This window comes from Amycolatopsis sp. NPDC004378 (genome assembly GCF_053602455.1).
Map to the genome: position 1 here is coordinate 347,289 of NZ_JBSGDR010000005.1, position 113,655 is coordinate 460,943.

The following is a 113,655-nucleotide window of genomic DNA, read 5'->3' on the forward strand; positions in this document are numbered from 1 at the left end:
GCCAGGCGCCGGGCCGACGCGAGGCCGATGCCGCTCGCGCCGCCGGTGATGACCGCGACGCGGCCTTCGAAACGCTGGACCATTACTCCTCCGTGCTGAGAAAGACGTTCTTGGTTTCGGTGAACGCCGCCGCGGCGTCGGGGCCCAGCTCGCGGCCGAGGCCGGACTGCTTGAACCCGCCGAACGGCGTCCAGTAGCGCACCGAAGAGTGCGAGTTCACCGACAGGTTGCCGGCTTCGACGCCGCGCGCCACGCGGAACGCGCGACCGGCGTCGCGGGTCCAGATCGACCCGGACAGGCCGTACTCGGTCGCGTTGGCCATCCGGATCGCGTCGGCTTCCCCGTCGAACGGGACGACCGCGACGACCGGGCCGAACACCTCCTCCGCCACGGCCGGGTGCCGCAGGTCGGGCGGGGTCAGGACGGTCGGCGGGAACCAGTAGCCGGGCCCGGCGGGCGCGCTGCCGCGGAACGCGACCGGCGCGTCGTCCGGCACGTAGGACGCCACCTTTTCCCGGTGCCCGGCCGAGATCAGCGGCCCCATCTCGGTCTTCTCGTCGCCGGGGTCGCCGACGACGACGCCGTGCACGGCGGGCTCCAGGAGCTCCATGAACCGGTCGTACGCGCTCGCCTGCACCAGGATCAGCGACCGCGCGCAGCAGTCCTGCCCCGCGTTGTCGAAGACGCCGTAGGGCGCGGTCGCCGCGGCCTTCTCCAGGTCGGAGTCGGCGAAGACGATGTTCGCGTTCTTGCCGCCCAGCTCCAGCGTCACGCGCTTCACCTGCGCCGCGCAGCCGGCCATGATCTGCTTGCCGACCTCGGTGGAACCGGTGAACACGACCTTGCGCACGCCCGGGTGGTCGACGAACCGTTGCCCGACCACGGATCCCTTGCCGGGCAGCACCTGGAAGACGTCCTCGGGAATGCCCGCTTCGCGTGCGAGTTCACCGAGCCGGACGGCGGTCAGCGGCGTCAGCTCGGCGGGCTTGAGGACGACGGTGTTGCCGGCGGCGAGCGCGGGCGCGAAGCCCCAGCCGGCGATCGGCATCGGGAAGTTCCACGGCACGATCACGCCGACCACGCCCAGCGGCTCATGGAACGTGACGTTGACCCCGCCCGGTACCGGGATCTGCTTGCCGATCAGGCGTTCCGGCGCGGCGGAGTAGTAGTTGAGGACGTCGCGGACGTTGCCCGCCTCCCAGCGCGCGTTGCCGATCGTGTGGCCGGAGTTCTCGACCTCCAGCCGCGCGAGGTGCTCGATGTCGGCCTCGACGGCGTCGGCGAAGCGCCGCAGCAGCCGCGCGCGGTCGCCGGGCGTGACGTCGCGCCAGGCCGGGAACGCCGCCTGCGCGCGGGCGATCGCCGCGTCGGTCTCCTCCGCGCTCGTCAGCGGGACGGTCCGCACCACCTCCTCGGTGGCGGGGTTCCGGACGTCGAACGTCGTCATCGCTTCTCCTTGCTCGCTTCGACCAGGGCCTGGAACAGCCGCACGTCGTCGCTGTCCTGCTCGGGGTGCCACTGCACGCCCAGGGTGAACTCGCCGGGCACTTCGGCGGCCTCGATCGTGCCGTCGGCCGCCCAGCCCACCGGGTCCAGGCCGGCGCCGAGCCGGTCGATCGCCTGGTGGTGGTAGCACAGGGTCTTGGTTTCCGGGCCGAGGATCGCCGCCGCCCGGCTGCCCTCGGCGAGCGTGACCGTGCCGCGGCCGAACGTCGCGGGCGCGGGCTGGTGCTCGGTGGCCCCCGTCGCCTCCGGCAGGTGCTGGACCAGCGAGCCGCCGAGGGCGACGCTCATCACCTGCAGGCCCCGGCACACGCCGAGCACCGGCTTTCCGGCGCGCCGGGCCGCTTCGAACAGGCCGAACTCGAAGGCGTCCCGGTCCGGCCGGGTGTAGGTCGCGGGGTGCGCCTCCCGGCCGTAGCGCTCGGGCTCGACGTCGGCGCCGCCGGTCAGCACCAGGCCGTCCACTGTGGACACGAGCCGGTCGTGCTCGGCCGACACCGGCGGCAGCAGCACCGGGATGCCGCCTGCCGCGACGACGCAGTCGACGTACACCCGGTGCAGCAGCACGGCTTCGGTCTCCCAGACCAGGAACTTCGCGGGTTCGAGGTAGCTGGTGAGGCCGATGACCGGTTTAGAGGCGCTCGAAGCCACGGACGAGCTCCCAATCGGTGACGGCGGCGTTGTAGGCGTCGATCTCGATCTTGGCCGCGTTCAGGTAGTGGTCGACGACGTCGTCGCCGAACGCCTCCCGCGCCAGCTCGCTGCCGGCCAGCGCCGCGGCCGCCTCGGGCAAAGTGGTCGGCACGGTGCCGCGGTCGGAGTTGTACGCGTTGCCGGCGAAGGGTTCTTCCAGCTCCAGCTCGTTCTCGATGCCGTGCAGCCCGGCGGCGATCAGCGCGGCGACGGCCAGGTACGGGTTGACGTCGCCACCGGGCACGCGGTTCTCCACGCGCAGCGACTCGCCGTGCCCGACCACGCGCAGCGCGCACGTCCGGTTGTCGGTGCCCCACGCGATCGCGGTCGGCGCGAAGCTGCCGGGCACGAACCGCTTGTAGGAGTTGACGTTCGGCGCGAAGAAGTAGGTCAGCTCGTGCAGCCCGGCGAGCTGGCCGGCGAGGAACTGCTCCATCAGCGTCGAGAAGCCGTGGTCGTGGTCGCCCGCGAGCACCGCGCGCCCCTCGGTGGAGCGCAGGCTGATGTGGATGTGGCAGGAGTTGCCCTCGCGCTCGTTGTACTTCGCCATGAAAGTGAGGCTCTTGCCTTCCTGCGAGGCGATCTCCTTGGCGCCGTTCTTGTAGACGCTGTGGTTGTCGCAGGTCGACAGCGCGTCGGTGTAGCGGAAGGCGATCTCCTGCTGGCCGGGGTTGCACTCGCCCTTGGCCGACTCGGGGTACAGGCCGGCGCCGGACATCTCGTTGCGGATGCGGCGCAGCAGCGGCTCGAGCCGCGCGGTGCCGAGCATCGAGTAGTCCACGTTGTACTGGTTGGCCGGCTTGAGGCCGTGGTAGCGCTTGTCCCAGGCGGCTTCGTAGGTGTCGTCGAACACGATGAACTCGAGTTCGGTCCCGACGTAGGCGGCGAGGCCGCGCTCGGCGAGCCGGTCGAGCTGACGGCGCAGGATCTGGCGCGGCGACACCGAGACCGGGCCGCCCTGCACGCGCTCGACGTCGGCCAGGACCAGCGCGGTGCCCTCGTGCCACGGGATCTCCCGCAGCGTGTCGAGGTCCGGGCGCAGCACGAAGTCGCCGTACCCGCTGTCCCACGAGGAGAGCGCGTAGCCGTCGACGGTGTTCATGTCGACGTCCACGGCCAGGAGGTAGTTGCACGCCTCGGTCGCGTGCCCGACCACTTCGTCCAGGAAGTACTCCGCCGAGCAGCGCTTGCCCTGCAGCCTGCCCTGCATGTCCGTGATCGCGACGAGCACCGTGTCGATCGTGCCCGCTTCCACGCGCGACCGGAGTTCGTCGAGCGTGAGCATGCCTCGTCTGCGTGCCATCAGCCGCCCCAAAGGTTTGATGCGAATCCTTTGCGGGTCCTTCCTACCCGGTGGCGCCCGCTCGGTCAACCGGAACAAAGGTATTTTGCTGAACCATTGGATGGACGGCCGGTATGCCCCGTTTGCCCGGCTGAGAAGAGTCTGTGAATTCCGCTCGACCGGGAGGAATCCGGGGTACTCCCACGTTGAACGGGGCAGGAGAGGTGAGATCGATGACCACAGCATTCACGCAGCAGAGCACGCTCGGACAGCAGCAGGCGCGGCCCCAGTTGCCCACCCTGCCCACCGGCTGGCCGATCGGTTCGTACGAGTCCTACGAGCAGGCGCAGCGCGCGGTCGACCACCTCGCGGGCGCGGACTTCCCGGTCACCGACGTCACGATCGTGGGCGTCGAGCCGATGCTCGTGGAGCGCATCGCGGGCAAGATGTCCTGGGGCCGCGTCCTCGGCAGCGCGGCGACGTCCGGTGCGATGTTCGGCCTGTTCCTCGGCCTGGTGCTGAGCTTGCTGAACCCGGGCGCCGGCCTCGTCCCGATCGTGATCGGCCTGGTCGCCGGGCTCGGGTTCAACCTGCTCTTCGGCGCACTGGGCTACGCGGCCAGCCGCAACAAGCGCGGGTTCGTCTCGCAGAGCCAGCTGGTCGCGCGCAGGTACGACGTCCTGTCCCAGCCCCGCAACGCCGAGAAGGGCCGCGCTCTCCTGGCGGACCTTGCGGCGCGCAGCGCGTTCGGCCACTGAGACCCGAAGGCCACCTCCCCCGGGAGGTGGCCTTCGTCGTGCCTGGGCACGCCTCAGCTCGCAGCCTCCCCCACCGGGCACCCCTCACCCGACCACAGCGCGAGCACGCCCCCAGGTCCCCGCGCACACCTCAGCCCCCACCCCACCGGGCACCCCTCAAGTCCCCGACGACACCGCCGGCACGTCCGGCAGTTCCGCCGGGTCCGGCAGCTGGGGCGCCCGGCCCGCGCGCAGCAGGTCGCCCCACCGGCCGCGGTCGTAGCGGGCCGGTGGTGTCTCGGCCAGGAACTCGCGCAGGATTTCCAGGAACCGCTCCGGGTCGGACCGGTGCGGGAAGTGGCCCGCTCCCTCGAAGAGCACCAGCCTGCTGCCCGGCATCGCCCGGTGGGCGCGCAGGGCGTGGCCGCTCGGCACCACCCGATCGTCGGTCCCCCACACGAGCAGGGTCGGGATCCCCTCGGTCAGGTAGCAGCGGTCCAGCATGTTGACCACCTGGCCACGCCAGTCGACGACCGACCGCAGGGTCCGCAGGAACGCCGAACGCGTGCTCGGCTCGACCAGCCGGGCGTAGCGGGTGAGCACGTACTCGAGGTCCGCGTCCAGTCCCGCGGAGATCCGCAGCAGTTCGGCGAACCCGCGCAGCACCGGCCGCGCGGGCGCCGCGCCCAGCAGGGGCAGCACGAGTCCCGCGCCCGGCGCGGCGGCCAGCCTCAGCAGCGGGTGCACGCTCGCCCCGACGCCACCCGAGCCGACCAGCACCAGCCGTTCACAGCGTTCCGGGAACTGGTAGGCGAACTGCATCGCGACGCCGCCGCCGAGCGAGTGCCCGATCACGGTCACCCGGTCGACGTCGAGCGTGGTCAGCAGGTCGCGCATGCCGCACGCGTAGGCCGCGACGGAGTAGTCCGCGCGCGGCTTGGCCGACGCGCCGTGGCCGAGCAGGTCGGGCGCAATCACGGTGTGGTCGGCCGCGAGCGACGCCAGCAGCTCCAGCCACGTCGCCGAGTCGTCGCCGATGCCGTGCAGGAACAGCAGGGCGGGCCCGCTCCCGGCCATCCGGTAGGCGCGCTCGTACCCGTGGACGACCCGTGTGCGCGGGGCGAGGGGGTCCGCCCCGGACTCCGTGAGTGGCACGGGCCCAGCTCAGCACGCCCGCGTTCGCGGGGCGTTTCGCGCACGTTGGGATCGGGTGAACACCACGCGCGAAGGAAGACCGAAGACCGCCCCCGGACGGTTTCCGGAGGCGGCCTTCGTCGCGTCAGGAGCGGCCCCGACCTCCGCTCCTGGTGGCTTTCACCTGGTCGGCGGCGCCGGGGTCGTCGAGAACGGCGGCGGCGTGGTGGTGCTGGTCGTCGGGGGCGCCGTCACCTTCGGGATCGCCGCGCTGAAGGGGACGCCCCCGTTCTCGCGGCACGCCGAGCGGTACCCGTTGTAGCCGTTGTAGTTGCCCTGGTCGTCGGTGACGCCCTGCTCGACCTGCGGCCGCGGGAACCGGTTGTCCGCGCCGATCTTCTCCTTGGTGCCGCTGGAGCGTTCGCAGCCGTAGCGGGTCAGCGTGAGCGGCCTGCCCGCCTCGTCGTAGAGGTAGACCTCGGTCAGCGGCTTGCCCTCGGCGTCGAAGGCGTAGACGTTCTCGACCTCGTGGCCGCCGTACGTCAGCTGGTCGTTGCCGTACCGGTCGGACGACGACGGGTAGTACGACGGCGAGCTCGAGTACGAGTTCCGGTGCGAGATCAGGTCGACCGCGGCGCCGAACCCGCCCAGGATGCCGCCGATGACGAACGCCGAGATCGGCACGGCCACCCACAGCAGCCGCCGGTCGCCGCGCAGCCGCGGGCCCGCCCACACCGCCGCGCCGCCCGCGACGAGCAGGAACGGCAGCAGCAGCACGGCGCCGCGCGAGCGCAGCATGAGCAGCAGCCCGAAGGCGATCAGCACGACGGCGCAGACGATCCACCACACCGGCTTCAGCGAAGCCAGGTAGCTCAGCGCCTTCCCGGAGTCCTCCTGCTCGCGCCCCTTGGCCAGCGTCCGCCGCAGCCACACCACCTCCGGCAGCGCCTGCACCGGCTCGACGCCGCCCCGCAGCAACAGGAACAGGCTGACGAGGAACACCGGCAGGAGGAGCACGGCACCCAGGAGCACCTCGGGTCGGAGGCTGACGGCCGAGCCGAACGCGAACAGCGCGAGCGCCACCGCGCAGAGCGCCAGGCCCCAGAACGCGACCCGCGGCTTCGCGAGGCTCGGCGTCTTCGTGGCGGTGGCGAGCACCTGCGTGGCCCCTTCGGCCGGCGCCGGGTACCCGCCGGACGCGCGCAGCTCGGCCGCGTAGCTCTCCGGGGTGCCGAGCCGTTCGATCAGGGCCTCGACGCGGGCGCCCTCCCCCAGTTCGGCCTCGAGCTCGGCCAGGTGCGGCCGGACGTCCTCGAGGATTTCTTCGATCTCGCTCGCGGGCAGGTCGGCGAGCGCGGTGCGGACCCGCGCCAGATACACCCGCACGGCGGTCGGCTTGTCGCTCATGCTGCCTCTCCCAAAAGCACGTTCATCGTCCGTGCGAAGCTCTGCCAGGTCTTCCCCGACTCCGCGAGGCGGAGCCTGCCCGGTTCGTTCAGGCTGTAGTACTTGCGGTGCGGCCCCTCTTCGCTGGGCACCACGTACGAGGTGAGCAGGCCGGCCTTGTACAGCCTGCGCAACGTCCCGTACACCGACGCGTCCCCCACCTCGTCCAGGCCGGCGCTCCTGAGTCTTCGCAGGACGTCGTACCCGTAGCCGTCTTCCTCGCGGAGCACCGCGAGCACGGCGAGATCGAGCACCCCTTTGAGCAGCTGACTGATCTCCACTGCACCCTCCAGTCTTACGCTTGGAAAGGTACCACGCATTGCACAGTAGTGCGCACGGCAGACCGCCGAACGGGCGTGTCGGGGGTTGTCCGGGCCCCGAGCACCGCGTCCTGCTGCTAGGGGTGAGTGATGGATCTGGTCAAGACGGACTTCCAGGTGATCGACGAGCGCTTCGAGCGCGTCAACGGCGACGAGTGGATGCAGCGCCTGCACACGGGCTGCCGCTGGACGGAAGGGCCGGCGTACTTCCCGGCGGGGCGTTACCTGGTGTTCAGCGACGTCCCGAACGACCGCACACTGCGCTGGGACGAGACGACCGGCCGGGTCGGGGTGTTCCGTCAGCCGTCCGAGTACGCGAACGGGCACACCGTCGACCGCCACGGACGGCTGATCAGCTGCGAGCAGGGCCGCCGCCGGGTGACGCGCACGGAGCACGACGGCTCGATCACCGTGCTGGCGTCGGAGTTCGAGGGAAAGCGGTTCAACAGCCCGAACGACGTCGTCGAGCACTCGGACGGGTCAATCTGGTTCACCGACCCGAGCTACGGCATCGACAGTGACTACGAGGGGTACAAAGCGGAGAGCGAGATCGGGGCGTGCCACGTGTACCGCGTCGCCCCGTCGGGCGAGGTGCGGATCGTCGCGGACGACTTCTCGCGGCCGAACGGCCTGGCGTTCTCGGCCGACGAGTCCCTGCTGTACATAGTGGACACCCGGCAGCAGCCGAGCCACATCCGGGTCTTCGAGGTGGGCGCGGAGGGCAAACTGACGGGCGGCGCGGTGTTCGCGACGTGCGACGCGGGCGTGTTCGACGGAGTCCGCGTGGACAGCGAAGGCCAGATCTGGGCAGCGGCCCACGACGGCCTGCACTGTTTCGCGCCGGACGGAACGGCGATCGGCAAACTCCGCATCCCGGAGATCTGCTCGAACTTCACCTTCGGCGGTGCCCGGGGGAACGAACTGTTCATCACGGCATCCAGCTCGGTGTACACGCTGCGGGTCACGGTGAACGGGGCTCGCTACCCGCGCTAGCCGGTGCGGATCAGCCGAGTGCGCCGGCCCGGACCCGCTCGACCACCACATCGCAACACGTCAGCCAAGTACGCCGGCCCGGACCCGCTCGACCACCACATCGCAACACGTCAACCGAGTACGCTTGCCCGGACCCGCTCGACCACCGCGTCGCGGCGCCAGGCTCGGCTCACCTGGATCAGCCATGCCGCCTCCGTGGTCACGTCCGCGTCCGGGAGCGGGTCCGTCATCTCGCCGCGCTCGAAGCGCCGGCCTGCGCGGCCCGCCTCGATCGCCGCTGCCAGGGTCACCGCCTCGACCGTGGCCGCCAGGTCGGCTTCGCGGACTCCCGCCCTGCGGGCCGCCGCCTCGGCTCGGGATGGGAGCTCCGGGTCGAAGTGGGCTCGGAGCGCCAGGTGACCGTCGCGGATCTCGATCACCCGGCGGTACAGCGCGAACTCGGCGCCGCCCGCGAGCTCGCGGCCCGGGTCGAGCGCGATGCCCGGGACCGCCGCGCGCAACGCCGTCCACAGTGGCTCGATGCGGCGGTACGCCCGGTACGCGCGCACCCGCCCGAGCACCGACGACACCGCCGGCGACCACGCGCTGAGCGTCGCGCCGGCCGTGACCAACCCGATCGTCGCCGCGGCCAGGACCGACGACGGGAGGTCCTCACGCGCGCCGATCCGCGCGGTCTCCGCCAGCCGGCGGACGTCGTCGATGTCCCAGAACGTCCACGCGACCGCCGCGCCGACGCCGACCACCAGCAGCCACAGCCCGGTGCGCAGCGGTCCCGGCTCGGCCTGCCACGCGCTGCGGGCGAAGATCGCGATCAGCAGGCTGAGGCTGACCAGGCTGTAGAGCAGGAACAACGCCTTGTCGGCCAGGGCGAAGGGCAGGCCGCTGCCCGAGAAGACCGTGTCGTCGCCGACGCGTTTCGGCGCGGAAAGCGTGAAGCACACCGCGAGCAGCACCATCGTCGCGACGGTGAACAACGCGTGCGGAGCGAGCCGGGCGCCTTCGCCGCGCCACACCGATTGCGTGAAGGCGACGGCGAAACCGATCGCGCCGAGCTTCAGCTCGTCACCGGCCAGGGTCAGGACCCACTCCGCGACCGGGCCCGGGCCGACGAGGGCGGTCATCGCCGGCGTCAGCACGAGGATGCCGGTGGCGATGCAGATCCCGAAGCCGGCGAGGTACCACATCGTGCGCACCGGCTGGCTGTGCCGCGCTTCGACGAGCTTGTACCCGAAGCCGGCGAAGCCCACGACGCAGAGGTAGTAGGCCAGCGTCTCGATCACGGCGTGCGACGGCGGGAACGTCCGCCGAAGAGGGAGTCGAAGCGCCGGACGCCGTCCGGGACGTCGGGTGCGGGTTCGCGCGGCTCTTCGGGCCGCACGACGCGTTGCGCGAGCAGCGAAGCGACGAGCTCGGCTTCGCGCTCTTCGACCTCGGTGTAGGTGGTGCGGCCGAGCACGCGCCGGACCAGCTCGGGCGAGAGGTTGGGCATGAGCTGACGCCCGGCGGCGGCGTCGATCGCGACGCCGTCCGCGCTGCCGTCGGGGCCGGTGTGGCCGCAGAGGAGGTGACCGACCTCGTGGAGCAGGATGTGGCGCCGGTGCAGGGCGGTGGTGTCGGTCGGGTAGAGGATGTAGTCCGCGCGTTCGGTGCTCATGAGCAGGCCGCAGGGCGCGCCTTCGGGGGCGCTGACGGGCATGAGCTCGATCGGCCGGCCGCGATCGGCGGCCAGGCTCGCGACGAAGGCGCGGGCATCGAAGGGCTCGGGCAGGCTGACGGCATCGGCGACTTCACGCGCCCGCTTCCACAGCGCGCGGCTCGGCCGCCGCCGCCACGATGGTCGCGCCACCTCAGGCCTCCTTCACCACGCCACGGCCGAACGGCTCCAGCCGGATCAACGCGGTGCCGCCCGCATGGTTGCGCGGCCGGGGCATTTTCCGGCGCCCAGCCGCGAAAGCCGGTTCCCGTCCGGCGAGCCGAACCCCCGAGCGGCACATCCCGGCTGCGCGGGACGGCCGCCGAGAGCACTGCGCCGCGCCGCGCACTCCCGGCGATTCGCGGCACCGCTCGACAGTCGCTTCGCCGCGGCGCACCCTTGACTGCTCACGACCGCACCCCGCGGACAATCCGGCGCCCCTCACACCCGGCAGCAGCTCCGCCGCAACGCGACCCGCGGCAGGATCCACTCACCCCGCTGCCCAGCAGACTATCCAGGCCGGAAGGCGTCGCGCGCGTGAGGGACCGCCGTGCGGCCCGCACCTCAGGATTCCCTCTTCGGTCCGCCGCGGCCGGCCTCCCTCCTGGCGATTGCGTCGATCATGTCGCTGATCGTGTCCAGCCCGTCCGCCGAGAGGGTCACCGCTCGCAGGGCCAGGTCCCGGACGCCGGCGTCGCGCAGGGCGCCCAGCAGGGCCAACTCTTCCGCGATCTTCCTGCTCTGCTCGTCGTCGAAGAAGTAGGCCGGGGGCACGCCGAAGAACTGGGCCAAGGCCTCCAGGTGGCGCTTGGTCGGGTTGTCGCGGCGGCCTGTGCGCAGCTGCCACAGGTAGGTCGTCGAGAAGCTCTCGCCCGTCGCCTCGCGGCAGGCCTTCGCGACCTCTTCGTTGCTGTACGGCTCCCGGTCGGGCCTGCGGACCACGTGGAACAGCCGGTCGATCTTGTCGGCCAGCGTCGACTTTCCGGGCTCCTTGACCACGATGCACTCCCTCAGCTGCCAGGCACATTCATCCTAGCTGAAAGCTGAACACCATTTATCAACGCAAGTTGGCCCGAGGCCGCGGTTGGCACCGTGGACACGAGAACGACGACCGGTTCATGAACGGCTCCCGCCGGATCGCCGTGCCGCACCGGTGGCACGGCAGGCCCTCCTGGCCGTACGCGTCCAGGGACCGGTCGAAGTACCCCGACTGCCCGTTGACGTTCACGTACAACGCGTCGAACGACGTCCCGCCCGCGCCCAGCGCCGCGGTCATGACGTCCGAGGCCGCGGACAGCAGCTCGCGTCCCTTCGCGAGCGTCAGCTTCTCCGTCGGACGCGCCCAGTGCAGCTTCGCGCGCCACAGCGCTTCGTCCGCGTAGATGTTGCCGATGCCCGACACGAGCGTCTGGTCCAGCAACGCCCGCTTGATCTCGGTGCGCCGGGACCGCAGCGCCCGGACCGCCGCGTCGAGGTCGAACGCCGGGTCCATCGGGTCACGCCCGATGTGCGCGATCGTGTCGGGCAGCAGGACGTCACCGCCCGTGTCGTGCAGGTCGTCCAGCGCCAGGCCGCCGAACGTCCGCTGGTCGACGAACCGCAACTCGGGACCGTCGTCGGCGAAGCGGAGCCGCACCCGGAGGTGCTTCTCGTCCGGCGCGCCCTCGGGCTGGACGAGCATCTGCCCGCTCATCCCCAGGTGCGCGAGCAGCGCCTCCTTGTCGGACAGCTCCAGCCACAGGTACTTGCCGCGGCGCCGCGCCGCCTCGACGCGCGTGCCGGCCAGCCGCTGCGTGAAGTCCTCCGCGCCCAGCGCGTGCCGGCGGATGGCGCGCGGGTGCAGGACCTCCGCCTCGCGGATCGTCCGGCCGGCGACGTGCGCCTGGAGGCCCAGGCGGACGACTTCGACCTCGGGGAGTTCGGGCATGCGGTCATTGTGCCCGGCGGGTACGACAGTTTCCGGAACCCCTACGGAGCGGCCGGTCCGACGTCGGCCTTCGTCAGCGGAACCCGGGTCGCGCCCGACGCGTGGTACTCGTCGGCGCCGACGTCGAACGGGCCCGTGCGGGCCTGCAGGTCGAAGTCCTTCACCGCGTACGGGTACGAACCCACGCCGGCGTCGATCGCCGGGCTTCCGGCGGCCAGCCGGTAGAGCCCGGCCGCGTCCTTCACCAGCTTCGGTCCACCGAGCGGGACGGGATGCCCGCCACGGCGCCGAACGTGATGTTGCCTTCGTACTCGACCGTCGCCCCGCTCGGCAGCGTCACCAGCGGCCCCGATCCGCAGAGCAGGTTGCCCTCGACGGTGCTGCGGTTGCCGTGGCGCAGCACGATGTCCGGGCACGACGACCAGCGCCGCGACGATCAGGGGAACGAAGAAAAGACGCATCCGCCAACCTCTCGGTGAGCACGAACGCGGCGGATGGCCACACGCTACTGAGCGGTCCGGGAAACCGTCGACGACGGTCCCGGTGATCAGGACTCCGGGTCGTCCTTCTTCTCGGCTTCGAGCTCGGCGGACAGCGAGCGCCACGCCGTCTCGGCGGCCTTCTGCTCGGCTTCCTTCTTCGTCGAGCCGGTGCCGTGCCCGAGGGGACGGCCGGCGACGAGCACCGTGGCCGTGAACTCCTTGCGGTGGTCCGGACCGGTGTCTTCGACCTTGTACTCGGGCACGCCGAGACCGGCCGACGCCGTCAGCTCCTGCAGGCTCGTCTTCCAGTCGAGGCCCGCGCCGCGCAACGGCGCTTCGGCGAGCAACCCGTCGAAGAGGTGGTGCACGAGCTTGCGGGCGATCTCGATGCCGTGCGCGAGGTAGACGGCACCGATGACGGCCTCGAGGCCGTCGGCGAGGATGCTCGCCTTGTCCCGGCCGCCGGTGAGCTCTTCGCCCTTGCCCAGCAGCAGGTGCGCCCCGAGCCCGCCCTCGCCGAGCCCGCGGGCGACCCGCGCCAGTGCGTGCATGTTGACCACGCTGGCGCGGAGCTTCGCGAGCTGACCTTCGGGCAGGTCGGGGTGGGTGGTGTAGAGGTGGTCGGTGACGACCAGGCCGAGCACGGCGTCACCGAGGAACTCGAGCCGCTCGTTCGGCGGCAGACCCCCGTTCTCGTACGCGTACGAGCGGTGGGTCAGCGAAAGCCGGAGCAGCTCGGGGTCCAAGGTGACCCCGAGCGCTTCGAGCAACGGTGCCGGATCGGCTGCTGGTCCCCCGGGCGTCTTGCCCCCCATGTCGGCTACCCGATCAGGCGGGCTCGACGACCTGGCGGCCGTTGTGCTGGCCGCACGACGGGCACGCGACGTGCTGGAGCTTCGGCTGCTTGCAGGCGCGGTTGGAGCAGGGCACCAGCTGCACCGGAGCCGCCTTCCACTGGCTGCGGCGGGAGCGCGTGTTGGATCGCGACATCTTCCGCTTCGGGACGGCCACGAGTAGATCTCCTTATGACGGTCTGCTCGCGGTGGCGAGCGAACTTTCCTCCGGAACGAGCTGGGCGCTCGTCAGGCTTGCTCAGCTGGGCCCTGCGCAGGCTTCTCGCCCGCATTCTCGTCGAATCGCTCCACGAGTGCGGCCCACCGAGGGTCTATCTTCTCATGCCCGTGTCCGGGCTCGAGATCGGCCCACTTGACGCCGCACTCGACGCACAGCCCGGCGCAGTCCTCGGTGCACAGCGGCGCCAGCGGCAGGGCGAGCACGACGGCGTCGCGGACGATCGGCTCGAGGTCGATCTTGTCGTCCACCAGCCGGGGGATCTCGTCCTCTTCGGTGGTCTCCTCGGTGGCCGACCCCGGGTAGGCGAACAGCTCCTGGACCTCGACCTCGACCTCTTCGGTCAGCGGGTCGAGGCAACGGGCGCAGGCGCCCTTCGCCACGGCCGTCGCGGTGCCGCTGACGAGCACGCCTTCGACGACGGACTCGAGCAGCAGGTCGAGTTCCAGCTCCGAGCCGGCCTCGATCGTGATGACGTCGGGGACGCCGAGCGGCGTCTCCACCGGCACGCTGCGCCGGACGGCGCGGCTGAGGCCGGCGTGACGGCCGAGCTCACGGGTGTCGAACACCCAGAGGCTGCGGTCGTCGAGCTGGGGGGTCTTGTTCTCGGACATCCACTCCAGGGTACGCACTGGTCGCCACCCCTTTTGAGCTGGTCCCTCCCGGGTCCGGGCGTGACGTGCGCGAGCGCGGGCCCGAGAGACTCGTCACACCTGATAGTCGTACAGCGTCGGCCGGCCGCCCGAGTTCGGGAGGTTCGCCGGCGACCGCAGGTGGTTGCGGCCCGAGTCCACCGTGCGCAGCGTCGTGGCCAGCAGCTCCGAGAACTCCGCCAGCTTGCCGTCCACGTACGCGTCGCAGTCCTGGCGCTGGCGGTCCGCCTCGGCGTGGGCCTCGTCGACGATGCGGGCCGACTCGGCGTGGGCCGCCTGGACGACCTCCGTCTGGGCCACCAGCCTCGCCTGCTCGGCGCGGCCGTCCTCGATGGCGCGGTCGTAGGCGTCGCGGCCGGCCTGGATCATGCGCTCGGACTCGGCGCGGGAGCGGTCCGTGAGGTTCTGGTACTCGGCCTGGCCCGCCGCGACCGTGCGGTCCGCCTGGTCGTGGGCGTCGGCGAGCATCTGCTCGGCGCGGGCGCGGGCGTCGGCCAGGATGCGCTCCGCCTCGTCCGTCGCGTCGGCGATCGCGCGCTCGGCTTCGGCGTTCGCGCCGGCGACCGTCTCCCCCGCCTCCTTGCGGGCGGCGTGGATCAGGTCGTCGCGCTTGTCGAGCACGTCCTGGGCGTCGTCGACCTCCGCCGGCAGCGCGTCGCGCACGTCGTCGAGGAGCTCCAGCACGTCGCCGCGCGGCACGACGCAGCTGGACGTCATCGGGACGCCGCGCGCCTCCTCGACGATGGTGACGAGCTCGTCGAGCGCCTCGAAAACCCGGTACACGGCAACTCCAATCCCCTGTCGCTGAGATCAGTCTGCCCGCATCCGGCGCCGAACCGGTGCACGCGACCGGCGCCGGGCGTGTCCCCGTGGTCCACGCCCGGCGCGGGGCTCAGGAGTTCAGGTCGACGCGCTTGAACGTGGCGTAGTGGTCGGGCGTGTAGGCCACCTCGCCCGCCTTGCCGGTGATCACCCGGTCGTTCGTGCCCACCGGGAACAGCTTGTAGTAGCCGGACGCGCAAGCCGGGAGGACGCCTTCGCGGTTCTCGTACGCCGTGCCGGCCGAGGTGCCGTTGCGGGCGTTGTCCACGACCGTGCGGGCCGCCGACGAGAGCTGCGAGTAGCCGATGCCGGTCAGCTTCGACAGATCGCCGCACTTCGCGGGCGTGCTGCCACCGCCGACGTCGATGACCTGGAAGGTGGCGTAGTGGTCGCCGGTGTAGAAGTACTCGCCACCCGATCCGGTCACGATGCGCCGCGTGCCGCGGTTGCTCGAGCCGGGCGTCGGCACCGTGTACTCGTGGTAGTAGCCCGACGCGCAGGACGGGAGGACGCCCTCGCGGTTGTCGAAGACGACGCCGTCGTTCTGCGGGTACGGGAAGGGACCACCCTTCTGGATGAGGTTGTACGTCGTCGTCGCTTCGGCCGGCAGCGCCGAGAGCGTCGTGTGCGTGTACCCGGAGAGGTTCCCGCAGGAGTTCTGGGCCGCGACGGCCGGTGAATCCGTCACCGCTTCGGCGGCGGTGACCCCCATGGACAACGTGGCCAGGAGCGCGAAGAGGACCGCGACCAGGCGAGATCGGTAGTTGGTCATTTTCGGACCGTAACCCGATCGAATGATCGTCAGAAGGCGAGAACGTGAACTCCGGCACGCCCGGCCGGAAGTCCCGACGAACGTAGGGGGCCGAACGAAGGGAACCGGGCGCCCCGGGTTGCGGAAGTCCGATCAGGACCGTTCAGCGGCCGAGCTTCGGGAACTTCTCGGTGAGCCGCTCGTAGACGACCGGCGGCACCAGGTGCTCGATGTCGCCGCCGAGGGCCGCGACCTCCTTCACCAGGGAGCTCGACACGAACCCGTACGCCGGGTTGTTCGCCATCAGCAGCGTCTCGACGCCGGTCAGCTCGCGGTTCATCTGCGCCATCTGCAGCTCGTAGTCGAAGTCGCTGACCGAGCGCAGGCCCTTGGCGACCGCCGCGATGTCGTTGTCGCGGCAGTAGTCGACCAGCAGGCCCTCCCACGAGTCGACGCGCACGTTCGGCAGCTTCGCCGTGATCTCGCGCAGCATCTCCAGGCGCTCTTCGATCTCGAAGAGGCCCTTCTTGCTCTTGTTCACCCCCACCGCGACGACGACCTCGTCGAACAGCACGCTGGCCCGTTCGACGATGTCGAGGTGGCCGTTGGTGGCCGGATCGTAGGAACCGGGACAGACCGCACGCCGCATGGCGCGGACGCTACCGTGCCGGACCCGGTTTCCGCCGCGTGGCTCACGCCACAGGCGTGAATTCGGCCCAAAGGACCGCCGTGTCCCCGTACTTCTTCGCGCGCGAGGGCTCGAAGCCGGCCGGCCAGTCCGGCTCGCCGTCGCGGGCCGCGCGCTCGACGACGACCAGCGCCGACGAACCCAGCCAGCCACCCGACGCCAGGGAAGCGAGCACCTTGCCGAGCGCCGCCGCGTCCACGGCGTACGGCGGGTCGGCCAGGACCAGGTCGAACGACGAGGGCGCGGGCGCCGCGACGACCGTCTCGACCTGCCCCGCGCGGACCGTGCCGCCCAGGCCGAGCGCCGCGACGTTGCCGCGCAGGACGTCCACCGCCCGCCGGTCGGCCTCGACGAACAGGGCGTCCGCCGCGCCGCGCGAGAGGGCTTCGAGGCCGAGGGCGCCGGAGCCGGCGTAGAGGTCCAGGACGTGGGCGCCGTCCAGCTCACCCGCCGTTTCGAGGGCGTTGAACAGCGCTTCGCGGACGCGTTCCGACGTCGGCCGGGTGCCCTTCGGCGGCACCTTCAGCCGCCGCCCGCCCGCCGTCCCGGCCACGATCCTGGTCACCCCCTGATTGTGAGCCGATGACACGTGGCACTCAGAACCGGGACATCGGTGTGCCCGCCGGAGCCAACGCGTAGAGTCGTTCTTCGCCCTCGGAGGCGATCCAGAGCTGTCAAGGAGCCATGCGTGTCGGAACCTCGGGTCAGACGGGCCGAGATCGCCATCGAGCAAGCCCACGTCGATCGCGTGTACACCCGTCTGGACGAACTGCGCGCCCAAGCCGAGGCGATGCGCACGAAGGGCTACGAGATCGGCCAGGGCGCGCAGCGCGAGGCGATCTTCGAGCAGGCGTCGATGCTCTTCGAGCGCGACATGATGGTCTACCACGCCAACCAGACGCTCCAGACGCTCGACGCCGAGTACGAGGGCCTGGTCTTCGGCCGGCTCGACGACCGCGAGGGCGAACGCACCTACGTCGGCCGCCTCGGCATCCGCGACGCCGAGTTCGACAACCTCGTCACGGACTGGCGCGCGCCCGCCGCGGCCGCGTTCTACCAGGCCACGGCCGAGGAGCCGATGGACGTCGTGCGGCGGCGGGTGATCCGCTGCTCCGGCCAGAACGTGCTGGACGTCGACGACGACGTGCTGATCGCCGACGCCGTCCCCGAGGACATGCAGATCGTCGGCGAAGGCGCGCTGATGGCCGCGCTGGGGCGCTCGCGCGGCGAGAAGATGCGCGACATCGTCGCGACCATCCAGAAGGAGCAGGACGAGGTCATCCGGGCGCCGTGGCGCGGTGTCACCGAGATCACCGGCGGGCCGGGCACCGGCAAGACGGCCGTCGCGCTGCACCGCGCGGCCTACCTGCTCTACCGCTACCGCCGCCAGCTCGGCGGGGCCGGCGTGCTCGTGATCGGGCCCTCGGGGGTGTTCACCAGCTACATCTCGCGGGTCCTCCCCTCGATGGGGGAGACGAACGTCGAACTGCGCGCGCTCGGCGAGGTCCTCGACGGCCTGGAGGCGACGCGGCAGGACGCGGCGCCGCTGGCCGCGATCAAGGGGTCGCTGCGGATGCGGAAGATCCTGCTGCGGGCGCTGCGCGACACCCCGCCGGAGGCGCCCGAGGAGATGCGGATCGTCTACCGCGGCGAGGTCCTCAAGCTGACCGCGCGCGAGCTGGAGAAGGTCCGCCGCAAGGCCCACACGCAGGGCGCGCCGCCGAACCGGTCGCGGATCCGGGCGGCCGAGCTGCTGCTCGACGCGCTGGCGTCGAAGGCGGAGGAGTACGCGAAGGCCGACGGCAAGCAGATCGACCGCGCCGAGCTGGTCACCGACCTCGGCGAGCGGATCGACTTCCACCGGTTCCTGGTCGTCTGGTGGCCGGTCCTGTACCCGGCGCAGGTCCTGAAGTGGCTGGGCGAGGAGAAGCGGCTGGCCTCGGTCGCGAAGGGCGTGCTGAACCGGCAGGAGATCTCGATGCTGGCCGCGGACTTCGCGGACCGCTCGCGGGGCTGGTCGATCGCGGACGTCGCGCTGCTGGACGAGCTGCGCGTGCTGATCGGGCCGCCGCCGAAGCGCAAGCGCCGCCAGGTGATCGAGGTCGAGCCGGACCGCTCCGGCGGCGCCCCGACGCGGCCCGAGCACTACGACGAGTACTCGCACGTGGTCGTCGACGAGTCGCAGGACCTCTCGCCGATGCAGTGGCGGATGGTCGGCCGGCGCGGCAAGTACGCGAGCTGGACGGTGGTCGGCGACCCCGTGCAGAGCTCGTGGCCGGACCCGGCCGAGGCGGCGCAGGCGCGCGACCAGGCGTTCGGCCTCAAGACCGCGCGGCGCCGGTTCACGCTGCGCACGAACTACCGGAACTCGGCCGAGATCTTCGACCTGGCGGCGAAGGTCGTGACCGGGCACGCGGAGGCCGGCGAGCTGCCGGTGGCCGTGCGCAAGACCGGGATCGTGCCGGAGGTCCGCCCGGTGGAGGCGGCCGGCCTGGCGTCGGCGACGCAGGCGGCGGTCAAGGAGCTGCTGGGCGCGGTCGAGGGCACGGTCGGCGTGATCACGGCGATGGACCGGGTGCCGGAGGTCGCCGGCTGGCTGGCGGACCACGAGGACGAGCGGCTGAAGGTCGTCGGCAGCCTGGACTCGAAGGGCCTGGAGTACGACGCCGTGGTGCTCGTCGAGCCGAACGACCTGATCGTCGAGTCGACGACCGGGCGGCGGGTGCTGTACGTCGCGCTGACCCGGGCGACGCAGCAGCTGACCGTGCTGGCCTCGAACCCCGACTGGCTCCCCGCGCGCTGAACACGCCCGGGCGGCGGCGCGGGAAGCTTTGGCGGCACCGGGGCGTTGACCCCGGTTGTGAGCTCACTGCCTGACGTGCCGCTGTCCGTGCTCGACCTGTCCCCCGTTTCGGAGGGGAACAGCATCGGCGAGACGCTGCGCAACACCCTGGACCTCGCCCGCGCCGCGGAACGGCTGGGCTTCAACCGCTACTGGCTGGCCGAGCACCACAACATGCCCGGCATCGCCAGCTCGGCGACGGCCGTGCTGATCGGCCACGTCGCCGACGCGACCGAGCGCATCCGCGTCGGCTCGGGCGGGATCATGCTGCCCAACCACGCGCCGCTGGTCGTCGCCGAGCAGTTCGGCACGCTGGAGGCGTTCCACCCCGGCCGCATCGACCTCGGCATCGGCCGCGCGCCGGGCACCGACCAGCGGACGGCGCTCGCGCTGCGCGGGCCGGGCGGGCTGTCGGCGGAGAACTTCCCGGAGCACCTGCAGGAGCTGATCGGCTACTTCACCCACTCCGAGGCGCGGGGCGTCAACGCGGTGGTGGCCGAGGGCAACCAGCCGCCGGTGTGGCTGCTGGGCTCGAGCGGCTTCAGCGCCCAGCTCGCCGGCCGGCTCGGCCTGCCGTTCTCCTTCGCGCACCACTTCGCGGCCGAGAACACGATCCCGGCCGTGCAGCTGTACCGGGAGAACTTCCGGCCCGGCGTGCTCGACGAGCCGTACGTGATGCTCGGCGTTTCGGTCGTCGCGGCCGAGACGGACGACCGCGCGCGGTTCCTGGCCGGGCCGTCCGGGCTGACGTTCCTCAGCCTCCGCCGCGGCCGCCCGATCGCGATGCCGACCCCCGAAGAGGCGGCGGAGTACCCGTACACGGAGATCGACCGCGCGTTCCTCGCCGACCGCTTCGGCTCGAGCATCATCGGCTCGCCCGAGACCGTCCACAAGGGACTCGAGCAGCTGCTGGCCGACACGGACGCGGACGAGCTGATGATCACCACGATGGTCCACGGCCACGCGGACCGCGTCCGCTCGTACGAGCTGGTCGCCGGCCTCAAGTCCTGACGAGCACCCCGGAGGGCACCTTCGCCGTGGAGGTGCCCTCCGGCGCGTCCGGTGCTACAAAGGTGCCCATCCGTCACTTCCGGCAGCCGGGTCGGTATTTTCTTTTCCTTCTTTGACAACAAGATCCGGTCCGTTTGTCAGCGCTCGACAAGAAATGCGCGGTTACCAGCCCGTGACCGCGTGATCATGCTGAAGTTCTTGTCTCCCAGCAGGCCCGTCGTTAGCGTACCGACCAGTAGGAACCGGCACGGTGTCCCCCGAGACCGTGAATGGCCGACAATTTTTACGCCGTTCGGACCATTTCCCCTTGCTCATCTCGGGTGTATTCGGCGTGCCGCCGGAACCACTGGGGAGGCACACGCATGGCCGAACGGACGACGACGGCGTCGTTCCCCGGGGCCGCCGCGCTGCGGCAGACCGGGCGGCTCTACGGGCTCGGCTTCGACGTCGTCCGGCTGACCTTCCGGCGCCCGTTCCAGCTGCGTGAGCTGATCCAGCAGTTCTGGTTCATCGCGAGCGTCTCGATCCTGCCGACGGCGCTGGTCTCCATCCCGTTCGGCGCGGTCATCGCGCTGCACATCGGGTCGCTGACCACGCAGATCGGCGCGCAGTCCTTCACCGGCGCGGCCAGCGTGCTCGCCATCATCCAGCAGGCCAGCCCGATCGTCACGGCGCTGCTCATCGCCGGCGCGGGCGGCAGCGCGATGTGCGCCGACCTCGGGTCCCGCACCATCCGCGAAGAGATCGACGCGATGGAGGTCCTCGGCGTCTCGCCCGTGCAGCGGCTGATCGTGCCGCGGGTGCTCGCCGCGATGGGTGTCGCGGTCTTCCTCAACGGCATGGTCAGCGTCGTCGGCGTGCTCGGCGGCTACTTCTTCAACGTGATCATGCAGCACGGCACGCCCGGCGCGTACCTGGCGAGCTTCTCGGCGCTGGCGCAGCTGCCCGACCTGTGGATCAGCGAGATCAAGGCCGTCATCTTCGGCTTCGTCGCCGGCGTGGTCGCCGCCTACCGCGGGCTGAACCCCAAGGGCGGGCCGAAGGGCGTCGGCGACGCCGTCAACCAGTCGGTGGTCATCACGTTCCTGCTGCTGTTCGTGCTGAACCTGGTGCTCACCACCGTGTACCTGCAGCTCGTGCCGCCGAAGGGGAGCTGAGCCATGGTGACCACCGACGTCCCGAGATCCGCGCGGGTCCGCGAAACCGTCGACCGGAGCTTCGGCTTCCTCGACACCCTCGGCGACCAGATCCTCTTCTTCCTCCGCGCGATCGCCTGGGTGCCCCGCGCGCTCCGCCGCTACCTGCGCGAGATCGTCCGCCTGCTGGCCGAAGTCAGCTTCGGCAGCGGCGCGCTCGCCGTCATCGGCGGCACGATCGGCGTGATGATCGGGATGACCGTCGCCACCGGCACGGTCGTCGGCCTGCAGGGCTACTCCGCGCTCAACCAGGTCGGGACGTCGGCGTTCGCCGGGTTCGTCTCCGCCTACTTCAACACCCGCGAGATCGCGCCGCTGGTGAGCGGGCTCGCGTTGAGCGCGACCGTCGGCTGCGGCTTCACCGCGCAGCTCGGCGCGATGCGGATCTCCGAGGAGATCGACGCGCTCGAGGTCATGGGCATCCCGAGCGTCCCGTACCTGGTGACGACGCGGGTGATCGCCGGCTTCGTCGCGGTCATCCCGCTCTACGCGATCGGGCTGCTGTCGAGCTACCTCGCCTCCCGGCAGATCACCGTGTGGTTCTTCGGCCAGTCCGCGGGCACCTACGACCACTACTTCCTGCTGTTCCTGCCGCCCGGCGACGTGCTGTGGTCGTTCGGGAAGGTCCTGGTGTTCAGCGTGGTCGTGGTGCTGGCCCACTGCTACTACGGCTTCCGCGCGAGCGGCGGCCCGGCGGGCGTCGGCGTGGCGGTCGGCCGTGCGGTGCGCACCGCGATCGTCGCGATCAGCGTGCTCGACTTCTTCCTGTCCCTGGCCATCTGGGGCGCGACGACCACCGTGCAGGTGGCCGGATGAGACGGGAGACCCGCCGCAAGGCCGGGATCCGCACCGCGGGCGTGCTGTTCCTGGTGGTGATGGGCGTGCTCGTGACGCTCTCGATCAAGGTGTACGACAAGGACTTCGTCACCGTCGTCCCGGTGACGCTCAAGGCGGACCGCATCGGCAACCAGCTCTCCCCGGGCGGCCAGGTCAAGGCCCGCGGCGTCCTCGTCGGCGAGATCCGCGAGGTCCGGGCGACGCCGCAGGGCGCCGAGATAGCGCTTGCGCTGGAGCCGGGCAAGGTGGACATGCTGCCGCGCAACGTCTCCGCGTTGCTCGTGCCGAAGACGCTGTTCGGCGAGCGGTACGTCCAGCTGTCCATTCCGGACACCGCCCGGGCTCCGCACCTGAAACCGGGTGACGTCATCGAGCAGGACCGCTCGGCCAACGCGATCGAGCTGGAACGCGTCTTCGACAACCTGCTGCCGCTGCTCAAGGCCGTCCAGCCGCAGAAGCTCGCGACCACGCTGACCGCGGTCTCGACGGCGTTGCAAGGGCGCGGCGAGCAGCTCGGCCGGACCCTCGACACGGCCGCGGGTTACCTGAAGGACTTCACCCCGGACCTGCCGACGCTCACCCGGGACATCCACGACCTGGCCACGGTTTCGAACCTCTACGGCGACATCGCCCCCGACCTGCTCGACGCGCTCAGCTCGTCGGCCGTCACGCTCAACACGGTCAAGGAGAAGCAGGCCGACCTCGCCGGGGTCTACCAGCAGGTGACGTCGTCGTCCCAGGAGGTCACGACGTTCCTGCAGAACAACCGCGACAACCTGATCTCGCTGGCCGCCGACAGCCGCGCGCCGCTGGAGATCGCCGCGAAGTACTCCCCCAGCTTCGCCTGCACCATCGGCTCGCTGAGCGCCTTGAAGGACTCGATGGACAAGGTCCTCGGCACCACCCGGAACGAGCCGGGCCTGCACGCCGAAGTCACGGTGACCGCCGACAGCGGCAAGTACCTGCCCGGCAGGGACGACCCGCGCTACACCGGCGGCGGCGAGCCGCGCTGCTACCCCTCGGGCGTCGCCCCGACCGTCGGCACCGCCGCGGCGGGCCCCGGCACCGCCGGGCACCCGCTGCTGCCCGGCGGCGAGGGCGACCTCGGCGTCGCGAACTCGCCGCAGGAGCAGCAGCTGCTGTCCACGTTGGTCGCGCCGTCGATCGGCGTGCCGGCCGCGCGGGTCCCGGCGTGGAGCAGCGTGCTCGTCGGCCCGCTCTACCGCGGCACGGAGGTGAAGCTCAAGTGAGGAACGTCGCTTCGCCGCTCATCAAGAGCTTGGTCTTCATCGCCGTGACGGCCGTCGCCACGGCTCTGCTGGCCGTCTCCATCACGAACTCCGGCGTCGGCGCGGGCATGACCTACTCGGCCAAGTTCCTCGACGCCACCTCGCTCAACGTCGGCGACGACGTGCGCATCTCCGGCGTGCGCGTCGGCCAGGTCTCCTCGCTCGAGATCAGCGACCACAACCGGGCGCTCGTCGGGTTCTCCCTCGACCGGGGCCGCCGGCTGCCCGCCGACGTCAAGGCGGTCATCAAGTACCGCAACATGGTCGGGCAGCGCTACGTCGCCCTCGAGCGCGGCACGACCGGCACCCGGGACCTGCTGCCCGAGGGCGGCGAGATCCCGCTCGACCGCACGACGCCGGCCCTGGACCTCACCGACCTGTTCAACGGCTTCAAGCCGCTGTTCCAGGCGCTCTCGCCGACCGACGTCAACGAGCTGTCCGGCGAGATCGTCCAGGTGCTGCAGGGCGAAGGCGGCACCGTCGAGAGCCTGCTGGCCCACACCGGTTCCCTGACCACCACGCTCGCCTCGCGCGACAAGGTGATCGGCGAGGTGATCGGGAACCTCAACTCGGTCCTCAAGACCGTCAACGGCAAGGGCGACGCGCTGGCGAACCTGGTGTCCACGCTGCGGCAGCTGGTGTCCGGACTGGCCGGCGACCGCGCCGCGATCGGCGACGCCATCAGCGGGATCGGCGACCTGACGCAGTCCACGGCCGGCCTGTTCGAGCAGGCGCGCCCGCCGCTCAAGGAGAGCATCGCCGGGCTGCAGGAGGTGGCGAGCACGCTGGGCCAGAACCAGTCCGATGTGGACAGCTTCCTGACCGACCTGCCGGTGAAGTTCACCGAGATCGGCCGGGTCTCCTCCTACGGGACGTGGATGAACTTCTTCCTCTGCCGCGCCACGCTCGAAACCACGCCCCAGCGCGGGGTGTACGTCCCGGCGGCGAGGTGCGGCTCGTGAAGTCCTTCAAGGAACGCAACCCGATCACCCTCGGCGTGGTCGGCAGCGTCGCGCTCGCCGCGCTGCTCACCGTCACGTTCAACTACGACAACCTGCCGGTCGTCGGCGGCGGCACCACCTACCGGGCGGAGTTCTCCGAAGCCGCGGGCCTGCAGCCGGACGACGAGGTGCGGATCGCCGGCATCAAGGTCGGCGAGGTCCGCGACGTCACGCTCGACGACGACCACGTCCTGGTGGCCTTCCGGGTCAAGAACGCCTGGATCGGCGACCGCACGACGGCCGACATCAAGATCAAGACGTTGCTGGGCCGCAAGTTCCTCGCGCTGAACCCCACCGGCGACGGCGTGCAGGACCCGAACCGGCCGATCCCCCGCACCCGGACCGTCACGCCCTACGACGTCACCGACGCCTTCAACGGCCTCGCGGACACGGTCGGCGCGATCGACACGAAACAGCTCGCGGACAGCTTCACCACGCTGTCGGACACCTTCCGCAACTCCCCCGAACACGTCCGCAGCGCGCTCGACGGCCTGTCCCAGCTGTCCAAGACCGTCTCCAGCCGCGACGGCGAGATCGCCGAACTCCTGGCCAACGCGCGGAAGCTGACCACGACCCTGGCGAACTCGAACGACGACTTCGAGAAGCTCATCGACGACGGCAACCTGCTGCTCACCGAGCTGAACAACCGCCGCGACGCGATCCACGACCTGCTGACCGGCTCGGCGCGGCTGGCCGACCAGCTGCGCGGGCTCGTCGCCGACAACAACGACCAGCTCAAGAAGGCGCTGACCGCGCTCGACCAGGTCACCGACCTGCTGAGGCGGCAGAACGACAACCTCACCAAGGGCCTGCAGCTGGCCGGGCCGTACTTCCGCGTCATCACCAACACCACCGGAAACGGCCGCTGGATCGACGCCTACCTCTGCGGGCTGCTGCCCGAGAACCACAGCCCGTGCACCGCGCCGGGAGGTACGAAGTGAGCGCGCTGACCACCACCCGCGCCGGGGTCCTGACCAGCCGGTTCATCGCCGCCGCGCTCCTGCTCGCGCTCGCCGTCACGGCCGCGCTGTGGTGGGTGTTCTCCGGCACCGGGCAGCACCACGTCACGGCGTTCTTCACGCGCGCGGTCGGCGTCTACGCCGGCTCCGACGTCCGCGTGCTCGGCGTCCGGATCGGCCAGGTCGACGCCGTCACCCCGCGCGGCGACCAGGTGCAGGTCGACATGACGGTCGACGGCTCGGTCGGGATCGCCGAGGACACCACGGTGCTGGTGATCGCGCCGAGCGTCGTCGCCGACCGCTACGTCCAGTTCGCCAAGCCGGCCCGCGGCGGGCCCCGGCTGCCCGACGGCGCGTCGATCCCGGTGGCCCGCACCGCGACCCCGGTCGAGCTCGACCAGCTCTACGCCAGCCTCGACACGCTGTCGAAGGCCCTCGGCCCGAACGGCGCGAACTCCCAGGGCGCCCTGTCGGACCTGCTCAAGACCGGCGCGCGGAACCTGCGGGGCAACGGGCAGGCGTTCAACGACAGCGTCCGCAACTTCGCGCAGCTCGCCCGGACGCTGGCGGGCAACTCGTCCGACCTGTTCGGCACCGTCGACGAGCTGCAGCGGTTCACGACCATGCTCGCCACCAACGACCAGCAGGTCAGCGGCGTCAACCAGCAGCTGTCGCAGATCTCGGGGACCCTGGCGGCCAACAGCGGCGAGCTGAGCCACGCGCTGAACAGCCTCGGCCAGGCGCTCGGCGACGTCCAGGCGTTCATCCGGGACAACCGCACCGCCCTGAAGTCCAATGTGGACAACCTGGTCGTGACGACGCGGACGCTCGTCGAGCAGCGCCAGTCGCTGGCCGAGACCCTGGACGGGGCGCCGCTGGCGGTGACGAACGTGCTCAACGCGATCGACCCGGACACCGGCGCGCTGCGCGGCCGCGGCAACGTCCTCGAGTACTACCCGCCGACGCCCCTGCCGCTCAGCGGCGACGTCTACACCAACGGGGGTGGGCGGTGAAGCGGATCCTCGCGGCCGTGGGCGTCGGCTGCCTCCTGCTCGCGGGCTGCTCTTCGGGCGAGTTCAAGGGCGTCTACGACCTGCCGCTGCCCGGCGGCGCCGACCTCGGCGACCACCCGTACGCGGTGACCGCGCAGTTCGCCGACGTCCTCGACCTGGTGCCGCAGGCCGCGGTGAAGGTCGGCGACGTCCCGGTCGGGCGGGTGCGGGAGATCCGGCTCGGCGCCGACGGCTGGACCGCCGAAGCCGTGCTGGACGTCAACGGCGACGTCCGGCTGCCCGCCGACGCCGTCGCGCGGCTGCGCCAGTCGAGCCTGCTCGGCGAGAAGTTCGTCGAGCTGGCCGCCCCGGACGGCGAAGCCGCGAACGCCGGCCCGCGGCTCGCGAACGACGCGACGATCCCGGTGTCGCGCACCAACCGCAACCCCGAGTTCGAGGAGATCTTCGGCGCCCTTTCCCTGCTGCTCAACGGCGGCGGGATCGGGCAGCTGCAGACGATCAACCGCGAGTTGTCCAAGGTGATGGACGGCAACGAAGAGCAGATCCGCTCGTTCCTCTCCGGTGTCACCACGCTGATGACGGACCTGGACAGCCACCGCTCGGACATCACCGAGGCGCTCGACGGGCTCAACCGGCTGTCCGCGACGCTCGCGGACCGGCACGAGCAGGTGTCGGGCGCGCTGACCGACCTCACGCCGGGGTTGCAGAGCCTGAGCGAGCAGCGCACCCAGCTCGTCTCGATGCTGCAGTCGCTCGACCGGCTTTCGTCGGTGGCCACGGACGTCGTGAACCGCAGCCGCGACGACATGGTGGCGGACCTGCGCGCGCTCGCGCCCATCCTCGGCCGGCTGGCCGACGCGGAGGACAAGCTGCCGAAGTCGCTGCAGATGCTGCCGACGTTCCCCTTCCCCGACTCGGTGCTGCCGGCGATCAAGGGCGACTACGTCAACGTGTACACGTCGATGATCCCGGCGGCCGGCGTGCCGCTGCCGCCGCCCGGCGAAGGCGTCCCGCCCGGCCTGCCGACGCTCCCGCTCGGTTCGGGAGGCCAGTGATGCTGACGCGCAGGGTGCGGGTCCAGGTGGTCGCGTTCGTCGTGATCGCCCTGGCCACGACGGCGTTCGTCGGAGCCAACTACGCCGGGCTCGGCCGGCTGTTCGGCTCGGGCAGCTACACGGTGAAGCTCGAGCTCGCCGAAGGCGGCGGGCTGTTCACCAACGGCGAGGTGACCTACCGCGGCGTCGCGGTCGGGCGCGTCGGCGAGCTGCGGCTGACCACCACGGGCACCGAGGCCGACCTGCTGATCGACGACGGCGCCCCGCCCATCCCGGCGAACTCCGCGGCGGTGGTGGCGAACCGGTCGGCGGTCGGCGAGCAGTACGTCGACCTGCAGCCGCGCACGGCCGACGCGCCCTACCTCGAGGCGGGCTCGGTCATCCAGCGCGAGTCGACGACGTTGCCGCTGCCGGTGAACAGCCTGCTGACCGACCTGGACTCGTTCACCGCGTCGGTGCCGACGCAGGACCTGCGGACGGTGGTGGACGAACTCGACGACGCCCTGCGCGGCGCCGGCCCCGACCTGCAGACGCTGATGGACTCGGCGACCGCGTTCACCCAGCAGGCGAGCGCGCACCTGCCCCAGACGTCGAAGCTCATCGGTGACGGCGCGACGGTGCTGCGGACCCAGGTCGGCTCGTCGTCGGAGTGGCGTTCGTTCAGCGGCAACGCCCGCGTCTTCGCCCAGCAGCTCGCGCGTTCGGACGGCGACCTGCGGCGGCTGATCGCGACCGCCCCGCCGGCGGCGACCGAGCTTTCGACGCTGCTGAAGGAGAACGACCCGGGCCTGCCGATCCTGCTGGCCAACCTGCTGACGACGGCGCGGGTGTTCGGCACCCGCACGGCGGCGGAGGAGACGCTGCTGGCGAACGTGCCGCGTGCGGTCGCGGGCGTCGGCTCGGCGCTGAACCCCCAGGGCGACGCCCTGCGGATGGAACTGGTGCTCAACTTCGACAACCCCCAGCCGTGCGTGCGGGGCTACGAAAGCACGCCGCACCGGTCGAGCGACGACCTTTCGCCGTTGCCGTTCAACACGGACGCGGCCTGCACCCTGCCGTACGGCAACCCGAGTTCGGTGCGCGGCGCGCAGAACGCACCGCACCCGCCGGTCCCGGCACCGGCGCTGCCGGGCGGCCTGACCGGACTCGACGGGCTGACGACGTCGACGAGCCTCGAGGAGATGCTGTGGCTGCGGTGAAGTACGGCGCTGTAGCGGTCTTCGCGGCCGCCACGGTCTTCGCGGGCTGGTCGGGCTACGCGTGGTACGCGGCTTCACACGACTCGGCGCTGACGTACGGCGTCGCGCGCGACGAGGCGTTGACGAGCGGCCGGACGCTGGTGGCGGAGCTGAACACGCTGGACTACCACGACGTGAACGGCGGGCTGGGGCGCTGGCTGGCGGCCTCGACGGGCCCGTTGCACGACCAGCTGGCCCGCACGGACGACACGACGAAGAAGACGCTGACGGCGAACGCGACGGTGGCGACGGGCCGGGTCCTGGACGCGGCGTTGAGCGAGCTGGACGAGCACGCGGGGACGGCGAAGATGCTGGCGTCGGTGGAGATCACGATGGCCCGCCAAGGGGCAGCACCGGCGGTTAAGCGCAACCGTTTCGCGGCGGCGTTGTCGCGAACGGCCGAGGGGTGGAAGTTGAGTGCGCTCGACCAGCTGCCGGTGGGTGCCCGATGAGCCGCACCCGGGCGATCTCGGAAGAGTCGGTGGCCGAGGTCGCAGCTGCGGCCAGCCCAGCCACGAGTGCTCGCGGCGGCTCAGGACAGGCCGAGTCCGCCGACGGCGAGACCGACCGGGTCACCGCCGCAAGCTCGAGCAGCCCCGCCGAGGCCGACCCGGCCGGCGCCGGGCGGCTCGAGATCGCCGAGACCGAAGTCGGCGAGTCCGGCACTGAGCCCGGGCCAGCCGAGGCAGAAGCCTCTGCCGAGCCAGCCGGGCAAGCTCCCGCCAAAACCCGCCCCGGCTGGCTGCGCCTTCCCGCCCTCCTGCTCGCCGCCGCACTCCTGCTCACCGGCGCCGGCGTCTGGTTCACCCTCGAAGCGCGCTCCGCCTCGAGCAACCCCGCCGCCGGGAACCTGGCCCTCACCGACGTCGGGGCCACCGCCGACGTCACCTCCGCGGTCAGCCTCGCGATGAACCGGATCTTCTCCTATTCCTACGACAAGACCGACGTCACCGAAAAGGCCGCCGCGGCGGTGTTGCGCGGGGATGCCAAGACCTCTTACGACCAGCTCTTCGCGCAAGTCCGGGAAAAAGCGCCCGAGCAGAAACTCGTGCTCACTTCGCGCGTTTCGGCGATTGCCGTCCAAGAACTCCGGAATGGTCACGCGCGGTTACTCGTCTTTCTCGATCAATCGGCCGTCCGGGCTGACAACAATGCGACCGACAGCGCCGCGGCGCAGCTTTCCGTGACCGCGGAACACACGGGTGACGGCTGGGTCGTCACCGAACTCGAACCGCGCTGAACCGTTTCCGGGAACACCCGGGAACGGACGGGCAACGCACAAGGAGGACAACCATGTCCGTGGCAACGCAGCTGAGGAGACTGGCCGTGCTCACGTCGGCGGCGGCACTCACGCTGACCGGGGTCGCGGTGACGCCGGCGTCGGCCGACGTCATCCCGATCCCCGTGTCCTACAAGGTCACCGGCAGCACCACGGTGAAGAAGACCGGCAGCGCCATGAAGCTCGGCCCCGGCTCGCTCAAGGGCAACCTGCTGATCGACGACCAGACCGGGTCGGTCGGGCTCAGCGCCGACCTGGCGCTGCCGCCGTCGCAGGCCGACATCTCGCTGCTGTCCGGCATCTTCCGCATCAAGGCGAAGGTCAAGGTGACCCCGCTCGGGCCGGCCACCGGCACCATCGCCGACGGCAACCTGACCACGCACGCCCAGGCCAGCATGGAGATCTACGACATCTGGGCCGGCCCGATCGTCCCGGTCATCCCGCTGCCGACCGTGCCGGGCAGCTGCAAGACGAAGACCCCGCTCGACCTGACGCTGTCCGCGCAGGACATCGACATCACCGCGCCGGCCATCACCGTGACCGGCACCTACACCATCCCCGAGTTCACCAACTGCTTCATCGCCGACATCGCCCTCGGCGCCCTGGTTTCGGGGCCGGGCAACACCATTTCGCTCGACCTGGCCAGCGACGCTTCCTGACGCCGGGCCGTCGGGTGGCGGGCCGCGAAGCCCGCCACCCGACGGCGTCAGCAGGGCGCGGCCGGGTTTTCCTTCAGCGCGAAGCTGTCGTTGTCCCCGGCCGAAACGGCGAACACCGGCCCGCACCAAGGGAAAGCGGACTCGCCGACGAAGTTCGAGCCCCAGACCACCACCGAGCCGTCCGTCTTGAAGGCCACGTTGTGGTTGAACCCGGCGTCGATGCCCGCGACGTCGGACAGCGCCTCCGGCGGCACCTCGGTCTGGTGGAAGTTGTCACGGCCCCAGGCGTAGACCTGGCCGTTCTTCAGCGCCAGGCTGTGGTTGAACCCGGCGGAAACCGCCGTGACACCCGAAGAAAGCCCGGCCGGCACGGTCGCCTGGCCGTAGGTGTTGCTCCCCCAGGCCAGCACGCCGCCGTTCTTGAGCGCCAGGTTGTGGTCGCCCCCGGCCGAAATCGCGGTGACGCCGGACTGGGCGGCCGCCGGCACGTCGGTCCGCGTCCCCCAGCTCACCACCTGCCCGTTCTGCTTGAGCGCCAGGCTGTGCATGTTGGACGTCGAGATCGCGATGACCCCGCTGGACACCGACGCGGGCAGCGTGGTCTGGCCGTACCAGTTGTTCCCCCAGGCCAGGACCTGGCCGTTCTTGAGGGCCAGCTCGTGGCCCCAGCCCGACGCGATCTGGCTGACCCCGGACGTCGCCGCGGCGGGGATTTCGTTGGCGCCCCAGTTGTTCGCGCCCCACGCGAGGACCGCGCCGCCCTTGAGCGCCAGCGCGGTCGTGCTGCCCGCCGACACGGCGGTGACGCCGTCCAGCGCGGACGCCGGCGGGATCGTCACGTCGTAATCCGGTTTCCCCCAGGCGATCACGCCGCCGACGGTGGCCGCGGACGCCGGCGCGGCGAACGCCGAGGCGGCCAGCACCACCGTCACGGCCACTGCGGCACCTCTGGTCGACACCCGTCCACAACGGGAAGTACCCGGCACGGTAGCCTCATTTCTCCGGTTTCGTTATCCGGGATTGCTCCGGCAAGATCACAAATGGTAGACCGGCACACTCGGCACTTCGCCACGGCGGCCGTTCTTTGTCAAAATCCGCCAAATCCGCGCGCGAGCCTACGCTGTCGTGGACAAGAAACCGATACCGCCGAACGACGTATCCCCCGCGCAGTCACGAAGTCTTGTCCCTTACTGAACTGGCGAGTAGCCTCAATTCCGGCAGATGGACCTCCACCTCGCCTGCCGATGAATCGCGACCCGCCGCCCGGGGCAATGGGGACGGTGAACGCGATGGGGGCTCACGGCGGCGGGAAATCGATCAGCCAAAGCCGAGACTGAACTGAATCAAAGGAGATGACAGGCATGTCCCGACTCAGCAGGCTGTCCGCCGGTATCGCCACCACCGCGACCGCGATCGGCGCCATCGCGGTGCTGACCGCGGGCACCGCGGCCGCCGCCACCGTCACCTACACCGCCGGGGGCACGGCGGGGCTCACCTACAACTGCACCTTCCCCGGTATCTCGCCGCAGCCGGTCGCGATCACCGCGCACCTGGACGCACCCGACACGGTCGCGGCGGGCAGCACCGTCACCCCCGCCAACGTCGGCGGCACCGCCACGATCAGCGCGACGGTCCACTCGCTGCTGACCGCGGTCGGCTACGACGGCATCCGCGGCAACGCGACGGTGCCGGTGACGGCGTCGGCGGGCACGCTGTCGCAGCCGTCGGCCTCCGGGCTGGACATCCCGGAGGTGATCTACCCGACCGGCGGGCCGATCACGGTGGTCATCTCGCAGGTCGCGACGTCCAGCATCCCGAACTGGACCGCCCCGGCCACCGCGGGCAGCGCCACCCTGTCGCTGACGAGCGGGCTGTCGGCGAACCTGGAGTTCCACAAGAAGTCCACCGGCGCCTGGTCGCCCTGGACGATGAACTGCACCCTGAAGGTGACCAGCCCGGCGCAGAACACGGCGTTCAGCCCGAGCATCACCGTCTCCTGACCGGGTTCCCGGTGCGGGCCCGTCCCCTGGCCCGCACCGGGACTCCCGTCCTTTCCGCACGCACCCAGGGAACCTGATGCCACGTCGAGCCCGGCCCCGCACCCTCGCCGTTTCCGCGCTGGCGGCCGTCGGCCTGCTCTCCGCGGTGAACGGCGCGCTGACCGGGGTCGGTTCGGCCGCCCCCGCGCCCGCGGTCCCGCCGGACACCAAGGCGACGGCGGCGGTTTCGGTGACCTGCCCGTTCACCGACCCGCTCGGCGCCCGTGCGCTCACCACCGAAACGTCGGTCACCCTGCCCGCCCAGGCGAAGACGGGGGCCTCGCTGAACCTCGGCGCACTGGCCACGAAGGTCACGCTCCCGCGCGACGTCGCGCTGTCGTACTTCCCGGCCGGCGCCACCACCGGTTCCCTGGCGGGCGAGCTGCGGTTCGACCTCGACGTGCACCAGGACGACCGCGCGGACAAGGTCCCGGTCGCCCTCACCGTGCCGGCCACCGCGCTGCCGGAGACCGGGGACCTCACCCTGACGGCCACCGGCACCGTGCCCGACATCGCGCTGAACACCGTCGGCGCCGTCACCTTCGACGTCACCGCGCCTTCCCTCGTGCTCGCCGCCGTCCCGGCGCCCGCCGATCCGGCCGCGAAGCCGGTCGCGTGCGCGGTGGACCCCGGGCAGCAGACCACGCTGGGCAAGGTGCTGGTGCTGCCGAAGGCGACCCCGGCTCAGAAGGCGAAGCAGCAGCAGGCCGCGGCCGCCGACGAGCCCGGCCCGGGCGATCCCCCGACCGACGACGAGTTCGCGGTCCCGCTGAGCCTCGTCACGATCTTGACGACGTCGACGGTCAAGAAGCTCGGCGCGACCGTCAAGGCCGACCCGGCGTTCCTGTTCAACGGGCTGTTCATCCTCAACCTGGTCACCAACGACTCCCGGGTCACCGGGTCGACCACGTTCGCCCCGTCGACCGCGACGTTCCTGGGCTTCGGTTTCGTGCCGGTGACGGCGACCGTCGAGTTCCTGCCCGTCGACTACCGGAACAGCAAGGTCATCGAGATCGCCGGCAAGATCACGACGGATCCGGACACCGGGGCCACGTTCCTGAACACGACGCTCCAGGTGATGGCCCGGCTCAGCAACGCGAAGGTCAACGGCGTCCCGCTGGACCTGGGGCCGGACTGCGTGACGGAGGACGCGGTGAAGCTCACGCTGAACGGCCCGTACGAGGCGTTCGGCGTCGGCCACATCCGGACGGACAAGGACACCGGTTTCGAGCTCCCGAAGTTCACCGGCTGCCGCGCCGGCGGCCAGGAGCTGAGCCCGCTGCTGTCCGGAATGAGCTCCGGACCGGGCAACCAGGCGTTCGTCGACACCTACAACCTGATCGTCTGCACCGAGCCGGACCACACCCAGTGCCCGCCGGGGTCCGACGGACCCCCGCCGGAGGCGGCGGCGAAGAAGACGGTCAAGCACTCGAACTGAGCGGAAGCTCCCTCGCCCCGACCGTTGCCGGCGGCCTGACTGTCCACTGTAGAGGATCACATGCGCTCCCGCCTGACCGCGGCGCTCGCCATCGCGATCGCCGTCACCGGAGTGGCCGGGCCCGCCCGCGCGAGCACGCTGTTCCAGTCCGGCTCGGCCGGCTACACGTGCGTGTTCCCGGGCCAGTCCGTGCAGCCGGTGACCGTGACGGAGGAGTTCACCGGCCCGGACACGGCCGCGCCCGGCGTGGTGTTCACCCTCACGAACCTCTCGGGGACCGTCACGCTGTCCGACGGCGCGCTCGCCGCCCTGACGGCCGCCGGTTACGACGGCACCGCCGCCGGGGCGAGCGCCATGATCGTCACGCCCGCGAACGCCACCGCCACCGGGACCGGCACCCTCGGCCTGGTCCAGCCGGCGACGTGGGGCACCGGGCCGGCGACGATCACGTTCCGCGGCGGGCGGCAGCCGTTCACCGCGGGACCGTCCGGGGAGATCACGTTCCGCCGCACGAAGGCGCTCGCCCTGCAGCTGTCCCTGCACCGGCTCCCGGGCAGCACCGCCCCGACCGGCGTGGACCTCACCTGCACCCAGCCGGACGGCCAGGTCACGCCCTTCGGTCCGGCGCTTCCGATCGGGTAAGCCGCCCGGCCGAGCGAAACACCCCGGCTACGCCGAACTGGCGCGCCTGATTCTGCCCGGCGTTCGACCGCGGATCGGGCCCTAGTTGGACGTCCACTGTGGACGCGTGGCGCCCGACCGCGGCGAGGGCAGGATCTCGCTCACCGGAAACCGCAGCGGCAGCGGCGCCGCCCCCGCGCGCAGCGCCAGTTCCATCTCGAACCGGGCCGCCGGGTCGCGCAGGCTCTCGCCGAACGTCGCCTGCAGCTGGCGCATGCGGTAGCGGACCGTCTGGGGGTGCACGCCCAGGCGTTCCGCGATCTCCACCACGTTGCCCTGGCTGTCGAGCCAGGCCCGCAGCGTCTCCAGCAGCCGCTCCTGCTGCTTGCCCGTCATGTCCGCCAGCGGCGCGAACAGCCGGTGGCGCAGCGTGCCGACCAGGCCCGTGTCGGAGTTGACCAGCAGCGTCGCCAGGTGCTCCTCCGCGCGCAGCACCGGGCGCGGCACCAGCACCCCGCGCTCGGCCAGGTGAAGAGCGTTGCGGGCCCACCGCAGGGAATCCGCCACCGACGCGAGCGGGACGCACGGGCCGATCGAGAGCCGGCAGTCCGGCAGGGCCACCTGCAGCGTCGCCAGCCGGGCGCCGCTGAGCTCGCCCGGGACCACCAGCTTCGGGTCGGGGGTGTCGAGCTCGGCGAGGACGTCCGCGTCCAGGCCGGCGTGGCGGCGGGCCGGGGCGACGCCGTCGGCCGGGCTGACCGCCACCGGCGTCGCGTCGGTCGGCACCGGCCAGCCGATCAGCTGGGCCAGCTCGGCGATCGCCTTGGGCGACGCGGGTGGCGCCTCGAGGATCAGGTGCAGCAGCTTGCGGCGCCACGTGTCGAGCGCGCCCGCCGTGCGTGCCTTCGCCTCCAGGTAGCCGTCGAGCGCGACGGACGCGAGTTCGTCCATGAACGCCAGCATCGCGTCGGCCAGCTGGGACATCACCGCCGACGAGAGCCCGCTTCTCCGGCCGACGCGCATGATCCGCCGCCACGACACGCGCGCACCGACGCGGTAGGCCGACTGCAGCGTGTCGAGGCTGCGGCCTTCGCGCATTTCGTTCTGCCCCAGGCGGTGGTGCACCTCGTGGGACTGCTCCTTGGACACCGTCGGGTCGGCGATCTGCGCGACGAACAACGTGATCGCGTACTCGACGCCGGCCCGGATGGACTTGCCGTAGGGGCCGTCGAGCGGGCGCGCGTAGGCCGGGATGGTCGCGCGGATCTCGTCGACGATCTCGGCGGCGAGGCTGGCCAGCTCGGGACGCAGGATGTCGGCGAGCTTGCGGGGTAGTGCGGCCGGGGGCGCAGCGTGATCGAATCCGCGCTCCACCGACATCGCAGCTCCTTCGCTCCGCCCCGGGACTCCCGGCACGCACGGCCGGGCACCCCGCCTGGTGCGGGGTGACACCGGACACATCGAAAAAATAGTCCCGAATGTGTCACCCCTTCGAAGAGAAACCGATTTCTTGTCATCCTTGTGACAATTTCACGGACCACGTCTGCAGGAGGCTGACAAGTACCCCGCCGACTGCTCCGGATCGTGCGTACGAACGGACGAGCGGGTCGCGGCCCACCCAGGCCGCTTGTATCATGTGATTGATACAAGCGAGGGAGGTCCGCATGCCGTGGGACAACGTGCTGGCGGTGGCGCTCTTCACCGGGCTGATCGGCCTGGCGGTCCTGATCGTGCTCTGGCCGGGTGAGAAGCACGGTAAACGCCTGCTCGAACGCTGGGGCGTCCCGGACCCGGACGCCGCCGAGGTGGCACTGGCCGTCCGGTACCTCAAGCGGCGCCGGATCTGGTACCCGTGGCTGTTCCTGGTCCTCCCGCCGGTCCTCGGCGACACCGGTGCCGGCACGATCTTCGCCACGCTGCTGCTCGGCGGCCTGATCGCCGAACTGTTCGCCCAGCGGCCCGCGCGGGGCCCGCGCCGCGAGGCCGAGCTCGCCCCGCGGACGCTGCTGGGCATCGTCCCGGCCTGGGCGCTGGTGCTCGGCGTGCTCGCCGCGGCCGGGTCGGTCGTGCACCTCGCGCTGACCGCACAGTGGCAGCTCCTGGCCGTGGCCGTGGGCACCGTCGTGCTCTGCTCGGCGATCACCCTGCTCGCCGTGCGCCGCCCGCCGGCCGGGGCGCCGCGGGCCGACGTGGCTTTGCGCTGCCGCAGCGCGCGGGTGGCGGTCGGGCTGGGCATCGGGGCGTGCGCCGCCCTCGGCTGGCCGGGCGGCGACTTCGTCTCGTTGGTGGTCGTGGTGGTCGGGCTGGCCGCGTTCCTCGCCGTCACCGCGCCGGTGAAACGGCAGCCGGCGGCCGCGTGAAGATCGTCGTCGACACGGAGAACGGGCTCGCGCCCTGGCGGCAGGTGCACGACCAGGTGATCCGCGCGGTGACGACGGGCGCGCTGCCCGAGGGGGCGCGGCTGCCGCCGATCCGCCAGCTGGCCCGGGACCTGGGACTGGCGTCCGGAACGGTGGCCCGCGCGTACCGCGAACTGGAGGCCGCGGGCTGGGTGGCGACGGCCCGGGCCCGCGGCACGGTCGTGACGATCCCGCCGACCCGGCCGGACCCCGCCACAGTGCTCCACACCTCCGCGACCGCGTACGCCACGCAGGCCCGGGACCTCGGCGCCGACCTCGCCACAGCCTTGGATGCGGTCCGCGCGGCCTACGAATCGTGAGCGAGCAGCCGTCCCACGGCCGCCAGCACCGGCTCCAGCACGGCGACCTCGGCGTAGGTGCCCACGCACTCCGTGATTCCCGCGCCGACGACGTCGTACGTGGCCAGGGCGTCGAGCGCCCTCACGAGCTGCGGGATGGTCCAGCCGTCCGGCTCCGGGTAGTTGAGGCCCGCGAACTCCGCCGGGTCGAGGACGTCGAGATCCACGTGCACGTACAGCTTTTCCACGCCCGCCAGGGCATCGACCGACGTGACCGCGAGCCCCCGCGAAACCGCCGCGTGTTCCTCCGGGTCGAACGCGCGCGTGCCCTGGAGGGCCACCCGGCCCGGTTCGAGAGCGGGCGAAGCCGCGAAGTCCGGATCGCCCTCGCCGAGCAGGGACCGCAGCACCATCCCGTGGAACGCGCCCGAGGGCGACGACTCCGCCGTGTTGAGGTCCGCGTGCGCGTCGAACCACACGACACCCAGGCCGGGCCCGTACCGGAACCGGGCCACGCCGATCGGGACCAGCTCGACACCGCAGTCGCCGCCGATCGTGAGCACCGGGCCGCCCGGCGCCTCGAGTGCGGCCAGCTGCGCCGCGCGGTTCGGCCCGGTCAGCACGGCCCGCGACGCGACGCCTTTGTCCACTTCGGACACTTCGCGCGTCTGCCGGACGTGGTGCACGGGCCGGCCGAGCACGTGCCCGGCCAGCTCCGCGAGCGCCAGGCAGCCGTCCGGCAGCTCCGCCGCCCGCGGTCCCACGGCGCCTTGGCGCTGCGGGACCGCGTTGACCAGCGTCATTCCAGGACGAGCAGGAGGTCGCCGCCCTCGACCTGCTGGACGGAGTTGATCGCCAGCCGGCCCACCTTGCCGCCGGCGGACGCCGTGATCGACGCCTCCATCTTCATCGCCTCGATGGTCGCGACGGTGGCGCCGGCCTCGACCGTGTCACCCTCGGAAACCTGCAGCGTGACGACCCCCGCGAACGGCGCCGCGACCTGCTTCGGGTTGCCCTTCTCCGCCTTCTCGGTCGCCGGGATGTCCGAGGCGATCGAGCGGTCGCGGATCTGGATCGGGCGCAGCTGGCCGTTGAGCGTAGACATCACCGTGCGGACGCCGCGTTCGTCGGCCTCGCCGATCGCCTCCAGCTCGATGAGCAGCCGCACGCCCGGCTCGAGGTCGACCTGGTACTCCTCCCCCGGCCGCAGCCCGTAGAAGTAGTCCTTGCTGGGCAGCACCGACGTGTCGCCGTAGGCCTCGCGGTGCGCCTCGAACTCCTTCGTCGGGCCGGGGAACAGCAGCCGGTTGAGCGTCCGGCGCGGTTCGTCCGCCAGGGCCGTCCGGTCCTCTTCGGACAGTTCGACGACCGGCTTCGCCGCCGCACGGCCTTCGAGGGCCTTGGTGCGGAACGGCTCCGGCCAGCCACCGGGCGGGTCGCCCAGCTCGCCGCGCAGGAAGCCGATCACCGAATCCGGGATGTCGAACTTGTTCGGCTCCGCCTCGAAGTCGGCCGGCGCGACGCCCGCGCCGACCAGGTGCAGCGCGAGGTCGCCGACGACCTTCGACGACGGCGTCACCTTCACCAGGTGCCCGAGGATCTTGTCCGCGGCCGCGTACATCGCCTCGATGTCCTCGAACCGGTCGCCCAGCCCCAGCGCGATGGCCTGCGTGCGCAGGTTCGACAGCTGCCCGCCCGGGATCTCGTGGTCGTAGACGCGCCCGGTGGGCGAGGCCAGCCCGGCCTCGAACGGCGCGTAGATCTTGCGCACGCTCTCCCAGTACGGCTCCAGGTCCCCGATCGCCCGCAGGTCCAGCCCGGTGGTCCGGGCGGAGTGGTCGGTGGCCGCCACGATCGACGACAGCGACGGCTGCGAGGTCGTGCCCGCCATCGACGACACCGCGCCGTCGACGGCGTCCGCGCCCGCGTTGATCGCCGCGAGGTAGGTGGCCAGCTGGCCGCCCGCGGTGTCGTGGGTGTGGATGTGCACCGGCAGGTCGAACTCCTTGCGCAGCGCGGTGACCAGCTTGGTCGCCGCGGGCGCGCGCAGCAGCCCGGCCATGTCCTTGATCGCCAGGACGTGCGCCCCGGCGCCGACGATCTGCTCGGCCAGCTTGAGGTAGTAGTCGAGCGTGTAGAGCTTCTCGCCCGGGTCGGACAGGTCCGAGGTGTAGCAGAGCGCCACCTCGGCGACCGCGGAGCCGGTCTCGCGCACGGCTTCGATGGCCGGGCGCATCTGCTCGACGTCGTTGAGCGCGTCGAAGATCCGGAAGATGTCGATGCCGGTCTTCGTCGCCTCTTCGACGAAGGCGGTGGTCACCTCCGTCGGGTATGGCGTGTACCCGACGGTGTTGCGCCCGCGCAGGAGCATCTGCAGGCAGATGTTCGGCACGGCCTCGCGCAGCGCCGCCAGCCGCTCCCACGGGTCCTCGGCGAGGAACCGCAGCGCGACGTCGTAGGTCGCGCCGCCCCAGCACTCCAGCGACAGCAGCTCGGGCAGCGTGTTCGCGACGACCGGCGCCACCGCGAGGAGGTCCTTCGTGCGGACGCGCGTGGCGAGCAGCGACTGGTGCGCGTCGCGGAACGTCGTGTCGGTGACGCCGATGTGCGGCGACTTCCGCAGCCACTCGGCGAACCCGGCCGGGCCCAGCTCGACGAGCTTCTGCTTCGAGCCCGGCGCCGGCTGCGCGTCCTTCGCGAGCTTCGGCAGCTTCAGCGTGGCGTCCGGGGTCTTCGGGCGCTCGCCGTGCGGCTTGTTGACCGTCTGGTCGGCGAGGTAGGTCAGCAGGCGCGTGCCGCGGTCGGCGGACTGCCGCGCGGTGAGCAGCTGCGGGCGCTCCTCGATGAACGACGTCGTGACGCGCCCGGCGCGGAAGTCCGGGTCGTCCAGAACCGCCTGCAGGAACGGGATGTTCGTGGCGACGCCGCGGATCCGGAACTCGGCCACGGCGCGGCGCGCGCGGCCGACGGCCGTCTTGAAGTCGCGGCCGCGGCAGGTGAGCTTCACCAGCAGCGAGTCGAAGTGGGCGCTGATCTCGGTGCCGGAGAAGGCGGTGCCGCCGTCGAGCCGGATGCCCGAGCCGCCCGGCGAGCGGTAGGCGGAGATCATCCCGGTGTCCGGGCGGAAGCCGTTGGCCGGATCTTCGGTGGTGATGCGGCACTGCAGGGCGGCGCCGCGCAGGTAGATCTTGTCCTGGCTCAGGCCGAGGTCGTCGAGGGTCTCGCCGGAGGCGATCCGCAGCTGCGACTGCACGAGGTCGACGTCGGTGACCTCTTCGGTGACCGTGTGCTCGACCTGGATGCGCGGGTTCATCTCGATGAAGACGTGGTTGCCCTGCTTGTCGAGCAGGAACTCGACGGTGCCGGCGTTGCGGTAGCCGATCTGCTTCGCGAACTTGACGGCGTCCGCGCAGATCCGGTCGCGCAGCTCGGGGTCGAGGTTCGGCGCCGGGGCCAGCTCGACGACCTTCTGGTGGCGCCGCTGCACCGAGCAGTCGCGCTCGTAGAGGTGGATGATGTTGCCCGCGCCGTCGGCGAGGATCTGCACCTCGATGTGCCGCGGCTCGACGACGGCCTTCTCCAGGAAGACGGTCGGGTCGCCGAAGGCGGACTCGGCTTCGCGCGCGGCGGCCTCGATGGACTCGCGCAGCTGGGCGGGGTCCTCGACCCGGCGCATGCCGCGCCCGCCACCGCCGGCGACGGCCTTCACGAACACCGGGAAGCCCAGCTCCTCGGCCGCGGCGACCAACTGGTCGACGTCGCTGGAGGGCTCCGACGACCCGAGCACCGGCACGCCGGCCTCGCGCGCGGCCTTGACCGCGCGGGCCTTGTTGCCGGTGAGTTCGAGGATCTCGGCGCTGGGCCCGACGAAGGTGATCCCCGCTTCCTCGCAGGCGCGCGCGAGGTCGGGGTTCTCGGAGAGGAAGCCGTACCCGGGGTAGACGGCGTCGGCCTTCGCCTTCTTCGCGGCGGCGACGATCTCGTCGACCGAGAGGTACGCGCGCACGGGGTGACCGGGTTCGCCGATCTCGTACGCCTCGTCGGCCTTCAGCCGGTGCAGCGAGTTGCGGTCTTCGTGCGGGAACACGGCGACCGTCCCCGCGCCCAGTTCGTAGCCGGCGCGGAACGCTCGGATCGCGATCTCCCCGCGGTTGGCCACCAGCACCTTGCGGAACATGCCCGGTCCTTCCCATTTGGATCGGTAAGTCAACGCACGTTACCCGGTTCTTCCCGCTCTGCGGGAGTTCAGTCCCGGGTGATGGACATCATGCGCCGCGAAGGGTTGGCCGGGAGCGCGTCTGGGCAGCTTCTCAGGATCCAGGCGGGGCGTAAAGCAGCCGGTTGGCCGTGCCCTCCGGGACACCCTGCAGCACGTTCGGCGTCGCCGCCTGAACAAGCGCTTGGTCCACCTGGTCGGGCGTCGCTTCCGGGTGCTGGGCGCGGTAGATCGCCGCCACTCCCGCCGCGAACGCCGCCGCCACCGAGGTGCCGGATTCCGGGCCCGCGCCGGTGCCGCCCGCGATCGGGCTCGGGACGTCGACACCCGGTGCGTACAGGTCGACGTCCTGGCCGAAGTTCGACGCCTTGTCCGGGTGGTCCTGGGCGTCGGTCGCCCCGACGGTCAGCGCCTCGGGGACCCGGCCCGGGGAGAACCCGCTCGCGTCGGCCGTCTCGCTCCCGGCCGGGACGGCGATCGGGACCACCGCGGCCAGGCGCTTCACGGCCGCGTCGAGCTGGTCGTTGGGGACGCCGCCGATGCCCAGCACGGCGACCGCCGGCTGCTGGGCGTTCTGCGCGACCCAGTCGAGCCCGGCGATGATCTGGTCGGTGGCGCCGCCGCCGTCCTTGTCGAGCACGCGCACGGGCACGATCTGCGCCCCCTTCGCGACGCCGTAGTCCTTGCCCGCGGCGATCCCGGCGAGGCGGGTGCCGTGGCCGTTGGTGTCGGCGGTGTCCGAGCCGCCGGCGAGGAAGTCCCGGCCGGGCGCGACCCGGCCCTGGAAGTCGGGGTGCTTCGCGTCGACGCCGCTGTCGATGACGTAAATCGAGACGCCCGAGGCGTCGTTCGCGTAGTGGTAGGCGTGGTCCTGCCCGGTCCGCTGGTCGATCCGGTCGAGCCCCCAGCTGGGCGGATCGACCTGGACCCCGCCCGCCGCCGTCTGCCCGGCGAGCACGGTGGCCACGGCCGCGAGAAGCATCTTCATGATCGTCGTGGTACCCCGGGGGCCCGGCGGCGACAACTCAGGGCTGTCGCCCGTTCGGCTGATTCCGGATTCCCCAGACGACGACGAGCGCCCCGAGCAGCACGAGACCGACCGTCGCGATCACCTGCCCCGCGACGGTCAGCGAGGAGTCGTAGAACAGCGGCGCGAAGGTCGGCCCGAGCACGCCGGCCAGGCCGAGCGTCCCCGCGGCCAGCACGGCGACGGCGGCCCGCCGCGGACGCAGTGCGGCGGCGAAAACGGGCAGCGCGAGGGCGAGCAGCGCACCGAGGACGTAGTAGGCGGCCGCCCGTCCGGCATCGCTGTCGTCGTAGACGGCGAGTTCGGAGAGCTGGGTGATCCACCCGGCCGCGATCCCGGCTCCGAGCACGATCGCCGTCCAGGCTTCCCAGCGTCGCGGCTTGCCGAACGACGCGGCGGAACTCCGGCGCAGGGCGGCCAGCGCACACCCGCCGGCGACGACCAGCCCGGTGTGGGCGATCAGTTCGAAGGCGAACCCGGCGTTCAGGTTGGTCGAGCTGTGCTGGGACAGGGTGACGAATTCGCCGAGGAACCGCAGGAAGCCGAACGACGCGGCGAAGCCGGTACCGAGCACGAGCGCGGGCCCGACGCGTCTCCGGGTGCGGGGAACGAGCGTGAGGATGCCGGCGAGGAGCGCACAGGCCGCGACGACCCCGACGTAGACGGGCATGCCGGGGCGGTAGGAGGCCAGGTTGTACTCGTCGTAGCGGTAGTTCAGGCCCATGCCGCTGACGGCGAAGACCGCACCCCCGATGGCCAGGATGGCGGCGGTCCCGGCAACGGGATCCGCTGCGGTTTCGCGGGCACCGGTCGCCGGTTTTTCGGCGGCTTCCGAGGCGGCCGGGGAATCCTCGGCCGGCTCAGGTGCGACGGCCGCGGGCTCACGGTGCCCGGCGACCGGCCCGGGCGACTTCACGACCGGACCGGACGCCCCGGACTCGGGCGGCTTCGGCCTGGGCTCCGGGACCAGCTCGGCCGCCGGAGCCGGTTCAGTCACCGCCTCCGGCGCGGTCGCCTGCTCCGGCCTGGGTTCGGGGATCAACTCGCCTGCCAGCTCCGGCCCAGCCGCGGCCTCGCCTGCCAGCTCCGGCCCAGCCGCAGCCTCGCCTCCCCGCTCCGCCGCAGCCGCAGCCTCGCCCGCCCGCTCCGGCCCAGACGCAGCCTCGCCCGCCCGCTCCGGTCCAGCCGCAGCCTCGCCTCCCCGCTCCACCCCAGCCGCAGCCTCGCCCGCCCGCTCCACCCCAGCCGCAGCTTCGCCCGCCCGCTCCACCCCAGCTACTGCCTCGCCCGCCCGCGCCGACCCAGCCATCGGCTCCGACTCGGCTGACTGCCCTTGCTCGGCCACCGGCTCCCGGTCCGATTCGGACTCGCCTGCCGACTCCCCATCCGGCTCCGGTGCGATGACCGGCTCCGGCTCGGCCTCGATCTCCACCTCCACCACCACGTCACCGGTCGGCCCGGTGACCACCACCTTCCCCCGCCGCACCCCTGCCGGCCCCGCCGCGACCGACAGCGAGGCTCCCGAAGCCGTCTCCGCCACCTCGATCCACGCGTGCGAGGCCTCGAACCGCACCTCCCGGGCCACCGGCGGCCCCACCGCCCGCAAAGCCGCCGAAGCCACCGAGCCCGCCGCCGCCGACAACCGCACCACCGACGGTTCCACCCGCACCACCGCGAAACCCATCGCCTCGGAAGCCGCCGCCGCGACGTGCTCGATGTCCGTCGCCGCCATCGAGCGAAGTGCCTCGAACGCGCCCATCGCCACCGGGAGGTTGCCGCTGGAGAGGCGACGGCGCAGTTCCGCCACCGCGCCCAGCCGGGTGAACGGGTTCTCCGCGCCGATCGCCGCCGCCAGATCGGGTGGGATCGGGGACGGCTTGATGCGGCGGCGCCGGCTCTTCGCCAGGTACAGCTCGCCCTGCATCTCGATGTCGCGGCTCGGCGTCTGCTTCGGGTTGCGTTCGCGGACGCGGTCGAACAGGTACTCGTACAACTCCCCCAGCGCAATCCAGCCGTCTTCGTCGCGGTCCGCCTCGCCCGTGCGCAGGCCCTCCACCAGCGCCGACGTGAACACCGACGGCCGCGCCGGGCCGTCCGAAGCCAGCGCTGCTCCCTCGAAGGCGTACTCGATCGAGTTCGACGCCGTGATGACCGCGCGGCCGCGGCCGCCGCGGAAGCTGTCCAGCACGTTCGCGTCGCCCGACGCACGCACCGCCACGCCCTGGCCGAACGCGCCGCCGTAACAACAGTCCAGCAGCAGGACGATGCTGCGCGAACGGCTTTGGCGGATGCACTGCTGCACGAAGTCCGCGGGCACCGCCGTGGACCGCAGGCGGTCCGGGCGGGTGTTGCGGGCCGCGAAGTACAGCCCGCCCGCGTCGTCCTTCAGGCCGTGGCAGGAAAAGTGCAGCAGCAGGACGTCGTCCGGGCGGCCCTCGGCGCACAGGTCTTCGATTTCGCCCTGCACGACGTGCGACGCTTCGTTGCGGACGACGCGCACCTCGAAGTCGCTGATCGTGCGGTCGGCGAGCACCCCGGCCAGGGCGTCCGCGTCCGCCGCGGGTGAGCCCAGCTGCTGCAACCCCGCGTTGTCGTACTCGCCGTTGGCAACGATCAGCGCCCGCCTCCGCCCGGCCATACCGGGTAGAAAACGCCCGGAATCGCGGTGCGGCAAGCAGCCGAATGGGCACACCTATTCAGCAGCGGAATGGTAAATCGTTTCCTGCCCTTTCAGGCAGACCACCGCGTCGAACGCGGCCGCGACGTCCACCGAGGGCGTCATGTGCGCGTGCCGGATGCTCGACGCCGCCGGGTGCGCGACCACGCACGGGGCCCGAGCGGCCAGCATCGCCTCGACGCTGCCGTCCGCGGGTGCCGCCAATGCCTGTTCGAACATGCGGAACCCGAGCGGGGCTTCCGCGTCGGGCGCGAGACCGGTGGTCGTCCCCGAAACCGCGGTCAAGGCGAGCGCGAAATAGCGGTCGCCCAGTTCGGCGGCCAGGTGCGTGCCCGCCGACGGCGCCGTCATCCCCGGCATCGGCGAGAACGGCACACGCTGGAGGTGTCCGTTGTGGAGCATCAGCACGATCTTCTCGCCCGGGTGGAGCCGCCGCAGCAGCCGGACCGTCGCCGCCATGTACGTGTCGCGCGACGAACTCTGCGGCTCCGGCGCGCGGCCGGCCATCAGCGCGTCCAGCTCCCGCAGGTACAGGTCGACGCGCAGCGCGCCCTCCGCGTGGTGCGCAGCCTCGGGCGCCAGCGACTCGACATGTCCTTTGAGGACGGTCAGCGCGACCGTCGCCGCATCACGCGCTTCCGCGCTCATCGCGCCGTACCGCCCCGGCGCTACAGCGCTGCTCACCGACGCGTACGGCTCACACGCCGCCAGTGCGGCGTCCACAAGGGACACATTGGCGGGATCCACCCGCGACAGGACTTCGCGGACCGCCTCCAGCGAAGGCACCGGCGACCCCGCCGAACTCGGCAGGTCGAGCCCGGAGAACCGGACGCCGCGCCCCCGCAGCCACGTCAGCATCGAGTGGACCTCGGCCGAGTCGCCGAGCCCGAACGTGAAGCCCTCCCGGGCGACGTCGGCGACTTCGCCCGGGCCGCCGGACAGCCACGCGTCGACCAGGTGCCCTTCGGGAAACCCGCCTTCGAACCCGAGAACGGTGAACCCGCGTTCGGTCACGAGGTGCCGCAGCAGGCGGTCGCGCAGCGCCCCGAACTCCCGGATGTGATGGTTGTTCTCACCGATGGCGACGACCTCGGCGTCGCCGATCAGCTCGGCGACGGACGCGACGATGGACTCGGTTTCTGACATACTGAGCACACTAACGCAACAGGAGTAGCAGTTGGCAACCGAGATTTCCGGCACGAGACGGCCGGGCGGCCGCACCGAGCGGACTCGCCTCGCCGCGCTGAACGCCACCCTCGAGCTGCTCGGCGAGCGCGGGTACGCCGAGCTGACGGTCGAGGCGGTCGCCGAACGCTCCGGCGTGCACAAGACGACGCTCTACCGCCGGTGGGAGTCCGCCGAAGGCCTGGTCGCGGCCGCTTTGCTGATGGGCACCGAGCAGCCGTGGACCGCGCCGGACACCGGGTCCCTGGAGGGCGACCTGCGCGAGGTCAACCTGGAGCTGGTGCACTACTTCACCTCGCCGGGCGAGCGCGAGCTGCCGACGGCGTCGATCTCGGCGGCCTTCCTCTCCGCGAGAGCGGCGGACGCCCTGCGCGAGTTCTACGTCGACCGCCACGCCCGCTCGGCCGCGATCGTGGAGCGGGCCGTCGAGCGCGGCGAAGTCCCGGCGGGCACCGACGCGGTCGAGGTCGTGCGCGTCGCGTGCGGGCCGATCTTCTACCGCCTGTTCGTTTCGCGGGAAGGCGTGACGCCGAAAGACGCGGGCTTGGCCGCGAAAGCCGCCGCGGCCGCCGCGAAAGCCGGCGTGTTCACGGCAGCGGACGCCGGAACCGCGTCTCCTCGAGCGTGACGCGGCCGTCGTCGACCGTTTCGGTCTGGGTGACGCCGTCGTCGACCCAGCCCTGCCGGACGTAGAAGGCCTTCGCGCGCTCGTTCGTCGAGAGCACCCACAGGACGGCGCTGTCGCCGGACATCTCCTCGACGACGCGGTCGTGCAGCGCCCGGCCGAGGCCGCGTCCCCAGTACTCCGGCAGCAGGTACAGCGCGAAGAGCCGGCCGGGACCGAACGCCGCGAAGCCCGCGATGACGCCGTCTTCCTCGGCGACCAGCACCGGGTTGCCCTCTCCGATGAGCCGGGCCCACGACGTCGCGCGCGCCTGCGCCGAGAGGCCGGCGAGGAAGTCCGCCGGGATCAGCCCGTCGTAGGCCGCCTGCCACGACCGCACGTGGACCTCGCCGATCGCCGCGGCGTCGGCGGCCGTCGCCGGGCGGATCAACTCTTCTCCAGGTACTCCGCGCGCTCGACGTCGACGACGTCGGCGACCATCTGCGCCAGCCCGCGGTACTTCTTCAGGTCCGGGTCCTTCTCGACGATCTCCTGGGCGCTGGCCCGCGACGCGGCGATGACGTCCTCGTCGCGCAGCAGCGACAGCAGCTTGAGCCCGGACCGCTTGCCGGACTGCGCGGCGCCGAGGATGTCGCCCTCGCGGCGCAGCTCCAGGTCGAGGCGGGACAGCTCGAAGCCGTCCGTGGTCGACTCGACCGCGGCCAGCCGTTCGCGGGTCGCCGTGCCGTCGAGGGCCTCGGTGACCAGCAGGCACAGCCCCGGCACGCTGCCCCGGCCGACGCGGCCGCGCAGCTGGTGCAGCTGGCTGACGCCGAACCGGTCGGCGTCCATGATCACCATCGCCGTGGCGTTCGGGACGTTGACGCCGACCTCGATCACCGTGGTCGCGACGAGGACGTCGAGCTTCCCCGCCGAGAACGCGCGCATCACCGCGTCCTTTTCGTCGGGCGGCATCCGGCCGTGCAGCACGCCGATCTTCAGCCCCTGCAGCGCACCGTGCTCCAGGTCGGGCGCGACGTCGAGCACCGCGAGCGGCGGCCGCTTGTCGCTCTTGTCCGACGGCGGCTCGTCGCCGATCCGCGGGCACACGACGTAGCCCTGGTGCCCCTTGCCGACCTCTTCGCGGACGCGCTGCCAGATCCGGTCGAACCAGGCGGGTTTCTCCGCGACCGGGACCACCGTCGTCGAGATCGGCGAGCGCCCGACCGGCATCTCGCGCAGCGCCGAGACCTCGAGGTCGCCGTACACGGTCATCGCGACCGTGCGCGGGATCGGCGTCGCCGTCATGACCAGCACGTGCGGGCTGGTGTCGCCGGCGCCGCGGGTGCGCAGCGCGTCCCGCTGCTCGACGCCGAAGCGGTGCTGCTCGTCGACGACGGCGAGGCCGAGGTCGGCGAACTCGACGTGGTCCTGGATCAGCGCGTGCGTGCCGACGACGATGCCGGCCTCGCCGCTGACGATCTCCAGCAGCGCCTTCTTGCGCTCCTTCGCGCCCATCGACCCGGTGAGCAGCGTGACGCGGGTGGCGTTGTCCGCCGCGCCCAGCTCGCCCGCCTGGCCGAGGTCGCCGAGCATTTCCCGCAGCGACCGGGCGTGCTGGGCGGCGAGGACCTCGGTCGGGGCCAGCATCGCGGTCTGCCGCCCGTTGTCGACGACCTGCAGCATCGCCCGCAGCGCGACGATCGTCTTGCCGGAGCCCACCTCGCCCTGCAGCAGCCGGTTCATCGGGTGTTCGGAGGCGAGGTCCGCGGCGATCTCGTCGCCGATCGCCTGCTGGCCCGCGGTCAGGTCGAAGGGCAGCCGCTTGTCGAAGGCGTCCATCAACCCGCCGCTGACGTGCGGGTTCGGCTTCGCCGGCCGCGAGATGGCCGAGTGGCGTCGCTGCGCGAAGATCAGCTGGACGGCCATGGCCTCGTCCCACTTGAGCCGCTTCTTCGACGCCTCGAGGTGCGCCCAGTTGCTCGGACGGTGGATGCCGTGCAGCGCGGTGTCGAGGTCGGACAGCTTGTGCAGCCGCCGCAGCTCGGCCGGCATCGGGTCTTCGTCGACTTCGAGGACGTCGAGCACCTGGCGCACGCACTTGGCGATCGACCAGGTCGGCATGCCCTGCGCCGCCGGGTAGACCGGGATGATCGCGGCGAGGAAGTCGTCCATCGCCTCGTCGGCGCGGTCGGCCTCGAACAGCTCGTACTCGGGGTTGGTCAGCTGCAGCGTGTCGCGGAAGGCGGACACCTTGCCGGCGAACAGGCCGGTCTTGCCGGGGACGAGGTCCTTCTCGCGCCAGGCCTGGTTGAAGAACGCGCAGGTGAGACGCCGTTTTCCGTCGGTGATCACCATGTCGAGGATGGTCCCGTTGCGGGACTTCATCCGCCGCTTGCTCACCTTCTCGATGCGCGCCAGCACGGTCGCGTGCTCGCCCAGCTCGAGGCCGGCGATGTCGGTGAGCTCGCCCCGCTCGGCGTAGCGGCGCGGGTAGTGGCGCAGCAGGTCGCTGACCGTCTCGATGTCCAGCGAGGTGGCGAGCGCCTTGGCTGTCTTGGCGCCCAGCAGCAGCGGCAGCTTGTCGCGCAGTCCGGCCATCGGCTATTCGACTCCCATCAGCAGCACGGCGTCCGCCTGGCCACTGGCGTAGCTGGTCAGCTCCACCTCCGGGTGCTCCAGCCGCAGCTGCTCCGCGAGCTCGCCGGTGACCCCGGGCGGGGCGGCGGCCCCGCTCAGCACCGTCACCAGCTCGCCGCCGAGCGCCAGCATCCGGTTCAGCACGTTCATCGCGGCCGCGACCAGGTTCGTCTCCGACGCCGGCGCCGGCTCGATCAGCACCACCTCGTCGTCGACCAGGCCGACCACGTCACCGGACTGGGCCCGGCCCACCCAGGTTAGCGACTCCTCCTGCGCGATCCGCAGTTCGCCACGCCTGGTCGCGGCGGCCGCTTCGGCCATCGCGACGACGTCGTCGTTGGTGCGGCGCCCGGCGTCGTGCACGGCGAGCGCGGCGAGCACCTGCACCGGCGAGACGCACGGGATGACGACCACGTCGCGGTCGCCGGCCATGGCGTGCCCGGCCGCCGTGTCGACCGCCGCGGTGAGCGCGACGCCGCCCGGAAGCACCGTGACGTGCCGCCCGGCGGCCTCGTTGAGCAGGCTGATCACGTCCTCGACGCTGGGGGTCTCGCCCTCGGGCACGGCCAGCACCGGGATGCTCTCGGCGCGCAGCAGCTCGGCCAGCGGGCCGCCGTGCACGACGGCGACGACCGTGCGGTCGATCCCGCCGCCGGGCTCGATCGGCGTCGGCGTGAGCAACGGCTCGACGCGGATCTTGCGCGGCCGGCCGAGCGCGAGCCCGGCCTCGATGGCGGCGCCGATGTCGGCGCAGTGGACGTGCACCGCGTGGCTGCCCGAGCCGTCACCGGCCACCGTGACGCTGTCTCCGAGGCCGCTCAGCTCCTTGCGCAGCGTCGGCAGGCCCTGCTCGTCGACGCCGTCGAGGAGGTACATGACCTCCCAGGCGTAGGCCTCGGCCTGCGGGATCGCGTGCACCTCGAGGGCGTGCTCCTGCTCGATCGCGGCCCCGGTGAGCACGCCGACCAGGGCGTCGAGCACGGCGACGAGCCCGCGGGCCCCGGCGTCGACGACTCCCGCCTTGGCCAGCGCGGGCAGCTGCAGGGGCGTCTTCTCGAGGGCGTGCGCGGCCTCGTGCGCCGCCTCCCGGGCGACTTCGCCGAGGCTTCGGGTGTCGCCGCGGACGGCCGTCGCGACGGCGTGCAGGACGGTGAGGATCGTCCCGGCGACCGGACGGCTCACGGCCCCGGTGGCGACCTCGTCGGCGTGGCCCAGCGCCGCGGCCAGCCACGGGCCGTCGAGGTCGCCTTCGGCCCGGTCGGCCAGCCCGCGCACGACCTGGGACAGGATCACCCCGGAGTTGCCCTTGGCGGACGCGACCGCGCCGCGCGCGAGGACCTTCAGCGCTTCGGCGGCGTCCTTCGGTTGCGCGGCTTCGAGTTCCTTCGCCGCGCCGGTCATCGTGAAGAGCATGTTGGAGCCGGTGTCGGAGTCCGCGACGGGGTACACGTTGATCTCGTCGATGGCCGGCCGCAGGCTCGCGAGACTGCGCACGCAGCCCGTCGCCCAGGCCGACACCGCCGCCGTGTCCAGCACCCGCACCCCGTAACCTCCTGACCGGTCCCCGGGCAGCGTATCGACCCGGTGCCGGGGCCCTCGATCGCAGTAGTTACTATGGTCGAGTTGCCCAGTGCATCTGGGCTCATTTCTATGACCCAGATCCAAAGGAGTTCGACGTGGCTGCCGTGTGCGACGTCTGTGGCAAGGGACCCGGCTTCGGCAAGTCGGTCTCGCACTCCCACCGCCGTACCAACCGCCGGTGGAACCCGAACATCCAGACCGTCCACGCCAAGGTGGGTGTGTCCCAGCGCAAGCGCCTGAACGTGTGCACCTCCTGCATCAAGGCGGGCAAGGTCGTTCGAGGCTGAGGCCGCGAAGTTGGGTGGCGGGTGCTCTCCGGAGCACCCGCCATTTTCATGCCCTACTTCAGGAAGCCGGTCAGCAGGTCCTTCAGCGTCTCCGGGAACTGGAGCACGCCGTGGTCCTGCCCGTCGAGGGTCTCGTGCCGGGCGCCGGGGATCGCCCCGGCGGCCGCGCGGGCGCCCGCCTGCAGGGTCTCCGGGCTCGCGCCGCCGCCGATCACCAACGCCGGGGCCGTGATCCGGGCCAGGTTTTCGCGGCGGATGCGGCCGCCGGGGCCGCAGATCTCCAGGTCGTACGGGAGCGTGTGCGCCAGGGCCGTGAACCAGCCCCACACCGGCGCCTGCTTCATCCCGTCGATCATCTCTTCCGGCGTGCCCGCGACCACCAGGAACGTCGCCACGGCGCCGTCCCGGTCGCCCGACGCCAGCTGGGCGCGCACCTTGTCCAGGACGTCGGGCCGCGGGTGCTCGTCGGTCGCGTACGGCGGCTCGTACGCGACCACGCGCTCGATCGCCAGGCCCGCGGCCGCGGCTTCCAGGGCCAGGATCGCGCCCGACGAGTGGCCGAACACCGACGCCGAGCCGCCCGCGTGCTCGATCAGGGCCGCGATGTCCTCGATCTCGCGGTCCATCGCGTACGAGGACGCGTCCGTGCTGTCGCCGCGGCCGCGCCGGTCGTAAGCGATCGTCGTGAAGTCGCCGGCCAGCACTTCGGCCAGGCCCGCGACGGTGGTCCGGTCGTTGAACGCGCCGCCCACCAGGATCACCGGCGCGCCCGCGCCGCGCTGCTCGAGGTGGATGGTCGTGCCGTCGGCCGAGGTGACGTCCATGGTTTCCTCCAAAGGGTTCACCCCCTGGTCGGAGCCGTCACGCCGATCCGGACACGCGACCTCAGGGAAGTTTCCAGTCGACCGGTGCCGCGCCCTGCTGCTCCAGCAGCTGGTTGGCCCGGCTGAACGGGCGGGACCCGAAGAAGCCGTTGTGCGCCGAGAGCGGGCTGGGGTGCGCCGACTCGATGCAGGGAACGTCGCCCAGCATCGGCCGGAGGTTACGCGCGTTGCGGCCCCAGAGGATCGCCACCATCGGCTCCGACCGGGCCGCGAGGGCCTTGATCGCCTGCTCGGTGACCTCTTCCCAGCCCTTGCCCTGGTGCGAGTTCGACTTCCCCGGCTGCACGGTCAGGGCCCTGTTGAGCAGCAGCACGCCCTGCTCGGCCCACGGCGTCAGGTCGCCGTTCGACGGCAGCGGGTGCCCGAGGTCGTCGGCGTACTCCTTGTAGATGTTGACCAGGCTCTTCGGGATCGGCCGGACGTCCGGCGCCACCGAAAAGCTCAGTCCCACCGCGTGCCCGGGCGTCGGGTACGGGTCCTGCCCCACGATCAGCACGCGCACGTCGTGGAACGGCTGCTTGAACGCCCGCAGCACGTGCTCACCCGCCGGCAGGTAGGTACGGCCCGCGGCGATCTCCGCGCGGAGGAACTCCCCCATCGCGGCGACCTGCGGCGCCACCGGTTCGAGGGCTCGCGCCCAGCCTGCCTCGACGATGTCCTGCAGCGGTCGTGCGGTCACGGCGCGCAAGCCTACCGGGCGTGGCCGACGTCACCCGCGCGGGTCGAGCCGCCTCAGCTCGGCCTTGAACCGGCGGCCGCGTTCGACGTAGGACTCCACCACCATCGCGATGTTTTCCGCGCTGAAGGACTTGTTTTCCCGCGTCTTCCCCGGCACGCCCAGCGCGATTTCGCCGGTCTTGACGAGCGAGCCGTACGAGAGCACCGCGCCCGCGCCGACCATGCCGCCGTCCTCGATCACCGAGCCGTTGAGCACGACCGAACCGGACGCGATCAGGCAGCCGGTGCCGATCTTCGCGCCCTCGACGTGCACGGCGTGGCCGATCGCCGACGACGGCCCGAGGATCGTCGGGTGCCGCTCGGTGCAGTGCAGGACGCAGCCGTCCTGGACGTTCGACCGCTCGCCGATCTCGATGTAGCCGTGGTCACCCCGCAGCACGGTCTGCGGCCACACCGACGCGTGCGCGCCGATCCGGACGTCGCCGATCACCGTGGCGTCCGGGTGGACGTAGGCGTCGGGGTGGATCGTCGGTTCGAGATCACCGAGTGCGTAGATCGGCATGCCGCCTCCGGGGTGACTGCGGTTTCACTTCCCGTGCGATTGGATCACGCCATCGCCGCGAAGCCGAAAACCAGCCCGCTCGTGCTCCTCCTCGTCGTGCTGACGTGGCTGCTCAGCCTGCCCACCGCGGCCCCGGCGCTGGCGAACGGCCTGGCCGAGACGCCGCCGATGGGCTGGAACAGCTGGAACCAGGTCCGCTGCTACGACCTCACCGAAGACGTCGTCAAGAAGGCGGCCGACGCGCTCGCGGACACCGGCCTGCGCGACGCCGGGTACAAGTACGTCGTCGTCGACGACTGCTGGCAGGCGCCGAAGCGCGCCGCCGACGGCTCGCTGCGGGCCGACCCGGCGCGGTTCCCGCACGGCATCGCCGACCTCGCCGACTACGTGCACTCCCGCGGCCTGCTGTTCGGCATCTACTCCGTCCCCGGCAGCCGGACCTGCGCGATGGCCAACGACGCCTACCCCGCGTCCGGCATCGGCTCGCTCGGCCACGAGCGCCAGGACGCCGAGACGTTCGACCGCTGGGGCGTCGACTACCTCAAGTACGACTGGTGCAACGCCGACACGGTCGACGGCCTCGACCGCAAGGCCGCCTTCGAGAAGATGCGCGACGAGCTGGCCGCGCTGCCGCGCCCGATCGTCTACGCGATCTCCGAATACGGCGTCTCCAGCCCGTGGACCTGGGCGCGGCCGGTCGCGAACCTGTGGCGGACGACCAACGACCTGGTCGCGACCTGGGACTCGGTGCTCGCGACGATCGACCAGCAGGCCGCCGTCGCGCCCCACAGCGGCACCCCCGGCGGCTGGAACGACCCGGACATGCTGCAGGTCGGCAACGGCACGCTGACCGCGGACGAGGCCCGCGCGCACTTCAGCGTCTGGGCCGTGCTGAACGCGCCCCTCTTCGCCGGCACCGATCCGGCGAAGCTCGGCGACACCGACCTCGCGACGCTCGGCAACCCCGAGGCGATCGCCGTCGACCAGGACTTCGCGGGCGGACAGGGCCGCCGGCTCGAAGCGGGTCCCGGCTACCAGGTGTGGGGGAAACCGTTGAGCGACGGCGGTTTCGCGGTGGTGCTGCTCAACACCGGCACCACCACCGCGACCGTCTCCGCGTCGATCCCGGGCACCTGGCGGGTCCGGGACCTGTGGACGCACCGGGACGCCGGAACCGCCGTGAGCGCGTCACTGCGGCCGCACGCAGCGGCCCTGCTGAAGCTCACACCGAGGTGAGCTCCTTGCCGAAGCAGCGGCTTTCCGGCTCGTTCTTGTAGACGCCGAAGTTGGGGATCTCGGTGTACCCCGACGACGTGTAGAGCGCGATGGCCTCGGGCTGCTTGGTGCCGGTCTCCAGGACCGCGCGCTTGCGGCCGCACAGCGCCGCCGTGCGCTCCAGCTCGGACAGGATCATCCGCGCGAACCCGCGGCCGCGGGCCGAGTCGGCGACGTACATCCGCTTGAACTCGGCGTCGCCGTCCCGGAAGTCCGGGGCGGGGCCGTCGTGCGCGCGCCACGCCCCGCAGGCGACGGCTTCTTCGCCTTGGTAGCCGACGAGGAAGACGCCCTGCGGCGGGTCGAAGTCCGCCGGGCTCATCGGGGTCACGTCCTCGTCGCCGTAGCGCTCGACGTACACCTGCTGCACCGCGGCCATGAGCTTGGCCGCGTCGGGGTGGTCGTAGGGGACCGGAACGATTCTCACGTCTGCCGACTTTAGTTCAGCGCCAATGCGTCCAGCCGCCTTCTCGCGCGAACGGCTTGCCGTCCACGGTGATCCCGGAGTCGGCCATCGTGACGACGCCGATCGTGCGCCAGCCCTCGGGCAGCTCGGTGAACGGCGGGAAGGTGGCCGCCAGGGCGTGGTCCTCGCCACCGGTCAGCACCCAGTCCAGGGGGTCGGCGCCCAGCGCGGCCCCGACTTCCTTGAGCCGGGCCGAGACGTCGAGGTCGGCGGTGCGGACGTCGATGCCGACGCCGGACGACTCCCCGATGTGGGCCAGGTCGGCCAGCAGGCCGTCGGAGACGTCGATCATGGCCGTGGCCCCCGCGAGCGCGGCACGAGGACCGGCTTCGTACGGCGGTTCGGGGCAGCGCTGCGCGTTGACGACGCCGACCGGCGAGCGGAAGCCGCGGCCGAGCACGGCCAGGCCGGCGGCCGCCCAGCCGAGCCGTCCGTGGACGGCGACGACGTCGCCGGGCCGGGCGCCCGAGCGCGTCACCGGCTCGCGGTCGCCGAGGTCACCGAGCGCCGTGACGCTGATCACGAGCTGGTCGGCGCGGACCATGTCGCCGCCGGAGACGCCGATGCCGGCGCGGTCGGCCTCGGCCCACATGCCGTCGGCGAGCGCGGTGACGACCTCGCGCGGGGTGTCGGGCGGGCAGGCCAGTCCGACCAGGACGGTGGTCGGGGTGGCGCCCATGGCGGCGATGTCGGCCAGGTTGACCGCGACGGCCTTGCGCCCGACCTGCTCGGGCGAGGACCAGTCGAGCCGGAAGTGGACGCCCTGCACGAGGACGTCGGTCGAGGCGACCACCCGGCCGTCGGGCGCGGCGACGACGGCCGCGTCGTCCCCCGGGCCGAGCAGCGTGCCCGGCGGCTGGCGCCGTCCTTCGGTGACGGCTGCGATGAGTGCGAACTCCCCGGTCTCGGCGACCGTTCCGTCGTTCGGTGACACCGGTCACCTCTGCTTTCTCTACCGGGACAAAGAGTCGATCACCGATAGTCGGATGCCCTATGTTTTTCCGTGAGCTGGCGATACGTTGCTGCTGACGTTCCTACCTTGAGCGACAAGATCCCGACGAAAGGGCGCGCCGTGGTCCACGCATACATCCTCATCCAGACCGAGGTCGGCAAGGCGGCCGCGGTGGCTGCCGAGATCTCCAGCATCCCGGGTGTGACCAGCTCGGAGGATGTCACCGGACCGTACGACGTGATCGTCCGCGCGGCCGCCGACAACGTCGACCAGCTGGGCCAGCTCGTGGTCGCCAAGGTGCAGAACGTGGACGGCATCACCCGGACCCTGACCTGCCCGGTCGTCCACCTCTGACCAGTGGTGTAGTGGTGCCGTGCCAGAATCGGAGACCGGCGCCCCGCCGAAAGTGGTCCTCGTCATAGCGGCGACACTCGCCGTGGCCCTGGCGGTCGCGGTCGCCGTGTTCGCCTTGACGAAGGGGTCCGAGCAACCCGTAGCCGGGCCCCTGCCGCTCGTCCCCGTCCCGGCGCCCGAGGCGAACGCGCCGGGCTGCACGACGCTGATGGGCGCGGTCCCGGCGGAGCTGACGTCCAACGGGACGCCGCTGAAGGTGCGCGAGCTGGCGAACCCGGCCCCGCCGGCGACGGTCGCGTGGGGCGACCAGGACCCGCTCGTGCTGCGCTGCGGGCTCACCCGGCCCCCGGAGCTGACCCCGACGGCGGCGTTGCGCCTGGTGAACGGCGTCCAGTGGCTGCAGGTTCCGGGTGACGGCGCGTCGACGTGGTACGTCGTGGACCGCGAGGTCTACGCAGCCCTGACCGTGCCGGACAGCGCGGGCACCGGGCCGCTGCAGCAGATCTCGGACACGGTCGCGGCGAAGCTGCCGGCCAAGCCGCTGCGCTTCTCCTGAACGTCAGCGCAGGCCCGTGCCCCGGGCGATCGCCGTCTCGACGAGCGTGGTCAGCAGGGTCGCGTAGTCGACGCCGGTGACCTCCCACATCTTCGGGTAGGCCGATTTCGTCGTGAAGCCGGGCATCGTGTTGACCTCGTTGATGGTCAGCTCGCCGTCCGCGCCGACGAAGAAGTCCACCCGGGCCAGGCCCTGGCAGTCGAGTGCGCGGAACGCCTCGACGGCCATCGCGCGGAGCCGGTCGGTCAGCGCGTCGTCGAGCTTGGCCGGGATGTCCAGCTCGGCGTCGTCGCCGAGGTACTTGGTTTCGAAGTCGTACCAGGCGTCTTCGTCCTCCGACAGGACGCGGATCTCGGCGGGCAGCGACGCCTCGACGCGGCCGTCCGGGAACTCGAGGACGCCGCATTCGACCTCGCGGCCGACGACCGCCGCCTCGACGAGGACCTTCGGGTCGGTGGCGCGGGCCAGCTCGATGGCCGCGTCCAGGTCGTCCCACGCGGCGACGCGCGTGATGCCGACCGACGAGCCCGCGCGCGACGGCTTGACGAACACCGGCAGGCCGAGCTTCGCGCGGTCCGCGTCGTCCAAAGTGGACTGATCGCGGCGCAGCGCGGTGTAGGTGCCGACCGGAAGTCCTTCGGCGGCAAGGAGCTTCTTCGCCGTCTCCTTGTCCATGGCGGCCGCGCTGGCCAGGACGCCGGGGCCGACGTACGGGATGCCGGCGAGCTCGAGGAGGCCCTGGATGGTGCCGTCCTCGCCGAAGGCGCCGTGCAGCACCGGGAAGACGACGTCCACCTGGGACAGCAGTTCGCTCTCGCGGCCGGGCTCGACCGCGACGAGCCCCTGGCTGGAGGGGTCGCCGGCGAGGACCAGGCCCTTGCCGTCGTCGACCGACGGCAGTTCGCGACCGCGGATGGCGAGCTGGGCGGAGTCGCCGGTGCCCAGCACCCAGCGGCCTTCCCGGGTGATGCCCACGGGGACGGCTTCGAAGCGCTCCGGATCGAGGTTGCCCAGGACGCTGCCCGCGGACAGGCAGGAGATGGTGTGCTCGCTGCTGCGCCCGCCGAACACGACCGCCACCCGGATCTTCTCGCTCATGGTGAGCCACCGTACCCGGTGACCTCGGCGAACAGCCGAGGCCGGTGCGCCGGGCGGCGCGGGCGGAGCGGCGAGCGCAACCTCGGCGGCGCCCGCGCGTCGCTTCCTACGAGAGGGACTGTCCGCGCAGCAACGACACGAGCGCCGGCAGCGCCGCCACCAGAGCCTCCCGCGCGCAACCCGCGTACCCGATGGCCACCCCGTGCGCCGACGGCTCGCCGGCGAAGTGGCGTGCCAGCCCGTCCAGGCGGATGCCTTGCCGCTCGGCCGACGAGATCACCGACGCCTCCACCGACGCGGACGGGAACGGCACCACCAGGTGCGCCCCCGCGTCGTCGCCGCGGACCTCGATCCCCGCGCCCGAAAGCGCCCCGGCCAGCAAGGTCCGCCGCTCCGCCATCTCGCGGCGGAGTTTGCGCAGGTGACGTCCGAGATCGCCGTTCCGCGCGAATTCGTACAGCACCCGTTGCCCGGCCGGAGACGGGCGCGTGCCGGTGAGGTCGCGGTAGGCCAGCACCGCCGACGTGATCGCTTCCGGCGCCACCATCCACCCCGCGCCCAGCGTCGGCGTGAGGATCTTCGACGTCGTCCCCAGGTGCGCCACCACGTCCGGCGCCAGGGCGGCCAGCATCGGCAGCGGCGCGACGTCGAAGCGCAGCTCGCCGTCGTAGTCGTCCTCGATGACCAGCATCGAAGACGCGCGCGCCCGCTCCACCAGCTCCACCCGCCGCGCCGCGCTCAGCCGGCTGCCCATCGGGTACTGGTGCGCTGGCGAGCAGTACACGGCCCGTGCGCCCGCCGGGATCGCGTCCGGCCGCAGCCCCTCGAAGTCCACCGGCACGCCGGCGACCCGCATGCCCGCCCGCCGGAACGCCTGCACGGCGCGCTGGTAGCCCGGTTCTTCGACGGCGACGACGTCCCCGCGCTCCAGCACCGCGGCCGCCAGCTCGACCACCGCCGCGGTCGTGCCGCCGGTGGCCAGGACCGAGCCCGCCGCCAGGCCGCGGTGGCGCAGGAGGTGCTCCGACACGGCCGCGCGGTACTCCGGCAGCCCCGCCCGGTGGGCCCGGATCAACGGGTCCGGGTCGGCCGCGGCGCGCCAGGCGCGGCGCCAGGCCGCGCGGTCCAGCCCGGCGGCCCAGGGCGTGCCGGGGCCGAGGTCGAGCAGTGACGGCGGTTCGGCCTCGGCGGCCGGGACCGCGCCCGGCGCCGGGACCTCCGAAGCCGAGAACGACGGCGGAGTCGTCACGTACGTGCCCGAGCCGTGCCGGCCGGCGATCCAGCCCTCGGCGTGGAGCTGCTCGTAGGCTGCCGACGTCACCGTGCGGCTGACGCCGAGGCGGCCGGCCAGAGCCCGGGTCGACGGGAGCCGGTCGCCGCCGCGCAGGTGCCCGGTCGCCGCCGCTTCGCGCAGGGCGTCGGCGAGCTGGACGGCCAGCGGGGTCGTCGCGTCCCGGTCGAGGCTGACCGGGAGCGCGGTGTCGGCGTGGGTCACGGGACCTCCTCAAGTGGACTTCCCAAGTGTACGAGAAGTGGACGTTCTCCGATGCCACTGTGCTGGGAGACGCTGGTCGCATGCTGTCCACCACGCCCCGCACCACGCTCGGCCGCAAGAAGCACCGCGCCGTCACCGACCGGTCCGTGCTGTACGACGTCCTGGACGAGGGCCTGATCTGCCACCTCGGGATCGTCCGCGACGGCGTGCCGCTGGTCCTGCCGACCGGCTACGGCCGTGACGGCGACACGCTCTACCTGCACGGTTCCACCGGCGCGGCGAGCCTGCGGACGGCGTCGGGCGACCTCGACGTCTGCGTCACCGTCACCCTGCTCGACGGCATCGTCTACGCGCGGTCGGTGAACAACCACTCGATGAACTACCGCAGCGCGGTGATCTTCGGGAAGGCGGCGCCGGTGGTCGAGGCCGAGGCTAAGCTGCACGGCCTCAAGGTGCTCACCGACCACCTCGCGCCGGGTTCGTGGGAGCACGCCCGCGAGGTCAACGCCAAGGAGTTCGCGTCGGTCAGCGTCCTGGCCCTGGACCTCGCCGAGGCGTCGGTGAAGATGCGCGCCGAGGGCCCGGACGACGAGCAGGAGGACCTCGACGCCGACAGCGCCTGGGCCGGGGTGCTGCCGGTGCGGACGGTCTTCGGCGCGCCCGAGCCGTCCGCCGACCTCTCCCCCGGCTGGTCGACGCCGGCCCACGTCACCGGTCGTGAGTGATCACGACCGGGCCAACGGGAGCCGCACGGTGAAGGTCGTGCGACCCGGCTCCGACTCCACCGAGACCGTGCCGCCGTGGGCCGTCACCAGGGACTGGACCACCGACAGCCCGAGCCCGGTGCCGCCGTGGCCGCGGGTGCGGGAATCGTCGACGCGGAAGAAGCGGTCGAAGATCCGCTCCTGGTCGGCGGGCGCGATCCCCGGCCCGGCGTCGGTCACCTGAACCACCGCATGCGGGCCGCCGGCCGTCACCGAGACGTGCACCGCGGTCCCCGGCGGGGTGTGCACGGCCGCGTTGGCCAGCAGGTTGTCGAGCACCTGCCGCAGCCGGAGCGGGTCCGCGTCCACCGGCGCCGCCGCGAGTGCGGACGTCAGCGGGTGGTCGGGGCGGCCGGCGGTGAACGCGTCCGCCGCGTCCCCGGCCAGCTCGGCGAGGTCGACGCGCTCGGGCCGCAGCGGCGTCTCGGCGGCCCGGGCGTCGAGCCGGGCCAGCAGCAGGAGGTCGTCGACGAGGACGGTCATCCGCGCCGTTTCCTCGCGGATCTTCGTGAGGTGCGCCTCGCGTTCCGCCGGCTCGTTCGCCGCCGCGTAGCGGAAAAGGTCGGCGTAGCCCCGGATCGACGTCAGCGGCGTCCGCAGCTCGTGGGACGCGTCCGCGACGAACCGGCGCAGCCGCTCGTTCGCCTCGGTCTTCGCGGAGAGGGAGGTGTCGATGTGGGCCAGCATCACGTTGAACGCCGTCCGCAGCTCCTCGACTTCGGCGCCGCCGCCCGAGCCCGCCGCCCGCACCGGCAGGTCCGCGTTCGCGGTGAGGTCGTGGGAGGCGATGTCGTGCGCGGTGCCGGCCATGTCGGCCAGCGGGCGCAGGCCGCGGCGCAGCACCAGCCGTCCGACGACCAGCAGCACGGCCAGGGCGAACGCGAAGGCGCCGACCTCGACCCAGACCAGCTGCTGGACGGTGGCGTCGAGGTCCTTCTGCGGGGCGGCACTCAGCAGCACCGAGCCGTTGTCCACCGGGCACGCCCGCACCCGGTACGGCCCGTCGTCGGCGAGGGTGATGGTGCGCGTGACGTCGCCGTCGACCGCGTCGGCGGCGATCTTCGCCAGCGGCTGCGCGTCCCCGGGCAGCCGGCCGCCGGGCTGGGGCGTCGCGACGCCCTCGCGCACCTTGTACAGCGCCGAGTACCAGGAGTAGATCGACTGCGGTGAGCCGTGCGTCTCCCGCAGCTGGGGCAGCTGCTGGTTCTGGCTCTTGGTCAGCTGCTCGTCGAGCCGCCGGTCGAGGTAGCCGTGCATGATCCCGACCATCGAGACGCCGACCACCGCGAACACGACCAGGGCCAGCGCGCCGAGGCCGAGCGTGATCCGGGTGCCCAGCCGCGTGCGCTGCCAAGCCCCGTACCAGCGGGCGAAGAAGCGTTTCACCGGCCGGCCCGGCGCACGACGTAGCCGACGCCGCGCACGGTGTGGATCAGCGGTTCGCCGTCGCCCGCGTCCACCTTGCGCCGCAGGTGCGAGATGACCAGTTCGACCACATTGGACCGGCCGCCGAAGTCGTACTCCCAGACGTGGTCGAGGATCTGGGCTTTCGTGAGCACCGCGGGCGACCGGCGCATGAGGTAGCGCAGCAGCTCGTACTCGGTGGGCGTCAGCTCGGCGAGCCGTTCGCCGCGGCGGACCTCGCGGGTGTCCTCGTCCAGCGTCAGGTCCCCGACGCGCAGGACCGCTCCGCGCGTCACCACCTGGTGCGTGACGCCCGTGCTGCGCCGCAGGACCGCGCGCAACCGGGCCATCAGCTCCTCGACCGAAAACGGTTTCACGAGGTAGTCGTCACCCCCGCGGGTGAGCCCGGCGATGCGGTCGGACGTCGCGTCCTTGGCCGTGAGGAACACCACGGGCACCGCGCTGCCGTGCTCGCGCAGGCGGTCCAGCACCGTGAAGCCGTCGAGGTCGGGCAACATCAGGTCGAGCACGACGATGTCCGGCCCGAACTCCGCGGCCCGGCTCAGCGCGGCCTTCCCCGACCCGGCCGTGACCGCCTGCCAGCCCTCGTACCGGGCGACGGTGGCGACGAGGTCGGCGATGTGCGGCTCGTCGTCGACGACGAGCAGGCGCACGGGTTCGGCGGGCTGCACCACCCCATCTTCTCCCGGCGGCCGCGTGGCGGGCGAGGCGGAACCGCGGGCCGACAGGAATCCGACAGGCGATACCCAGACTCGCCACAGATTCCGCCGCGAGGCTGATCTTCGTGAACCGAACCGAGCAGGAATCCGTGTGACCACCATGACGCAGACCGCCGAGGCCACGCGCCCGGCGATCCGCCCCCGGATCGCCGCGAAATCCGGCCTCTTCCTCCTCGTGGGCGCCAACGTGGCCGCCGTCACCGCCCTGTTCGCACAGGCCGGCCTCTCGGACAACGTGCTGATCAGCATCGGCAGGCTGGCCGGGATGTACGGCGCGCTGGCCATGGCGGTCCAGCTGCTGCTCGTGGCCCGGCTGCCGTGGCTGGACCGGCGGATCGGGATGGACCGGCTGACGTCGTGGCACCGCTGGACCGGCTTCACGATCCTGTGGACCCTGCTGGCGCACCTGGTGTTCATCGTGTTCGGCTACGCGGAGGTCTCGAGCAAGGGCGTCGTCGACGAGCTGGTCGACATGGCGAACCAGCTCGAAGGCATCCTGCGCGCGCTGGTCGCCTTCGCGGTGATCCTGATCGTCGGCGGGGCTTCGGCGAAGTTCGCACGCAAGCGGCTGGCGTACGAGACCTGGCACTTCATCCACCTCTACACCTACGCCGCGATCGTGCTGGCGTTCACCCACCAGATCGCGCTCGGCACGTCGTTCGCCGGTGCCCCGGTGGCGAAGGCCTACTGGTGGACGATGTGGCTCACGGCCGGCGCCGCCGTGCTCGCCGGACGCGTCGTGCTGCCGCTGTGGCGGAACCTGCGCCACCAGCTGCGCGTCACGGCCGTGGTTTCCGAAGCGCCGGACGTGGTTTCGGTGTACATGACCGGAAAGCACCTCGACAGGATGCCCGCGCGCGCCGGCCAGTTCTTCCTGTGGCGGTTCCTCACGAAGGACCGCTGGTGGCAGGCCAACCCCTTCTCGCTGTCGGCCGCACCCGACGGCCGCACGCTGCGCCTGACCGCGAAGGCGCTCGGAGACTCCAGCGCGTCGCTGCGCAGCCTGCGCGTCGGGACGCGCGTGTTCGCCGAAGGCCCGTACGGCGCGTTCACGACCATCCACCAGCAGCGGCCGAACGCGCTGCTCGTCGCGGGCGGCGTCGGCATCACGCCGATCCGCGCGCTGCTCGAGGACATCGACGGCCACGTCGTCGTGCTCTACCGGGTGCGCACCCAGGCCGACGCGGTGCTGCTGCCGGAGCTGAACGGGCTCGCCAAGGCGCGCGGCGCGGTCGTCAGCGTCCTCACCGGACCGGACCAGGCGGTCGGCCCGCGCGGCACGATGCTCGGCCCGGCCAACCTGCACATGATGGTGCCGGACGTGCACGAGCGGGACGTGTTCGTGTGCGGGCCGCCGGGGATGACGGCGGCCGTGCTGCGCAGCCTGCGCGAGCTGAAGGTGCCGAAGACCCAGGTGCACGCCGAACGTTTCAGCCTCGCGGCCTAGGGGGACGTGGTGAAGAGGACCATTTTCGTCGTCATGCTCTCGATCGCGGGGTTCATCGCGGTCTGGCGGTTCGAGCCGGGGCCGGTGCACAACACCGCCGCCACGGCCGCGCCGCCGCCGAGCGTCACGGCACCGTCCCCCTCGGCCACACCGCCTGCTTCGTCCACTCCGGACAGTCCCGATGCGACGGTCACGACCCGGGGTTCGGCGGAGTCGGGCAACTACGGGACCGTCCAGGTCCAGGTGACCTTCACGGGTTCACGCCTGTCGGTGATCACGCTGCTGCAGGCCCCGGACGACGGTCGCGCGCTCACGGCGTTGCCGCGTCTGCAGGAAGAGGCGATGAAGGCGCAGAGCGCGGACATCGACACGGTGACCGGCGCGACCGAGACGAGCGAGTCGTACAAGAAGTCGCTGCAGGCGGCCATCGACGCCCGGGGCAGCAGATGACCACTCGCGTCGAGCAGGTCATGGGCCTGCCGATCTCCCTGGACCTGCGGGACGACGGGGACTTCGCCGAGATCGTCGACGAGGTCTTCGTCTGGTTCCGCGAAGTCGACGCCCGGTTCAGCCCGTTCAAGGAGGACAGTGAGGTCAGCCGGTACGACCGCGGCGAGCTCACCGCCGCCGGGCTGAGCGACGACCTCATCGAAGTCCTCGAACTCTGCGCGTACTACGAACAGCTCTCCGGCGGCGCGTTCCGCGCGCGGCTGCCCGGCCGCGGCCTCGACCCGTGCGCCGTGGTGAAGGGCTGGGCCGTGCAGCGCGCCGCGGACATGCTCAGGGCCGAAGGCGCGACGACGTTCTGCCTCAACGCCGGCGGCGACGTCGTCACCGCGGGCGAGCCGGCACCCGGTCGGGCGTGGCGGGTCGGCGTGCGCCACCCCGAGCAGCCCCTGGCCGTGTGCGCGGTGCTGGAGTCGCGCGACGGCGCCATCGCGACGTCGGCGGCCTACGAGCGCGGCTCGCACATCCTCGACGGCCGCTCCGGCGCGCCGGCGACCGGGCTGATGAGCGTCACCGTCGTGGCCGGCGACCTCGTCACCGCCGACGCCCTGGCCACCGCGGCGTTCGCGATGGGCGCCGAAGGCATCACGTGGGCGGCCGACCGGCCGGACTGCGAGATCCTCATCGTCGACGACAGCCGCCGCGTGCACCGGACGGCGGGCCTCGCCCTGGCGTCCTAAATCGGTTCGCCCCTCGCCCGGGCGCTCCTCCACACTGGGGATCTTCCGACCTCGAGGAGCGCCATGCCGTCGTCCGTCCTGCACGTGTCCGTCGACTGTGCCGACCCCTATGCGCTGTGCCAGTTCTGGAGCCAGGTGCTCGGCAAGCCGATCCCCGACGGGGACCAGCCCGGCGACGACGAGGTCGGCATCGAGCTCGAAGGCGGGATCGACATGCTGTTCCTGCGGGTCCCGGAACCGAAGACGGTCAAGAACCGGCTCCACGTCTGCCTCCGCCCGGATGTCCCGCGCGACGAAGAGGTCGAGCGGCTCCTGGGGCTGGGCGCGACGCTGGTGAACGACCTGCGCAAGCCGGACGGCACGGGCTGGGCCGTCCTCGCCGACCCCGAAGGCAACGAGTTCTGCGTGCTGCGCAGCGCGGCCGAACGGGCGGCGACGTCGTGACCGACTCGTTCGCCGTCAACAAGGCCAACTGGGACGAACGCGCGACGCTGCACGCGGCGTCGCCGAACTACGCGTTCTCGCGGTTCGCCTCCGATCCGGCGCACCTGAGCGCCGTCGTGCGCTTCGACCGGCCGCGCCTGGGCGACGTCGCCGGGCTGCGCGGGGTCCACCTGCAGTGCCACATCGGCACGGACACGGTTTCGCTGGCCCGGCTGGGCGCGGCCATGAGCGGCCTGGACTTCTCGGGCGCGGCGCTGACGGAAGCACGGCGGCTCGCTTCGGCGGCGGGCGTCGAGGTCGATTTCCACGAAGCCAACGTCTACGACGCCGTCGAAGTCCTGGGGGCCGGGCGGTTCGACCTCGTCTACACCGGGATCGGCGCGTTGTGCTGGCTGCCTTCGGCGGCGCGCTGGGCGTCCGTGGTCGCCGGGCTGCTGCGGCCGGGCGGCCGGCTGTTCGTCCGCGAAGGGCACCCGATGCTGTGGGCGCTCGACGAGCGGGCGGACCCGGCGGTGCCGCGGTACCCGTACTTCGAGCACGCCGAGCCGCTGGTCTTCGACGAGCCCGAGACGTACGTCACCACCGACCGGCGCCTGGAGAACAGCGTCAGCCACTCGTGGAACCACTCGCTCGGCGAGATCATCACGGCGCTGCTGGACAACGGTCTGACGCTGACCGGGTTCACCGAGCACGACAGCGTCCCGTGGAACGCGATCCCCGGCCAGATGGCGCACGACGAAGACGCGGACGAATGGCGGATGAAGGACGAGCCGCGGCGGGTCGCGGCGAGCTACACGCTCCAGGCCGTCAAGGGCGGCTGAATAGGGTGGGCGCATGCCCTTGATCGCGGTCGCCACGCTCGGCGGCACCATTTCGATGGCCCCCGTCGCCGGCGAAGGCGGCGCCGTGCCCCGGCTGGGCGCGGCCGAGCTGCTCGGCGGCCTCGGCGACCTGCCGATGGACGTCCTGGCCGAGACGCTGGCCGGCGTCGGCAGCGCGTCGCTGGACTTCGCGACGCTGCTGCGCTGCCGCGACTGGGGGCTGGAGCAGGACGCGGACGGGTTCGTCGTCGTGCAGGGCACGGACACCCTGGAGGAGACGGCGTACTTCCTGGACCTGTGCTGGCCGTCGGAGCAGCCGGTGGTGGTCACCGGGGCGATGCGCAACGCGGGCCTGCTCAGCCCGGACGGCCCCGCGAACCTGCGCAACGCCCTGACGGTGGCGGCCGACCCGCGCAGCCGCGGCCGGGGCGCCCTGGTGACGTTGAACGACGACGTCCACGCGGCGCGCTGGGTCCGCAAAGCGCACACGAGCCACCTGGAGGCGTTTTCCTCGGCGCCGGCAGGGCCGCTCGGCATGGTCGTCGAGCAGGCGGTGCACTACTTCCACCCGTCGCCGCCGCGGCTGCCTTCCTTGGGGGGAACGGACTTCTCGGGGTTGGTCCCCGTGGTGGAGGCGGGTCTGGACGACTCGGGCGAGGTGCTCTCGTACCTGGCTTCGCAGCCGGGCGTGCGCGGGATCGTGGTGGCGGCGACGGGCGTCGGGCACGTCTCTTCCGGCACCGCCGACGTGGTGGCGCGGCTGGTGCCGTCGCTGCCGGTGGTCGTCGCGTCCCGGACGGGCGCGGGCCCGACGCTGCGCTCGACGTACGGCTTCCACGGCTCGGAGTCGAGCCTGATCGCGCTGGGCGCGACGATGGCCGGCTGGCTGGACGCGCGGAAGGCCCGGATCCTGCTGCACGCGCTGCTGGCGTCCGGTGCGGACCGATCGGCGATCGAGCGGGAGTTCCGCCTGCGCGGGGACCTGGACTGAGCGGTTCAGTCCAGGACCGGGCCGCCCAGCGGGTCGAGGTGGTACGAGCGCATCGTGCGCTCGGCGTCCCGGTAGACGTGGAGCGAGATCGCCGGGTCGGGGCCGTCGTTGCGGACCTCGTGCACGTACCCCGGCCCGAACACGCGCGACTGCCCCGCCGAGAGCGCGTGCAGCTCGGTGACCGCGCGGCCGTCCGGCGCGCGGCGGGCCACGGCTTCCGTCAGCCGGCCGGTGACCAGCGTGAACGCGCCGCTGGCGAACGCGTGGTCGTGCAGGTCGGTGCGCTGGCCGGGCAGCCAGCTCATCAGCCAGACCTCCTGCTGCTCGTCCTTCGCGACGAGCGCGGCGAAGCGCTGGTCGGGGTCGTAGCGCAGCAGGTGCTTCCAGCGGTCGCGGTCGGCGGCGAACTCCAGCGCGACGCGCACCGGGTGGCGCAGCGCGGGGTTCTCGGGACGCAGCAGGGTGTTGTCCGGAACGGCGAACATGAGGGTCCTCACGGAAGAAGAAGGGTGTCGAGCTGGGCCGGGGCGGGGTTCACCGACAACAGCGACACGCGCACATGACGGCGCGCAGGCCCGTGCGGCCCCGCAGCTCAGTCATCTCGTACGCGAACATGGCACCCAGCGTTCCGTACCGCCCGGGACCGGTCAAGCCGCTCCCAGCATCCGGGCGGTAGGTCACACCGTCAGGACCACTCGTGCTTCTGGGAGCGCCCGAGCAGCTCCGCGCCCGCCTGCCGCGGGTCGACGCCTTCGTGGCAGACGCGGTGCATCGCGTCGGTGATCGGCATGTCGACACCGACGCTCTGCGCCAGCGCACGGATCGACGAGCACGACATCACGCCCTCGGCGACCTGCCCGCCGGCCGCCGCCTGCGCCTGTTCGAGCGTCTCGCCGCGGCCGAGGCGCTCCCCGAAGGTCCGGTTGCGCGAAAGCGGCGACGAGCAGGTCGCGACCAGGTCGCCGACGCCGGCGAGCCCGGCGAACGTCAGCGGGTCCGCGCCCAGCTTGGCGCCGAGGCGGGCCATCTCGGCCAGGCCGCGGGTGATGAGCGTCGCCATGGTGTTGGTGCCGAGGCCGAGGCCGGCGGCCATCCCGGTGCTGAGCGCGATGACGTTCTTGCAGGCGCCGCCGAGCTCGCAGCCGACGACGTCGGTGTTGGTGTACGGGCGGAAGTAGGAGTTGGCGCAGGCGCGCTGGATCGCGACGGCGCGTTCGTGGTCCGCGCAGGCGAGCACCGACGCGGACGGCTGCCCGGCGGCGATCTCCTTGGCCAGGTTCGGCCCGGTGACCACGACGACGTCGCCGGCGTCGATCCCGACGATCTCGCCGATCACCTCGCTCATCCGCTTGAGCGTGCCGAGCTCGACGCCCTTGGCGAGGCTGACGAGGATCGCGTCCGGCGGCAGGAGGGGGCGCCACGCCGAGAGGTTCGCCCGCAGGCTCTGACTGGGCACCGCGAGGACGACGGCCTCCGCGCTTTCGAGGGCCTTCGCGGGGTCGCTGGTCGCGGTGATGTTCTCCGGGAGCACGACGCCGGGCAGGTAGGCGCTGTTGACGTGCCGCTCGCGGATGTCGTCGGCGACCTGCTCGCGGCGCGCCCACATCGTGACGTCGCGGCCGGCGTCGCCGAGCACCTTCGCGAAGGCGGTGCCCCACGAACCGGCCCCGAGGACGGTGACCCGCTGGACGTCGGCGCGCATCAGGCCGGGTCCTCCGGCTTCGCCGCCGGCGGTTCTTCGTGGCGGGTCTCGGCGAGCAGCCGGGTCACCTCGTCCATCATGACCTTGGTGACCTCGCGCAGCTTGGACGCGCTGCGCGCGCTGCCTTCGCGGTAGGCCGAGAGGTCGAGGGGGTCGCCGACGTTGTGGGTGATCGTCTTGCGCGGGAACGGCTTGAACTTCTTGGTGTAGCCGTTGAAGAGCTGGCTGGTGCCCCAGCGGGCGATCGGGATCACGGGGACGTCGTTCTGCAGCGCGAGCCGCGCGGCGCCGGTGAAGGACTCCTTCGGCCAGCCGGCCGGGTCCTTGGTGATGGTGCCCTCGGGGTAGATGACGACGATCTTCCCCTCCTGGAGGGCCTGGTGGGCGGCCTTGAGACTGTCCCCGGCGGCGGCCGACCCGCGCGAGACGGGAATCTGCCCGGACCCGACGAAGACCTTCCCGAAGATCGGCGTCCGGGTCAGGCTTTCCTTCCCGAGGAAGCGCGGAACCCGCTTCTGCCGGTGCACGAACACGGCGTCGACGACGGGGTCGAGGTGCGAGATGTGGTTGAGCACGAGCAGCGCGGGCCCCTGCCGCGGAACCTTCTCGTTCCCGACGTAAACCCGCCGCGCGATACCGGTGAGCGGGTAGAACACGGCGGCGGCCAACCCCACCCAGAAGCCGCCCTTCTCACGCCGGGCCACGATCTCCTCCTCCACGGTTCAGGTCCCCAGATCCTGCCGCGCCGGGGTCGGGCCAGTCCAGGGAGGGTGGGTTCAGCCACGACCCGGCCCCTCGACCGGGGCGGCCGGGGCAGCCGTGGGCCCGGCTCGGCGATCCGGCCGGGGGTTGCGTCGGTGTGGCTTGCCATGAGTGTCAGAACCGCCCCGAACACTCACGACAAGCCACGGAAGACCTGCTCGCGGCCGGTCAAGTGCTCGGGATTGGCCGCCGGCGCCCGGCCAGGCTGCGCCCAGCCCAATCCGGCCGGCCACGCCACTCGGCCCACCCCAGCGGTGCCCCCTTCAGGCCCGCGGCGCCCCACCTCGTCCCGGCCTGGCCCGGCGCCCGGCGCCCGGCGCCCGGCCAGGCTGCGCCCAGCCCAATCCGGCTGGCCACGCCACTCGGCGCCCACCCCCAGCGGTGCCCCCCTCAGGCCCGCGGCGCCCCACCCGGCCCGGCCAGGCCCGGTGCCCAGCGGTGCCCCTCACGCCCGGCGGCACCCCACCCGGCCCGGCCAGGTTCAGCGCACAGCACCACTCCCGGCGGCTCGGCGGCCACGCCACCCGCCCCACCCCAGCGGCGCCCCTCACGCCCGGCGGCACCCCACCCGGCCCGGCCAGGTTCGACGCCCAGCGCCACTCCCGGCCGGCTCGGCGGCCACGCCACCAGCACCCCGGCCCGGCGACCCACCCAGCCTGCGACCAGGCCCGGTCCACCCGCGCGTCGCCGCGGTTCGTGCTCCGGCCGGCCCCCGCCCCACACAACGCAAGCCCACCCTCCCTGGGGGCCACCCCGTCTCGAGCGTATCGACCCCCACCGACGGAAACCCCGGCTCGAACACCCCGCACCCCGAGTTGTCCACAACCCGGACCACCTGTGGACAACTCGCCCGTCCGCCGACGCGCCTGCGCCGTTTCGGGTAAAGATGGACACGTGGACGTGGACCTGGTCGTGCCGATGAAACACCCCCGTGACGGCAAGTCGCGGCTGCGTGGTGCCGTCGACCCCGGACTGCACCCCGGGCTCGTCCTGGCCTTGGCCGCCGACACCCTCGCCGCCGTGACGTCGAGTGCGCACGTCCGGCGCGTGCTGCTCGTCGCGTCCGATCCCGACGCCGTCGCCGAGCTGGGCGAGCTCGGGGTCGAGATCGTCGCCGAGCCGGCCGAGAAGACCCTCAACGCCGCCTTTCGCCACGGTGAGGCCCTGCTCCGCGCCGATGACCCCCACGGCGTCGTCGGGGCGCTGCAAGCCGACCTCCCCGCCCTGCGCGCGGGCGATCTCTCGGCCGCGCTGAAAGAGGCCGACCACCGCCGGGCCTTCGTCGCCGACCGGCAGGGCACCGGCACCACCCTCTTGCTGTCCGCGCCCGGCGCGCCCCTCGACCCACGCTTCGGCCCCGGCTCGGCGGGCGCGCACCGCGGCTCCGGAGCCGTCGCGCTCGGCGGCGCTTTCCCGTCCCTGCGCAGCGATGTCGACACGCCCGGGGACCTCGCCCACGCGCGCGGCCTGGGTGTCGGGAAACACACCGCCGCACGCCTCGGCGAAACCTCCGCTGAGCTGTTCACCTGACCTTCACCGCGGTCTGCGCAATTCGGCGCGGCTTAGTGAAGAATGGGTGCGGTGAGCACAGCAGACGGCAGCACGCCCGCACCGCGGAGGCGACGGAACCCGGCGAACGGATCTTCGGAGACGGCCAAGAAGACCACGCCGGCGAAGCGCGAGCCGGCGAAGTCCAGCGCGCGTGACGTCGCGGCCCGCACCACCGCCGCGAAGGCCCGGCCCCGCAAGACCACCGCGGCCGCTGCCCAGCCCACGACGAGCAAGACCACCAGAACCGGCAAGGCGCCCCGCGCGGCCGAGCGCCCCGCCGAGGAGTTCCGCGCCGTCCCGTCGGCGCCGCCCGCGGTCACCAGCGCGCCGACCGCCGTCGAGACGCTGCCGGACGACCGGTACTTCAACCGCGAGCTCTCCTGGCAGGACTTCAACGCCCGCGTGCTCGCGCTGGCCGAGGACGAGTCGCAGCCGCTGCTCGAACGGACGAAGTTCCTCGCGATCTTCGCGTCCAATCTGGACGAGTTCTACATGGTCCGCGTCGCCGGCCTGAAGCGCCGCGACGAGACGGGCCTGCTGGTGCGCAGCGCGGACGGGCTCACCCCGCGCGAGCAGCTCGACTACATCGCCAAGCGCAACCAGGACCTGGTCGAGCGGCAGACCGGCGCGTTCGAGAAGCACCTGCGCCCGCAGCTGGCCGAGTACGACATCCGGATCGTCGGCTGGGCCGACCTGTCCGGCGCCGACCAGCTCCGGCTCTCCAGCTACTTCTCCGAGCAGATCTTCCCGGTGCTGACGCCGCTGGCGGTCGACCCGGCGCACCCGTTCCCGTACATTTCGGGCCTTTCGCTCAACCTCGCGGTGACGGTCCGCGACCCCGAGGGCGGCACCGAGCGCTTCGCCCGGGTGAAGGTGCCGAGCAACGTGCCGCGCCTGATGCGCGTCGAGAACGAGCGCACCAGCCGCACCGCGACGTTCCTGCCCCTCGAAGAGCTCATCGCCGCGCACCTGGGCGAGCTGTTCACCGGGATGGACGTCACCGAGCACCACGTCTTCCGCGTCACCCGCAACGCCGACTTCGAGGTCGACGAAGACCGTGACGAAGACCTGCTGCAGGCCCTCGAGCGCGAGCTGGCGCAGCGCCGGTTCGGCCCGCCGGTGCGCCTCGAGGTCGCCCAGGACATGAGCGAGCACATGCTCGAGCTGCTGCTGCGCGAGCTGGACGTCGACCCGGCGGACGTCGTCGAGGTGCCCGGCCTGCTCGACCTGACCTGCCTGCACCAGCTGTCCAGTGTGGACCGCAAGGAGCTGAAGGACCGGCCGTTCGTGCCGGCGACGCACCCGGCGTTCGGCGAGCGCGAGACGCCGAAGAGCGTCTTCGCGACGCTGCGCGAGGGCGACGTGCTCGTGCACCACCCGTACGACTCGTTCTCCACGAGCGTGCAGCGGTTCATAGAGCAGGCAGCGGCCGACTCGAAGGTCCTCGCGATCAAGCAGACGCTGTACCGGACGTCGGGCGACTCGCCGATCGTCGACGCGCTGATCGACGCCGCCGAGGCGGGCAAGCAGGTCGTCGCGCTGGTAGAGATCAAGGCGCGGTTCGACGAGCAGGCGAACATCACCTGGGCGCGCACGCTGGAGCGCGCGGGCGTGCACGTCGTGTACGGCCTGGTCGGGCTGAAGACGCACTGCAAGGTGTCGATGGTGGTGCGCCAGGAGGGCTCGACCATCCGCCGCTACTGCCACATCGGCACCGGCAACTACAACCCGAAGACCGCGCGGCTGTACGAGGACCTCGGCCTGCTCACGGCCGACCCGAGCATCGGCGCGGACATCACGGACCTGTTCAACGTGCTGACCGGCTACTCGCGGCAGGACACCTACCGGACGATCCTGACGTCGCCGCACGGCATCCGCCGCGGCATCGTGCGCGCGATCGGCGAGGAGATCGAGCTGGCGCGGGCCGGGCAGCGGGCCGGGATCCGGATCAAGTGCAACTCGCTGGTCGACGAGCAGGTGATCGACGCGCTGTACCACGCGTCGCAGGCCGGGGTGCCGGTCGACATCGTCGTCCGCGGGATCTGCGCGCTGAAGCCGGGCGTCGAGGGGTTGTCGGAAAACATCCACGTCCGGTCGATCCTCGGCCGGTTCCTGGAGCACTCGCGGGTCTTCCACTTCCGGGCAGGCGGGACGCACTGGATCGGCAGCGCGGACATGATGCACCGCAACCTGGACCGGCGGATCGAGGCGCTGGTGCGCGTCAAGGACCCGAAGCTGACGCGGCAGCTCGACGACATCTTCGACTCGGCGCTCGACCCCGAGACGCGGTGCTGGGTGCTGACCGCCAGCGGCGAGTGGTCGCCGTTCCCGGCGGAAGGCTCGCGCGTCCGCGACCACCAGCTGGAACTCGCGAAGCTGCACGGGGCCGCCGGATGACCCAGGAGGTACGGGCGGCCGGCGCGGTGCTGTGGCGCGCCGCCGGGCGGGAGACGGAAGTCGCCCTGGTGCACCGCCCGCGGTACGACGACTGGTCGTTGCCGAAGGGAAAGCTCGACCCCGGCGAGACGATCGCCGAGGCCGCCGTCCGCGAAGTGCGGGAGGAGACCGGGTTCGACGGGATCCTGGGCCGCTACCTGACCCGGACGGAGTATTCGGTGCCCACGCGCAACGGGTCCGGCACTGTCCCGAAGAAGGTCGACTACTTCAGCGCCGAAGCCGTTTCCGGCGAGTTCGAGGTCAACCACGAGGTCGACGAGTTGCGCTGGCTCGCCCCGACGGCGGCGGAGAAGCTGCTGACGCGCCCGGAAGACGTGCGGGTGCTGCGGTCTTTTTGCGAGCTGCCGGTCGACGTCACGACGGTCGTCCTGGTGCGGCACGCGAAGGCGGGCAAGCGCGACGACTGGTCCGGCGACGACGACCTGAGGCCGTTGTCGGACGCCGGACAACGGCAGGCGTCGGCGCTGCGGCGAGTGCTGGCGCTGTTCGGGCCGGACCGCGTGCTGTCGGCGCCGCGGCTGCGGTGCGTGCAGACGGTGGGCGGGGTCGCGGAGGACCTGGGGGCCGACGTGCGGCACGAGCCGCTGTTGTCGGAGGAGGGCTACTGGCCGGACCCGGTGCTGGGCGTCGCGCGGCTGCTGGCGGTGGCCGGCGACGGCGGCACCCCGGTGGTGTGCAGCCAGGGCGGCGTGATCCCGGACCTGGTCAGCGCACTGGCGGACCGCGACGGCGTCGAGCTGGCCGCCGCCCGAGGCGGCGTGGTGCCGAGCAAGAAGGGCTCGTTCTGGGTGCTGTCGTTCCGCGCCCCGACCACGGACGAGGGCCCGGTCCTGCTGGCGGCGGACTACTACCCGAGCGCGCTGCCGACACCCTCGCCCAGCCACCGCTGAGCGCTTGTCCACAAGCCGTCCGTGATGTGGGCAATCGGCCGCGGCTGCGGGCTTTCCCCGGCTTTTCGTCGGCGGCCCCCGATACGCTGGACAAGGGCACGCCCCCCAGGGAGGGCGGGGGTCTGCCAGCGCGGGGGTCTGCCAGCCAGCGCGACGGCCTGGCCGTGGGCGACGGCCTGTCAGCGCGACCACCAGGCAGCGCGGGCCAGCCAGCTTCAGCGGCAAGTCCGCCACTGCGCGATCTGCCAGCGCGACCACCTGCCGTGGGCGACAGCCTGACACCGCGACCGCCACGCAGCACGAGCCAGCTACCGCGGCAATCCACCAGCGCGAGGCTGCCAGCGCGACGACCTGCCCGTGTGCGCACGCCACCGGCAGAAGACAGTGCCGTGACAGTCGATCTTGGTGTACTGGCTCCGGGTCCCGCTGGGCTGCGCCGGGCTAGGGGTACGGCGCATCCCGGGTCTGGGGCCCGCCCGACGGCACTGTCGCCAGCAGGGTGCGGATCTCCGGGATGCGGGGATCGCCGAGGCGCCGGCAGACCGTCAGCGCCTCGGCCCAGTGCCCTCGTGCCTCTTCGTTCCGGCCCGTGCGCAGCTTGAGCCGGCCGAGCGTGATGCGGACGTCGATCGTGCCGTATTCCGCGTTCAGTTCCTTCAGCTCGGCCAGTGCTTCCAGTCCCGACTTCTCCGCTTCGTCGTAGCGGCCGGCTCCTTCGAGCGCTTCGGCGACGTTTCCCAGCGCCAGCGCCGCGTGGTAGCGGTCGCCGAGTTCGGCGAAGGCTTCGTGTGCGGCCTGGGCCGCTTCGGCGGCGTTGTCGTAGTCGCGCAGGCCGATGCGGCTGGCGCTGACGTTGAGGAGTGCGTGCGGGACGAACGTCCGCTGGCCTTGGTCGCGGGCGATGCCGACTGCTTTCAGCGCGTGGCGCTCGGCTTTCGCGTACTCGGCTTGGACGTAGTACGCGCCCGAGAGGTTGGACAGGATCGCCACCGTCAGGGCGCTCCCGGCGCCGGACTCGGACGCGGCACGCGCCTCCTCCAGTGCTTCGAGTGCCTTGTCGGGCTGGAGGGTGCGCAGGTAGGCCGAGCCGAGGTTGTTCGCGCTGTACTGGAGACCGGTGCTGTCGCCGGCTTCCCGGGTCGCCGTGACGGCCGTGCGCGCCGTCGTGATCCAGTCGTCGCGGTCGTGGCGTTCGGCGAAAAACCCGCGAAGCAGCCACGCGAGCTTCCACGAGTGGGCGGTGAAGCCGTTGTCGGCGGCGACGCCGACGAGCGCCGTGAGGGCCGTGCGTTCCGTCGTGTACCAGGCGATCGCCTGCTCGTGCTGGGTGAACGGCACGGCGGGCACCGGCGCGGGGTCGAGGGTGAGGTCGTCGGTGAGCAGGTCGGGCCGGACGAGCGTGGTCGCTTCGGCGACGCTTGCCAGGTACCAGTCGAGGAGCCGCCGCAGCGCGGCCACGCGTTCGTCCGCGGCGGACTCGGTTTCGACGAGCTCGGCCGCGTAGACGCGCAACAGGTCGTGGAACTGGTAGCGATCCGTGCTGGGCTGGTTGAGCAGGTGCGCGGCGGCGAGCTGATCGGCCAGCTCCCGCGCCTCCCGCAGGTCGGTCCCGGCCAGCGCGGCGGCCGACGACAGGCTGAAGCCGTGGCCGGGATGCAGGCCCAGCAGCCGGAAGAACCGCGCGGCCGCCGGGCGCAACGCCTTGTACGACCACGAGAACGCCGCCCGCAGGTCGGTCCCGGCGTCCTGCGGGTCGCGCAGGGTGTCGAGCCGCAGCCGCTGGTCGCGCAGTTCCTCGACGATCCCCGCGAGCGAGACGCCCGAAAAGCGCGACGCGCGTTCGCCCGCCAGCGCCAGCGCCAGCGGGAGACGGCCGCAGAGCTGGACGAGCTCGGCGACCGCGGCGGGTTCGGCGGCGAGCCGCTGCGGTCCGACGCTGCCGGCGAGCAGCGCGGCCGCGTCCCGGTCGTCGAAGGAGCGCAGGGCGATCCGGCGGGCGCCGTCGCGCGCGACGAGGCCGCGCAGCTGGTTGCGGCTGGTCACGACGACGAGGTTGCCGGTGCCGGGCAGCAGCGGCCGGACCTGGTCGGCGTCGCGGGCGTTGTCGAGCAGCATGAGCGTGCGGCTGCCGGCCAGGCGGCTGCGCAGGAGCGCGGAGCGTTCCTCCACTGTGGAAGGCACGGTCTCGGCCGGGACGCCGAGGGCGCGCAGGAACCCGGCGAGCGCGGCGTCCGGGGCGACGGGCGTGTCCGCCGAGTGCCCGCGCAGGTCGAGGAACAGCTGGCCGCCGGGGAAGCGGTCGCGGACGCGGTGCGACCAGTGCACGGCCAGCGACGTCTTCCCGACACCCGCGGTGCCTTCGATGACGACGATGCCGGACGCGCCACCCGGCGGCAGGCGGTCGAGTTCGGCGAGCTCGGGGCCGCGCCCGGTGAAGCCGGCGACGTCGAAGGGCAGCTGCCGCGGGACGGTGTGGACGGCCGGCCCGGCGTCGGCGGCGAGCAGTTCGGCGTGCAGGCGGCGCAGGTCCTCCCCCGGCTCGACGCCCAGCTCGTCGGCCAGCAGCGCGCGAAGACCGGCGTAGCGGGACAGCGCTTCGGCGCGGCGCCCGGAGCGGGCGAGGACGCGCACCAGCCGTTCCCACAACGATTCCCGCAGCGGGTGCTGGGCGACGAGGTCGGTGAGCTCGGCGACGAGCCGGGCGTCGGGGACGAGCCCGGCGTCGAGGTCGATGCGCTGTTCGACGGCGAAGAGGTACCGCTCGGTCAGCAGCGGCCCCCACTCGGCGGCCAGCGCGGGCGAGCCGACGCCTTCCAGGGGCGAGCCGCCCCAGGTGGCGAGCGCGGCGGTGAGCAGGCCGCGGCGGCGCGCGGGTTCCGTCGCGGCGGCGGCTTGGTCGAGGGTGCGGAGGAAGCGGAGGGCGTCCACCCGGGACGGGTCGACGACCAGCCGGTACCCGTCCGGTTCGGTGACGACGGTTTCCTCGCCGCAGAGCCGGCGCAGGCGCATCACGTAGGTCTGGAGGCTGCCGCGGATGTGCGCGGGCGGATCTTCGCCCCACACCCCGCGGGCGAGGGCGTCGATCGACACGAGCCGGCCCGCGGACAACGCCAGTGTCGCGAGCAGCGCCCGCTGCCGGGAACTGGTCAGCACGACCGGCGAACCGCCGACGAGCGCCTGGAACGGGCCGAGCAGCCGGATGTCGATGGTGGTCGCCCCCAGGGTTCGCCTCGCGTGCGGGCGGGCACCGCCGGACGCGGGCCCCGAGGTGGCAGCGTGGCATCACTCGGCCGGGCGCTCAAGCAACTTTGCGAAATTGGGCGGAACCGGTCCCGCGACGGCGGTCTGCTCCGAGCGAGTGGTGCCCGAGTCCCGTTCGGACTGTGGATCTTGGCAGTGGGTAACACCGAGTGGGCACGCCCGAACGGTCGGTCGGCACGCTCCCCCGTCGGTCGCGCCCGCCCGTGTAGCGGATCGGTCGCCGGGAGAAGTCGGTTGGCACGTCTGGAGAGTCGGCCGGGCCCGGGGACTGACCGACCACGCGAGCCGACTTTTGCTGAGCACGCGGGCGACCACATGGTCCGCAAGGCCGACCGCCCTGGGCACTCCAGCCGACTTGCTTGAGCGCGAGCTGATCGTGCTACCCCGGAACGTGAGTCACCTTCACACGCTTCCGCCGCACCGGCCCGGAATGCACAGCGGGGCCCCGCGCACGTCTGCGCGAGGCCCCGCCGAAAGCCCAGCAGAGGTCACCCCCTGGGGGTCCCCCTGATTTCACGTTACCGCAGGGGTCCGACAGTTTCGGGTGGTCAGCTCTTCTTCGCCGCCGTCGTGCGCTTGGCCGGGGTCTTGGCGGCCGCGGTCTTCGGGGCCGCCTTGGCCCGCGATGTCGTCGCCCGGGTCGTGGTCTTCGCCGCGGTCGTCTTCGCCGCCGCGGGCTTCGCGGCCGTCGTCTTGGCCGCGGCCGCCTTCGGAGCCGCCGCAGCCCTCGGGGCCGCTGCCTTCGGGGCCGGCTTGGCCCGCGTCGTCGCCGGCTTCGCCGCGGCCGCCTTCGTCGCCGTCGCGCGGGTTGTCGTCGCCGCCTTCGTCGCCGTCGCGCGGGTTGTCGTCGCCGGCTTTGCCGCCGTTGTGCGGGTGCGCGTGGTCGTCGACCGCGTGGTGGCCGGCTTGGCCGCGACCGTCCGGGAGGTCGTCGCCGCCGCGGTGCGGGTGCCCGCCGCCGCGCGGCGGACCGGGGTGGCCTTCGGCAGCTTCTTCGCGCCGGAGATGACGTCCTTGAACGTGGTGCCGGCGCGGAACGCGGGCACGTTCGTCTTCTTCACGCGCACGGCCTCACCGGTGCGCGGGTTGCGCGCGGTGCGGGCCGCACGAGCACGCTTCTCGAACACCCCGAAGCCGGTGATGTTGACCTTTTCGCCCTTGTTGACCGTCCGGATGATGATGTCGACCAGACCGTCGACCGCCTCGGAAGCGGCCTTCTTGTCGCCCAGGCGCTCCGTCAGCGCCTCGATCAGCTGGGCCTTGTTGGCCATTCCAGTCCTCCAAGAAGGAAGTGCTCGTCCACGGCCGCGCAGGGCCGACTAGCGACACGGTATTACCAAGGCAGCACAAATTCCAAACGGCACGCGGAATCTTTCCCTTGCCCCGGGACGGGTTCCGCCTCGCGGGAGATCCCGCGAGGGCCGTTCGGCGTGGTGTCGCAGCCGGCCGCACGAGGGGCGGAATCCCCGGCACCGCAAGGGATTCCGCCCTCGAAAACGCTACGAAGCGGCGATCGGCGTGGTCGTCGGCTTCCAGGACGGGCGGCCCGACTCGAAGCTGTCGATCTCACCGGCATGGCGCAACGTGAGAGCGATGTCGTCGAGGCCTTCCAGCAGCCGCCAGCGGACGTAGTCGTCGATCTGGAAGGGCGCGGTGAAGTCCTTGGCCCGCACGGTCTTGGTCTCGAGGTCGACCGTGACCTCGGTGCCGGGCTCGTTCTCGAGCAGCTTCCAGAGCAGTTCGACGTCGTGCTGCTCGCACTGCGCGGCCACCAGGCCGCCCTTGCCGGAGTTGCCGCGGAAGATGTCGGCGAACCGGGCGGAGATGACGGCCCGGAAGCCGTAGTCCATCAGGGCCCAGACGGCGTGCTCGCGCGACGACCCGGTGCCGAAGTCCGGGCCCGCGACCAGCACGCTGCCACTCTTGAACGGTTCCTGATTGAGGATGAAGTCCTGGTCACCGCGCCAGGCGGCGAACAGCCCGTCCTCGAACCCGGTCCGGGTCACCCGCTTGAGGTAGACCGCCGGGATGATCTGGTCGGTGTCCACGTTGGACCGGCGCAGCGGGACGCCGACGCCGGTGTGCTGGGTGAACGGTTCCATGGTGGGAGCTCCTCGGGGTGGGTCAGCGGGCGGCGGTCTGCAGGTCTTCCGGCGACGACAGCGTGCCCCGCACGGCCGTGGCGGCGGCCACGAGCGGCGAGACCAGGTGCGTCCGGCCGCCCTTGCCCTGCCGGCCCTCGAAGTTGCGGTTCGACGTCGACGCGCTGCGCTCGCCCGGCTTCAGCTGGTCCGGGTTCATGCCCAGGCACATCGAGCAGCCGGCCTGGCGCCACTCGGCGCCGGCCGCGGTGAAGACCTCGTCGAGCCCTTCGGCCTCGGCGGCCTTGCGGACCCGCATGGAGCCGGGAACCACCAGCATCCGGACGGAGTCCGCCACTTTCCGACCGCGCAGCACCTCGGCCGCGGCGCGCAGGTCCTCGATCCGGCCGTTGGTGCAGGAGCCGAGGAAGACGGTGTCCACGGCGATCTCGCGCAGCGGCGTGCCCGGCTTCAAGTCCATATAGGACAGGGCTTTTTCAGCGGCGATGCGGTCGTTCTCGTCCGGGATCAGCTCCGGGTCGGGCACGTCGGCACCCAGCGGGAGCCCCTGGCCGGGGTTGGTGCCCCAGGTCACGAACGGCGTCAGCTCGCCCGCGTCGAGGTGCACCTCGGCGTCGAACTCGGCACCTTCGTCGGTGCGCAGCTGCCGCCAGTTCTCGAGCGCCGCGTCCCAGTCGGCGCCCTGCGGCGCGTGCGGGCGGCCCTTCAGGTACGCGAAGGTCGTCTCGTCCGGGGCGATCATCCCGGCGCGGGCGCCGGCCTCGATCGACATGTTGCACACGGTCATCCGCGCCTCCATCGAGAGCGCTTCGATGGCCGAGCCGCGGTACTCCAGGACGTAGCCCTGCCCGCCGCCGGTGCCGATCTTGGCGATCACCGCGAGGATGATGTCCTTCGCCGTGACGCCGGGGCGCAGCTCGCCGTCGACCGTGATCGCCATCGTCTTGAACGGACGCAGCGGCAGCGTCTGCGTGGCGAGCACGTGCTCGACCTCGGACGTGCCGATGCCGAAGGCGATGGCGCCGAACGCGCCGTGCGTGGAGGTGTGGCTGTCACCGCAGACCACGGTCATCCCGGGCTGCGTCAGGCCGAGCTGCGGGCCGATGACGTGCACGATGCCCTGCTCGGCGTCACCCATCGGGTGCAGCCGGACCCCGAACTCCTTGCAGTTGCGGCGAAGGGTGTCGACCTGGGTGCGCGAGACCGGATCGGCGATGGGGAGCTCGATGTCGACGGTCGGGACGTTGTGGTCCTCGGTCGCGATGGTGAGGTCGGGGCGGCGCACCGGCCGCCCGGCCAGGCGGAGGCCGTCGAAGGCCTGCGGGCTGGTCACTTCGTGCAGCAGGTGGAGGTCGATGTAGAGCAGGTCCGGCTCGGCGCCTTCACCTCGGCGCACGAGGTGGCTTTCCCACACCTTCTCCGCCAGCGTGCGGGCCTTGCCGGTCGGGCTGGTCATCTCCGGCTCCTTCCACGGTTCGACGTCGGAACTCGGGCGCGCACCTGCGGAACGGATGCGAGCCGCGAAGGAGGAGCGCAGCTCGAGTTCAGGGTTTTCCCAGATGCTGGACTTCCCAAAGTGCGGGACGCTAGTATCGGGTCGTGGGACAGCATAGCGGTATCGGAGTACTGGACAAAGCAGTGGCCGTCCTGCAGGCGGTCGCGGACGACCCCTGCGGCCTCGCGGAACTGTGCACGCGGACGGGCCTGCCCCGGGCCACCGCGCACCGGCTCGCGGTCGGCCTCGAGGTGCACCGGCTGCTGCGCCGCGGTCCGGACGGCCGCTGGCGTCCCGGTACGGCACTGGCCGAACTGGCGGGCGGCTCGACCGACCCGCTGCTCGACGCGGCGGGCGTGGTGCTGCCGAAGCTGCGGGACGTCACGGGCGAAAGCGTGCAGCTGTACCGGCGCGACGGTGTCCAGCGCGTGTGCGTCGCCACCGCGGAACCGCCGTCCGGGCTGCGGGACACCGTCCCGGTGGGCTCCCGGCTGCCGATGACGGCGGGCTCGGGCGCGAAGGTGCTGGCGGCGTGGGCGGACCCGCACACGCAGCGCACGATCCTGGCCGACGCGGTCTTCGGCGAGCGCACGCTGCTGGAGGTCCGGCGCCGCGGCTGGGCGCAGAGCGTCGCCGAGCGCGAGCCGGGTGTGGCCAGCATTTCGGCGCCGGTCCGCGACTCCGCGGGCACGGTCGTCGCGGCGGTTTCGGTGTCCGGCCCGATCGAGCGGATCGGCCGCAAGCCCGGCGCGCGCTGGGCCGCGGACCTCCTCGCGGCGGCGGACGCGTTGCAGGAACGCCTGTAACTCCCGCCCCAGGAGTCACACCCGTTGTCAGGCTTGGCCGGTTTCGAAGCGCGCCACCTTGCCGTCGCGAACCGTGAACGCCCACCGCGTCCGCATCGCGCCCCACGTCGAGTTCGAGTAGTTCGCGACGAACCGCCTCCCCTCGTCTTCCGCGGTTTCGACCTCGAGGTGGCCCTGACTGGAGAAGATCTCCTTCTCCGTCCATTCCGCGAGGTCGCGGTCCGTGCCGTCGTCGGACATGGTCGCGTCCGGGGTCAGCGCGGCCCGGAACGCCGTGCGGTCGCCCGCGTTCAGCGCGTCGACGAACGCGCGCACAGCCGGGTCGCCGATCGAGTGCGTCATGCGGTCATCGTGCACCGTTCGGGGGAACCTCGCGAAACCTGCGTATTCGGTGACCGCGGTCACGTCTCTTCAGGGACAGCACCGAAGAGGGGGACCGACCATGCTGAACCGAAGGGCACTGGCGATGCTCCGGGCCGTCGACGCCGGGCGGGCCGAGCTGACCTGCAGCTGCGAGCCGGACCTGCGGGTCGACGGGCTGCCGTGCTGCGACCAGGCGACGGCGCACGAGCTGGCGCGGGCCGGGCTGATCCGGCCGGCGCGAGGACCGGTGCGGGCGATCGGGCAGTGGACGCGCGCGGAACTGACCGACGACGGCCGGCTCGCGCTGGGCGGGACGCTCGCCGCCGCCTGATGCAACCGCCCGGCCGCTTCGCGCGTGTATCCGCCGAGGAACACCGCGAGGGGGACCGATGAAGATCGCCGCGGGACTGCTGGGCGCCGGACTGCTGCTGAGCGCGTGCTCGGGACCCACCCCGACCGCGCCGACCGTGACCGTGACGGCGCCGAGCACGCTGCCGGCACCGCCGAGCGTCGACCCGGCGACGCGGGACTGGATGGACGGCTTCTGCTCGGCGATCCACGGCTACCGCGAGCGCACCAACGACGAAGCCGTCCCGGGTTCGCCCGAACCGGGCACGGTCGAGGAAGCGCAGCGAGCGCTCAGCGAAGAGCTGGGCGGGATCGCGGACCGCACGGGAGAAGTGGTCGACAAGCTGACGGCGCTGCCGCCGGCGCCGGTCCCGCTCGCCGAAACGGTCCGGCAGGGCTTCGTCACGAAGTACACGACGGCCCGGGACCGCGCCCGCGACGCGAAGACGGCACTCGACGGTGCGAAGCCGGGTGACGCCGCCTCGCAGGACCCGGCGATGAAGGCCCTGCAGCAGGCCCAGCAGGACGTCGACGGCATGTACGACCCGGTCGCCCCGATGATCGCGTCCCGGGAGCTGATGACGGCCGCCGCGCTCGCCCCGGGCTGCAAGGCCTGACGGGTCAGCGCTTCAGCGGCGCCTGCAGCGGCAGCGAGCGGGACGAGTCGCCCACCTGGACCGTGAAGCCGCCCTTCACCGGACGCCACGCGTGGCTGGCGGCGTCCCACGTCGAGAAGTCGCGCGCGTCCAGCCGGATCGTCACGCGCTGGGACTGGCCCGGCGCCAGCTCGACGCGCGAGAAGCCCTTCAGCTGCCTCGGCGGTTCGCCCGCCGCCGCCGGGAAGCCCAGGTACAGCTGCGCGACCTCGGCGCCCGCGCGGTGCCCGGTGTTCCGCACCGTGAACGTCGCCGTCGCGCCGTCGCCGGTGTTCCGCACCGACAGGCCGGAGAAGGCGAACGTCGTGTACGACAGGCCGTAGCCGAACGGGAACAGCGGCGTCTTGCCCTGCGCGTCGAACCAGCGGTAGCCGACCTGCAGGCCTTCCGAGTACGTCGCGACGCCGTTGACGCCGGGGAACTGCGCCGTGGTGTTCGCCGGGGTGTCCGCGTCGGCCGCCGGGAACGTGATCGGCAGCTTCGCCGACGGGTTGACGTCGCCGAAGAGCACGCCCGCCACGGCGGCGCCGTCCTGCTGGCCCGGGTACCAGGCCTGCAGGATCGCGGGCACCGAAGCGGCCCACGGCATGAGCACCGGCCCTCCGCTCTTCACCACGACCACGGTGTGCGGGTTCGCCGCGGCGACAGCGGACACCAGCGCGTCCTGGGTGCCGTCCAGCGCCAGGCTCGCCCGGTCCTTGCCCTCGGCTTCGGTGTCGCCGACCATCACGACCGCGACCTGGGAACCGGCGGCCAGGGCGGCCGCGCGGGCGGGGTCGCTGCCGTCGTCGAGCGTCACCGCGGCCCCGGGGACCCGGGCCCGCAGCCCCGGCAACGGGTCCACTGTGGACGTCGGGATGACGGCCGAGCTGCCCCCGCCGCCGGTCTTGGCCTTGGTCGCGAACGGCCCGATCAGCGCGATCGACTTCACCGCGCGGTCGTCGAGCGGGAGCTGGGCGTGGTCGTTGCGCAACAGGACCATGCCGCGTTCGGCGAACTGCTTCGCCGCGGCGTCGTGCTGCGCGGTCGGCAGGGGCGCCGGCGTCGGCGGGTGGTCGAACTGCCCGAACGCGAACATCGTGCGGAACCGCGGGATCAGCAGCTGGTCGACGCGCTGTTCGCTGACCTGCCCGGCGAGCACCGCCTGCTTCAGCTTGTCGCCGTACCAGGTGCCGTCGATCATCTCGAGGTTCATGCCCGCGTTCGCCGACCCGACCGTGCTGTGCGCGGCACCCCAGTCGGACTGCACGAACCCCTTGAACCCCCAGTCGTCGCGCAGCTTGCCCTGCAGCAGCGCCGGGTTCTCGCACGTGAAGACGCCGTTGATCTTCGGGTAGGCGCACATCACCGAGCCGGCGTGGCCTTCGGTCACCGCCTGCTCGAAGTGCGGCAGGTAGATCTCGTTGAGGGTGCGCTCGTCGATGTGCTCGTCGATGCTCTGGCGCTGGGTCTCCTGGTTGTTCGCCGCGTAGTGCTTGACCTCGGCGATGGTGCCGTTCTCCTGGATGCCGCGGATGTCGGCGGCGCCCAGGGCGCCGGCGAGCACCGGGTCCTCCCCCATGCCCTCGAACGTCCGGCCGTTGCGCGGCACGCGGGCGATGTTGATGTCGGGGCCCTCGGACACGTTGTGGGCGAGCGCGCGGGTTTCGTCGCCGATCAGGCGGCCGTACTGGCGCGCGAGCCCGGTGTCGAACGTCGACGCCAGGGCCATCGTGGCGGGCAGCGCGGTCGCCGGCTTCTGCGGCTTGTCGTCGGCCGGGCCCATGCCGGCCGGGCCGTTGGCGATCCGGAAGCCGGGGACGCCGAGGCGCGGGATGGGCGGCACGAACCGCTGGTGCTCGGCGTCGGGCTGCAGGTGCAGCTGGGAGATCTTCTCGTCGAGGGTCATCGCGGCGACGAGCTCGGCGGCCCGCTGCTCGGGCGACTGGCGGCCGTTGCGCCACGGTTGCGCGTCCGCCACCGCCGTCGCCGGCACGGCCAGCGACAACCCCAGAACCGCGGCAAGAACCAGCCGGCCGTTGCGCATCGCAGTCTCCCTCGCCACTGAACGGGATCAACGGCGGACAAGCTAACCCATACGTGACCGAGAAACATAGACTCGATAGTTGTTCATGTACATGAACAGAACGAGGGCTCAACCGTTTCCCCGGCTCAAGCGTGGAAGGAGCGCCCACGGGAGGGGCCGGGCCGCGGCGAGAAAGCACTGATCGGCCTAACGCCGCCGCGCCGTTCACCACCTTGAACGGCCGCGGCCGGCTCCCTCCACAAAGGACACCCCGGGGCGGGCGCGGGCCCCCAGGCCACCGCCCCGGGGACCGCCCACCCCAGAGGGCGGTGCCGGCCCGGGGCGCGCACCCGCGCCCCGGGCCGGTCTCAGCGCGGCGGCCGGCCAGCCGGAAAGATCGACGTGCCCCTCCTGCTCGCGGACGGTGTGCGCCCGGTGCGGTCCCCGGCTCCGCCTTGCCACGTCACCGGGCCGCGGCCAGGCGCAAAGCCCGGTACACGAACTGCTGATCCCCCAGCCGGTGCCGCAGGTCGCGCTCCAGGCCCGCGATCGGATACAGGTTCTGCGGTGCCCGCGAGTCCTTGTACGGCACCGACGCGAACCGGCCCAGTACCGACTGGGTCAGGTTCGCCAGGCCGGCCACCTCGTCGCGGTCCAGGTGCGATGCCGCCTCCACGCGCACCACGCCCGACCACGGTGGGCCGCCCGTCGACGGCAGCCGCAGGTACCACGAGTGCCGGACCCACGTCGTCCCCATCAGGAACACCGGCGTGCGCTGGTGCGGGCCGAGCCGGCCGACCATCGCGTTGAGCTCGCCCGGCAGGTACGTCGTCTGGTGGCTCTTGATGAACCCGACCGCCCGCTCGAGGTGGGCCCGGCCGCGCAACGGGCCGTCCACCACCAGCAGGTCGCGGCCGACGTGCCCGGCGATCGCCGTGCGGGCCGCGATCGCCGTGTCGAGCTCGGTTTCCGCCAGCTGGTCCTGCAGGGCCGTCGAAAGCACCACGGGCAGCGGCTTGTCCTCCTTGGCCGCGGCCCGGAACGCCTGGTACGTCCCGGCCGACGTCGGGATGTCGGCCGCCTCCGGGGCGACCGTGAACAGCCCGCGCCGCACGTCGGTCCCGACCACGTGCGCCCGTCCCTCGCAGCAGCACACGACGCCCGCCGCGTACGACGCGCACAGCCCGATCGACGCCGAGTTCGTCCCGTCCGGGTCGTCGATCCAGACGCGGGCGTCGATCCGCCGGACGCCGTCGACGAACAACACGGCCTCCGGCGCGGAAACCGGCGACGGGTCGATCGGCGCCCACTCGGCCGCCGGGACCTCGACGTCCAGCTCGACCTCCGCGCCCGACCTGGCGAGCTCTTCGGCCTCCATCGAGCTGCCGTAGCCCGGGTCCCAGCTGTCGATGCTGAAGTTCATCCCGGCGACCGCCGTCATGCGCCCTCCCTGCTGATGTGCGAGCCGGTGCCGTCGCGCGTGACCAGGAAGCGCACCGGCACGCGCTCGGCGAGCGCCGGCACGTGCGTGATCACCCCGACCATCCGGGAGCCGGTGGCGGCGAGGTTCTCCAAAGTGGACGCCACGACGTCGAGGGTCGCCTCGTCGAGGGTGCCGAACCCTTCGTCGAGGAAGATCGACTCGAGCTTGGTCGCGCCCTCCGCGGCCATCGCGCCGAGCTGGGACGAAAGCGCCAGGGCGAGCGAAAGCGACGCCTGGAACGTCTCCCCGCCCGACAGCGTCTTCACCGGGCGGCGGGCGTCGGCCTCGTTGTGGTCCACCACCAGGAAGTCGCCCTTGTCGTGGGTCAGTTCGAACTGGCCGCCGGACAGTTCGAGCAGGGACGCGGACGCCTCGGCGACGAGCGTGTCGAGCGCCCCGGCGATCAGCCAGCGCGGGAACTTGTCCGAGCGCAGCAGATCCGCGAGCAGCCGCGCGACCTGCGCTTCGGACTCGGCGGCCGCGATGTCGCCGTGCAGCCCGGCCACGCGCGCCACGCGCCGCTTCATCTCCGTGTGGTCGGCTTCGGCTCGTGCCCGGGCGGTCGCGAGGGCCACCGGCACGCGGTCCCGCACCGGCCCCTCCGGCAGTTCGACGCCGAGCGCGGTCACGTCCTCCACCACGGCGCGCTCGGCCGCTCGCAACGCTTCGGCGGCTTCAGCCTCGGCAGTCGTCGCGACGGCCAGCCGCTCGCGACGCTCTTTCGCCTGCCCAGCCGCCCAATCGGTCAACGCGGCCCAGGCGCCGAGGAGGCTGTCGCCGTCGATCGGCGGCGCACCGAGTCCGACCAGCGGGTCGCGCGCCTGGGACAGCCGCTGCCGCGCGGCGTCCGTTTCCTTCGCGACGCTCGCCTGCCGGTCGGCTGCCTCCTTCGCGGCGGCGCGCGCCTTTCGCAGCTCGGCGTCCGCGGCCTTCGCGGCCTGCTCGAGTTCGGCGACGCGCGCGAGCTGCTCGGCGACGACTTCGGCCGACGGCGCTCCGGCGAGCGTCTCGGCCAGTTCGCCGCGACGGCGCCGGGCGGTTTCGAGCCGGGTGCCCGCCGCCTGCTCGGCCAGTCCCGCGTCGACGGCCCGCGTGCGCCGCTGCTCGGCGTCGCGCTCGGCGGCCTTGAAGTCGTCCGCCGCGACGACGGCTTCCTTGCCCGCGGCTTCGGCGGCCGCTTCGAGGGAGGCCAGCGTCGTCCGTCGTTCTTCCAGCGCCGAAGCGGCCCACGTCGTGAGGAGCCGCCAGCCCGCCGGGACGTCGTCGCCGTCGATCGCGGGCGCGCCCAGCTCCACCAGCGGATCCCGCGCCGCGCGCAACGCCTCCCGCGCCGCCGCGAAGGACTTCGCCACGACGTCGGCGTCGTGCTGCGCCGCGGTGCGCTCGGCGCGAGCCGCCGCCAGTTCGGTGTCCGCGGCACGCGCCGCTTCGGCGATCCGGGACCGGCCGTCGATCGTCGTGGACAGCCATTCGCCGCGTTCACGCACGGCGGCGACGAGGTCCGCGAAGTCCTGTTCGGTGAAGGACGCCTCGACCGGGCGCCGCAGCACCGCCGACTCCGGCGGCCCGTCGACCTCGGCGAGGACCACGCGCAGTTCTTCCGCCTGCGCGGCCGCGGACGCGGCGGAGTCGGCGTCGCGATCGGCGGCCCGCTCCAGCTTGCGCACCGCGGTCTCGGCCGTCGCGCGCTCGCGTTCGGCGCGCTCGACGCGTTCGCGGGCCTCGGCGAGGTGGGCGTGCCCGACGGCATCGGGCAGCGCCGTGACTTCCTGCTCGCACACCGGGCACGCGTGCCCGACGGCCAGGCCCGCCCGCAGCACCAGGGCCTGGCCGGTCCGTTCGGCGTCGGCCAGCGCGGTCTTCGCCGCCGTGAGTTCGGCGTCGGCGCTCTTGAACGCGGTTCGCGCGGTTTCGAGTTCCTTGCGGCGGGCGGCCTGTTCGGGTGCGGCCTTCCGTTGCGCGTCGCACAACGTGTAGAGGGTGCGGGCGTCGGACCGGGCCGAAGCGAGCGGCGCGACGTCCGGCTGGGCAGCCAGCGCCTTGCGGGCTTCGGCGTCCGTGGCCTCGGCGGCACGCAGGCGCGCGTCGGCGTCCGCCGTGCGCTTCGCGACCCGCGCCGAATCCTTCGCCAGGTCCCCGAGATCCGCCGGCGGCCGGAGCCCGGCCAGCCGGTCACGGTCCTGACGGGCCCGCGCGGCTTCGGCGGCGGCGTCCTCCGCGGCCCGCGCGGTGAGGTCCCGGTTCTTCCGGGCCGCCTCGACGACGGACACCGCCTCGGTCGCCGAAACAGCGGCGGCGTCTTTGGCCTGGGACGCCTTCTTCGCGTCTTCTTCCAGCCGCGGGAGCGCCTTTTCGATCTCGCCGAGCTCGGTGCGGGCGGCGCGGATCCGCTCCAGCTCGCCGCGGCCGGGCGCGGCCGCGAGCGCGGCGCGGGCGGTTTCGTCCGCCTTCTCCGTGTTCTCCAGCTCCGCTTGCGCCGTCGTCACGGCGTCCGCCGCGGCCTGGCGCCGGGCCTCGAGATCCTCGACGCCCTCAGGACGTTCCAGCGCGTCGAGGACGCCCAGTTCCCGCGTCACCGTCGCGACCAGCTGCCGGGCTTCGTCGTGGACGCGGGTGGCGTCGGACAGTCCCGGCATCGCCGCGGTGACCCGCGCGTCGAGGTCGGCGAGCGCAGTCCTCCGCGCGGAAAGCTCTTCGACGGCTTCTTCCGTCGCGTCGGCGTAGCTGCCGAGCTGTTCGGTGAGGACGGCGGCGCGCTGCTTCTGCTGCTCGGCCGTGACCCCGGCGCGGCGGCCGATCCGCTCGTAGACCTCCAGGCCCAGCAGCTTGATGAGGATCTTCTGCCGGTCGGCGGCCTTGGCGTGCAGGAACTCCGCGAAGTCGCCCTGGGGCAGCGCGACGCAGGTGCAGAAGTGCTTGAACGTCAACCCGAGCAGGCGTTCGACGGCCGGGGTGACCTCGGAGTCGGCGGCGACCGGGTCGGCGTCGTCCTCCGCGCCGCCGAGCGCGGTGGGGTCGGCGAGCCGTTCCAGGCGGACGTTCTTGACGCTGACCGTGGGTTTCTTCCCGCCGCTGCGCCGGACTTCCCGCACGACGTGGTAGCGCGCGCCGCCCGCGTCGAACACCAGCCGCACGGTCGCGCGGTTCACCGTCGGGGCGAGCGCGGGCGCGACCAGGCCTTCGTGGTCCCAGCGCGCGACCGAGCCGTAGAGGGCGAAGGTGAGCGCGTCGATCACCGTGCTCTTGCCCGCGCCCGTCGGCCCGACGAGCGCGAAGTAGTCCGTGTCCTCGAAGCTGACTTCGGTCTTGTCGCGGAAGGACGCGAAGCCGGTCATCTCCAGCAGCACAGGCCGCATGTCACACCCCGCTCGTCTCTTCGTCGTGCAGCCGCGCGAAGAGCGACTGGACGCGCTTGTCGTCCACCGTCCGCTCCTCGCAGTAGGACGCGAACAGCTCACCCGGTGACCGGTCGGCCACCGCGCGTTCGCCGCCCGACGTCGTCACCGGAGCCGCGAACTCCGGGTCGATGCGGATTTCCAGGGCGTTGGGCAGGGCTTCCTGGATCTCTTCGCGCAGCCCGGCCCTGGTCGCTTCCCGGACGTAGACGCGGAGGTAGTCCTCACCGAACTCCTCGGCCCGGCCGACGAGCTCGGCCACCGAGCCGTGGACGGTCCGCAGCCGCCGCCCCGCGGTCAGCGGGATTTCGGTGATCTTCGCGGGGGTCGTAGGCGTGACCTCGACGCTCAGCACCACGCTCTTGTTGTCCTGCTCGCCGAAGTCCACCGCGAACGGCGAGCCGCTGTAGTGCACCGGGCACGCGGCGGGCAGCGACTGGCGCCGGTGCAGGTGGCCGAGCGCGACGTAGTGCGGGTCGGCGCCGAACGCCGTGGCCGGCACGTGGTACTCGAAGATGGACTGCGCCGCGCGTTCCCCGCCGCCCATCGCGCCGCCGGTCACCGTCAGGTGCGCCATGACGAGGTTCACCGCGCCGGGCGTGAACCCGGACTTGAGGCGCTCCAGGATGTCCCGCACGCGCTGGTCGTACTGGCCGACGTTGTCCGCCGGCGTCCCGGCGAGCAGCTCGGCGGCGCGGACCGCGTAGCGCTGGGAAAGGAAGGGCAGCACGGCGACGTTCACGCGTTCGCCGGTGGACCGGGCGTCGAAGGAGACGACCCCGCCGTCCGCGGCCGGGCGCGGGTTCCCGGTGAGGTGGATGCCCGCCGCCCTGAGCAGCGGCCGGTACGCCTCGAACGTCGCGGCGTGGTCGTGGTTCCCCGCGATCGCGATGACCTCGGCGCCGGTGTCCCGCAGCGCCATCAGCGCCTGCACCACGAGTTCCTGCGCGGCCGCCGAAGGCGCCGACGTCTCGTACAGGTCGCCCGCGACGAGGACCGCGTCGAACGTCTCTTTCCGCGCGATCCGGACGATCTCGCCGAGCACCGCGCGCTGCTCGTCCAGGCGGTTGCGGCCCTTGAGCGTCTTGCCGACGTGCCAGTCGGAGGTGTGCAGGAACTTCACCCTTCGTCCTTCCGTTCAGGTGACGGGCAGCGGGCTCAGAACGGCGGCGGGTCGTCGCCGAACGGGTCGGCGCTCCCGGTCGGCAGCCCCGCGAAGGGGTCGGACTTCTTCGACGCCGCCGTGGTCGTCGGCACCTGCCCGGCCTCGGAAAGCCGCGTGGCCCAGGCCGGGAACGGGAAGCCGACCGCGATCGGCACCGGGATCTCCGGCTGGCTCACGAACATCGTGCCGGGTGTCGCGAGCGTCGCGCGGACCCGCTGGCTCTGCGGCAGGAAGCCGTACTCCGGGCGCGAGGCCTCGGCGGCGTCGAGGCGCCCGACGATCCGCACCGAGCTGTTGCTGACGATCCGGCGCTCCACCTCGGAAGCCGTCTGCTGCGCACCGATGAGGATGACGCCGAGGGAGCGGCCGCGCTCGGCGATGTCCAGCAGCACCTCCTTGATCGGGCTGCTGCCTTCGCGCGGCGCGTACTTGTTCAGCTCGTCCAGCATGGTGAACAGCAGCCCGCCGGGGCCGGCCGCCTCCTTGCGCGCGGTCTCCGCGGCGAGCGTGACACCGACGACGAACCGCTGCGCGCGCTCGACGAGGTTGTGGATGTCCACGACCGTGACTTGCTGGTTCTCCGTGGACAGCTTGCGGGCGGCGTGGTCGGCGAGGTCGCCGCGGATGAGGCCGCTGAGCGCGCGCTGGCTCGAGCGCAGGCGGCGGATGAAGGCGTTGACCGTGCCCGCGCCGGTGACCGCACCGGCCCAGCCGGCGCGGGTTTCCTCGTCGGTCACGCGCTCGCAGATGACGTCGACGAGCTCGGCGTAGGTGCGGCACAGGACGCCGTCGACCGTGGCCGCGCCGTCCTTCCCCGCCGGGGTGCTGTCCAGCCGCAACCGGTTCGCGACCTGGTGGATGACCATCGTGTACTGGTTGCGCTCGTCTTCGGCGTCGGCGAAGACGTAGGGCAGTAGGTCGTTCGCGCAGAACTCCGCGATGGTCCACCAGAACGCGCCGACGCCCGACGTCCGCCCGGTGACGTAAGGCTTCCCCGTGGTGTCCGACGGCGTCGGCGGCGCGTAGAACCCGACCGAGGCGAAGGGCTCCGCGGGCAGGCCCAGCTTGGCGTACTCGGCCTTGAGGTTCTCGTCGAGCCGGACGTTCGGGGTGTCGAGGAACAGCAGGTCCTCGCCCTTGACCGAGAAGACGAGGGCCTTGGCGTTGTGCGCGTTGGACAGGGCGCCGCCGCGGAAGATCGAGTGCAGCAGGAACAACGCGAACGACGTCTTGGTGGCCACGCCGGAGACGCCGCTGATGCTGACGTGCGCGCCCCGCGTGCCGTCGAGGAAGTCCATGTTGAGGTAGACGGGTTCGCCGTCCCGGCCCAGGCCGACCGCCACCTGGCGGGTCATGTTGTCGAAGTACAGCGCCTGCGCGCGATCCTCCCCCACCGCGCGGGAGACGACGGATCCCGGCCGCGGCGGCACGTAGCACTCCGGCTCGACGCGGGTGGTGGCGATCTCGGCGATCTCCTGCACCTGCGCGGGCAGGACGCCGTCGGAGATCAGGAAGACGTCGCTGCCGAAGCTCGCGCCCTCGTGCCGCGCGTTCACCTGCGTGACGACCCCGTACGACGTGACTTCGCCGAGACCGGGGAGTTCCCGCCTGGTCACGACGACGTCGTCGAGCTGCAGATAGGCTTCCGGGTCGATCGCCACGTGGAACTGCAGCGGCGTCGAGTCCTCGGTCCCGGCCACCCGGCCGACCACGGTGGTGAGCGTCTCCTGGTCCACGGTTCTCCCTGTCGCACCCGGGTCTTCCTCCCGCGGCAGACTAGCTCGCCGGACCGACAGTCCCGCGCCCAACACGGCCTTCCGCGCCGCGCCCGTGGCTGGGCCGAACGAGTGAGTTCACCCTACGGGGAAGATCCTTTCGGCCCCACGGCGTTCGCCGCCGTTGCGCCGCAACGACCTCGCCGCGTCCCCGGGAGGGTCGCTCCGGGCGGGCGCCGCGTTACCGCGTTGACCCCACGGCGATCCCACCCCGGCGGCCCTTCGCCGGGCCTCCCGGCGGGCCCGCGATCCCCCGCCGCTGCGCGGGATCGGGCCCGGGGTGGCATCGACCACACGCCGGGAGGGCCGCTCCCGGCGTGTCGCGGAAAAAGTCTCCCGACGGGCCCCGGGTCCTATATGGACGACCACTGTGGACGGCCCGGGCACACGGTTTTGCCTGCTCAGGGCCTTGGTCGAGGTCCGGCTTCCGATTCGGGACCCCGCCGGCCGGGGTCTCCGGAGGGGCGGAACCAGCGCCCTCACAAGGAAATATTTCGACCCCCGGTTGGATTTTGTGCGGTATTGGTAATACCGTGTGCAGTGTCGGCCGAGATGGGCCGTGTACGAGTAGTTCCACTATGGAGGACTGGAATGACGAACAAGGCCCAGCTGATCGAGGCGCTGTCGGAGCGTCTGGGCGACAAGAAGGTGGCTTCGCAGGCCGTTGACGGTCTGGTCGACATCATCATCCGGACGGTCAACAAGGGCGAAAAGGTCAACATCACCGGCTTCGGTGTCTTCGAGAAGCGCGCCCGCGCCGCTCGCACCGCGCGCAACCCGCGCACCGGTGAGGCCGTGCGCGTGAAGAAGACCAACGTGCCCGCCTTCCGCGCCGGCACCACCTTCAAGGACGTCATCTCCGGCTCCAAGAAGCTGCCGAAGGCCACCCCGGTCAAGCGCGCCACCGCCACCACGGCGACCCGCGCGACGGCCACCAAGGCCGCCGCCGCCCCGGCGAAGGCCACCACGACCCGCACCACGCGGGCCGCGGCCGCCAAGCCGGCCACCACGCGCGCGACGACCACGCGGACCCGCGCCACCGCGGCGAAGCCGGCCGCGAAGGCCACCGCCACCAAGGCGGCCCCGAAGACCGCGGCCAAGGCTCCCGCCAAGGCGACCGCGGCCAAGGCCACCACCACCACGCGGGCGAAGGCCGCCGCCAAGCCGGCCGCCAAGACCGCCGCGGCGAAGAAGACGACCGCCGCCAAGGCCCCGGCCAAGCGCACGTCGGCTGCCAAGAAGAAGTAACTCGCTTCCTCGTCGAAGGGCCCCGCACCAGCCTGGTGCGGGGCCCTTCGGCGTTCCCGGGGGCAAAACGGCGTTCAACGGCGTTCTGCCGGGGCGTGTCCGCAGTGCGGGCCGGGGAACCCGGAACCGGTCCCGACGCGGCTCCCACGGCCTGCTGGGCGGCACGACCGGGACCGGACCACCGCGCCCGGTGGGCCACTCGTTGGGGTGACCGACGCGGTGCGCCACCGGCCACCCGCGTCGCCCGACAACTGCGGGCGGCATTCTTTCCCGGCCTCGTTTTGCGCCGGAGCGGTGATTCACGCCGTTTCCGGAATCCCCGGGCCGGGTAGCCGGGGACAACAGGTCCATCAAGCGACCGGAGGAGCCGCAATGACAGAGAATGACAAGCGCGAGGATCCCGAAGCGGAACTCGCCCGGTCCCGGCGGTACATCGAGGAGGCGAAGGACGCGGCCGCGGACGCGGACATCGTCGATCCCGCAGCGGAAGGACCGGAGACGGACCAAGGGGATTTGGCGCCTTCCGGGACGCCGTAGTCCTCCACAGTGGATCTCGGCGCGCCTCCATTCCGGCCCGCCGAACCGGGAAAAACCCCGGGAAATTGCCGAACCGATCGCCGGGTGGATACACTCCACGGGAGAACGTCGGTCATTGTGCACCTTGTCACACGTCACGTTCCCCGGACGCACATCCAGCTTGAGGAGCATTCCCGTGGCCCAGAAAGTCCTCGTCGAGATCCTGGACGACATCGACGGCAGCACCGCCGCCCAGACCGTTCAGTTCGGCCTCGACGGCGTCACCTATGAAATCGACCTTTCGGACGAGAACGCCGCTGCCCTGCGCGACGAGCTCGCCCGCTTCATCGCGGCCGGCCGGCGCATCGGCGGCCGCAAGGTCCGCGTCGCGACGGGCCAGTCGACCACGACGAGCACCACCGACCGCGAGCGCAACCAGCAGATCCGCGCCTGGGCGAACGCGAACGGCTACGAGGTCTCCGAGCGCGGCCGCCTCTCGTCCGAGGTGATCTCGGCGTACGAGCAGGCCCAGGTGGCGGAGTCCGAGGCCCCCGCCGCCGCCCCGCGCAAGCGCGCCCCGCGCAAGAAGGTCGCCGCCGCCAAGAAGTGACGGCGGTGCCCCGCCAGAGAACTGGGGGAAACACCGAAGGCCCGTCGGCGGTAAGGACTGACGTCCCCGCCGCCGGCGGAGGCCCTTTCTCCACCACCGCGCGGCAGTTCCCGGCTGAACCCGACGTCAGCCGCGCGAGAGCCGAATTCCTGCGAGCACCCATCCTTCACTGCCGCCGTCGACCGTCTTTCGACCGTCCGTCGACACCCGGGTCGAGGTTGTGCGCCTTGCGGAAGTCCCCGATCCGCTGCCACGCCAGCTGCGGGTGCGCCGGCAGCTGCCGGCGGGCCAGCGCGAGCTGGTGCAGCTCTTCCGTGAGGGCCCCGTGCTCGAGCGAATCGGTGAAGACGTCGAGCAACGTCGCGCAGAACAAGGTGAAGCAGCCCGCGTTCCAGCGGACGACGTCGGCCGGCTGCACCGACGTCTCCACCGTCTCCCCCACCAGGTCGGCCGCCATCCGCGCGAGTTCCAGCGGGTTCACCGCGTCGCGGATCGCGAGCAGCCGCGCGGTGAGCGCGACGTGCTCGGGTTCGGCGTCGAACGTGCCCAGCAGCCCGACGAGCGCGTGGATCTTGCCGGCCAGGTCCCGCCGGACCAGCGCGAGCGTGACCGCGGCCAGCGTCGGCTCGTACTCCCGCGCGGCCACGTCGAGCATCTCGACCGTGTAGCGCCGCAGCTCCCGGGGGAGGCCACCCGACAGGCAGTGGTTGAGGTAGCAGAACTGCTCGGTGACCCCGGCGACCCGCGACGCGACCCACTGCCGGCTTTCGTCGAGGGTGAAGTGCTCCAGGCGCACCATTTCCGAGAAGGCGCTGTCGAACGCGTCGCGGATGCCCAGCCCGCGCTGCTCGAAGTTGAGCACGGCGTCGTCCGACACCGAGACGAAGAACAGGCAGCCCGGGACCCCGAAGACTCCTTTGACGTCATTGACGAACTGGTGGGCCTTCTCGGGTTCGCCGATCTTGTCCAGCTCATCGATGGCGATGACCAGCCTGCCGATCACCCCGTTGTCCCGCAGGGTCCGCGCGCTCTTGCCGGCGAACGAGCGCAGCTCCTCGACGACTTCCGGGTGCGTGAGCTGCTGTTCGGCCCGCTGCGTCGACCACGTCCGGCCGGCCTCGCCCTTCAGCGGCAGGGTCAGCTTGCCCGACCAGCCGGTGGTGTGTGTCTGCAGGAACCGCGTGCGCGTCAGCTGGTGGACAGCCGACCGGCGCAGCTCGAAGAGGGCGCGGTGCCGGCGGCGGAACCCGAAGACCACCAGCGCGCTCAACGGCGTCAGGACCGCGAACGAGACGAGCCGCCAGGCGGCGAGGACGATCAGGCCGGCGGCGATGACGTGCGTAACGGGCTGGCCGCTCCACAGGACTTGGGCGGACATCGGGAGGTCCCGGACGGCCGCGGCCGCCAGCCCGCCGATCTCGGCGGGGAACCGGGCCACCGGGACGCCCCACAGGAGGAGCGCGCCGCCGAGGCAGACGAGCGTGAAACCCAAGACCCGCACCAGCTTGACGAGCCCGCGGCGCACCGCGGCCCGGCGTTCGCCCTGGGTCCGCGGCAATCCCGGCGCGAGCGCCTGCGACGTCCGCTCGATGACGGTCTGGCAGATCAGCGCGTGCAGGTGCAGCACGAAGTCGCGGGCGTCGTAGTTCGCCGGCGCGGAGGCGAGGACGACCAGCGGCGGCAGGCCGGCGGTGCTCAGCTTGCCCTGCCGGATGGCCTCGATCGCGGTCGTCTTGCCGACCCCGCGCGAGCCGGCGAGGGCCACCGCGCCGGAGTCGGCTCGTTCGATGATGCGCCGCAGCCGTTCCGCTCCGGCGGTCATGACGACTTCGCCGCCGTCGCTCTCGCCGAGCCCCGATTCGCCGGTGTGGGCGAGCTTCGTCCCGTAGCGGACGGACCGGTGGGCGCGGGCGAACTCGTGGATCGCCGGCCGGACCAGCTCGGCGACCAGGGCCTCGCGCCGGTCGCCGAGACGCAGGAGCTCGGGATGCGGCCGCGGTTCGCCTTGCCCGCCGGCCATCCCGGTGAGGTCCGGCGCCCGTCGCACGACGAGCCCGGCCGACAGCCCGCCCACCCCGATCAGCCCGGCCATCCCGACCACGCGCCACGGGAACGGCAGGCGCGGCCAGGCGGCGCTCAAGAGGACGAGGTAACCGATCCCGGCCACCGCGATCGCCAGCAGCAGGAAGAACTCGCCGGCGCGCGGGACGCGCCGGCGCGGCACCGGCGTGCTCTCGATGCCTTCGCGGACCAGCCGGTCCTGCTCGATGCGGATCCGGGCGACGAGCGAGTCGTCGGCGAACAGGCTCGTCCGGACGTCGTCCTGGCCCAGCCCCTCGCCGGCGAGTGCCGCGACGACGTCCGGCTCGGTGAGGGCGTCCTCGACGAGGACGCGCAGGGCGAGCCGCGCGGACCAGGCGTCGAAGTCCTCGAACTCGGGACTGCGGAGGTATTCGGTGACCGGATCGGCTCGCTCCCGCGGCCGCGCCGGAGCGGTCCGCTCGATGGCTCTCCGGTCTTCCGCGCGCAGCATCACGATGAACAGGTAGCCGACGCCGCCGCACGCGAGGCCAACGCACAGCGACGCAACCGCTTTGGCATCCAACGTGTCACTGAACGCCGCGTAGCCGACGAGAACGGCCCCGAACAGCGTGAGGATGGCGAGTCTCCGCCGTGTGCGGGTCGGTGCTGGCGTGGACGGTCCGGCGGGCGTGGGCACCCGCGGATTGTGTCAGCCGGGGCGGTGGGTCACCGGCGCCACGACCTTCTCGCTTGGTGCGGCAGGGCGGGACCCGGGTACAGCGCCGCGGAGCCATCCCCCGCACCCCGGGCACGACGCCGAGCGAGGTCGGCGTGAGCGCGGGAAGCAACCGGTTCGGACGACCTCGTCCGCGCGAGGGACCACAGCAAAAAGTCCGCCTGACCTGGGTCAGACGGACTTCGCGGTAAGTACCCCCGATCGGGTACGGACAGCATCCACGCACTCCCGCAGTACCTCTGACCTGCAGATCTCTGCAACTCTGACCCTCGTCGAGTTCGGTCGCCGTCGCCGGGAGCGGTCATGAGGAAACCGTCCCGCGACGACCTTGCTCTGGGCGTCCAGTGCTTCTTCACCGGCCTCGTCGCTCTGGGTGCTGGTTTCGCATCCTACCGGCACGGCCTCCACTTCGCCCTGCGCTTCGGCGCGGACGAGGCGACAGCCTGGATCTGGCCCCTGATCGTTGACGGGCTGCTCACCATCGCGACCGTCGAGCTCTGGAAGCCGGCAAACGGCAGCCGGTGGCAGGCATGGCTCTCCTTCGTGTTCGGCATCTCCCTCTCGCTCTGCGCCAACATTGCCTCGGCCTCGGCGTTGAACGCGTTCGGCATCATGGTCGCGGCTTGCCCACCCCTGGCTCTGCTCCTCGCGGTCGAGCTGCTCAACCGAGCGCTGAAGCGACGCCGCGCGACACCAGCAATGGCAGCGTCCCACGTCGAGGAAGGGACGTCGGACGAGTTATCCACAGGTTCACCGGTACCTGTGGAGCAAACTGCCGAGCAGCGCATGTGGGCGTTTTACGAGGCGGAATGCCGCGAGGGCCGTATCCCCTCCGGCGCAGAACTGGACCGGGTAGCCGGCACACACAACTACGGCCGCCGGATCCTGCGCAAGTGGCGTGCAGCCGGACAGCTCGGCTCGGCCGTAGACGCCGCCGAGCCACCGATAGGAGCGAGCTCGTCCGAACAGGCGAACCGGATGGTTCTGACTCGCCCTCCGGCAAGGACCGAACGCGATCACGGGACGTCTGGGAGCGCCGGGCGAACCAGGACGTGAATTGATGCGTCCGGTGGAGGTTTGGTGGGTCTGCATCCGACGGCTCTGCAGGTCCGGGCCGGGGCTGATGTGCGGGCGGTCGGACCGGTCGGACATAGCGGTTTCGCTGCGGTTGCCCACCTGCAGGGCCGACTTGAAATCGACGATGCAGCGGGGCCAGGCGCAGTTCGCCCCGGTTCGGGCCACGTGTCGCCACGATCCCAACCTCCCCGGACAGAACACGTAGCGCTCCGCGACTTGGCACTCAAGCCGCGGAGCACCCGTCGGCACGGTTGGGTCAAGGTCGCGCGGGTACCCGGGGACGAGTCGTCGAAGGGAGCGATTGTGCCTGGCCAGGCCGAAACCCTGCGCCGCTACCGGCGAGCGTGCGACTACCTCGCCGCCGCGATGATCTACCTGAAGGACAACGTCCTGCTCGCCGAGCCTCTCCGCCGTGAGCATCTGAAGCCGCGGCCGCTCGGGCACTGGGGTACCTGCCCGGGCCTGACGCTGATCTACGCCGGGTTGAACCGGCTGGTCGCCGCGACCGGGCAGCGGACGCTGCTGGTGACCGGACCCGGCCATGGTGCACCCGCGATCCACGCCAATCTCTGGCTGGAAGGCACCCACGCCGAGTACGACGACAAGCTCGCCCTGGACGGGCACGGCCTCGCCGAGCTGGTCCGCCGCTTCTCCTGGCCCGGAGGGTTCCCCAGTCACCTCTCTCCGGAGGTACCCGGCGTCATCCACGAAGGCGGTGAACTCGGCTACGCCCTCGCCACGGCGTTCGGCGCCGCGTTGGACGACCCCGGGCTGCTGGTCGCCTGCATCATCGGTGACGGAGAAGCCGAGACCGGCCCCACCGCGGCCGCGTGGCACTCGCCGAAGTTCACCAGCCGCGGCGACGGCCGGGTGCTGCCGATCCTGCACCTCAACGGCTACAAGATCGCGTCACCGACGATCTTCGAAGCGATGTCCGACGACGAGATCGTCGCCTACTTCACCGGCTGCGGCTGGCGCCCGCTGCTGGTCGACGTCCGCGACACCGACGACCCCGACACCCCGCTCGCGGAGGCGCTGGCGCAGGCGAACGAACAGGTGACCGGCCCACCTCCGATGATCGTGCTGCGCAGCACCAAGGGCCTCGGGCTGCCGGAGACCACGCCGGACGGAACGCCGCTCGCCGGGACGTTCCACGCCCACCAGGTCCCGCTGCCCGACGCGGAGGAGGACCCGGAGCAACTCGCCGCCCTCGAGCGGTGGATGCGGTCCTACCGGCCCGAGGAGCTGTTCGGCTCCGCCGGTGCACCCGTGCCGGACCTCCTCGAGGTGCTGCCCGAGCCCGCCCTGCGGCTGGGCCGGGTCCCGCAGGCCAACGGCGGCCTCCTGCGTCGTGACCTGCCGCTACCCGACGTCGGGAAGTACGCCGTCGCCGTCGAGGCACCTGGTGGCTCGGACGCGAGCGCTCCCGAGGTGCTGGCCGGCTGGCTGGCCGAGCTGGTCGAACGCGCGCCGACGACGTTCCGCGTCGTCTGCCCGGACGAGCTGGAGTCCAACAAGCTGGGCCCGCTGCTGGAGGCCACGTCGCGGCAGTTCGACCGGACGGTGCCCGGCTACACCGAGCACCTGGCCTCTCGGGGGCGCGTGCAGGAGGTGCTTTCGGAACACCTGTGTCAGGGCTGGCTGCAGGGCTACCTGCTCACCGGCCGCCACGGCCTGTTCCCCTGCTACGAGGCCTTCGTGTCCATTGTGGACAGCATGGTGAATCAGTACGCCAAGTTCCTCAAGATGTCGGGCGAGGTGCCGTGGCGGGCGCCGGTGGCGAGCCTGAACTACCTGCTCTCCAGCGACGGCTGGCGCCAGGAGCACAACGGCTACAGCCACCAAGGTCCCGGGTTCATCAACCAGATGCTCACCAAGAAGGCCACCACCGCGCGGATCTACCTGCCGCCGGACGCCAACACGCTGCTGGAGGTCATGGACCGCTGCCTGGCTTCGACCGACCTGATCAACGTTGTGGTCGCGGGCAAGCAGAGCGGGCCCCAGTGGCTCTCGCCTGAGCAGGCTCGCGCGCATTGCCGGGCCGGGGCGGCGGTCTGGTCGTGGGCCGGCAGTACCGACGGTGCCGCGGACGTCGTGCTCGCCTGCGCCGGCACCACTCCGACCGTCGAAACCCTCGCCGCCGTCGAGCTGCTGCGTGATGTCGCACCCGAACTGCGCGTTCAGGTGGTCAACGTGGTCGACCTCCTGTCGCTGTCCCCGGCGCAACGGCATCCGCACGGACTGTCCGACGAGGCGTTCGCGGACTGTTTCGGCGAGGATCTGCCGGTGGTGTTCGCCTTCCACGGCTACCCGTCCGCCGTCCATGAGGTGCTGCACGGCCGGCCCGCCACGACCCGGTTCCACGTGCACGGCTACCGGGAAGAAGGCACCACGACGACGCCGTTCGACCTGCTGGCGAGCAACCGGATGACCCGCCACGACCTCGCTGCCGACGCCGTCACCCGCGCACCCGGCTGGGCGTCGGCCGGGGGTGACATCGCCCGTGATCTGATCAGGCGGCGGGATACGCTGCTCGTCCGGTCCTATCAGGACGGTCAAGATCCCGGCGAGATCACCGGCTGGCGGTGGCGCGGATGAAGGTCCTCACGGTCAACCCCGGATCGGGTAGCCTGCGCCTGCACGTGGTCGAGGACGGCGACGTCGTCGACTCGGCGGAGATCGGCAGGCCACCCGCCGAGGCCACCGACGACGTCAAGTCCTTCGTGGACGGCCTGGCGGTCGACGCGGTCGCGCACCGGCTCGTGCACGGCGGCCCGGACTTGATCGCGCCCTCGGTCGTCGACGACAGTGTGCGCGCCGGGGTCGCTGCGGCGAAATCCCTTGCTCCCGAGCACGTGCCGAACACCGAGTTGCTGCTGGACCGGCTGACGGAGCTGCTGCCGGACAAGCCGCACGTCGTTTGCCCGGACACGGCGTTCCACCACGGCCTGCCCGAGATCGCCCGCACCTACCCGGTGCCCGCGCGCTGGCGAGCCCGCTGGGACCTGCGTCGGTTCGGTTTCCACGGCCTGTCTTTCGACTGGGCTGTCGGCCGAGCTGCCGAGCTGCTCGACCGGCCAGTCGGCGAGCTGAAGCTGCTGGTGGCGCACCTGTCCGGCGGGTGCTCGGTATGCGCGGTCGCCAGCGGGCGCAGCGTCGACACCTCCATGGGGTTCACGCCGCTGGAGGGGACGATGATGGCGAAACGCTCCGGCACCGTCGATCCGGGCATGCTGTTGTGGCTGCTGCGTGAAGGGCACGTCTCGGTGGAGGAGCTGGAAGACGTTCTCTACCACCATTCCGGGCTGCTTGGCCTGTCCGGCACGTCGGACGACACCTGCGACCTGGTCCGCGACAGCCGCGCCGGCGACGTCAAGGCCCGGTTCGCGATGGCGGTGTTCGAGCACCGCACCCGCCGCGAGCTGGCGGCGGTCGCGGCGAGCCTGGACCGGGTCGACGCGCTTGTTGCGTGATCGGGCTCGCGGTTCCCGCAGGCCCGACCGGTGCGCAGACACGTAACCAGCTTCATGGCGCTGTCCCACATCCACGTGGCGGCCGAGGAGTCCGCCCTGCACGCGCAGTCGGAGATTGTCACGGACTCCTACCGCCGGTACACCAATCACGCAGCCAGCCTTCATACCCAGGAACAGATCCACGCGCTCTTCGGCGACCTGGAACTGGTCGAACCCGGTCTGGTATGGCTGCATCAGTGGCGTCCCAAGGACGACGCAGCGCGAGGCGAGGACCCGTGGAGTCCTGCGGTTTGGCTACCGTCGCCAGCAAGCACCGACAAGGTTCCACGGTGGGGAGCTGATGTCTCGCTGCCGCAGCCTCACGCCAACGCGGCCCACTTTTCCCTCAGGCGACGGCACGCGTCAACGAGTTCCGCGGGCTCCACTTCGGACAGTTCGGCGTCGAAAGTGGCGAGGATTCCAGCGATGCCGGCCCACGACCACGCGCTGACCGTCAGCCGGGAATGCTCGGGGCCCAGCTGTTCCACGACCGATCCACCCGGCGCCCACCGCGCAACGGTGGCGGCCGGAACCCTCAGGCGCGCACGACCGATACATCCCCACTCGGCCGGTGTATCACCTCGGTCGTGGGACTTCATGACGAACTGGGCGACGTCGTCACCGGGCAACTCTCGGCGGGAAAAGCCGGTACCGATCGACGCCGAGATCCTGATCCGGTCGACGCGGATCACGCTCCAGCGGTCGAGGCCGAGGTCGTAGCCGACGACGTACCAGCGCCCGGCCCAGACCACGAGGTGGTGTGGCTCCAGCCGCTGCGGTGGCGCGAAGTCGTCGTCGCGTGGCTGCGGGCGAGTTCCGTCCGGACGCAGGATGTCGATGACGAGCAGTTGCCGCTGCCGCACTGCGTTGCCGACGGCCTTCAGCGGCTCCGGAGTGATGGGCGGCGCGGCGAATTCCCAGTAGTTGTGCACCTTGGTCAGGCGCAGCTCGTCCATGGCCGACCGCAGCTTCGCCGGCATCACCTGTTTCAGGACGTCCAGAGCGCGGGCTGCGTCGTCACCGAGACCGAAGACCGTGCTGGGCGCGGTCTGCAGGGCGACCGCGATCGCCAGTGCCTGCTCGTCGTCGAAGAGCAGCGGCGGCAACGCCAGTCCGGTGCCGAGCCGGTAGCCGCCGGAAGGTCCGCGAAGCGGGTCGATCGCGTAGCCGAGCTGGCGCAGAGTCTCCACATCGCGGCGAACCGTGCGTTCACTGACCTCAAGTCGAGCGGCGAGCTCGCTCAACGACCACTGGCGGCGCGTCGCCAAGAGGGACAACAAATGCAAGGCGCGTCGCGAGGTGTCGGCCATGGCGAAATCTTACGCCAGTAGTGGACATCCCGTGTCCACTACTGCAGGCATCGTCTGCGACCGAAGCCCCTCTCTTCGATCAACCAGGAAGGCGACACCGGAATGCGCATCATCATCGTCGGCGGCGGTATCGGCGGCTTGGCACTGGCGGCCGGCCTGCGCCGTCACGAGTTCGACGTCGCCGTGTTCGACCGCGACACCGACGTCACCGCGACAGCGGGATACCACATCACGCTCGACCACGCCACGCAGACAGCGCTCGGGGAGCTCGTCGAACCGGCGATCTTCACCCGGCTGCTGGCTTCGTCCTCAGCACTGCGATTGCGGGCGCCGGACGCGTTCTGGGACCGGCGCGGACGTTTGCTGGGCCACGGACCGAACCTCGAAGACGATGCCGGGATCGACGTCGATCGGGTGACCTTGCGGGTCTTGCTCGCCGAGGCCGCCGGGGAAAGCCTCCACCTCGGGCACACGGTCACCGACATCGATCACGCACCGCGAGCGAAGTTCGCCGACGGCACCTCCGCGACAGGCGAGTTGCTCGTCGGCGCGGACGGGACGCACTCGCTGGTGGCAAACACCTTGCCGGTCGACCCACCAACCGCCCTGCCGGCATCATCGGCGTTTCCGGCCGGACTGCAGCCACCGACCTCGGCTCCGCGGAAGGCGAGCGCCTCGGTCCCAGATCCGGACTCGCGGTCGGTCCTCGAGGAACTGCGCTCTACACGGGGTACCTCGATCCGGTGGGCAACTGTGCCCTGGACGCACCACACCTGCGTGCGGCGATTACGCCCGGCCCGACCTACATCTGGGGAGCGATGTTCCCGGATTCCCCCGAGACCGCATCCGTCCGCGAGCTGACGGGCGCGGTGCTTCGAGAGGCGGTGCTTGACCGTTTCCGCCAGCACGACTGGAGCGAGCGCATCCTGGAAGTGGTGGCGAAGGCCGGCGCCGGGAGTGTGGCCGCATTCCGGTTCAACGCGGCCCCGACCCGTGCGCGAGACCTGGCGCCATGGTCAGCCGGATCGGTCACCGCCCTCGGCGATGCTGTCCACGCGACACCGCCGACCGCGGGAATGGGCGCGGGTGCCGCGATCCAGGACGCGGCGAGCCTGGTGAGGCATCTCCTCGAAGTGCGAAGCGGTGCCACCACACTCGTGGACGCTGTGGGCGGCTTCGAAGCCGGGATGCGCATTCGAGGCGGCGCAGTGCTGACAGCGGCGATGAAGCCGGTGCGCTGGATACTGGCCACGAACACCCGCGTCGGCGCACCTGCCACGGCCGTCGGTCTTCCGGTGCTGGCGTTCATGAACAAATTCAGGCGCACGTCTTGAAGGCACGCAAACAAGGGCTGCTCTGACTCACCCATCACCAGCCCTCGGTACCGGTCGAGGTCGAGACTCCTCGCTTTGCCCGCAAGCGGGCGCGATCGTGGCCACGCAGTCACGCACACTTTTGCCGGCCCGGCTCGACTGCCCTGTTCATCCGGTCGTCCGCCCCAATCCGGTAGAGCTGCTGCCACCGGCCGATCAACCTCTACCACCCGACGTCGGATCACTCAAAAACATGAGAAGTATTCGTAATATGCACTGCGGTGTGGCACAGTGTGCGCGGCTCACTACTCGCCTGCCTTCCCAGCAGCAGAAGGGCCAGTCATGCGCAGAACGCTCCCCGTCCTGGCGGCCGCCACGATCGCGATGGCCGGTCCCGCACCCAGTGCCCAAGCCACGTCCGATGCCACCGGCACCTTCTCCGTCTTGTCCTACAACGTCGCCGGCCTGCCCGACGGCATCTCCAGCGCGCCGACTCCGCGCGCCCCCGCGACCACCGCCATCGGACAACGGCTGGCGCCATACGACGTCGTCCACGTCCAGGAAAATTTCAACTACCACGCCAACCTCTACGCCGCGGACAGCCATTCGTTCCGGACGCCCACCAGCGGCGGAGCCGGGATCGGCAGCGGGTTGAACACACTGTCGTCGCTTCCCTACGACAGTGACGACTTCGAACGCGTCCGGTGGAACTCGTGCCAGTTCGACTCGGGCGACTGCCTGACTCCCAAGGGCTTCACCTTCATGCGGCTCCGGCTGGCTGAAGGCCTGTACGTCGACACGTACAACCTGCACACCAACGCGGGCACCTCGGCAGGCGACCTGTCCTCACGAGCCGACAACCTCGAGCAGCTGTCGTCGTTCATCGCCTCCCACTCGGCAGGCAATGCGGTGATCGTCATGGGCGACACCAACACCCGCTACACGCGCGCCGCCGACACCATCCGGACCTTCGCCACGCGAACCGGCTTGACCGACGCCTGGGTCCAGGTGCAGCGGGGCGGCACGCCGCCGGTGGCCGGCAGCGACGCCCTCGTGTGCGACGAACAAGCAGTCACCAACGACTGCGAGGTGGTGGACAAGATCCTCTACCGGGGCAACAAGCTCGTGAACTTGACCGCCACGTCGTACAACAACGAACATGCCGGGTTCCTGAACTCCGCGGGCGTGATGCTGTCCGACCACGACCCGATCGCCGTCCGGTTCGCGTGGACGCACAGCTCCGCTTACCGACTCAGCGACCAGTTCGGCGGACCACACGGCGACTACTTCACCGACCTGGACCGGACTCCCGAGAGCGGGCGGGTGACCGTGCTCGGGATCCGCGCAGGTTCTCGCGTCGACCAGGTGAGCATGACGAGGGCTGATGGTGTCACCATCAGCCACGGCGGTAACGGCGGCACCGCGAAAGCATTGACACTGGCGATCGGCGAGTATCCCGTCTCCGCGTATCTGTGCCGGGGCAACTACCAGGGGCACACCAGGATCTTCTTCGCGCGGTTCACCACGAACACCGGCAACTCGCTCGGCGGCGGAACGACGACCTCCGACTGCACCACCTACACCGCGCCACCCGCCTGGCAGATCGCGGGGCTCCACGGCCGTTCCAGCGACGAGGTGGACAAGCTGGGACTCATCTTCACCGCACGCTGAACCCGACTGCCGCGCGGACGAGTGCCGGGACCAGCACGCCGCCGGCGAGCCATCGGATGATGCGTGGGCAACCGTCGTGGCCGTTGGGCCTATTCCGGCGAATAACCGTTTTCCGGTGCTCAACGAACCTCCGGTTCGCCCGCCGACAGGGCGTCCAGCACCCGGCCGATCACCTCGTCGATGTCGGCACCACGCGGCAGCCGAGGTGCTTCACCGGCGACTGCCCGATCGGCGAGCCCGGTGTCCATGTGCGGCAGACGGGCGTCGACGACGTGAACGCCACGCTTGCGGTTCTCGACGCGAGTTGCGGTGAGCCAGGCCGACAGGGCCGTTTTCGACGCCGAGTACGCCGCCATACCCGGTACCGGCCGGTCGCTCACGACACCGGTGATCGCACCGATCGCGCCACCGCGATCAAGCAACGGCAAAGCGGCCCGCAGGAAGGCGATCGGAGCGAGCGCGTTGACGGCGAACAAATGCTCGGTGACGGCGTCCGCTGTCCGGTCGGCCGGGCCGAACGCCACGACCCCGAACGCCACCAGCGCCACGTCCAACCCGCCGAGCGCATCAGCGGAACGTCGTACGACACTGCTCGCATTGTCGACATCGTAGGCTTCGAAGACCTCCGCATGCGCACCCACCTCATCGGCGAGGCTCGCCAACCGGGCATGATCCCGGCCGGTCACCGCGAGACGCGCACCTCGCGCGGCAAGTTCTCGGACGATCGCCTTCCCCAGAACGCCGGTAGCGCCGGCGACCAGCACACGGGTCCCCTTCACACGGCACCACCCCGCGACTCAGGGACGGACATGGCCCAGCGCACACCGCTGACGAGCGCATGACCGGAGATCCGGACTGCGATGGCTTCGACCAGTGGTAGGCAAGGCAACCGCAGGCGCGGCCGGGTCCACCGAGCAAGGAGTCCGGCTGCAGACGCGGCCAAGACGGCATAGGGCGCACGGGCCGCGAGCGGGATCAGCGGCTGCACCAGGAGGAACCGAGCCGCGCTACGAGCCTCGCGCGTGCTCCGCAGTTCCGATCGGTAGCTCGTTCGCTGCCGGTCCCGCTCCGCCCGCGTTCGCAGCGGCTCGATGACACCGCGCCGGCTCGCGACCAACGCGGTCTCGGCCACGTGCTGGTCGCAGTCTGACGCATCGAGAGGCGCGGCTCCGTAACGCTGGTGAGCGCGAAGGAAACTGTCGATCGCCGCGATGTAGACCCAGTTGAGCAGGTACGGAACGCTCGCCCGGAAAGGCTCGCCGCCGGGTCCCGTGCCCACCATCCAGCCGTGCACGGCGCGAACGGCCTCGATAGCGCCTTCGGCGTCGGTGATCGAGCCGAACGTGGTCACGGCGAGGAACGTGCTGCCGGCCCCAAGGATCGCCGCGAAAACTCGAATGCGCGGCCGCGGCGGCCATCGCCTGCGGGTGCAGCGACTGCAGAAGCAGTGCTCGCAGCCCGCCCACGAACATCGCCGAGTCCGCGTGGACCCGGTTGATGGCGCTGTCGGGGGCGAACCAGCGGGGACCGGGGCCGTGGATGCGCATCCGGTTTTCCGGACCGTCGGGGCCGGCCACGCGGCTGAACAGGGCATCCCGGAGACGAGCACGGACCTGCCCCGAGTTGTCATCCCCGGATCCCGGTCACCGCGAGGAACTCCTCCCGGGTTTTGCGATCGTCGCGGATCAGTCCGTGCAGGGCGGAGGTGACAGTGCTGGAACCGCCGGCCTGGACGCCACGCAAGGACATGCAAAGATGCTCTGCCTCGATGACCACCCCCACACCACGCGGCGCGAGGTTCTCCTGAAGCCAGTCCGCGACCTGCTTGGTCAGCCGTTCCTGGACCTGGAGGTCCCGGGCGAACAACTCAACCACCCTGGCCAACTTCGACAGCCCGAGAATTCGCGCACCCGGCAGGTAACCGACGTGGGCGAAGCCCTGGAAGGGCAGCATGTGGTGCTCGCACAGCGACCGGACCGGAATCCGCCGCGCCACGACCAGTTCGTCGTAGGCTTCCTCATTGGGAAAGGTCGTGAGCGTGAAGTCACGCGGGGTGATCAACTCGGCGTACGAACGGGCGACGCGCTTCGGTGTATCCCGAAGGTGCTCGGAGGACGGGTCCTTGCCGAGCGAGATCAGCAGCTCGGCGACGGCCTTTTCGGCTCGCGCCAAGTCAATGCCGTCACGGAGCGGAAGAGCGGCCGGCGCCGTGTCCCCCAGCTCGACCGCGGGCATGGAATCGGACATGAGTTCTCCTGGTCCGCACAGTAGACCAAACGAATCGATGCGGCAACGATGCAACCGAGTCTAGATCGTCCGGACCCATGACGCACTGCCGAAGGGCCCCGTCTCGAACCTCCCTGCTATCCGCGGGTCTTGAGCTTCGCGACCGCCTCGGAAAGATCCACGACGTCGGCGTACTTGGCGTCGAGGTCGGCTAGGTTGTTCTCGTGCAACGCCCGTCTCCGGTCCGCACACGCCTGCCGGACGACCATCGGGCGGAAGCCGTGGCCGATCGCGTCAGTGGCGGACGCGCGCACACAACCGGAGGTGGACACTCCGGCGATGACCGCCGTATCGACACCAACCGCGTGCAGACCGCCGGCCAGCGCAGTGCCGAAGAAAGCCGAGGCGTACTGCTTGGTGACGACGAGGTCGCCGTCGTGCGGCTTCAGCGGCGGCGAAATCTCGCCCCACACGCCGCCGGCGCCTTCGGCGAACGCCGCCAGGGCCGGTACCTTGCGCACGAACAGGCCACCGTCGAGCAAGTTCGCCGCGTACACCACAACGGTCCAGACAACCGGATGGCCGCCCACTCGTGCCGCGGAAACCAGTTCGGCGGTCGCGTCCACGGCCGGCCGCGGAACGGGGAGTTCGAAGGGACCGCCGGGCTCGGTGTACGCGCGCACCAAGTCGACGACCACGACGGCCGGTCGGATTCCCCAGCCGAGACGTCCCGAGAAAGCCGACCCGTGCGGCCCGGTCACGAGGAGCTCCAATGCGGTCGTTTTGGCGCAGGGAGTCCCGTTTCGGCTTCGCAGCGCTCAAGCAGGACGTCGATCGGTGGCCCCATGTCGAAGATCGGCAGTTCGGCCGGACGAGCGGCGCGCATTTCGCTCCGCAGCGCTTCGGTGGCGGATTCTTCGACCGAGCCGTCATCGCCGAGGACCACGCCGTACCGTCGCGCGCCCGGCCGGCTCACCAGCCCGCGCTCGACCTCGAGCGCGACCAGCGACGGCTCGCGCGCGAGCGGGTCTCCCCACCCGCCACCGCCCCAGGTCACGAAGTGCAGGACGTCCCCTCGCGCCACCGGAACGTCGTGGCACTTGCTCGGCAGCACCTGACGCGACCCGTCGGCGCGCTCGAGCCACTTGGTGCCGCGCGCACCCGGGGCGCCACCGTTGACGCCCCATGGGTAGGTCAGCCAGCGGTCGTCGTGGATAGCGATGGTACCCGGTTCCTCGAAAACGTAGGAAACGTCGACTCCGTTGCCGCCGCGATGCTTGCCGGCACCGCCCGAGTCGGCCACCGTCTCCCACCGTTCGATCCACAGTGGATAGTATGATTCCAGGTATTCGCAGGGGATGTTGACAAAGCTCGGCCAGAGCGAATGCCCGTCGGGGCCGTCGCCCAGCGGCCGGCCCGGGATGCCCCCGAAGCCGATCGAGTAGAGCTGGAACCATTCCCCCGCGCGATCGCCCGTCGTGTAATGACCGGAGAACATGAAGTGCGGGCTGGAAGAGAACCCGGCGGCGTTCAGCAACGCCGGGTTGGTCTGCCCGAGCAGGCCACCGAACAGGTCGAACACCCGGCCGATGCCGTGGTTGCGGCCGTTGAGCGACGCCGGGTGCCTCGGCTTCCAATACGCCCCGTCCGGGATGGTCACGTCCACGAGCGGGTAGAAGCCGTCGTTCCAGAGGATCTGCGGGTCGGCGACGGTGATCATGTAGATCCCGAAGAACATCCGGGTCAGGTTCTCGTTGATGTAGTAGTTGACCGGCCCGGCCGCTTGCGGCGAGCTGCCGGTGAAGTCGAGGTGGACCTTCTCGCCGTGGCGGGTGAGCGAAAGCTTGAGCTCGTAGGGTCCGTTGCCGACGCCGTCGTCACAGATGTAGTCGGTGAAGCTGATCGTCTTGCCGTCTTCGAAGACCGTGGCCAGCAGGACCTTCATGGCGTCGTAGTTGCGCCGGAGCAGGTGATCGAGTGCCGAAAGATAGGTCGCCGTCCCGAACCGCTCGCACATCTCGACGACCCGGCGCGCGGCCGTGCGGCAGGCCGCGACCAGCCCGTTGACGTCGGCGCGGTTCCAGTCCGGCATGCGGACCTGGTTGAGGATGATGCGCAGGGCGTCGGCGTTGAGCTCACCGCGGCGGTAGAGCTTGAACGGCGGGATGACGACGCCCTCTTCGTAGATCGTGCGGGCGTCCGTGGGCATCGAGCACGGCGTCTTGCCGCCGACGTCGGACATGTGCCCGAACATCGACGCCCAGCCCACCAGCCGTCCCTCATGGAAGATCGGCAGCACCAGCAGCCAGTCGTTGGCGTGGCTGATGGCCGCACCGCACGCGTACGGATCCGAGGTCAGGAGGACGTCGCCCTCCTCGACCGTGTCGTCGAACCCGTCCAGGAAGTCCGGGATGGACAGGCCGAACTGGCCCACGACCATCCGGCCGAGCGGGTCGCCGATCAGCGGGAACTCGTCGTGCTGTTCGCGGATCCCCGGCGATAGCGCCGTCCGGAACAGGACTTCGTCCATTTCGTACCTGGCGTTGCGCAGGCCGTTCTCGATCAGATCCAGCGTCACCGGGTCCACCTCGGCGGCGTCGAGCGCTCCGGTGACCGTTTCGATGATCCGTGCCATGGTTCAGCCCTCCGCAGGGGTGATGAGGAGGCTGCCGGACCGGTGCACGGTCGCCACGTGTCCGGCCAGCACGAGCGTGGTCGAGTCCACTTCGGTGATGATCGCCGGCCCGGTCACCACGTCGTCGGCGCGGAGCTTCGCGCGGTCGTACACGGCTGCGTCCACCTCACCACCGGACAAGTGAACGGACCGCGTCTGCAGGAGTGCCGGAGCCGGATCACCGTCACCCCGCTCCAGAGTCGTCAGCGCCACTGACGGACGTGGCCCCGACGCGGTCGCGCGAGCGTTGACCAGCTCGTGGTCGACCTGCAGGAGGAAGGAGAACATGCGGTCGTGTTCGGCGTCGAACGTCTTCGCCAGGACGTCGAGTGCGGTGTCCGGCGTCTCCAGCCAGCCGGGCTCGATGCCGACGGGGATTTCGAAGCCCTGGCCGTGGTAGCGGACGTCGACCTCGAAGGACACGGACTGGGTGTCCCGTCCGATGCCCTGCACAGCCAGTCTTTCCGCTGCCTCCTCCCCCAGCTCGCGGAGGATGGCGACCAGCTGGGCACCGGTGAGATCGGCGAAGCGCCGCAACACGGTCCGTGCGGCGGCGTCCCGCATGCCGGTCGTGGCATCGCCAAGGGCGCAGAGGACGCCGGGTGACGGCGGGACGATCACCGGCCACGCGCAGGTGAGCTTGCCCAAGGCGTTGGCGTGCAACGGTCCTGCTCCCCCGAACGCGACGAGCGCGAAGTCGCGGGGGTCGAATCCCTGCTGAACGGAGACCAGGCGCAGGCCGCCGAGCATGTTTTCGTTGACGATGTCCACGATCCCGGCCGCCGCGGCCTCGGCGTCGGGCAACCCCATCGCTAAGGC

105 protein-coding genes and 3 pseudogenes (2 of these 108 running past the window's edge) are annotated in these 113,655 nt (G+C 71.6%); 48 read left to right on the forward strand and 60 right to left on the reverse strand.

Annotation, left to right across the window (positions count from 1 at the left end; genetic code table 11):
• The 4 genes in view from ACWEN0_RS19230 to ACWEN0_RS19245 are tightly spaced (each overlapping or abutting the next) and all read right to left on the reverse strand, a layout consistent with a single transcriptional unit that may run on beyond the window.
• Positions 1-83, reverse strand: the 5' end (the start) of a protein-coding gene (locus ACWEN0_RS19230; RefSeq protein WP_451974916.1) for a 3-oxoacyl-ACP reductase. It extends 685 nt beyond the left edge of the window; 83 of the gene's 768 nt are visible here — the first part of the coding sequence; its start codon is at positions 81-83; its stop codon lies beyond the left edge, outside the window.
• The gene (locus ACWEN0_RS19235) at positions 83-1,447 is read right to left on the reverse strand and encodes an aldehyde dehydrogenase family protein (protein ID WP_451974918.1); all 1,365 of its coding nucleotides are present in this window, start codon (positions 1,445-1,447) and stop codon (positions 83-85) included. Before ACWEN0_RS19235 ends, ACWEN0_RS19230 begins: the two co-directional genes overlap by 1 nt.
• Positions 1,444-2,154: a gamma-glutamyl-gamma-aminobutyrate hydrolase family protein gene (locus ACWEN0_RS19240; protein ID WP_451974920.1), complete on the reverse strand. Its 711-nt coding sequence runs from the start codon at positions 2,152-2,154 to the stop codon at positions 1,444-1,446. The genes ACWEN0_RS19235 and ACWEN0_RS19240 overlap by 4 nt, the downstream gene beginning before the upstream one ends.
• Positions 2,135-3,481, reverse strand: coding sequence for a glutamine synthetase family protein (locus tag ACWEN0_RS19245; protein WP_451975199.1), 1,347 nt, complete (start codon positions 3,479-3,481; stop codon positions 2,135-2,137). Before ACWEN0_RS19245 ends, ACWEN0_RS19240 begins: the two co-directional genes overlap by 20 nt.
• Before the next feature lie 230 nt (positions 3,482-3,711).
• Here ACWEN0_RS19245 and ACWEN0_RS19250 point away from each other — a divergent pair, with 230 nt between their 5' ends.
• Positions 3,712-4,236: a general stress protein gene (locus ACWEN0_RS19250; protein ID WP_451974922.1), complete on the forward strand. Its 525-nt coding sequence runs from the start codon at positions 3,712-3,714 to the stop codon at positions 4,234-4,236.
• A gap of 156 nt (positions 4,237-4,392) precedes the next feature.
• Here ACWEN0_RS19250 and ACWEN0_RS19255 read toward each other — a convergent pair whose 3' ends face one another.
• From ACWEN0_RS19255 to ACWEN0_RS19265, 3 genes are all read right to left on the reverse strand, one after another.
• A complete protein-coding gene (locus tag ACWEN0_RS19255) occupies positions 4,393-5,292 on the reverse strand; it encodes an alpha/beta fold hydrolase (RefSeq protein WP_451975202.1) in 900 nt (299 codons plus the stop codon).
• Positions 5,293-5,529: 237 nt separating this feature from the next.
• Positions 5,530-6,756, reverse strand: coding sequence for an HAAS signaling domain-containing protein (locus tag ACWEN0_RS19260; RefSeq protein WP_451974924.1), 1,227 nt, complete (start codon positions 6,754-6,756; stop codon positions 5,530-5,532).
• A complete protein-coding gene (locus ACWEN0_RS19265) occupies positions 6,753-7,076 on the reverse strand; it encodes a PadR family transcriptional regulator (protein ID WP_451974926.1) in 324 nt (107 codons plus the stop codon). The genes ACWEN0_RS19260 and ACWEN0_RS19265 overlap by 4 nt, the downstream gene beginning before the upstream one ends.
• A 129-nt stretch (positions 7,077-7,205) precedes the next feature.
• Between ACWEN0_RS19265 and ACWEN0_RS19270 the strand changes: the two genes are divergently transcribed.
• Positions 7,206-8,108, forward strand: a complete 903-nt coding sequence (locus tag ACWEN0_RS19270; protein ID WP_451974928.1) for an SMP-30/gluconolactonase/LRE family protein — start codon at positions 7,206-7,208, stop codon at positions 8,106-8,108.
• 110 nt (positions 8,109-8,218) lie between these two features.
• Here the strand turns inward: ACWEN0_RS19270 and ACWEN0_RS19275 are convergent, their stop codons facing one another.
• From ACWEN0_RS19275 to rsmD, 12 genes and pseudogenes are all read right to left on the reverse strand, one after another.
• The gene (locus ACWEN0_RS19275; RefSeq protein ID WP_451974930.1) at positions 8,219-9,388 is read right to left on the reverse strand and encodes an MAB_1171c family putative transporter; all 1,170 of its coding nucleotides are present in this window, start codon (positions 9,386-9,388) and stop codon (positions 8,219-8,221) included.
• Positions 9,385-9,954, reverse strand: coding sequence for a hypothetical protein (locus tag ACWEN0_RS19280; protein ID WP_451974932.1), 570 nt, complete (start codon positions 9,952-9,954; stop codon positions 9,385-9,387). The genes ACWEN0_RS19275 and ACWEN0_RS19280 overlap by 4 nt, the downstream gene beginning before the upstream one ends.
• Positions 9,955-10,365: 411 nt before the next feature.
• Positions 10,366-10,800 carry a helix-turn-helix domain-containing protein gene (locus ACWEN0_RS19285; RefSeq protein ID WP_451974934.1) on the reverse strand — a complete coding sequence of 145 codons (435 nt, stop codon included), beginning with the start codon at positions 10,798-10,800 and terminating at the stop codon, positions 10,366-10,368.
• Positions 10,801-10,858: 58 nt separating this feature from the next.
• Complete coding sequence (gene mutM / locus ACWEN0_RS19290; RefSeq protein WP_451974936.1) at positions 10,859-11,728, reverse strand: bifunctional DNA-formamidopyrimidine glycosylase/DNA-(apurinic or apyrimidinic site) lyase; 870 nt, start codon at positions 11,726-11,728, stop codon at positions 10,859-10,861.
• A 41-nt stretch (positions 11,729-11,769) separates the two neighbouring features.
• A pseudogene (locus ACWEN0_RS19295) lies at positions 11,770-12,086 on the reverse strand (lyase); the annotation flags it as partial.
• Between the two features lie 189 nt (positions 12,087-12,275).
• Positions 12,276-13,025 (reverse strand): ribonuclease III, encoded by a 750-nt coding sequence (gene rnc, locus ACWEN0_RS19300; protein ID WP_451974938.1) that lies wholly within the window; start codon positions 13,023-13,025, stop codon positions 12,276-12,278.
• Positions 13,026-13,038: 13 nt separating this feature from the next.
• Entirely contained in the window at positions 13,039-13,221 is a 183-nt protein-coding gene (gene rpmF, locus ACWEN0_RS19305) for a 50S ribosomal protein L32 (RefSeq protein WP_003090635.1), read from the reverse strand.
• A gap of 71 nt (positions 13,222-13,292) precedes the next feature.
• Entirely contained in the window at positions 13,293-13,895 is a 603-nt protein-coding gene (locus tag ACWEN0_RS19310) for a YceD family protein (protein ID WP_451974940.1), read from the reverse strand.
• Positions 13,896-13,988: 93 nt separating this feature from the next.
• Positions 13,989-14,717 carry a DivIVA domain-containing protein gene (locus ACWEN0_RS19315; protein WP_451974942.1) on the reverse strand — a complete coding sequence of 243 codons (729 nt, stop codon included), beginning with the start codon at positions 14,715-14,717 and terminating at the stop codon, positions 13,989-13,991.
• A 109-nt stretch (positions 14,718-14,826) separates the two neighbouring features.
• Positions 14,827-15,528 (reverse strand): ribonuclease domain-containing protein, encoded by a 702-nt coding sequence (locus ACWEN0_RS19320; RefSeq protein ID WP_451974944.1) that lies wholly within the window; start codon positions 15,526-15,528, stop codon positions 14,827-14,829.
• A 142-nt stretch (positions 15,529-15,670) separates the two neighbouring features.
• Complete coding sequence (gene coaD, locus ACWEN0_RS19325) at positions 15,671-16,156, reverse strand: pantetheine-phosphate adenylyltransferase (protein WP_451974946.1); 486 nt, start codon at positions 16,154-16,156, stop codon at positions 15,671-15,673.
• 43 nt (positions 16,157-16,199) lie between these two features.
• Positions 16,200-16,760 carry a 16S rRNA (guanine(966)-N(2))-methyltransferase RsmD gene (gene rsmD / locus ACWEN0_RS19330; protein ID WP_451974948.1) on the reverse strand — a complete coding sequence of 187 codons (561 nt, stop codon included), beginning with the start codon at positions 16,758-16,760 and terminating at the stop codon, positions 16,200-16,202.
• A gap of 123 nt (positions 16,761-16,883) precedes the next feature.
• Here rsmD and ACWEN0_RS19335 point away from each other — a divergent pair, with 123 nt between their 5' ends.
• From ACWEN0_RS19335 to ACWEN0_RS19395, 13 genes are all read left to right on the forward strand, one after another.
• A complete protein-coding gene (locus tag ACWEN0_RS19335) occupies positions 16,884-18,998 on the forward strand; it encodes a HelD family protein (RefSeq protein WP_451974950.1) in 2,115 nt (704 codons plus the stop codon).
• Between the two features lie 57 nt (positions 18,999-19,055).
• On the forward strand, positions 19,056-20,048 hold the full coding sequence (locus tag ACWEN0_RS19340; RefSeq protein ID WP_451974952.1) for an LLM class flavin-dependent oxidoreductase: 993 nt from the start codon (positions 19,056-19,058) through the stop codon (positions 20,046-20,048).
• Between the two features lie 362 nt (positions 20,049-20,410).
• Complete coding sequence (locus ACWEN0_RS19345; protein ID WP_451974954.1) at positions 20,411-21,205, forward strand: MlaE family ABC transporter permease; 795 nt, start codon at positions 20,411-20,413, stop codon at positions 21,203-21,205.
• Between the two features lie 3 nt (positions 21,206-21,208).
• The gene (locus ACWEN0_RS19350) at positions 21,209-22,060 is read left to right on the forward strand and encodes an MlaE family ABC transporter permease (RefSeq protein ID WP_451974956.1); all 852 of its coding nucleotides are present in this window, start codon (positions 21,209-21,211) and stop codon (positions 22,058-22,060) included.
• On the forward strand, positions 22,057-23,331 hold the full coding sequence (locus ACWEN0_RS19355) for an MCE family protein (RefSeq protein ID WP_451974958.1): 1,275 nt from the start codon (positions 22,057-22,059) through the stop codon (positions 23,329-23,331). Before ACWEN0_RS19350 ends, ACWEN0_RS19355 begins: the two co-directional genes overlap by 4 nt.
• A complete protein-coding gene (locus tag ACWEN0_RS19360) occupies positions 23,328-24,332 on the forward strand; it encodes an MCE family protein (protein WP_451974960.1) in 1,005 nt (334 codons plus the stop codon). Before ACWEN0_RS19355 ends, ACWEN0_RS19360 begins: the two co-directional genes overlap by 4 nt.
• Entirely contained in the window at positions 24,329-25,312 is a 984-nt protein-coding gene (locus tag ACWEN0_RS19365; RefSeq protein WP_451974962.1) for an MCE family protein, read from the forward strand. The genes ACWEN0_RS19360 and ACWEN0_RS19365 overlap by 4 nt, the downstream gene beginning before the upstream one ends.
• A complete protein-coding gene (locus ACWEN0_RS19370; RefSeq protein WP_451974964.1) occupies positions 25,309-26,343 on the forward strand; it encodes an MCE family protein in 1,035 nt (344 codons plus the stop codon). The genes ACWEN0_RS19365 and ACWEN0_RS19370 overlap by 4 nt, the downstream gene beginning before the upstream one ends.
• Positions 26,340-27,398, forward strand: coding sequence for an MCE family protein (locus ACWEN0_RS19375; protein WP_451974966.1), 1,059 nt, complete (start codon positions 26,340-26,342; stop codon positions 27,396-27,398). Before ACWEN0_RS19370 ends, ACWEN0_RS19375 begins: the two co-directional genes overlap by 4 nt.
• Positions 27,398-28,597, forward strand: a complete 1,200-nt coding sequence (locus ACWEN0_RS19380; protein ID WP_451974968.1) for an MCE family protein — start codon at positions 27,398-27,400, stop codon at positions 28,595-28,597. The genes ACWEN0_RS19375 and ACWEN0_RS19380 overlap by 1 nt, the downstream gene beginning before the upstream one ends.
• On the forward strand, positions 28,585-29,088 hold the full coding sequence (locus ACWEN0_RS19385; RefSeq protein ID WP_451974970.1) for a hypothetical protein: 504 nt from the start codon (positions 28,585-28,587) through the stop codon (positions 29,086-29,088). Before ACWEN0_RS19380 ends, ACWEN0_RS19385 begins: the two co-directional genes overlap by 13 nt.
• Positions 29,085-29,876, forward strand: a complete 792-nt coding sequence (locus ACWEN0_RS19390) for a hypothetical protein (RefSeq protein WP_451974972.1) — start codon at positions 29,085-29,087, stop codon at positions 29,874-29,876. Before ACWEN0_RS19385 ends, ACWEN0_RS19390 begins: the two co-directional genes overlap by 4 nt.
• 53 nt (positions 29,877-29,929) lie before the next feature.
• Complete coding sequence (locus ACWEN0_RS19395) at positions 29,930-30,574, forward strand: hypothetical protein (RefSeq protein ID WP_451974974.1); 645 nt, start codon at positions 29,930-29,932, stop codon at positions 30,572-30,574.
• 47 nt (positions 30,575-30,621) lie between these two features.
• Here the strand turns inward: ACWEN0_RS19395 and ACWEN0_RS19400 are convergent, their stop codons facing one another.
• Complete coding sequence (locus ACWEN0_RS19400) at positions 30,622-31,512, reverse strand: RCC1 domain-containing protein (protein WP_451974976.1); 891 nt, start codon at positions 31,510-31,512, stop codon at positions 30,622-30,624.
• Between the two features lie 423 nt (positions 31,513-31,935).
• Here ACWEN0_RS19400 and ACWEN0_RS19405 point away from each other — a divergent pair, with 423 nt between their 5' ends.
• The 3 genes from ACWEN0_RS19405 to ACWEN0_RS19415 all read left to right on the forward strand — a co-directional run bounded on the left by ACWEN0_RS19405 (position 31,936) and on the right by ACWEN0_RS19415 (position 34,693).
• Positions 31,936-32,574, forward strand: coding sequence for a DUF6801 domain-containing protein (locus ACWEN0_RS19405; RefSeq protein ID WP_451974978.1), 639 nt, complete (start codon positions 31,936-31,938; stop codon positions 32,572-32,574).
• Between the two features lie 76 nt (positions 32,575-32,650).
• Entirely contained in the window at positions 32,651-34,051 is a 1,401-nt protein-coding gene (locus tag ACWEN0_RS19410) for a DUF6801 domain-containing protein (RefSeq protein WP_451974980.1), read from the forward strand.
• Positions 34,052-34,111: 60 nt separating this feature from the next.
• Entirely contained in the window at positions 34,112-34,693 is a 582-nt protein-coding gene (locus ACWEN0_RS19415) for a DUF6801 domain-containing protein (RefSeq protein WP_451974982.1), read from the forward strand.
• Between the two features lie 81 nt (positions 34,694-34,774).
• Here the strand turns inward: ACWEN0_RS19415 and ACWEN0_RS19420 are convergent, their stop codons facing one another.
• Positions 34,775-36,052, reverse strand: a complete 1,278-nt coding sequence (locus ACWEN0_RS19420) for a PucR family transcriptional regulator (protein WP_451974984.1) — start codon at positions 36,050-36,052, stop codon at positions 34,775-34,777.
• A 284-nt stretch (positions 36,053-36,336) separates the two neighbouring features.
• On the opposite strand from ACWEN0_RS19420, the gene ACWEN0_RS19425 reads away from it, so the two are divergent.
• Both ACWEN0_RS19425 and ACWEN0_RS19430 read left to right on the forward strand, forming a co-directional pair.
• On the forward strand, positions 36,337-37,032 hold the full coding sequence (locus tag ACWEN0_RS19425) for a hypothetical protein (RefSeq protein WP_451974986.1): 696 nt from the start codon (positions 36,337-36,339) through the stop codon (positions 37,030-37,032).
• A complete protein-coding gene (locus ACWEN0_RS19430) occupies positions 37,029-37,391 on the forward strand; it encodes a GntR family transcriptional regulator (protein ID WP_451974988.1) in 363 nt (120 codons plus the stop codon). The genes ACWEN0_RS19425 and ACWEN0_RS19430 overlap by 4 nt, the downstream gene beginning before the upstream one ends.
• On the opposite strand, the gene ACWEN0_RS19435 is transcribed toward ACWEN0_RS19430, so the two are convergent.
• From ACWEN0_RS19435 to ACWEN0_RS19455, 5 genes are all read right to left on the reverse strand, one after another.
• Positions 37,379-38,173, reverse strand: coding sequence for an arginase family protein (locus ACWEN0_RS19435; RefSeq protein ID WP_451974990.1), 795 nt, complete (start codon positions 38,171-38,173; stop codon positions 37,379-37,381). The two genes, ACWEN0_RS19430 and ACWEN0_RS19435, sit on opposite strands and share 13 nt — an antisense overlap.
• Positions 38,170-41,547, reverse strand: a complete 3,378-nt coding sequence (locus tag ACWEN0_RS19440) for a pyruvate carboxylase (protein ID WP_451974992.1) — start codon at positions 41,545-41,547, stop codon at positions 38,170-38,172. The genes ACWEN0_RS19435 and ACWEN0_RS19440 overlap by 4 nt, the downstream gene beginning before the upstream one ends.
• Positions 41,548-41,680: 133 nt before the next feature.
• Positions 41,681-42,568, reverse strand: a complete 888-nt coding sequence (locus ACWEN0_RS19445; RefSeq protein ID WP_451975205.1) for a S8 family peptidase — start codon at positions 42,566-42,568, stop codon at positions 41,681-41,683.
• Between the two features lie 43 nt (positions 42,569-42,611).
• On the reverse strand, positions 42,612-45,251 hold the full coding sequence (locus ACWEN0_RS19450; RefSeq protein WP_451974994.1) for a caspase, EACC1-associated type: 2,640 nt from the start codon (positions 45,249-45,251) through the stop codon (positions 42,612-42,614).
• Between the two features lie 54 nt (positions 45,252-45,305).
• Complete coding sequence (locus ACWEN0_RS19455) at positions 45,306-46,436, reverse strand: erythromycin esterase family protein (protein WP_451974996.1); 1,131 nt, start codon at positions 46,434-46,436, stop codon at positions 45,306-45,308.
• A 31-nt stretch (positions 46,437-46,467) separates the two neighbouring features.
• On the opposite strand from ACWEN0_RS19455, the gene ACWEN0_RS19460 reads away from it, so the two are divergent.
• Complete coding sequence (locus ACWEN0_RS19460) at positions 46,468-47,103, forward strand: TetR/AcrR family transcriptional regulator (RefSeq protein ID WP_451974998.1); 636 nt, start codon at positions 46,468-46,470, stop codon at positions 47,101-47,103.
• On the opposite strand, the gene ACWEN0_RS19465 is transcribed toward ACWEN0_RS19460, so the two are convergent.
• The 3 genes from ACWEN0_RS19465 to ACWEN0_RS19475 are packed head-to-tail and all read right to left on the reverse strand — an operon-like array spanning position 47,063 to position 51,261.
• Entirely contained in the window at positions 47,063-47,530 is a 468-nt protein-coding gene (locus tag ACWEN0_RS19465; protein WP_451975000.1) for an N-acetyltransferase family protein, read from the reverse strand. The genes ACWEN0_RS19460 and ACWEN0_RS19465 overlap by 41 nt on opposite strands.
• The gene (gene recG, locus ACWEN0_RS19470) at positions 47,527-49,680 is read right to left on the reverse strand and encodes an ATP-dependent DNA helicase RecG (protein WP_451975002.1); all 2,154 of its coding nucleotides are present in this window, start codon (positions 49,678-49,680) and stop codon (positions 47,527-47,529) included. The genes ACWEN0_RS19465 and recG overlap by 4 nt, the downstream gene beginning before the upstream one ends.
• A gap of 3 nt (positions 49,681-49,683) precedes the next feature.
• Positions 49,684-51,261 carry a DAK2 domain-containing protein gene (locus ACWEN0_RS19475; protein WP_451975004.1) on the reverse strand — a complete coding sequence of 526 codons (1,578 nt, stop codon included), beginning with the start codon at positions 51,259-51,261 and terminating at the stop codon, positions 49,684-49,686.
• Between the two features lie 134 nt (positions 51,262-51,395).
• On the opposite strand from ACWEN0_RS19475, the gene rpmB reads away from it, so the two are divergent.
• Positions 51,396-51,587, forward strand: a complete 192-nt coding sequence (gene rpmB / locus ACWEN0_RS19480; protein WP_003091970.1) for a 50S ribosomal protein L28 — start codon at positions 51,396-51,398, stop codon at positions 51,585-51,587.
• A 53-nt stretch (positions 51,588-51,640) separates the two neighbouring features.
• On the opposite strand, the gene ACWEN0_RS19485 is transcribed toward rpmB, so the two are convergent.
• The 3 genes from ACWEN0_RS19485 to ACWEN0_RS19495 form a co-directional block, all read right to left on the reverse strand.
• A complete protein-coding gene (locus ACWEN0_RS19485) occupies positions 51,641-52,411 on the reverse strand; it encodes an alpha/beta fold hydrolase (RefSeq protein ID WP_451975006.1) in 771 nt (256 codons plus the stop codon).
• Between the two features lie 61 nt (positions 52,412-52,472).
• On the reverse strand, positions 52,473-53,150 hold the full coding sequence (locus ACWEN0_RS19490) for a uracil-DNA glycosylase (RefSeq protein WP_451975008.1): 678 nt from the start codon (positions 53,148-53,150) through the stop codon (positions 52,473-52,475).
• 30 nt (positions 53,151-53,180) lie between these two features.
• Positions 53,181-53,711, reverse strand: a complete 531-nt coding sequence (locus ACWEN0_RS19495) for a gamma carbonic anhydrase family protein (RefSeq protein ID WP_451975010.1) — start codon at positions 53,709-53,711, stop codon at positions 53,181-53,183.
• Positions 53,712-53,744: 33 nt separating this feature from the next.
• Between ACWEN0_RS19495 and ACWEN0_RS19500 the strand changes: the two genes are divergently transcribed.
• The gene (locus ACWEN0_RS19500; protein ID WP_451975012.1) at positions 53,745-54,947 is read left to right on the forward strand and encodes a glycoside hydrolase family 27 protein; all 1,203 of its coding nucleotides are present in this window, start codon (positions 53,745-53,747) and stop codon (positions 54,945-54,947) included.
• Here ACWEN0_RS19500 and ACWEN0_RS19505 read toward each other — a convergent pair.
• Positions 54,934-55,413 carry a GNAT family N-acetyltransferase gene (locus ACWEN0_RS19505; protein ID WP_451975014.1) on the reverse strand — a complete coding sequence of 160 codons (480 nt, stop codon included), beginning with the start codon at positions 55,411-55,413 and terminating at the stop codon, positions 54,934-54,936. The two genes, ACWEN0_RS19500 and ACWEN0_RS19505, sit on opposite strands and share 14 nt — an antisense overlap.
• A 16-nt stretch (positions 55,414-55,429) precedes the next feature.
• Positions 55,430-56,386 (reverse strand): thiamine-phosphate kinase, encoded by a 957-nt coding sequence (locus ACWEN0_RS19510; RefSeq protein ID WP_451975016.1) that lies wholly within the window; start codon positions 56,384-56,386, stop codon positions 55,430-55,432.
• A gap of 138 nt (positions 56,387-56,524) precedes the next feature.
• On the opposite strand from ACWEN0_RS19510, the gene ACWEN0_RS19515 reads away from it, so the two are divergent.
• A complete protein-coding gene (locus ACWEN0_RS19515; RefSeq protein WP_285454796.1) occupies positions 56,525-56,758 on the forward strand; it encodes an Lrp/AsnC family transcriptional regulator in 234 nt (77 codons plus the stop codon).
• A gap of 19 nt (positions 56,759-56,777) precedes the next feature.
• Positions 56,778-57,314: a DUF3515 domain-containing protein gene (locus ACWEN0_RS19520; protein WP_451975018.1), complete on the forward strand. Its 537-nt coding sequence runs from the start codon at positions 56,778-56,780 to the stop codon at positions 57,312-57,314.
• Between the two features lie 3 nt (positions 57,315-57,317).
• On the opposite strand, the gene ACWEN0_RS19525 is transcribed toward ACWEN0_RS19520, so the two are convergent.
• Positions 57,318-58,412, reverse strand: a complete 1,095-nt coding sequence (locus ACWEN0_RS19525) for a D-alanine--D-alanine ligase family protein (protein ID WP_451975020.1) — start codon at positions 58,410-58,412, stop codon at positions 57,318-57,320.
• 106 nt (positions 58,413-58,518) lie between these two features.
• Positions 58,519-59,907 carry a MocR-like pyridoxine biosynthesis transcription factor PdxR gene (gene pdxR, locus ACWEN0_RS19530; RefSeq protein ID WP_451975022.1) on the reverse strand — a complete coding sequence of 463 codons (1,389 nt, stop codon included), beginning with the start codon at positions 59,905-59,907 and terminating at the stop codon, positions 58,519-58,521.
• Between the two features lie 80 nt (positions 59,908-59,987).
• Between pdxR and ACWEN0_RS19535 the strand changes: the two genes are divergently transcribed.
• Positions 59,988-60,632, forward strand: coding sequence for a pyridoxamine 5'-phosphate oxidase family protein (locus ACWEN0_RS19535; RefSeq protein ID WP_451975024.1), 645 nt, complete (start codon positions 59,988-59,990; stop codon positions 60,630-60,632).
• Here the strand turns inward: ACWEN0_RS19535 and ACWEN0_RS19540 are convergent, their stop codons facing one another.
• Both ACWEN0_RS19540 and ACWEN0_RS19545 read right to left on the reverse strand, forming a co-directional pair.
• Complete coding sequence (locus tag ACWEN0_RS19540) at positions 60,633-62,057, reverse strand: sensor histidine kinase (protein ID WP_451975026.1); 1,425 nt, start codon at positions 62,055-62,057, stop codon at positions 60,633-60,635.
• A complete protein-coding gene (locus ACWEN0_RS19545; protein ID WP_451975208.1) occupies positions 62,054-62,767 on the reverse strand; it encodes a response regulator transcription factor in 714 nt (237 codons plus the stop codon). The genes ACWEN0_RS19540 and ACWEN0_RS19545 overlap by 4 nt, the downstream gene beginning before the upstream one ends.
• A 148-nt stretch (positions 62,768-62,915) precedes the next feature.
• Here ACWEN0_RS19545 and ACWEN0_RS19550 point away from each other — a divergent pair, with 148 nt between their 5' ends.
• The 6 genes from ACWEN0_RS19550 (at position 62,916) to ACWEN0_RS19575 (ending at position 67,705) form a co-directional block, all read left to right on the forward strand.
• Positions 62,916-64,262, forward strand: a complete 1,347-nt coding sequence (locus tag ACWEN0_RS19550; protein WP_451975211.1) for a ferredoxin reductase family protein — start codon at positions 62,916-62,918, stop codon at positions 64,260-64,262.
• A gap of 9 nt (positions 64,263-64,271) precedes the next feature.
• A complete protein-coding gene (locus tag ACWEN0_RS19555) occupies positions 64,272-64,712 on the forward strand; it encodes an FMN-binding protein (protein WP_451975028.1) in 441 nt (146 codons plus the stop codon).
• Complete coding sequence (locus ACWEN0_RS19560; protein ID WP_451975030.1) at positions 64,709-65,449, forward strand: FAD:protein FMN transferase; 741 nt, start codon at positions 64,709-64,711, stop codon at positions 65,447-65,449. The genes ACWEN0_RS19555 and ACWEN0_RS19560 overlap by 4 nt, the downstream gene beginning before the upstream one ends.
• 63 nt (positions 65,450-65,512) lie before the next feature.
• Positions 65,513-65,893: a VOC family protein gene (locus tag ACWEN0_RS19565; RefSeq protein ID WP_451975032.1), complete on the forward strand. Its 381-nt coding sequence runs from the start codon at positions 65,513-65,515 to the stop codon at positions 65,891-65,893.
• Positions 65,890-66,714 carry a class I SAM-dependent methyltransferase gene (locus ACWEN0_RS19570; RefSeq protein WP_451975034.1) on the forward strand — a complete coding sequence of 275 codons (825 nt, stop codon included), beginning with the start codon at positions 65,890-65,892 and terminating at the stop codon, positions 66,712-66,714. The genes ACWEN0_RS19565 and ACWEN0_RS19570 overlap by 4 nt, the downstream gene beginning before the upstream one ends.
• Positions 66,715-66,727: 13 nt before the next feature.
• Positions 66,728-67,705 carry an asparaginase gene (locus ACWEN0_RS19575; protein WP_451975036.1) on the forward strand — a complete coding sequence of 326 codons (978 nt, stop codon included), beginning with the start codon at positions 66,728-66,730 and terminating at the stop codon, positions 67,703-67,705.
• Positions 67,706-67,710: 5 nt separating this feature from the next.
• Here the strand turns inward: ACWEN0_RS19575 and ACWEN0_RS19580 are convergent, their stop codons facing one another.
• The 3 genes from ACWEN0_RS19580 to ACWEN0_RS19590 all read right to left on the reverse strand — a co-directional run bounded on the left by ACWEN0_RS19580 (position 67,711) and on the right by ACWEN0_RS19590 (position 70,126).
• A complete protein-coding gene (locus ACWEN0_RS19580; protein ID WP_451975214.1) occupies positions 67,711-68,190 on the reverse strand; it encodes a cysteine dioxygenase in 480 nt (159 codons plus the stop codon).
• A 200-nt stretch (positions 68,191-68,390) separates the two neighbouring features.
• Positions 68,391-69,407, reverse strand: a complete 1,017-nt coding sequence (locus ACWEN0_RS19585; protein WP_451975038.1) for an NAD(P)H-dependent glycerol-3-phosphate dehydrogenase — start codon at positions 69,405-69,407, stop codon at positions 68,391-68,393.
• Positions 69,407-70,126 carry a lysophospholipid acyltransferase family protein gene (locus tag ACWEN0_RS19590; protein WP_451975040.1) on the reverse strand — a complete coding sequence of 240 codons (720 nt, stop codon included), beginning with the start codon at positions 70,124-70,126 and terminating at the stop codon, positions 69,407-69,409. Before ACWEN0_RS19590 ends, ACWEN0_RS19585 begins: the two co-directional genes overlap by 1 nt.
• A gap of 937 nt (positions 70,127-71,063) precedes the next feature.
• On the opposite strand from ACWEN0_RS19590, the gene cofC reads away from it, so the two are divergent.
• The 3 genes from cofC to ACWEN0_RS19605 are packed head-to-tail and all read left to right on the forward strand — an operon-like array spanning position 71,064 to position 75,067.
• Positions 71,064-71,699: a 2-phospho-L-lactate guanylyltransferase gene (gene cofC, locus ACWEN0_RS19595; protein ID WP_451975042.1), complete on the forward strand. Its 636-nt coding sequence runs from the start codon at positions 71,064-71,066 to the stop codon at positions 71,697-71,699.
• Positions 71,700-71,741: 42 nt separating this feature from the next.
• Positions 71,742-74,117, forward strand: a complete 2,376-nt coding sequence (locus tag ACWEN0_RS19600) for an RNA degradosome polyphosphate kinase (RefSeq protein WP_451975044.1) — start codon at positions 71,742-71,744, stop codon at positions 74,115-74,117.
• A complete protein-coding gene (locus tag ACWEN0_RS19605) occupies positions 74,114-75,067 on the forward strand; it encodes an NUDIX hydrolase (protein WP_451975046.1) in 954 nt (317 codons plus the stop codon). The genes ACWEN0_RS19600 and ACWEN0_RS19605 overlap by 4 nt, the downstream gene beginning before the upstream one ends.
• Positions 75,068-75,508: 441 nt before the next feature.
• Here ACWEN0_RS19605 and ACWEN0_RS19610 read toward each other — a convergent pair whose 3' ends face one another.
• From ACWEN0_RS19610 to leuC, 4 genes are all read right to left on the reverse strand, one after another.
• Entirely contained in the window at positions 75,509-78,220 is a 2,712-nt protein-coding gene (locus ACWEN0_RS19610) for a BTAD domain-containing putative transcriptional regulator (RefSeq protein ID WP_451975048.1), read from the reverse strand.
• A gap of 656 nt (positions 78,221-78,876) precedes the next feature.
• Positions 78,877-79,599: an HU family DNA-binding protein gene (locus tag ACWEN0_RS19615; RefSeq protein WP_451975050.1), complete on the reverse strand. Its 723-nt coding sequence runs from the start codon at positions 79,597-79,599 to the stop codon at positions 78,877-78,879.
• A gap of 228 nt (positions 79,600-79,827) precedes the next feature.
• Complete coding sequence (leuD, locus tag ACWEN0_RS19620) at positions 79,828-80,430, reverse strand: 3-isopropylmalate dehydratase small subunit (RefSeq protein WP_451975052.1); 603 nt, start codon at positions 80,428-80,430, stop codon at positions 79,828-79,830.
• A 22-nt stretch (positions 80,431-80,452) separates the two neighbouring features.
• Positions 80,453-81,886, reverse strand: a complete 1,434-nt coding sequence (gene leuC, locus ACWEN0_RS19625) for a 3-isopropylmalate dehydratase large subunit (RefSeq protein WP_451975054.1) — start codon at positions 81,884-81,886, stop codon at positions 80,453-80,455.
• Between the two features lie 143 nt (positions 81,887-82,029).
• Here leuC and ACWEN0_RS19630 point away from each other — a divergent pair, with 143 nt between their 5' ends.
• On the forward strand, positions 82,030-82,731 hold the full coding sequence (locus ACWEN0_RS19630) for an IclR family transcriptional regulator (protein ID WP_051183801.1): 702 nt from the start codon (positions 82,030-82,032) through the stop codon (positions 82,729-82,731).
• A 27-nt stretch (positions 82,732-82,758) separates the two neighbouring features.
• Here the strand turns inward: ACWEN0_RS19630 and ACWEN0_RS19635 are convergent, their stop codons facing one another.
• Positions 82,759-83,073: a nuclear transport factor 2 family protein gene (locus ACWEN0_RS19635; RefSeq protein WP_451975056.1), complete on the reverse strand. Its 315-nt coding sequence runs from the start codon at positions 83,071-83,073 to the stop codon at positions 82,759-82,761.
• A gap of 100 nt (positions 83,074-83,173) precedes the next feature.
• Here ACWEN0_RS19635 and ACWEN0_RS19640 point away from each other — a divergent pair, with 100 nt between their 5' ends.
• Both ACWEN0_RS19640 and ACWEN0_RS19645 read left to right on the forward strand, forming a co-directional pair.
• The gene (locus ACWEN0_RS19640; RefSeq protein ID WP_451975058.1) at positions 83,174-83,425 is read left to right on the forward strand and encodes a hypothetical protein; all 252 of its coding nucleotides are present in this window, start codon (positions 83,174-83,176) and stop codon (positions 83,423-83,425) included.
• 58 nt (positions 83,426-83,483) lie between these two features.
• A complete protein-coding gene (locus ACWEN0_RS19645; protein WP_451975060.1) occupies positions 83,484-84,059 on the forward strand; it encodes a hypothetical protein in 576 nt (191 codons plus the stop codon).
• A 4-nt stretch (positions 84,060-84,063) separates the two neighbouring features.
• On the opposite strand, the gene ACWEN0_RS19650 is transcribed toward ACWEN0_RS19645, so the two are convergent.
• The 5 genes from ACWEN0_RS19650 to ACWEN0_RS19670 all read right to left on the reverse strand — a co-directional run bounded on the left by ACWEN0_RS19650 (position 84,064) and on the right by ACWEN0_RS19670 (position 93,882).
• Positions 84,064-86,124 (reverse strand): glycoside hydrolase family 3 C-terminal domain-containing protein, encoded by a 2,061-nt coding sequence (locus ACWEN0_RS19650; protein WP_451975062.1) that lies wholly within the window; start codon positions 86,122-86,124, stop codon positions 84,064-84,066.
• Between the two features lie 442 nt (positions 86,125-86,566).
• Positions 86,567-87,544: a hypothetical protein gene (locus ACWEN0_RS19655; RefSeq protein ID WP_451975064.1), complete on the reverse strand. Its 978-nt coding sequence runs from the start codon at positions 87,542-87,544 to the stop codon at positions 86,567-86,569.
• Complete coding sequence (locus ACWEN0_RS19660) at positions 87,541-90,942, reverse strand: AAA family ATPase (protein WP_451975066.1); 3,402 nt, start codon at positions 90,940-90,942, stop codon at positions 87,541-87,543. The genes ACWEN0_RS19655 and ACWEN0_RS19660 overlap by 4 nt, the downstream gene beginning before the upstream one ends.
• Position 90,943: 1 nt before the next feature.
• Positions 90,944-92,104 (reverse strand): exonuclease SbcCD subunit D, encoded by a 1,161-nt coding sequence (locus tag ACWEN0_RS19665; protein WP_451975068.1) that lies wholly within the window; start codon positions 92,102-92,104, stop codon positions 90,944-90,946.
• Between the two features lie 35 nt (positions 92,105-92,139).
• Positions 92,140-93,882 carry an ATP-binding protein gene (locus tag ACWEN0_RS19670; protein WP_451975070.1) on the reverse strand — a complete coding sequence of 581 codons (1,743 nt, stop codon included), beginning with the start codon at positions 93,880-93,882 and terminating at the stop codon, positions 92,140-92,142.
• Between the two features lie 630 nt (positions 93,883-94,512).
• Here ACWEN0_RS19670 and ACWEN0_RS19675 point away from each other — a divergent pair.
• The 3 genes from ACWEN0_RS19675 (at position 94,513) to ACWEN0_RS19685 (ending at position 96,295) form a co-directional block, all read left to right on the forward strand.
• Entirely contained in the window at positions 94,513-95,169 is a 657-nt protein-coding gene (locus ACWEN0_RS19675) for an HU family DNA-binding protein (RefSeq protein WP_451975072.1), read from the forward strand.
• 372 nt (positions 95,170-95,541) lie between these two features.
• On the forward strand, positions 95,542-95,706 hold the full coding sequence (locus ACWEN0_RS19680) for a hypothetical protein (protein ID WP_451975074.1): 165 nt from the start codon (positions 95,542-95,544) through the stop codon (positions 95,704-95,706).
• A 175-nt stretch (positions 95,707-95,881) separates the two neighbouring features.
• Complete coding sequence (locus tag ACWEN0_RS19685) at positions 95,882-96,295, forward strand: histone-like nucleoid-structuring protein Lsr2 (protein ID WP_451975076.1); 414 nt, start codon at positions 95,882-95,884, stop codon at positions 96,293-96,295.
• A 166-nt stretch (positions 96,296-96,461) separates the two neighbouring features.
• Here ACWEN0_RS19685 and ACWEN0_RS19690 read toward each other — a convergent pair whose 3' ends face one another.
• Entirely contained in the window at positions 96,462-98,900 is a 2,439-nt protein-coding gene (locus ACWEN0_RS19690; protein ID WP_451975078.1) for a hypothetical protein, read from the reverse strand.
• 456 nt (positions 98,901-99,356) lie between these two features.
• Between ACWEN0_RS19690 and ACWEN0_RS19695 the strand changes: the two genes are divergently transcribed.
• The 4 genes and pseudogenes from ACWEN0_RS19695 to ACWEN0_RS19710 form a co-directional block, all read left to right on the forward strand.
• Positions 99,357-100,109, forward strand: coding sequence for a DUF2637 domain-containing protein (locus ACWEN0_RS19695; protein WP_451975080.1), 753 nt, complete (start codon positions 99,357-99,359; stop codon positions 100,107-100,109).
• Positions 100,110-100,433: 324 nt separating this feature from the next.
• On the forward strand, positions 100,434-102,728 hold the full coding sequence (locus tag ACWEN0_RS19700) for a phosphoketolase family protein (protein WP_451975082.1): 2,295 nt from the start codon (positions 100,434-100,436) through the stop codon (positions 102,726-102,728).
• On the forward strand, positions 102,725-103,603 hold the full coding sequence (locus ACWEN0_RS19705) for an acetate kinase (protein ID WP_451975084.1): 879 nt from the start codon (positions 102,725-102,727) through the stop codon (positions 103,601-103,603). Before ACWEN0_RS19700 ends, ACWEN0_RS19705 begins: the two co-directional genes overlap by 4 nt.
• Before the next feature lie 54 nt (positions 103,604-103,657).
• Positions 103,658-103,873, forward strand: a pseudogene (locus tag ACWEN0_RS19710) (SAM-dependent methyltransferase); the annotation flags it as partial.
• An 89-nt stretch (positions 103,874-103,962) separates the two neighbouring features.
• On the opposite strand, the gene ACWEN0_RS19715 reads toward ACWEN0_RS19710, so the two are convergent.
• Entirely contained in the window at positions 103,963-104,952 is a 990-nt protein-coding gene (locus tag ACWEN0_RS19715) for a helix-turn-helix transcriptional regulator (RefSeq protein ID WP_451975086.1), read from the reverse strand.
• Between the two features lie 102 nt (positions 104,953-105,054).
• Between ACWEN0_RS19715 and ACWEN0_RS19720 the strand changes: the two genes are divergently transcribed.
• From ACWEN0_RS19720 to ACWEN0_RS19730, 3 genes are all read left to right on the forward strand, one after another.
• Positions 105,055-105,813 carry an NAD(P)-binding protein gene (locus ACWEN0_RS19720; RefSeq protein ID WP_451975088.1) on the forward strand — a complete coding sequence of 253 codons (759 nt, stop codon included), beginning with the start codon at positions 105,055-105,057 and terminating at the stop codon, positions 105,811-105,813.
• Complete coding sequence (locus ACWEN0_RS19725; protein ID WP_451975090.1) at positions 105,771-106,286, forward strand: FAD-dependent oxidoreductase; 516 nt, start codon at positions 105,771-105,773, stop codon at positions 106,284-106,286. The genes ACWEN0_RS19720 and ACWEN0_RS19725 overlap by 43 nt, the downstream gene beginning before the upstream one ends.
• Before the next feature lie 270 nt (positions 106,287-106,556).
• Positions 106,557-107,936, forward strand: coding sequence for a jacalin-like lectin (locus tag ACWEN0_RS19730; RefSeq protein ID WP_451975092.1), 1,380 nt, complete (start codon positions 106,557-106,559; stop codon positions 107,934-107,936).
• 119 nt (positions 107,937-108,055) lie between these two features.
• Here the strand turns inward: ACWEN0_RS19730 and ACWEN0_RS19735 are convergent, their stop codons facing one another.
• The 7 genes and pseudogenes from ACWEN0_RS19735 to ACWEN0_RS19765 form a co-directional block, all read right to left on the reverse strand.
• A complete protein-coding gene (locus tag ACWEN0_RS19735) occupies positions 108,056-108,700 on the reverse strand; it encodes an SDR family NAD(P)-dependent oxidoreductase (protein WP_451975094.1) in 645 nt (214 codons plus the stop codon).
• An 11-nt stretch (positions 108,701-108,711) separates the two neighbouring features.
• Positions 108,712-109,287, reverse strand: a complete 576-nt coding sequence (locus ACWEN0_RS19740; RefSeq protein ID WP_451975096.1) for an oxygenase MpaB family protein — start codon at positions 109,285-109,287, stop codon at positions 108,712-108,714.
• A gap of 76 nt (positions 109,288-109,363) precedes the next feature.
• A pseudogene (locus tag ACWEN0_RS19745) lies at positions 109,364-109,483 on the reverse strand (oxygenase MpaB family protein); the annotation flags it as partial.
• Positions 109,484-109,562: 79 nt separating this feature from the next.
• Positions 109,563-110,171, reverse strand: a complete 609-nt coding sequence (gene folE, locus ACWEN0_RS19750) for a GTP cyclohydrolase I FolE (protein ID WP_451975217.1) — start codon at positions 110,169-110,171, stop codon at positions 109,563-109,565.
• 128 nt (positions 110,172-110,299) lie between these two features.
• Complete coding sequence (locus tag ACWEN0_RS19755; protein ID WP_451975098.1) at positions 110,300-110,923, reverse strand: isochorismatase family protein; 624 nt, start codon at positions 110,921-110,923, stop codon at positions 110,300-110,302.
• Positions 110,920-112,797: a hydantoinase B/oxoprolinase family protein gene (locus tag ACWEN0_RS19760; RefSeq protein WP_451975100.1), complete on the reverse strand. Its 1,878-nt coding sequence runs from the start codon at positions 112,795-112,797 to the stop codon at positions 110,920-110,922. The genes ACWEN0_RS19755 and ACWEN0_RS19760 overlap by 4 nt, the downstream gene beginning before the upstream one ends.
• A 3-nt stretch (positions 112,798-112,800) precedes the next feature.
• Positions 112,801-113,655, reverse strand: partial view of a hydantoinase/oxoprolinase family protein gene (locus ACWEN0_RS19765; RefSeq protein ID WP_451975102.1) — the 3' portion only. Its footprint extends 1,209 nt past the window's final position; the window shows 855 of its 2,064 coding nt (coding positions 1,210-2,064); its start codon lies off the right edge, out of view; the stop codon is at positions 112,801-112,803.

What these genes read in the sequence shown, in the direction of transcription:
- ACWEN0_RS19535 (WP_451975024.1), top strand. Translation starts at nt 59,988, where the DNA reads ATGCTGTCCACCACGCCCCGCACCACGCTCGGCCGCAAGAAGCACCGC.
- ACWEN0_RS19245 (WP_451975199.1), bottom strand. Translation starts at nt 3,481, where the DNA reads ATGCTCACGCTCGACGAACTCCGGTCGCGCGTGGAAGCGGGCACGATC.
- ACWEN0_RS19580 (WP_451975214.1), bottom strand. Translation starts at nt 68,190, where the DNA reads ATGTTCGCCGTTCCGGACAACACCCTGCTGCGTCCCGAGAACCCCGCG.
- ACWEN0_RS19525 (WP_451975020.1), bottom strand. Translation starts at nt 58,412, where the DNA reads ATGAGCGAGAAGATCCGGGTGGCGGTCGTGTTCGGCGGGCGCAGCAGC.
- ACWEN0_RS19380 (WP_451974968.1), top strand. Translation starts at nt 27,398, where the DNA reads ATGCTGACGCGCAGGGTGCGGGTCCAGGTGGTCGCGTTCGTCGTGATC.
- leuD (WP_451975052.1), bottom strand. Translation starts at nt 80,430, where the DNA reads ATGGAACCGTTCACCCAGCACACCGGCGTCGGCGTCCCGCTGCGCCGG.
- ACWEN0_RS19655 (WP_451975064.1), bottom strand. Translation starts at nt 87,544, where the DNA reads ATGACGGCGGTCGCCGGGATGAACTTCAGCATCGACAGCTGGGACCCG.
- rnc (WP_451974938.1), bottom strand. Translation starts at nt 13,025, where the DNA reads ATGGGGGGCAAGACGCCCGGGGGACCAGCAGCCGATCCGGCACCGTTG.
- ACWEN0_RS19675 (WP_451975072.1), top strand. Translation starts at nt 94,513, where the DNA reads ATGACGAACAAGGCCCAGCTGATCGAGGCGCTGTCGGAGCGTCTGGGC.
- ACWEN0_RS19565 (WP_451975032.1), top strand. Translation starts at nt 65,513, where the DNA reads ATGCCGTCGTCCGTCCTGCACGTGTCCGTCGACTGTGCCGACCCCTAT.
- ACWEN0_RS19260 (WP_451974924.1), bottom strand. Translation starts at nt 6,756, where the DNA reads ATGAGCGACAAGCCGACCGCCGTGCGGGTGTATCTGGCGCGGGTCCGC.
- ACWEN0_RS19395 (WP_451974974.1), top strand. Translation starts at nt 29,930, where the DNA reads ATGTCCGTGGCAACGCAGCTGAGGAGACTGGCCGTGCTCACGTCGGCG.
- ACWEN0_RS19495 (WP_451975010.1), bottom strand. Translation starts at nt 53,711, where the DNA reads ATGCCGATCTACGCACTCGGTGATCTCGAACCGACGATCCACCCCGAC.
- ACWEN0_RS19450 (WP_451974994.1), bottom strand. Translation starts at nt 45,251, where the DNA reads ATGGCCGGGCGGAGGCGGGCGCTGATCGTTGCCAACGGCGAGTACGAC.
- ACWEN0_RS19235 (WP_451974918.1), bottom strand. Translation starts at nt 1,447, where the DNA reads ATGACGACGTTCGACGTCCGGAACCCCGCCACCGAGGAGGTGGTGCGG.
- ACWEN0_RS19440 (WP_451974992.1), bottom strand. Translation starts at nt 41,547, where the DNA reads ATGTTCCGCAAGGTGCTGGTGGCCAACCGCGGGGAGATCGCGATCCGA.
- ACWEN0_RS19445 (WP_451975205.1), bottom strand. Translation starts at nt 42,568, where the DNA reads ATGCTTCTCGCGGCCGTGGCCACCGTGCTCGCCGGGCAGACGGCGGCG.
- ACWEN0_RS19455 (WP_451974996.1), bottom strand. Translation starts at nt 46,436, where the DNA reads ATGTCAGAAACCGAGTCCATCGTCGCGTCCGTCGCCGAGCTGATCGGC.
- ACWEN0_RS19720 (WP_451975088.1), top strand. Translation starts at nt 105,055, where the DNA reads ATGCGCATCATCATCGTCGGCGGCGGTATCGGCGGCTTGGCACTGGCG.
- ACWEN0_RS19560 (WP_451975030.1), top strand. Translation starts at nt 64,709, where the DNA reads ATGACCACTCGCGTCGAGCAGGTCATGGGCCTGCCGATCTCCCTGGAC.
- ACWEN0_RS19255 (WP_451975202.1), bottom strand. Translation starts at nt 5,292, where the DNA reads ATGGCCGGGAGCGGGCCCGCCCTGCTGTTCCTGCACGGCATCGGCGAC.
- ACWEN0_RS19415 (WP_451974982.1), top strand. Translation starts at nt 34,112, where the DNA reads ATGCGCTCCCGCCTGACCGCGGCGCTCGCCATCGCGATCGCCGTCACC.
- ACWEN0_RS19725 (WP_451975090.1), top strand. Translation starts at nt 105,771, where the DNA reads ATGTTCCCGGATTCCCCCGAGACCGCATCCGTCCGCGAGCTGACGGGC.
- ACWEN0_RS19270 (WP_451974928.1), top strand. Translation starts at nt 7,206, where the DNA reads ATGGATCTGGTCAAGACGGACTTCCAGGTGATCGACGAGCGCTTCGAG.
- ACWEN0_RS19345 (WP_451974954.1), top strand. Translation starts at nt 20,411, where the DNA reads ATGGCCGAACGGACGACGACGGCGTCGTTCCCCGGGGCCGCCGCGCTG.
- ACWEN0_RS19695 (WP_451975080.1), top strand. Translation starts at nt 99,357, where the DNA reads ATGAGGAAACCGTCCCGCGACGACCTTGCTCTGGGCGTCCAGTGCTTC.
- ACWEN0_RS19680 (WP_451975074.1), top strand. Translation starts at nt 95,542, where the DNA reads ATGACAGAGAATGACAAGCGCGAGGATCCCGAAGCGGAACTCGCCCGG.
- ACWEN0_RS19425 (WP_451974986.1), top strand. Translation starts at nt 36,337, where the DNA reads ATGCCGTGGGACAACGTGCTGGCGGTGGCGCTCTTCACCGGGCTGATC.
- ACWEN0_RS19320 (WP_451974944.1), bottom strand. Translation starts at nt 15,528, where the DNA reads ATGACCAACTACCGATCTCGCCTGGTCGCGGTCCTCTTCGCGCTCCTG.
- ACWEN0_RS19760 (WP_451975100.1), bottom strand. Translation starts at nt 112,797, where the DNA reads ATGGCACGGATCATCGAAACGGTCACCGGAGCGCTCGACGCCGCCGAG.
- ACWEN0_RS19410 (WP_451974980.1), top strand. Translation starts at nt 32,651, where the DNA reads ATGCCACGTCGAGCCCGGCCCCGCACCCTCGCCGTTTCCGCGCTGGCG.
- ACWEN0_RS19435 (WP_451974990.1), bottom strand. Translation starts at nt 38,173, where the DNA reads ATGACGCTGGTCAACGCGGTCCCGCAGCGCCAAGGCGCCGTGGGACCG.
- ACWEN0_RS19420 (WP_451974984.1), bottom strand. Translation starts at nt 36,052, where the DNA reads ATGTCGGTGGAGCGCGGATTCGATCACGCTGCGCCCCCGGCCGCACTA.
- ACWEN0_RS19600 (WP_451975044.1), top strand. Translation starts at nt 71,742, where the DNA reads ATGGGTGCGGTGAGCACAGCAGACGGCAGCACGCCCGCACCGCGGAGG.
- ACWEN0_RS19485 (WP_451975006.1), bottom strand. Translation starts at nt 52,411, where the DNA reads ATGGACGTCACCTCGGCCGACGGCACGACCATCCACCTCGAGCAGCGC.
- ACWEN0_RS19250 (WP_451974922.1), top strand. Translation starts at nt 3,712, where the DNA reads ATGACCACAGCATTCACGCAGCAGAGCACGCTCGGACAGCAGCAGGCG.
- ACWEN0_RS19585 (WP_451975038.1), bottom strand. Translation starts at nt 69,407, where the DNA reads ATGCGCGCCGACGTCCAGCGGGTCACCGTCCTCGGGGCCGGTTCGTGG.
- ACWEN0_RS19715 (WP_451975086.1), bottom strand. Translation starts at nt 104,952, where the DNA reads ATGGCCGACACCTCGCGACGCGCCTTGCATTTGTTGTCCCTCTTGGCG.
- ACWEN0_RS19660 (WP_451975066.1), bottom strand. Translation starts at nt 90,942, where the DNA reads ATGCGGCCTGTGCTGCTGGAGATGACCGGCTTCGCGTCCTTCCGCGAC.
- ACWEN0_RS19390 (WP_451974972.1), top strand. Translation starts at nt 29,085, where the DNA reads ATGAGCCGCACCCGGGCGATCTCGGAAGAGTCGGTGGCCGAGGTCGCA.
- ACWEN0_RS19575 (WP_451975036.1), top strand. Translation starts at nt 66,728, where the DNA reads ATGCCCTTGATCGCGGTCGCCACGCTCGGCGGCACCATTTCGATGGCC.
- ACWEN0_RS19350 (WP_451974956.1), top strand. Translation starts at nt 21,209, where the DNA reads ATGGTGACCACCGACGTCCCGAGATCCGCGCGGGTCCGCGAAACCGTC.
- ACWEN0_RS19635 (WP_451975056.1), bottom strand. Translation starts at nt 83,073, where the DNA reads ATGACGCACTCGATCGGCGACCCGGCTGTGCGCGCGTTCGTCGACGCG.
- ACWEN0_RS19605 (WP_451975046.1), top strand. Translation starts at nt 74,114, where the DNA reads ATGACCCAGGAGGTACGGGCGGCCGGCGCGGTGCTGTGGCGCGCCGCC.
- ACWEN0_RS19705 (WP_451975084.1), top strand. Translation starts at nt 102,725, where the DNA reads ATGAAGGTCCTCACGGTCAACCCCGGATCGGGTAGCCTGCGCCTGCAC.
- mutM (WP_451974936.1), bottom strand. Translation starts at nt 11,728, where the DNA reads ATGCCCGAACTCCCCGAGGTCGAAGTCGTCCGCCTGGGCCTCCAGGCG.
- ACWEN0_RS19405 (WP_451974978.1), top strand. Translation starts at nt 31,936, where the DNA reads ATGTCCCGACTCAGCAGGCTGTCCGCCGGTATCGCCACCACCGCGACC.
- ACWEN0_RS19640 (WP_451975058.1), top strand. Translation starts at nt 83,174, where the DNA reads ATGCTGAACCGAAGGGCACTGGCGATGCTCCGGGCCGTCGACGCCGGG.
- ACWEN0_RS19310 (WP_451974940.1), bottom strand. Translation starts at nt 13,895, where the DNA reads ATGTCCGAGAACAAGACCCCCCAGCTCGACGACCGCAGCCTCTGGGTG.
- ACWEN0_RS19645 (WP_451975060.1), top strand. Translation starts at nt 83,484, where the DNA reads ATGAAGATCGCCGCGGGACTGCTGGGCGCCGGACTGCTGCTGAGCGCG.
- ACWEN0_RS19355 (WP_451974958.1), top strand. Translation starts at nt 22,057, where the DNA reads ATGAGACGGGAGACCCGCCGCAAGGCCGGGATCCGCACCGCGGGCGTG.
- ACWEN0_RS19550 (WP_451975211.1), top strand. Translation starts at nt 62,916, where the DNA reads ATGACGCAGACCGCCGAGGCCACGCGCCCGGCGATCCGCCCCCGGATC.
- coaD (WP_451974946.1), bottom strand. Translation starts at nt 16,156, where the DNA reads ATGCGGCGTGCGGTCTGTCCCGGTTCCTACGATCCGGCCACCAACGGC.
- ACWEN0_RS19650 (WP_451975062.1), bottom strand. Translation starts at nt 86,124, where the DNA reads ATGCGCAACGGCCGGCTGGTTCTTGCCGCGGTTCTGGGGTTGTCGCTG.
- recG (WP_451975002.1), bottom strand. Translation starts at nt 49,680, where the DNA reads ATGGCCGGACTGCGCGACAAGCTGCCGCTGCTGCTGGGCGCCAAGACA.
- ACWEN0_RS19615 (WP_451975050.1), bottom strand. Translation starts at nt 79,599, where the DNA reads ATGGCCAACAAGGCCCAGCTGATCGAGGCGCTGACGGAGCGCCTGGGC.
- folE (WP_451975217.1), bottom strand. Translation starts at nt 110,171, where the DNA reads ATGCCCGCGGTCGAGCTGGGGGACACGGCGCCGGCCGCTCTTCCGCTC.
- leuC (WP_451975054.1), bottom strand. Translation starts at nt 81,886, where the DNA reads ATGACCAGCCCGACCGGCAAGGCCCGCACGCTGGCGGAGAAGGTGTGG.